The organism is Pantoea sp. ACRSB (assembly GCF_022346905.1).
Lineage (GTDB): Bacteria > Pseudomonadota > Gammaproteobacteria > Enterobacterales > Enterobacteriaceae > Pantoea > Pantoea piersonii.
Genome location: NZ_JAKRNL010000003.1, coordinates 57672 through 173014 on the forward strand (window position 1 = coordinate 57672; position 115343 = coordinate 173014).

Annotated in this window: 100 protein-coding genes and 1 riboswitch (1 of these 101 only partly in view); of the genes, 48 read left to right on the top strand and 52 right to left on the bottom strand. The window is 58.5% G+C overall.

All coding sequences use genetic code 11. From position 1 onward, the window contains the following. The 9 genes from thpR to panD form a co-directional block, all read left to right on the top strand. Positions 1-44 carry the end of an RNA 2',3'-cyclic phosphodiesterase gene (thpR, locus tag MHZ89_RS11155; protein WP_120455805.1) on the top strand. The gene continues 481 nt to the left of window position 1, outside the view, so only the last 44 of its 525 coding nucleotides appear in the window; the start codon falls outside the window, past its left edge; it ends in the stop codon at positions 42-44. A gap of 12 nt (positions 45-56) precedes the next feature. Further along, positions 57-761 (top strand): DNA/RNA nuclease SfsA, encoded by a 705-nt coding sequence (sfsA, locus tag MHZ89_RS11160; RefSeq protein WP_311783056.1) that lies wholly within the window; start codon positions 57-59, stop codon positions 759-761. Positions 762-1047: 286 nt separating this feature from the next. Next, positions 1048-1503 carry an RNA polymerase-binding protein DksA gene (gene dksA, locus MHZ89_RS11165; protein ID WP_033749555.1) on the top strand — a complete coding sequence of 152 codons (456 nt, stop codon included), beginning with the start codon at positions 1048-1050 and terminating at the stop codon, positions 1501-1503. A gap of 70 nt (positions 1504-1573) precedes the next feature. Then, a complete protein-coding gene (gene gluQRS, locus MHZ89_RS11170; RefSeq protein WP_120455912.1) occupies positions 1574-2503 on the top strand; it encodes a tRNA glutamyl-Q(34) synthetase GluQRS in 930 nt (309 codons plus the stop codon). Between the two features lie 39 nt (positions 2504-2542). After that, entirely contained in the window at positions 2543-3964 is a 1422-nt protein-coding gene (gene pcnB, locus MHZ89_RS11175) for a polynucleotide adenylyltransferase PcnB (RefSeq protein ID WP_205685230.1), read from the top strand. After that, entirely contained in the window at positions 3961-4446 is a 486-nt protein-coding gene (folK, locus tag MHZ89_RS11180; protein ID WP_311783057.1) for a 2-amino-4-hydroxy-6-hydroxymethyldihydropteridine diphosphokinase, read from the top strand. The genes pcnB and folK overlap by 4 nt, the downstream gene beginning before the upstream one ends. Before the next feature lie 88 nt (positions 4447-4534). After that, entirely contained in the window at positions 4535-5329 is a 795-nt protein-coding gene (gene panB / locus MHZ89_RS11185; RefSeq protein WP_126688994.1) for a 3-methyl-2-oxobutanoate hydroxymethyltransferase, read from the top strand. Between the two features lie 15 nt (positions 5330-5344). Then, positions 5345-6199 (top strand): pantoate--beta-alanine ligase, encoded by an 855-nt coding sequence (gene panC, locus MHZ89_RS11190; RefSeq protein ID WP_311783058.1) that lies wholly within the window; start codon positions 5345-5347, stop codon positions 6197-6199. 40 nt (positions 6200-6239) lie between these two features. Beyond that, entirely contained in the window at positions 6240-6620 is a 381-nt protein-coding gene (gene panD / locus MHZ89_RS11195; protein WP_033793535.1) for an aspartate 1-decarboxylase, read from the top strand. Positions 6621-6825: 205 nt separating this feature from the next. Here panD and MHZ89_RS11200 read toward each other — a convergent pair whose 3' ends face one another. The 3 genes from MHZ89_RS11200 to hpt form a co-directional block, all read right to left on the bottom strand. Then, positions 6826-7596, bottom strand: coding sequence for an ABC transporter permease (locus tag MHZ89_RS11200; protein WP_311783059.1), 771 nt, complete (start codon positions 7594-7596; stop codon positions 6826-6828). Next, positions 7593-8516 carry an ABC transporter ATP-binding protein gene (locus tag MHZ89_RS11205; protein WP_311783060.1) on the bottom strand — a complete coding sequence of 308 codons (924 nt, stop codon included), beginning with the start codon at positions 8514-8516 and terminating at the stop codon, positions 7593-7595. Before MHZ89_RS11205 ends, MHZ89_RS11200 begins: the two co-directional genes overlap by 4 nt. A gap of 223 nt (positions 8517-8739) precedes the next feature. Further along, entirely contained in the window at positions 8740-9276 is a 537-nt protein-coding gene (gene hpt / locus MHZ89_RS11210; protein ID WP_120455789.1) for a hypoxanthine phosphoribosyltransferase, read from the bottom strand. Between the two features lie 271 nt (positions 9277-9547). On the opposite strand from hpt, the gene MHZ89_RS11215 reads away from it, so the two are divergent. Beyond that, a complete protein-coding gene (locus tag MHZ89_RS11215) occupies positions 9548-10831 on the top strand; it encodes a cystathionine gamma-synthase family protein (protein WP_311783061.1) in 1284 nt (427 codons plus the stop codon). Here MHZ89_RS11215 and cueO read toward each other — a convergent pair whose 3' ends face one another. Continuing rightward, a complete protein-coding gene (cueO, locus tag MHZ89_RS11220) occupies positions 10832-12448 on the bottom strand; it encodes a multicopper oxidase CueO (protein ID WP_311783062.1) in 1617 nt (538 codons plus the stop codon). 180 nt (positions 12449-12628) lie between these two features. Between cueO and MHZ89_RS11225 the strand changes: the two genes are divergently transcribed. The 3 genes from MHZ89_RS11225 (at position 12629) to speD (ending at position 14774) form a co-directional block, all read left to right on the top strand. Then, complete coding sequence (locus MHZ89_RS11225; protein WP_081138496.1) at positions 12629-12976, top strand: YacC family pilotin-like protein; 348 nt, start codon at positions 12629-12631, stop codon at positions 12974-12976. Positions 12977-13080: 104 nt separating this feature from the next. Continuing rightward, positions 13081-13950 carry a polyamine aminopropyltransferase gene (gene speE, locus MHZ89_RS11230; RefSeq protein ID WP_311783063.1) on the top strand — a complete coding sequence of 290 codons (870 nt, stop codon included), beginning with the start codon at positions 13081-13083 and terminating at the stop codon, positions 13948-13950. Positions 13951-13964: 14 nt separating this feature from the next. Next, positions 13965-14774, top strand: a complete 810-nt coding sequence (speD, locus tag MHZ89_RS11235) for an adenosylmethionine decarboxylase (RefSeq protein WP_126688998.1) — start codon at positions 13965-13967, stop codon at positions 14772-14774. A gap of 43 nt (positions 14775-14817) precedes the next feature. On the opposite strand, the gene MHZ89_RS11240 is transcribed toward speD, so the two are convergent. Genes MHZ89_RS11240 through dtnK form a run of 3 tightly spaced genes read right to left on the bottom strand, consistent with a single transcriptional unit; the run spans position 14818 to position 17818 of the window. Further along, complete coding sequence (locus tag MHZ89_RS11240) at positions 14818-15579, bottom strand: DeoR/GlpR family DNA-binding transcription regulator (RefSeq protein WP_120455779.1); 762 nt, start codon at positions 15577-15579, stop codon at positions 14818-14820. 6 nt (positions 15580-15585) lie between these two features. Then, positions 15586-16566 (bottom strand): D-threonate 4-phosphate dehydrogenase, encoded by a 981-nt coding sequence (locus tag MHZ89_RS11245; protein WP_311783064.1) that lies wholly within the window; start codon positions 16564-16566, stop codon positions 15586-15588. Continuing rightward, positions 16559-17818 carry a D-threonate kinase gene (dtnK, locus tag MHZ89_RS11250; RefSeq protein WP_311783065.1) on the bottom strand — a complete coding sequence of 420 codons (1260 nt, stop codon included), beginning with the start codon at positions 17816-17818 and terminating at the stop codon, positions 16559-16561. Before dtnK ends, MHZ89_RS11245 begins: the two co-directional genes overlap by 8 nt. A 189-nt stretch (positions 17819-18007) precedes the next feature. Between dtnK and MHZ89_RS11255 the strand changes: the two genes are divergently transcribed. Genes MHZ89_RS11255 through MHZ89_RS11270 form a run of 4 tightly spaced genes read left to right on the top strand, consistent with a single transcriptional unit; the run spans position 18008 to position 22425 of the window. Then, a complete protein-coding gene (locus tag MHZ89_RS11255; RefSeq protein WP_311783066.1) occupies positions 18008-19156 on the top strand; it encodes an iron-containing alcohol dehydrogenase in 1149 nt (382 codons plus the stop codon). 10 nt (positions 19157-19166) lie between these two features. Next, positions 19167-20051, top strand: coding sequence for a dihydrodipicolinate synthase family protein (locus MHZ89_RS11260; protein WP_311783067.1), 885 nt, complete (start codon positions 19167-19169; stop codon positions 20049-20051). A gap of 58 nt (positions 20052-20109) precedes the next feature. After that, on the top strand, positions 20110-21063 hold the full coding sequence (locus MHZ89_RS11265) for a phosphoglycerate dehydrogenase (protein ID WP_311783068.1): 954 nt from the start codon (positions 20110-20112) through the stop codon (positions 21061-21063). Positions 21064-21105: 42 nt separating this feature from the next. After that, positions 21106-22425: an MFS transporter gene (locus MHZ89_RS11270; RefSeq protein ID WP_311783069.1), complete on the top strand. Its 1320-nt coding sequence runs from the start codon at positions 21106-21108 to the stop codon at positions 22423-22425. Between the two features lie 59 nt (positions 22426-22484). On the opposite strand, the gene bla is transcribed toward MHZ89_RS11270, so the two are convergent. Continuing rightward, positions 22485-23354, bottom strand: coding sequence for a class A beta-lactamase (gene bla, locus MHZ89_RS11275; protein ID WP_311783070.1), 870 nt, complete (start codon positions 23352-23354; stop codon positions 22485-22487). Positions 23355-23534: 180 nt separating this feature from the next. Between bla and MHZ89_RS11280 the strand changes: the two genes are divergently transcribed. Together MHZ89_RS11280 and MHZ89_RS11285 are read left to right on the top strand one after the other, a co-directional pair. After that, entirely contained in the window at positions 23535-23789 is a 255-nt protein-coding gene (locus tag MHZ89_RS11280) for a type II toxin-antitoxin system Phd/YefM family antitoxin (RefSeq protein ID WP_311783071.1), read from the top strand. Then, positions 23786-24214 carry a type II toxin-antitoxin system VapC family toxin gene (locus MHZ89_RS11285; RefSeq protein ID WP_311783072.1) on the top strand — a complete coding sequence of 143 codons (429 nt, stop codon included), beginning with the start codon at positions 23786-23788 and terminating at the stop codon, positions 24212-24214. The genes MHZ89_RS11280 and MHZ89_RS11285 overlap by 4 nt, the downstream gene beginning before the upstream one ends. A 1-nt stretch (position 24215) precedes the next feature. Here MHZ89_RS11285 and yacL read toward each other — a convergent pair whose 3' ends face one another. From yacL to pdhR, 6 genes are all read right to left on the bottom strand, one after another. Then, a complete protein-coding gene (gene yacL, locus MHZ89_RS11290; protein WP_311783073.1) occupies positions 24216-24578 on the bottom strand; it encodes a protein YacL in 363 nt (120 codons plus the stop codon). Between the two features lie 152 nt (positions 24579-24730). Beyond that, the gene (acnB, locus tag MHZ89_RS11295) at positions 24731-27328 is read right to left on the bottom strand and encodes a bifunctional aconitate hydratase 2/2-methylisocitrate dehydratase (RefSeq protein ID WP_311783074.1); all 2598 of its coding nucleotides are present in this window, start codon (positions 27326-27328) and stop codon (positions 24731-24733) included. Positions 27329-27763: 435 nt separating this feature from the next. Beyond that, on the bottom strand, positions 27764-29188 hold the full coding sequence (lpdA, locus tag MHZ89_RS11300; protein ID WP_120455910.1) for a dihydrolipoyl dehydrogenase: 1425 nt from the start codon (positions 29186-29188) through the stop codon (positions 27764-27766). Between the two features lie 298 nt (positions 29189-29486). Continuing rightward, positions 29487-31382, bottom strand: a complete 1896-nt coding sequence (aceF, locus tag MHZ89_RS11305) for a pyruvate dehydrogenase complex dihydrolipoyllysine-residue acetyltransferase (protein WP_311783075.1) — start codon at positions 31380-31382, stop codon at positions 29487-29489. A 14-nt stretch (positions 31383-31396) separates the two neighbouring features. Next, the gene (aceE, locus tag MHZ89_RS11310; RefSeq protein ID WP_311783076.1) at positions 31397-34063 is read right to left on the bottom strand and encodes a pyruvate dehydrogenase (acetyl-transferring), homodimeric type; all 2667 of its coding nucleotides are present in this window, start codon (positions 34061-34063) and stop codon (positions 31397-31399) included. 131 nt (positions 34064-34194) lie between these two features. After that, positions 34195-34959, bottom strand: coding sequence for a pyruvate dehydrogenase complex transcriptional repressor PdhR (gene pdhR / locus MHZ89_RS11315; RefSeq protein WP_120455757.1), 765 nt, complete (start codon positions 34957-34959; stop codon positions 34195-34197). 514 nt (positions 34960-35473) lie between these two features. On the opposite strand from pdhR, the gene aroP reads away from it, so the two are divergent. The 3 genes from aroP to MHZ89_RS11330 all read left to right on the top strand — a co-directional run bounded on the left by aroP (position 35474) and on the right by MHZ89_RS11330 (position 39372). Continuing rightward, a complete protein-coding gene (aroP, locus tag MHZ89_RS11320; RefSeq protein WP_311783077.1) occupies positions 35474-36832 on the top strand; it encodes an aromatic amino acid transporter AroP in 1359 nt (452 codons plus the stop codon). Positions 36833-37003: 171 nt separating this feature from the next. Continuing rightward, positions 37004-38416 carry an MFS transporter gene (locus tag MHZ89_RS11325; protein ID WP_311783078.1) on the top strand — a complete coding sequence of 471 codons (1413 nt, stop codon included), beginning with the start codon at positions 37004-37006 and terminating at the stop codon, positions 38414-38416. Continuing rightward, entirely contained in the window at positions 38413-39372 is a 960-nt protein-coding gene (locus tag MHZ89_RS11330) for a family 43 glycosylhydrolase (RefSeq protein ID WP_311783079.1), read from the top strand. The genes MHZ89_RS11325 and MHZ89_RS11330 overlap by 4 nt, the downstream gene beginning before the upstream one ends. Here MHZ89_RS11330 and ampE read toward each other — a convergent pair. Next, a complete protein-coding gene (ampE, locus tag MHZ89_RS11335; protein ID WP_311783080.1) occupies positions 39354-40208 on the bottom strand; it encodes a beta-lactamase regulator AmpE in 855 nt (284 codons plus the stop codon). The two genes, MHZ89_RS11330 and ampE, sit on opposite strands and share 19 nt — an antisense overlap. A 16-nt stretch (positions 40209-40224) precedes the next feature. Further along, positions 40225-40776: a 1,6-anhydro-N-acetylmuramyl-L-alanine amidase AmpD gene (gene ampD / locus MHZ89_RS11340; RefSeq protein ID WP_311783081.1), complete on the bottom strand. Its 552-nt coding sequence runs from the start codon at positions 40774-40776 to the stop codon at positions 40225-40227. Positions 40777-40971: 195 nt separating this feature from the next. Between ampD and nadC the strand changes: the two genes are divergently transcribed. From nadC to hofC, 4 genes are all read left to right on the top strand, one after another. Continuing rightward, positions 40972-41868, top strand: a complete 897-nt coding sequence (nadC, locus tag MHZ89_RS11345) for a carboxylating nicotinate-nucleotide diphosphorylase (RefSeq protein ID WP_311783082.1) — start codon at positions 40972-40974, stop codon at positions 41866-41868. A gap of 180 nt (positions 41869-42048) precedes the next feature. Then, positions 42049-42504 carry a prepilin peptidase-dependent pilin gene (ppdD, locus tag MHZ89_RS11350; RefSeq protein WP_311783083.1) on the top strand — a complete coding sequence of 152 codons (456 nt, stop codon included), beginning with the start codon at positions 42049-42051 and terminating at the stop codon, positions 42502-42504. Further along, on the top strand, positions 42491-43882 hold the full coding sequence (gspE, locus tag MHZ89_RS11355; protein WP_311783084.1) for a type II secretion system protein GspE: 1392 nt from the start codon (positions 42491-42493) through the stop codon (positions 43880-43882). Before ppdD ends, gspE begins: the two co-directional genes overlap by 14 nt. Further along, positions 43869-45068 (top strand): protein transport protein HofC, encoded by a 1200-nt coding sequence (gene hofC, locus MHZ89_RS11360; RefSeq protein ID WP_311783085.1) that lies wholly within the window; start codon positions 43869-43871, stop codon positions 45066-45068. The genes gspE and hofC overlap by 14 nt, the downstream gene beginning before the upstream one ends. Before the next feature lie 32 nt (positions 45069-45100). Here hofC and MHZ89_RS11365 read toward each other — a convergent pair whose 3' ends face one another. Continuing rightward, positions 45101-46141, bottom strand: coding sequence for a GMP reductase (locus MHZ89_RS11365; protein WP_120455740.1), 1041 nt, complete (start codon positions 46139-46141; stop codon positions 45101-45103). 217 nt (positions 46142-46358) lie between these two features. On the opposite strand from MHZ89_RS11365, the gene coaE reads away from it, so the two are divergent. The 3 genes from coaE to yacG are packed head-to-tail and all read left to right on the top strand — an operon-like array spanning position 46359 to position 47921. Continuing rightward, positions 46359-46967: a dephospho-CoA kinase gene (gene coaE / locus MHZ89_RS11370; RefSeq protein WP_311783086.1), complete on the top strand. Its 609-nt coding sequence runs from the start codon at positions 46359-46361 to the stop codon at positions 46965-46967. 4 nt (positions 46968-46971) lie between these two features. Then, positions 46972-47715 carry a cell division protein ZapD gene (gene zapD / locus MHZ89_RS11375; RefSeq protein ID WP_311783087.1) on the top strand — a complete coding sequence of 248 codons (744 nt, stop codon included), beginning with the start codon at positions 46972-46974 and terminating at the stop codon, positions 47713-47715. A gap of 8 nt (positions 47716-47723) precedes the next feature. Beyond that, positions 47724-47921 (top strand): DNA gyrase inhibitor YacG, encoded by a 198-nt coding sequence (gene yacG / locus MHZ89_RS11380; protein WP_311783088.1) that lies wholly within the window; start codon positions 47724-47726, stop codon positions 47919-47921. A gap of 23 nt (positions 47922-47944) precedes the next feature. On the opposite strand, the gene mutT is transcribed toward yacG, so the two are convergent. From mutT to ilvI, 22 genes are all read right to left on the bottom strand, one after another. Beyond that, complete coding sequence (mutT, locus tag MHZ89_RS11385) at positions 47945-48340, bottom strand: 8-oxo-dGTP diphosphatase MutT (RefSeq protein WP_311783089.1); 396 nt, start codon at positions 48338-48340, stop codon at positions 47945-47947. A 119-nt stretch (positions 48341-48459) separates the two neighbouring features. Further along, on the bottom strand, positions 48460-51165 hold the full coding sequence (secA, locus tag MHZ89_RS11390; RefSeq protein WP_311783090.1) for a preprotein translocase subunit SecA: 2706 nt from the start codon (positions 51163-51165) through the stop codon (positions 48460-48462). Positions 51166-51235: 70 nt separating this feature from the next. Further along, positions 51236-51742, bottom strand: coding sequence for a secA translation cis-regulator SecM (gene secM / locus MHZ89_RS11395; protein WP_311783091.1), 507 nt, complete (start codon positions 51740-51742; stop codon positions 51236-51238). Positions 51743-52042: 300 nt separating this feature from the next. Further along, entirely contained in the window at positions 52043-52960 is a 918-nt protein-coding gene (lpxC, locus tag MHZ89_RS11400) for a UDP-3-O-acyl-N-acetylglucosamine deacetylase (RefSeq protein ID WP_120455727.1), read from the bottom strand. A 101-nt stretch (positions 52961-53061) separates the two neighbouring features. Continuing rightward, the gene (gene ftsZ, locus MHZ89_RS11405; protein ID WP_120455726.1) at positions 53062-54216 is read right to left on the bottom strand and encodes a cell division protein FtsZ; all 1155 of its coding nucleotides are present in this window, start codon (positions 54214-54216) and stop codon (positions 53062-53064) included. A gap of 69 nt (positions 54217-54285) precedes the next feature. Then, positions 54286-55542 carry a cell division protein FtsA gene (gene ftsA / locus MHZ89_RS11410; protein WP_033749492.1) on the bottom strand — a complete coding sequence of 419 codons (1257 nt, stop codon included), beginning with the start codon at positions 55540-55542 and terminating at the stop codon, positions 54286-54288. After that, a complete protein-coding gene (ftsQ, locus tag MHZ89_RS11415) occupies positions 55539-56375 on the bottom strand; it encodes a cell division protein FtsQ (RefSeq protein WP_120455724.1) in 837 nt (278 codons plus the stop codon). Before ftsQ ends, ftsA begins: the two co-directional genes overlap by 4 nt. A 1-nt stretch (position 56376) precedes the next feature. Then, a complete protein-coding gene (locus tag MHZ89_RS11420; protein ID WP_311783092.1) occupies positions 56377-57297 on the bottom strand; it encodes a D-alanine--D-alanine ligase in 921 nt (306 codons plus the stop codon). After that, positions 57290-58765 (bottom strand): UDP-N-acetylmuramate--L-alanine ligase, encoded by a 1476-nt coding sequence (gene murC / locus MHZ89_RS11425; protein WP_311783093.1) that lies wholly within the window; start codon positions 58763-58765, stop codon positions 57290-57292. Before murC ends, MHZ89_RS11420 begins: the two co-directional genes overlap by 8 nt. 69 nt (positions 58766-58834) lie before the next feature. After that, positions 58835-59893: an undecaprenyldiphospho-muramoylpentapeptide beta-N-acetylglucosaminyltransferase gene (gene murG, locus MHZ89_RS11430; RefSeq protein WP_311783094.1), complete on the bottom strand. Its 1059-nt coding sequence runs from the start codon at positions 59891-59893 to the stop codon at positions 58835-58837. Further along, entirely contained in the window at positions 59890-61116 is a 1227-nt protein-coding gene (gene ftsW / locus MHZ89_RS11435; protein WP_311783095.1) for a cell division protein FtsW, read from the bottom strand. Before ftsW ends, murG begins: the two co-directional genes overlap by 4 nt. Next, entirely contained in the window at positions 61116-62432 is a 1317-nt protein-coding gene (gene murD / locus MHZ89_RS11440) for a UDP-N-acetylmuramoyl-L-alanine--D-glutamate ligase (RefSeq protein WP_311783096.1), read from the bottom strand. The genes ftsW and murD overlap by 1 nt, the downstream gene beginning before the upstream one ends. 2 nt (positions 62433-62434) lie before the next feature. Continuing rightward, a complete protein-coding gene (gene mraY / locus MHZ89_RS11445; RefSeq protein ID WP_033749483.1) occupies positions 62435-63517 on the bottom strand; it encodes a phospho-N-acetylmuramoyl-pentapeptide-transferase in 1083 nt (360 codons plus the stop codon). After that, positions 63511-64869 (bottom strand): UDP-N-acetylmuramoyl-tripeptide--D-alanyl-D-alanine ligase, encoded by a 1359-nt coding sequence (gene murF / locus MHZ89_RS11450; protein ID WP_311783097.1) that lies wholly within the window; start codon positions 64867-64869, stop codon positions 63511-63513. Before murF ends, mraY begins: the two co-directional genes overlap by 7 nt. Next, positions 64866-66353, bottom strand: coding sequence for a UDP-N-acetylmuramoyl-L-alanyl-D-glutamate--2,6-diaminopimelate ligase (gene murE, locus MHZ89_RS11455; protein ID WP_311783098.1), 1488 nt, complete (start codon positions 66351-66353; stop codon positions 64866-64868). The genes murF and murE overlap by 4 nt, the downstream gene beginning before the upstream one ends. Beyond that, positions 66340-68106 carry a peptidoglycan glycosyltransferase FtsI gene (locus MHZ89_RS11460; RefSeq protein ID WP_311783099.1) on the bottom strand — a complete coding sequence of 589 codons (1767 nt, stop codon included), beginning with the start codon at positions 68104-68106 and terminating at the stop codon, positions 66340-66342. The genes murE and MHZ89_RS11460 overlap by 14 nt, the downstream gene beginning before the upstream one ends. Positions 68107-68122: 16 nt before the next feature. Next, positions 68123-68443, bottom strand: a complete 321-nt coding sequence (ftsL, locus tag MHZ89_RS11465) for a cell division protein FtsL (protein WP_120455710.1) — start codon at positions 68441-68443, stop codon at positions 68123-68125. After that, positions 68440-69381, bottom strand: coding sequence for a 16S rRNA (cytosine(1402)-N(4))-methyltransferase RsmH (rsmH, locus tag MHZ89_RS11470; RefSeq protein ID WP_311783100.1), 942 nt, complete (start codon positions 69379-69381; stop codon positions 68440-68442). The genes ftsL and rsmH overlap by 4 nt, the downstream gene beginning before the upstream one ends. A 2-nt stretch (positions 69382-69383) precedes the next feature. Next, complete coding sequence (gene mraZ / locus MHZ89_RS11475) at positions 69384-69842, bottom strand: division/cell wall cluster transcriptional repressor MraZ (protein ID WP_311783101.1); 459 nt, start codon at positions 69840-69842, stop codon at positions 69384-69386. 487 nt (positions 69843-70329) lie between these two features. Next, positions 70330-71340 carry a catabolite repressor/activator gene (gene cra / locus MHZ89_RS11480; protein ID WP_311783102.1) on the bottom strand — a complete coding sequence of 337 codons (1011 nt, stop codon included), beginning with the start codon at positions 71338-71340 and terminating at the stop codon, positions 70330-70332. Positions 71341-71528: 188 nt separating this feature from the next. Then, positions 71529-72020: an acetolactate synthase small subunit gene (gene ilvN, locus MHZ89_RS11485; protein ID WP_033749472.1), complete on the bottom strand. Its 492-nt coding sequence runs from the start codon at positions 72018-72020 to the stop codon at positions 71529-71531. Between the two features lie 2 nt (positions 72021-72022). Continuing rightward, complete coding sequence (gene ilvI, locus MHZ89_RS11490; RefSeq protein ID WP_311783103.1) at positions 72023-73747, bottom strand: acetolactate synthase 3 large subunit; 1725 nt, start codon at positions 73745-73747, stop codon at positions 72023-72025. Between the two features lie 727 nt (positions 73748-74474). Between ilvI and leuL the strand changes: the two genes are divergently transcribed. From leuL to leuD, 5 genes are all read left to right on the top strand, one after another. Further along, on the top strand, positions 74475-74558 hold the full coding sequence (leuL, locus tag MHZ89_RS22695; protein WP_127908400.1) for a leu operon leader peptide: 84 nt from the start codon (positions 74475-74477) through the stop codon (positions 74556-74558). Between the two features lie 90 nt (positions 74559-74648). After that, the gene (leuA, locus tag MHZ89_RS11495; protein WP_311783104.1) at positions 74649-76205 is read left to right on the top strand and encodes a 2-isopropylmalate synthase; all 1557 of its coding nucleotides are present in this window, start codon (positions 74649-74651) and stop codon (positions 76203-76205) included. A 2-nt stretch (positions 76206-76207) separates the two neighbouring features. After that, on the top strand, positions 76208-77299 hold the full coding sequence (leuB, locus tag MHZ89_RS11500; RefSeq protein ID WP_311783105.1) for a 3-isopropylmalate dehydrogenase: 1092 nt from the start codon (positions 76208-76210) through the stop codon (positions 77297-77299). Between the two features lie 4 nt (positions 77300-77303). Continuing rightward, positions 77304-78707 (top strand): 3-isopropylmalate dehydratase large subunit, encoded by a 1404-nt coding sequence (leuC, locus tag MHZ89_RS11505; RefSeq protein WP_120455691.1) that lies wholly within the window; start codon positions 77304-77306, stop codon positions 78705-78707. A gap of 2 nt (positions 78708-78709) precedes the next feature. Further along, positions 78710-79315 (top strand): 3-isopropylmalate dehydratase small subunit, encoded by a 606-nt coding sequence (leuD, locus tag MHZ89_RS11510; protein ID WP_269949504.1) that lies wholly within the window; start codon positions 78710-78712, stop codon positions 79313-79315. 99 nt (positions 79316-79414) lie between these two features. Here leuD and MHZ89_RS11515 read toward each other — a convergent pair whose 3' ends face one another. Continuing rightward, the gene (locus MHZ89_RS11515; protein WP_311783106.1) at positions 79415-80593 is read right to left on the bottom strand and encodes an MFS transporter; all 1179 of its coding nucleotides are present in this window, start codon (positions 80591-80593) and stop codon (positions 79415-79417) included. A gap of 248 nt (positions 80594-80841) precedes the next feature. Here MHZ89_RS11515 and sgrR point away from each other — a divergent pair, with 248 nt between their 5' ends. From sgrR to thiQ, 4 genes are all read left to right on the top strand, one after another. Continuing rightward, positions 80842-82503: an HTH-type transcriptional regulator SgrR gene (gene sgrR, locus MHZ89_RS11520; RefSeq protein WP_311783107.1), complete on the top strand. Its 1662-nt coding sequence runs from the start codon at positions 80842-80844 to the stop codon at positions 82501-82503. A 35-nt stretch (positions 82504-82538) separates the two neighbouring features. Beyond that, positions 82539-82631: riboswitch (TPP riboswitch) on the top strand. Between the two features lie 45 nt (positions 82632-82676). Then, positions 82677-83663 (top strand): thiamine ABC transporter substrate binding subunit, encoded by a 987-nt coding sequence (thiB, locus tag MHZ89_RS11525; protein ID WP_311783108.1) that lies wholly within the window; start codon positions 82677-82679, stop codon positions 83661-83663. Continuing rightward, on the top strand, positions 83639-85249 hold the full coding sequence (gene thiP / locus MHZ89_RS11530) for a thiamine/thiamine pyrophosphate ABC transporter permease ThiP (protein ID WP_311783109.1): 1611 nt from the start codon (positions 83639-83641) through the stop codon (positions 85247-85249). Before thiB ends, thiP begins: the two co-directional genes overlap by 25 nt. Continuing rightward, entirely contained in the window at positions 85233-85955 is a 723-nt protein-coding gene (thiQ, locus tag MHZ89_RS11535; protein ID WP_311783110.1) for a thiamine ABC transporter ATP-binding protein ThiQ, read from the top strand. The genes thiP and thiQ overlap by 17 nt, the downstream gene beginning before the upstream one ends. On the opposite strand, the gene MHZ89_RS11540 is transcribed toward thiQ, so the two are convergent. Next, positions 85932-86696: a DedA family protein gene (locus tag MHZ89_RS11540; protein WP_311783111.1), complete on the bottom strand. Its 765-nt coding sequence runs from the start codon at positions 86694-86696 to the stop codon at positions 85932-85934. The two genes, thiQ and MHZ89_RS11540, sit on opposite strands and share 24 nt — an antisense overlap. A 154-nt stretch (positions 86697-86850) precedes the next feature. On the opposite strand from MHZ89_RS11540, the gene polB reads away from it, so the two are divergent. From polB to rluA, 3 genes are all read left to right on the top strand, one after another. Then, complete coding sequence (gene polB / locus MHZ89_RS11545) at positions 86851-89211, top strand: DNA polymerase II (protein ID WP_311783112.1); 2361 nt, start codon at positions 86851-86853, stop codon at positions 89209-89211. Between the two features lie 156 nt (positions 89212-89367). Beyond that, entirely contained in the window at positions 89368-92274 is a 2907-nt protein-coding gene (gene rapA / locus MHZ89_RS11550) for an RNA polymerase-associated protein RapA (protein WP_311783113.1), read from the top strand. 163 nt (positions 92275-92437) lie between these two features. Beyond that, positions 92438-93097 (top strand): bifunctional tRNA pseudouridine(32) synthase/23S rRNA pseudouridine(746) synthase RluA, encoded by a 660-nt coding sequence (rluA, locus tag MHZ89_RS11555; protein ID WP_120455672.1) that lies wholly within the window; start codon positions 92438-92440, stop codon positions 93095-93097. A 14-nt stretch (positions 93098-93111) separates the two neighbouring features. Here the strand turns inward: rluA and djlA are convergent, their stop codons facing one another. Beyond that, positions 93112-93912 carry a co-chaperone DjlA gene (djlA, locus tag MHZ89_RS11560; protein WP_311783114.1) on the bottom strand — a complete coding sequence of 267 codons (801 nt, stop codon included), beginning with the start codon at positions 93910-93912 and terminating at the stop codon, positions 93112-93114. Between the two features lie 182 nt (positions 93913-94094). On the opposite strand from djlA, the gene lptD reads away from it, so the two are divergent. From lptD to apaH, 6 genes are read left to right on the top strand one after another with little or no spacing between them, the layout of a single operon-like run. Beyond that, complete coding sequence (gene lptD, locus MHZ89_RS11565; RefSeq protein WP_311783115.1) at positions 94095-96473, top strand: LPS assembly protein LptD; 2379 nt, start codon at positions 94095-94097, stop codon at positions 96471-96473. A 55-nt stretch (positions 96474-96528) separates the two neighbouring features. After that, on the top strand, positions 96529-97824 hold the full coding sequence (gene surA, locus MHZ89_RS11570; protein ID WP_311783116.1) for a peptidylprolyl isomerase SurA: 1296 nt from the start codon (positions 96529-96531) through the stop codon (positions 97822-97824). Beyond that, positions 97814-98806: a 4-hydroxythreonine-4-phosphate dehydrogenase PdxA gene (pdxA, locus tag MHZ89_RS11575; protein ID WP_311783346.1), complete on the top strand. Its 993-nt coding sequence runs from the start codon at positions 97814-97816 to the stop codon at positions 98804-98806. The genes surA and pdxA overlap by 11 nt, the downstream gene beginning before the upstream one ends. Continuing rightward, the gene (gene rsmA / locus MHZ89_RS11580; RefSeq protein WP_311783117.1) at positions 98799-99620 is read left to right on the top strand and encodes a 16S rRNA (adenine(1518)-N(6)/adenine(1519)-N(6))-dimethyltransferase RsmA; all 822 of its coding nucleotides are present in this window, start codon (positions 98799-98801) and stop codon (positions 99618-99620) included. The genes pdxA and rsmA overlap by 8 nt, the downstream gene beginning before the upstream one ends. Before the next feature lie 3 nt (positions 99621-99623). After that, complete coding sequence (gene apaG, locus MHZ89_RS11585; protein WP_120455664.1) at positions 99624-100001, top strand: Co2+/Mg2+ efflux protein ApaG; 378 nt, start codon at positions 99624-99626, stop codon at positions 99999-100001. 58 nt (positions 100002-100059) lie between these two features. Continuing rightward, positions 100060-100914, top strand: a complete 855-nt coding sequence (apaH, locus tag MHZ89_RS11590) for a bis(5'-nucleosyl)-tetraphosphatase (symmetrical) ApaH (RefSeq protein WP_311783118.1) — start codon at positions 100060-100062, stop codon at positions 100912-100914. Positions 100915-101025: 111 nt separating this feature from the next. On the opposite strand, the gene folA is transcribed toward apaH, so the two are convergent. Continuing rightward, positions 101026-101505, bottom strand: a complete 480-nt coding sequence (gene folA / locus MHZ89_RS11595) for a type 3 dihydrofolate reductase (protein ID WP_120455661.1) — start codon at positions 101503-101505, stop codon at positions 101026-101028. Positions 101506-101766: 261 nt separating this feature from the next. On the opposite strand from folA, the gene MHZ89_RS11600 reads away from it, so the two are divergent. Next, complete coding sequence (locus MHZ89_RS11600) at positions 101767-102144, top strand: DUF805 domain-containing protein (protein ID WP_311783119.1); 378 nt, start codon at positions 101767-101769, stop codon at positions 102142-102144. A gap of 41 nt (positions 102145-102185) precedes the next feature. On the opposite strand, the gene MHZ89_RS11605 is transcribed toward MHZ89_RS11600, so the two are convergent. From MHZ89_RS11605 to ribF, 9 genes are all read right to left on the bottom strand, one after another. Then, positions 102186-103325, bottom strand: coding sequence for an autotransporter domain-containing protein (locus tag MHZ89_RS11605; RefSeq protein WP_311783120.1), 1140 nt, complete (start codon positions 103323-103325; stop codon positions 102186-102188). A 238-nt stretch (positions 103326-103563) separates the two neighbouring features. Then, positions 103564-106788: a carbamoyl-phosphate synthase large subunit gene (gene carB, locus MHZ89_RS11610; RefSeq protein WP_311783121.1), complete on the bottom strand. Its 3225-nt coding sequence runs from the start codon at positions 106786-106788 to the stop codon at positions 103564-103566. A 14-nt stretch (positions 106789-106802) separates the two neighbouring features. Beyond that, the gene (carA, locus tag MHZ89_RS11615; RefSeq protein WP_311783122.1) at positions 106803-107951 is read right to left on the bottom strand and encodes a glutamine-hydrolyzing carbamoyl-phosphate synthase small subunit; all 1149 of its coding nucleotides are present in this window, start codon (positions 107949-107951) and stop codon (positions 106803-106805) included. Between the two features lie 468 nt (positions 107952-108419). Continuing rightward, positions 108420-109235 (bottom strand): 4-hydroxy-tetrahydrodipicolinate reductase, encoded by an 816-nt coding sequence (gene dapB / locus MHZ89_RS11620; RefSeq protein ID WP_311783123.1) that lies wholly within the window; start codon positions 109233-109235, stop codon positions 108420-108422. 213 nt (positions 109236-109448) lie between these two features. After that, complete coding sequence (ispH, locus tag MHZ89_RS11625; RefSeq protein ID WP_311783124.1) at positions 109449-110402, bottom strand: 4-hydroxy-3-methylbut-2-enyl diphosphate reductase; 954 nt, start codon at positions 110400-110402, stop codon at positions 109449-109451. Then, the gene (gene fkpB, locus MHZ89_RS11630; RefSeq protein WP_120455649.1) at positions 110383-110853 is read right to left on the bottom strand and encodes an FKBP-type peptidyl-prolyl cis-trans isomerase; all 471 of its coding nucleotides are present in this window, start codon (positions 110851-110853) and stop codon (positions 110383-110385) included. The genes ispH and fkpB overlap by 20 nt, the downstream gene beginning before the upstream one ends. Positions 110854-110856: 3 nt before the next feature. Continuing rightward, positions 110857-111360 (bottom strand): signal peptidase II, encoded by a 504-nt coding sequence (gene lspA / locus MHZ89_RS11635; protein ID WP_120455647.1) that lies wholly within the window; start codon positions 111358-111360, stop codon positions 110857-110859. Further along, positions 111360-114179 (bottom strand): isoleucine--tRNA ligase, encoded by a 2820-nt coding sequence (gene ileS, locus MHZ89_RS11640; protein ID WP_311783125.1) that lies wholly within the window; start codon positions 114177-114179, stop codon positions 111360-111362. Before ileS ends, lspA begins: the two co-directional genes overlap by 1 nt. A 28-nt stretch (positions 114180-114207) precedes the next feature. After that, positions 114208-115131 (bottom strand): bifunctional riboflavin kinase/FAD synthetase, encoded by a 924-nt coding sequence (gene ribF, locus MHZ89_RS11645; RefSeq protein WP_311783126.1) that lies wholly within the window; start codon positions 115129-115131, stop codon positions 114208-114210. Positions 115132-115343: the final 212 nt, after the last annotated feature.

Genomic DNA, 115343 nt, shown 5'->3' on the forward strand with positions numbered 1-115343 from the left:
GCCGCACGCGCTACCAGGCGCTGGCGAGCTGGCCGCTGACCTGATTCTGGAGCGCTATGCTGTTTTCACCGCCGTTAAAGGCCGCCCGACTGATCGCCCGCTATAAGCGTTTTCTTGCCGACGTGCTGACGCCGGAAGGGGAAACCCTGACCATTCACTGCGCCAATACCGGCGCGATGACCGGCTGCGCCACGCCAGGCGACAGAGTGTGGTACTCCACCTCCGACAGCCTGACGCGCAAATACCCGCACAGCTGGGAGCTGACCGAAACGCAGCAGGGCCACTGGATCTGCGTTAACACGCTGCGCGCCAACCAGCTGGTGAAGGAGGCGCTGGCGGCAGACGTCATTGCGCCCTTGTCCGGCTACGACGCCTGCCAGGCTGAAGTCAAATATGGCGCGGAAAAGAGCCGAATCGACTTCCTGCTTCAGGCAGGCGGCAGACGCAACTGCTATATTGAAGTCAAGTCCGTGACCCTTTTACATCAAGGAAAAGGCTATTTTCCGGATGCGGTGACGGTTCGAGGCCAGAAGCATCTGCGCGAGCTAAGCGCCGTCGCGGCTGCCGGCCATCGGGCTGTTTTGTTGTTTGCGGTTCTGCACTCGGGGATTGAGGACGTCTCCCCCGCGCGTTACATTGACGCACGTTACGCAGACCAACTGGTCCAGGCGCAGCAGGATGGCGTAGAGATTTTGGCGTATCGCGCAGATTTATCACCGGCAGGCGTGTTTCTGAAAAAACCGGTTGCCGTAAGCTTGTAATATCTTTTGCAAATTGTTGTGTTATGAATGTTTAACGCGAGGCGCCAAATACGCTGTTCCTCACAGGCTTGTCAAGGTGCGATCATGAATAATTGCCAACCTTGACTGCTTCTGTTATTTATAGCGGCCTGTTTTTCCCCGTAGGGGGATCGATGTACCCGTTTGCGGCAACGCGGCGAAACCCGCCAGGCAAAATGTAGCGTAATGACTACACTCAACCGCCTGACGCCTAATCGCTGGCGCTGAACCACAAAAGGTATAGTGCGTGTTATCCAGGAGAAACAACATGCAAGAAGGGCAAAACCGTAAAACATCGTCCCTGAGTATTCTCGCCATCGCTGGGGTGGAGCCATACCAGGAGAAGCCGGGCGAAGAGTATATGAATGAAGCCCAGCTGCAACATTTTCGCAAGATTCTGGAAGCCTGGCGCAATCAGCTGCGTGATGAAGTTGACCGTACCGTCTCGCATATGCAGGACGAAGCGGCGAACTTCCCGGATCCGGTTGACCGTGCCGCGCAGGAAGAGGAATTCAGCCTTGAACTGCGTAACCGCGACCGCGAGCGTAAGCTGATCAAAAAGATCGAGAAGACGCTGAAGAAAGTCGAAGATGACGACTTCGGCTACTGCGAGTCCTGCGGCGTGGAGATCGGCATCCGCCGTCTGGAAGCGCGTCCGACCGCCGATCTTTGCATCGACTGCAAGACGCTGGCTGAAATCCGCGAGAAACAGATGGCTGGCTAATGCCATGCCTCTATCACCGCACTGCGGAAGAGCACGCTGTTGTTCCGCTGTGCGGTGACTTTTAATGCCTATGTCCACGCTTCCCTGTATCGGGCGTTTCGCTCCCTCTCCTTCTGGCGATCTTCATTTCGGCTCGCTGATTGCCGCGCTTGGCAGCTATCTCAGCGCGCGCGCGCAAAAAGGCCGCTGGCTGGTACGCATCGAAGATATCGATCCGCCGCGCGAAGTCGCAGGCGCTGCCACGCGCATTCTGCATCAGCTGGAGCATTACGGCCTGCACTGGGACGGCGAGGTGCTGTGGCAGTCGCAGCGCCATGAGGCCTATCGCGAGGCGCTGGCCTGGCTGCAGACGCATCGTCAGAGCTATTACTGCACCTGTACGCGTCGCCGCATCCAGCAGATCGGCGGATTTTACGACGGCCACTGCCGCGATCGCCATCTGGGGCCGGAAAACGCCGCGCTGCGTTTACGTCAGCACGCGCCGGTTTTCAGCTTTGACGATCGGCTGCGCGGCATCGTGAACGTCGATGCGCGTCTGGCCCAGGAAGATTTTATTATTCATCGGCGAGACGGCCTGTTCGCCTACAACCTTGCCGTGGTGGTCGATGACCATTTTCAGGGCGTAACGGAGATCGTGCGCGGCGCGGATTTAATTGAGCCCACGGTGCGGCAGATAGCGCTTTATCAGCAGTTCGGCTGGCCGACGCCTGACTGGCTGCATTTGCCGCTGGCGATCAATCCCGACGGCAATAAACTGTCGAAGCAGAATCATGCGCCTTCGCTGCCCGCAGGCGACCCGCGACCGCTGCTGGTGCAGGCGCTTCGCTTTCTGGGACAGCCTGTGGCGGCGGAATGGCGCGATGAAACGCAGGAGAAACTGCTGGAAAGCGCAGTCTCACAGTGGAATATCGCTTTGATACCCCATGAGAACGCCCTGAAACCGGCTGAGCCGACAACACCATTCCTAAATGAATCGCAACAGGCTATGATTAGCCGCTGATTTTATTTACACCACTTTACGTCGCTGTCGAGGTGTCCCATTTTTACCCGAGTTGCTAATTTTTGCCGGAAAGTCCTCATGCGTGATGAGGAGGCGCCCGTCGAGGTTGAAACTGAGCGTCATCAGATGACCATTATCCCTCGTGAGAGCCATAACATCTCGCGCAAAGACATTAGCGAAAATGCCCTGAAGGTGCTCTACCGCCTGAATAAAGCGGGCTATGAAGCCTATCTGGTGGGCGGTGGCGTTCGCGACCTGCTGCTGGGTAAAAAGCCCAAGGACTTTGACATCACCACCAACGCCACGCCAGAGCAGATGCGCAAGCTGTTCCGCAACTGTCGTCTGGTTGGGCGTCGCTTCCGTCTGGCGCACGTTATGTTCGGTCCCGAAGTGATTGAAGTCGCGACCTTCCGCGGCCATCATCAGGCCGAAGAGGATGTTGAAGAGGATCGCAATCTGTCGCAGCGCGCCCAGAGCGGCATGCTGCTGCGCGACAATATCTTCGGCAGCATCGAAGACGATGCGCAACGTCGCGACCTGACGATCAACAGCCTCTATTACAACGTTGCCGATTTTACGGTGCGCGACTACGTAGGCGGCCTGCAGGATCTGCAGCAGGGCATTATTCGCCTGATTGGCGATCCAGAGACGCGCTACCGCGAAGATCCGGTGCGTATGCTGCGCGTGGTGCGCTTCGCCGCCAAACTGGATATGTCGATTGCGGCGGAAACCGCCGAGCCGATCCCGCGTCTCGCCACGCTGCTGCGCGATATTCCGCCGGCGCGTCTGTTCGAAGAGTCGCTGAAGCTGCTGCAGGCGGGCTACGGCTACAGCACCTATGTCAAGCTGCGTGAATTCCAGCTGTTCCAGCCGCTGTTCCCGACCATTACGCGTAACTTCACTGACGAAGGTGACAGTTATATGGAGCGTATGGTGGCGCAGGTGCTTAAAAACACCGACAACCGCATCCATAACGATATGCGCGTCAATCCCGCCTTCCTGTTTGCGGCGATGTTCTGGTATCCGCAGCTCGAAGCGGCGCAGCGCATCGCTCAGGAGAGCGGCCTGACCTATTTCGACGCCTTTGCGATGGCGATGAACGATACGCTGGATGAAGCCTGCCGCGCGCTGGCGATCCCGAAACGCATTACAACGCTGATCCGGGATATCTGGCAGCTGCAGCTGCGCATGTCGCGCCGCCACGGCAAACGCGCCTGGAAGCTGATGGAGCATCCGAAGTTCCGCGCCGCCTACGATCTGCTGGCGCTGCGCGCCGAAGTCGAGAACAACCCGGAACTGATCCGCCTGAGCCACTGGTGGGGCGAGTTCCAGGCCGCCGCGCCGACGCAGCAGAAAACCATGCTCAATACGCTGGGCGACGATCCGGCGCCGCGCCGCAAAACGCGTCGTCCGCGCCGTCGTCCCACTGCGCCGCGCCGCGACAGTCAGAACGCCTCGTGACCTGCGTCTACCTGGCGCTCGGCAGCAATCTTGCCGATCCCCTGCATCAGGTCGACGCGGCGCTGCGCGCGCTGGATGCGCTGCCCGATACCACGCGCGTCGCCACCTCTTCTCTCTACCGCACGCCGCCTTACGGTCCGCCGGATCAGCCGGATTACCTGAACGCGGCGGTTGCGCTGGAGACCGCTCTCGCGCCGGAAGCTCTGCTGGATCATACCCAGCGTATCGAGCTTGAACACGGCCGCGTGCGCAAATCGGAACGCTGGGGGCCGCGCACCCTCGATATCGATATTCTGCTCTTCGGCCAGCAGCGCCTGCATACGCCGCGCCTGATCGTGCCGCACTATGATATGCACAACCGCGCCTTTATGCTGGTGCCGCTGCTGGAGATTGCGCCCGACGCGGCGCTGCCGGACGGACGCCCGCTGCGCGACCTGCTGACCGGGCTCGACGCCAGCGCCATTCGCTTCTGGCACGCCTGACCGCCGCACAGATTGATCTCGGGAGATTCCGCTCTCCCCCGCTATCCAGTACACTGCGCCCATCTGAAATACCTGAGTTGAGAGCGCAATGAAACCCACCACTATTTCTCATCTGCGTCAGTGGAAAGCGAGCGGACGTAAGTTCGCCACCCTGACCGCCTACGATTTCAGCTTTGCCCGCCTGTTCGCCGATGAGGGCATTCAGGTGATGCTGATCGGCGATTCGCTCGGCATGACCGTTCAGGGCCATGACTCCACGCTGCCGGTGACCGTCGCCGATATCGCCTACCACACCGCCGCCGTACGCCGCGGTGCGCCGCAGGCGCTGGTCATGGCCGATCTGCCCTTTATGAGTTACGCCACGCCGCAGCAAACCTTTGACAGCGCGGCGCAGCTGATGCGCGCCGGCGCCAATATGGTGAAGCTGGAGGGCGGCGAATGGCTGGCGGAGACGGTGCGTATGCTGACCGAACGCGCGGTTCCGGTGTGCGGCCATCTCGGCCTGACGCCGCAGTCGGTGAATATCTTCGGCGGCTATAAGGTGCAGGGCCGCGACGAGGCGGCCGCCGAACGGCTGCTGGCCGACGCGCTGGCGCTGGAAGCCGCAGGCGCGCAGCTGATGGTGCTGGAGTGCGTGCCGGTCTCGCTGGCGCAGCGCATTACCCAGGCGCTGACCATCCCGGTCATCGGCATCGGCGCGGGCAACGTCACTGACGGCCAGATTCTGGTGATGCATGATGCCTTCGGCATTACCGGCGGCCATATCCCGAAATTTGCGAAAAACTTTCTCGCCGAGGCGGGCGACATGCGCGCCGCTATCCGTCACTATATCGCCGAAGTCGAAGCGGGAACCTATCCTGCGGCTGAACACAGTTTCCAGTAATTCAGGAGCCTTACCGTGTTGATCATTGAAACGCTGCCGATGTTGCGTCGTGAAATTCGCCGCTGGCGGCAGGAAGGAAAACGCATCGCGCTGGTGCCGACCATGGGCAATCTGCATGACGGTCATCTGACGCTGGTCGATGAAGCGCGCGAGCGCGGCGATATCGTGGTGGTCTCGATTTTCGTCAACCCGATGCAGTTCGATCGCGCCGACGATCTGGCGCGCTATCCGCGTACGCTGCAGGAGGACTGCGAGAAGCTTAACCGCCGCAGCGTCGATGTGGTGTTCGCGCCTGCGCCCGCGGAAGTTTACCCTCACGGGCTGGAGAATCAGACCTTCGTCGAGGTGCCCGGCCTCTCGTCGCTGCTGGAAGGCGCAAGCCGTCCCGGCCATTTTCGCGGCGTCGCCACTATCGTCAGCAAGCTGTTTAATCTGGTGCAGCCCGATATCGCCTGTTTCGGCGAGAAGGATTTTCAGCAGCTGGCGATTATCCGCAAGATGGTCGCGGATATGGGCTTTGACATTGAGATTGTCGGCGTGCCAACGGTGCGCGCCAAAGACGGCCTGGCGCTCAGCTCGCGCAACGGCTATCTCAGCGACGACGAGCGTCAGCTCGCGCCTGCGCTGGCGCAGGTGATGAACGGCATGGCGGCGCGCCTCGCCAATGGCGAACGCCATATCGAAGAGATTATCGAGGCCGCCGAAGCGGAACTCAGCGAGAAAGGGTTGCGCCCGGACGGGCTTGCGATTTGCGACGCCGACACGCTGGAGCCGCTGACGGTAGAGAGCCGACGCGCGGTGATCCTGATGGCGGCATGGCTGGGCAAAGCGCGTCTTATTGATAATCAACAGGTCGACCTTACGCAGTAAGCGAGGTCGTTTTCAGGCAGAACAATAAGGTGTTTCGGTTATGATTCGTACCGTTTTACAGGGCAAGCTGCACCGCGTGAAAGTGACCCAGGCGGATTTGCACTATGAAGGTTCCTGCGCCATCGATCAGGATTTCCTCGACGCGTCTGGCATCCTGCAATATGAAGCCATTGATATCTATAACGTCACCAACGGGCAGCGTTTTTCCACCTACGCTATCGCCGCCGAACGCGGTTCGAAAATTATTTCGGTGAACGGCGCGGCAGCGCGCTGCGCCTGCGAAGGCGATATCCTGATTATCTGTTCTTACGTGCAGGTTGAGGATGCGGAAGCGCGCCAGTGGCAGCCGAAAGTCGCCTATTTCGAAGGCGATAATGAGATGAAGCGTCTGGCGAAAGCGCTGCCGGTGCAGGTTGCCTGAGGTTAACGCGCGTAGCGGAGAGCGCGTTGGGGGATGGCGCCTGCGCGGGCGACATAACCCGCTATTCCAGACGGCTCAATGCTGAAGCCTGGGTAACAGGGGCCGAGCGAGCAAAGATGCCTTGAGCGACTTTGCGATCGACCCTGTTACCCGCACCCTCTCTCAGCGCTAAACGGAAGCAGCCATCTGGCTGCTTCTTTGCTTATCAGGTGCGCAGGCCGCGTCCGCGCTGGATCAGCCTGTAGACCAGAATATAAAACACCAGGATAAAGGCGATCAGCACCGACAGGGTAAACACCAGCGGCACATCATTAATGCCGAGGAAGCCGAAGCGGAAACCGCTGATCATATAGACCACAGGGTTGAGCTTCGATACCGCCTGCCAGAAGGGCGGCAGCAGCGTCAGCGAATAGAACACCCCGCCCAGATAGGTCAGCGGCGTCAGCACGAAAGTCGGGATCAGGCTGATATCGTCAAAGGTACGCGCAAACACCGCATTCAGCAGACCAGCCAGCGAAAAAAGAATCGCCGTCAGCAGCAGCGTCAGCGCCACCATTGGCCAGGAGTGGACGTGGAACGGCACGAAGAAGAGCGAAATCGCCGTGACCAGCACCCCAACGCAGAGACCGCGCGCCACGCCGCCGCCGACATAACCGGCGATGATAATATGCGTCGGCACCGGTGCCACCAGCAGCTCTTCAATATTGCGCTGAAACTTGGCGCTGAAGAACGACGAGGCGACGTTAGCGTAGGCGTTGGTGATCACCGCCATCATAATCAGACCCGGCACGATAAACTGCATATAGCTGAAGCCATGCATATCACCGATGCGCGAACCGATCAGGTTGCCGAAAATAATAAAATAGAGCGTCATGGTGATCACCGGCGGCACCAGCGTCTGGATCCAGATGCGGGCGAAACGGTTGATCTCCTTGGCCCAGATACTCTTCAGCGCCACCCAGTACAAATGTGTCATGCTTTCACTCCTTTGCCCTGCACCAGGCTGACAAACAGCTCTTCCAGACGGTTCGCTTTATTACGCATGCTCAGTACCTGCACGCCCTGCGCGCTGAGCTGGCCGAAAACGCTGTTCAGGCCCTGCTCGCGCATCACTTCGACTTCCAGCGTCGAGGCATCCACCAGGCGATACTGAAACCCTTCCAGCGTCGGCGGCGCGCTGCCCGGCGCGAGATCGAGAATAAAGGTTTCCGACTGCAACTTGGCCAGCAGCCCCTTCATTGAGGTGTTCTCTACCAGCTCGCCGCTCTGGATAATGCCGATGTTACGACACAGCATTTCCGCTTCTTCAAGATAGTGCGTCGTCAGAATAATAGTGGTGCCCTTTTCATTCAGTTCCTTGAGGAAGGTCCACATAGAGCGACGAAGCTCAATATCCACACCCGCCGTCGGTTCGTCGAGGATCAGCAGTTTCGGCTCGTGCATCAGCGCGCGAGCGATCATCAGACGACGCTTCATCCCGCCGGAGAGCATCCGCGCACGCTCGTTGCGTTTACCCCAGAGATCGAGCTGGGTCAGATACTTCTCCGCGCGCTGCTGCGCCTCGCGGCGCTCAACGCCGTAATAGCCTGCCTGGTTGACCACAATCTGCATCACGGTCTCAAAGGGGTTGAAGTTAAACTCCTGCGGCACCAGGCCGAGCTGGCGTTTGGCGTTGACGACATCTTTCTCAAGGTCGTAACCGAACACGCGCACGCTGCCGCCTGATTTGTTTACCAGCGAACTGATAATGCCGATAGTGGTGGATTTACCTGCGCCGTTTGGCCCCAGCAGCGCATAAAAATCGCCGGCTTCGACGTTAAGATCTATGCCTTTCAGCGCCTGTACGCCGCCGGAATAGGTCTTGGTCAGCCGGGAAAGTTCCAGTGCATAAGTCATTCCGAATCCATATCCTGTTTTAATGTCGGTGTGTCGCGATGGACATAGCGAGTCGCTGGCTGACGCGATGTCGCCGCAACGTTGCTACTTATGATGAGCCACCCTGAGCGTAAAATCTTCCTGGATGGACACTTTTTTGCGGAGGTGAAGGCTGAACTCCTGAACCGGAGCACAGCCTACACCAGGCCGACGCAGTCAGCCTTGGAAGATTGTGCGGTCAGGCTCAGGATTCGAGCGGTACCACTTTACCGATATAGGGCAGATGACGATAACGCTGGGCGTAGTCGATGCCGAAGCCGACCACGAACTCGTCAGGAATGGCGAAGCCGACATATTCTACCTTCACGTCGACTTCACGACGCTCGGGCTTATCCAGCAGCGTGCAGATGGCGAGGGATTTCGGCTCGCGCAGACGCAGGATCTCGCGCACCTTGCTCAGCGTGTTGCCGGAGTCGATGATATCTTCCACAATCAGCACATCTTTGCCGCGAATATCTTCATCGAGATCCTTCAGAATTTTCACGTCACGCGAGCTGGACATGCCGCTGCCGTAGCTGGAGGCGGTCATAAAATCGACTTCATGGGGCACCTCGACGGCGCGGCAGAGATCGGCCATAAACATAAAGGAGCCGCGCAGCAGCCCGACCAGCACCATCTCGCTGCCGCTGTCGCGATAGCGCTCGGAAATCTCTTTACCCAGTTCGGCAATGCGCGTTGCGATCGCCTCTTCGGAAATCATCACTTCAACAGTATGTTTCAAAACCTGTACTTCTCGTTGATTTTAAAGGGATCGTCCATCCTCAGCAGCGGATGAACAGAGAGAACCCGCTCAGACCTGAGCGGGTAGCGATTCGCAGGAGAGTATCACAGCTTGTCAGACGCGGCGAGATGCAGCGCCGCACCGCTGGCGGCTTCCTGATGAGCGGAAGCTATAAACTTAGAACTTTCCGGCCTTTAACAGAACAAATCGCTACATGATAGCCTGTGGTCAACATATCGTTATCTTACCTCTGCGCTGAGCAGGAGATCCCATGTCTGACCACTCCAGTAAAAAAACCCATATCGGCGAGCGCAAGCTGCATCCGGAAACCCAGATGCTCAACTACGGCTACGATCCGCGTCTGTCGGAAGGCGCGGTCAAACCGCCGGTATTCCTGACGTCGACTTTTGTCTTTAACAGCGCCGAAGAGGGACGCGATTTCTTTGATTACGTGGCGGGACGGCGCGAGCCGCCGGCAGGCAAAAGCAGCGGTCTGGTCTATTCGCGCTTTAATCATCCCAACAGTGAAATCGTTGAAGATCGTCTGGCGATATATGAAGAGGCGGAGAGCTGCGCCCTGTTCTCATCCGGCATGTCGGCCATCTCCACTACCCTGCTGACCTTTGCGCGTCCCGGTGACGTAATCCTCCACTCGCAGCCGCTTTACGGCGGCACCGAGACGCTGCTGAGCAAAACCCTGCATAACCTCAATATTGAGCCGGTGGGCTTCAGCGACGGCACTGATGAAGAAAAAGTGCGCGCAGCTGCGCAGCAGGCGCTGAGCCTGGGACGCGTAGCGCTGATCCTGATTGAGACGCCTGCCAACCCCACCAACAGCCTGGTCGATATTGCGCTGATTGCGCGTATCGCCGATGAGATCGGCCAGCAGCAGGGATCGCGTCCGGTTGTCGCCTGCGACAATACGCTGCTCGGGCCGCTGTTTCAGCGCCCGCTGAATTTTGGTGCCGATCTGTCGCTCTATTCGCTGACCAAATATGTCGGCGGCCACTCCGATCTGATCGCCGGGGCGGCAATGGGCAGCAAGGCGCTGATTACCCAAATACGCGCGCTGCGCAGCGCCATTGGTACCCAGCTCGATCCGCACTCCAGCTGGATGATCGGCCGTTCGCTGGAGACGCTGTCGCTGCGCATGGAGAAAGCCTGGCAGAACGCCGAAGCGGTAGCGGCCTTTTTACGCAGCCATGAAAAGGTGGCGAAGCTACAGTGGCTGCCCTATCTCGATGAGAACAGCGCCGAAGGCCGCACCTTCCGCCAGCAGTGCAGCGGCGCTGGTTCGACCTTCTCGTTTGATATTGTCGGCGGGCAGCCCGCTGCGTTCCGCTTTCTTAACGCGCTGGCGCTGTTTAAGCAGGCGGTGAGTCTCGGCGGCACCGAGTCGCTTGCCAGCCATCCCGGCAGCACCACTCACTCTGGCGTGCCGGAGGCGGTCAGGCAGCGTATCGGCATCAGCGACGCCACCATTCGCCTCTCGATTGGCATCGAGAACGCCGGCGATCTGGTGGAAGATATCCGGCTGGCGCTGGAGAAAGCCTGATTAGCCGACGGTGAAGCCCAGCATCATGCCGGTATCCTCATGCTCCAGCAGATGACAGTGCGCCATATAGGCGTGTTCGGCGGCGGCGCGGTGGTCAAAGCGCACCAGCACTTCGCTGCGCCAGCCGTTGACATTGACCATATCCTTCCAGCCCTGGCGGTGCGGCGCAGGCGGCTTGCCGTTTTCTGAAAGAATGCGGAACTGCGTGCCGTGAATATGGAAGGGATGCAGCATCTTGTCCCCTTCGCCGGAGATGGTCCACTTCTCCAGCTGGCCGGGCGTAACGTTGAACATCGGCTTCGTCATATTAAAGGCCTGGCCGTTGATCTTATTGCCGTTATGGAAGTCGTAGCCCGCTTTAGCGCTATGCGACTCGGGCATCGACATATCATGACCGCCCATCGCCGACATATCATGATCGCCCATCGCCATCTTGTCGTGGCTGCCGTTCTCCGATGACATGGCGTGATGCCCGCCCATATTGCCCATCGCTTTATCGCCGTAGCGCTGCATCAGCGCCGCCATGCCCTGCTGATCGAGCTGCGGATCCATCATCAGCTGCAGCCAGCGCGCGTTAGCGCCTTCTGCGGAGGGAACCGGCGGCAGCTGCACCAGCGTGTCGGGCAGCGTGGCGCTCGCCATCACGCGCAGCGGCAGGATCTGCACCAGCGGTAGCGGCTGATCGAACGGCGCCAGCGTCATGCCCATCTGCTCTACCGGCAGCGTCACGATATCGAAGCTTTTGCCGTCGGAAGTATCGACCATCACCTCGAAACGTTCGCCCGGCAGCAGCGGCAGCGACGCTACTTTCACCGGCTCCGCCAGCAGTCCGCCGTCGCTGCCGATAACATAGAGCGGACGGTTATCGCTGGCGGCGATATGCAGAGAGCGCGCATTGCAGCCGTTTAGCAGGCGCAGGCGCAACCAGCCGCGCGGCACCGCCTGCTGCGGATACTGTACGCCGTTAGTCAGCATCATATCGCCGAACCAGCCGACCGCGGCGCTCATGATATCGAGCTGGTAGTCGATGCGGCTGCCGTCCTGAGTGAGCCGCTTGTCCTGGAAGATCAGCGGCACATCGTCCGAGCCCCACTGCGTCGGCAGCCGTAGCTTGTCGGTCTCATCGTCCTGCAGCAGGATCAACCCTGCCAGGCCTTGCGCCACCTGATGGCCGGTTTTGCCATGCAGATGTGGATGGAACCAGCAGGTCGCGGCGGGCTGATCGGGCGTAAAGCTGACCTGCCGCGTCGCGCCGGGTTCGATACGCGCCATCGGCCCGCCGTCGACGTCGCCGGGGATCGCCAGCCCGTGCCAGTGCAGCGTCGTCGCTTCCGGTAGCTGGTTATTGATATTAACCGTCGCCGTTTTGCCGCGCCGCAGCACAATGGCCGGCCCCAGCAAGCTGCCGTTGTAGCCCCATGTCGCCACATTCTTGCCCTGCCACTGGCTGGTGCCGGTCATGGCGGTGATCTGGATCTGGCCGCGCGGATCGGGTTCCAGTCTTGAAGGAACCGGCAGCAGCGGGCGACTGGCCGCCATCAGGGAGCGGCTCCAGATCGGCAGCGCCCCGGCTGCGCTCAGCGCTGCGGTCAGTTTAAGAAAATGGCGACGATGCATAGCTTATTCATCCGTGTGATAAGGGAACCACAGCCTAAACCCTTCCCCTGCGGGAGGGTCAAGTCTTGATAGCGGAAACGCCTGAAAAAAGTGCTGGGGCGGGCTTTCCGCGGCAAAATAATCGGAATCCTGCCAGTCACTGTGCTATCGTCACATGATGATTAATGAATGAGAACCACTATGAAGAAAAGCATCAGGATCCTGTTACTGGCAGGACTCTTTGGCTTCTCCTCCACCAGTTTTGCCCTGAGCGAATCCGAAGCAGAAGATCTGGCCGATCTTACCGCCGTATTTGTTTATCTGAAAAACGATTGCGGCTATCAGGATCTCCCTGATGCGCAAATCCGCAAGGCTCTGGTGTTTTTCGCCCAGCAGAACCGCTGGGATTTAAGCAATTACGCCACTTACAATATGAAAGCGCTTGGCGAAGCGAGCTATAAAGATCTGAGCGGCATCGCCATCACCAACGACAAGAAGTGCAAGTCGCTGGCGCGCGACTCTCTTAGCCTGCTCGCCTACGTTAAATAAGCCGCAGCCCGCCTTCTGCCGATCATTTGACCGTGCATGCACGGTCACTCCTGGTTATCATGTGCCGCTCTTTTCATGGCGAAGTCATCAGAGAGGAGCCCACCATGGCGCAAAAAGAGATGTGGTATGAAACCCTTCATGCCGGTTTCGGACAATATTTCACGGTCGACAAAACGCTTTACCGGGAAAAGACCGCGCATCAGGACTTAATTATCTTCGAAAACGCGCAGATGGGCCGCGTAATGGCGCTGGACGGCGTGGTGCAGACCACCGAGCGCGACGAATTCATCTATCACGAAATGATGACGCATGTGCCGCTGCTGGCACACGGCGCGGCGAAGCGCGTGCTGATTATCGGCGGCGGCGACGGCGCGATGCTGCGCGAGGTGTCGCGTCACGCCCAGCTGGAAAGCATTACCATGGTCGAGATTGACGCCGGCGTGGTGACCTTCTGCCAGCAATATCTGCCTGAACATAGCCAGGGCGCTTATAACGATCCGCGTCTCAACCTGGTGATCGACGACGGCGTAAATTTCGTTAACCAGACCCAGGAAAAGTTCGACGTGATCATTTCCGACTGCACCGATCCTGTCGGTCCGGGCGAGAGTCTGTTCACCTCGGAATTTTACGCTGGCTGCAAAAGCGCGCTGAATCCCGGCGGCATTTTCGTGGCACAGAACGGTGTCTGTTTTCTGCAGCAAGAGGAAGCGGTCAACAGCCATCGCAAACTCAGCCACTATTTCGCCGACGTCAGTTTTTACCAGGCGGCGATCCCCACCTATTACGGCGGGATCATGACCTTCGCCTGGGCAAGCGATAATCCGGCGCTGCGTCAGCTTGATGTCGCCACGCTTCAAGCGCGTTTCGCTGCGGCTGGCCTGGCGTGCCGCTACTACAATCCGGCTATCCACGCTGGTAGTTTCGCGCTGCCGCAATATCTGCTTAACGCCCTGTCCACTGAACAGCCTGTATAAGGAGGTGAACCAAATTGCAAAAGCTTAAACTGCATGGCTTCAACAACCTGACCAAAAGCCTGAGTTTTTGTATTTACGATATTTGTTATGCGAATACTGAAGCCGAGCGCGATGGCTATATCGCCTATATCGACGAGCAGTACAACGCCAACCGTCTGACCGAAATCCTGACGGAAACCTGTGCGATCATCGGGGCGAACGTGCTGAATATCGCGCGCCAGGACTATGAGCCGCAGGGCGCCAGCGTCACCATTCTGGTGAGCGAAGAGCCGATCGATCCTAAAGATATCGACAACTCGGAACATCCCGGCCCGCTGCCGAACTCCGTCGTCGCGCACCTGGATAAAAGCCATATCTGCGTGCACACCTACCCGGAAAGCCACCCTGAAGGGGGACTCTGCACCTTCCGCGCCGATATTGAAGTCTCAACCTGCGGCGTGATTTCCCCGCTGAAGGCGCTGAACTACCTGATCCACCAGCTGGAATCCGATATTGTCACCGTCGACTACCGCGTGCGCGGTTTTACCCGCGATGTGAACGGCGTGAAGCACTTTATCGACCATGAAATTAACTCGATCCAGAACTTTATGTCGGAAGATATGAAGGCGATGTATGACATGGTGGACGTAAACGTTTATCAGGAAAATATCTTTCACACCAAGATGTTGCTGAAAGAGTTCGACCTGAAACACTATCTGTTTAATACCCGTCCTGAAGATCTCAGCCCGGCGGAACATAAGCGTATTACCGACCTGCTGTGGAAGGAGATGCGCGAGATTTACTACGGCCGCAATATTCCGGCTGTGGGGTTGAAGACGTTTTAGTCGTATGCGCGCTGTGAGCAACAGCGCGCTCTCTGGCCCATCTCTACTCCGTCAGCGCCAGCGCAATGCCGCGCTCGCGCAGGGTGCGACATACGTCGTCGTCTAAGCGGCTGTCGGTTACCACATCGGTCAGATCGTCTATCGCCGCGGCGCAGAACAGCGACCAGGAGCCATATTTGCTGCTGTCCGCCAGCAGGATGCGGCGTCGCGCATTCGCCAGCAGATCCCGCTTCAGCCCCGCCTTCTCTTCCGTCGGCGTAGTAATGCCGCGCTCAAGGCTCCAGGAGTTACAGCTGACGAAAGCGATGTCGGGATTGATGCTGCGCAGCAGACGACGCCCGTGTTCACCGACGCATGACTGGCTGGAGTCGTCGATACGGCCGCCGATAATAGTCACTTCAATCTGTTTGAATTCAGAGAGAAACAGCGCGATATGCAGATCGGCCGTGATGACGCGCAGCGGCAAATGCGTCAGCTGCCGCGCCAGCTCCAGCATGGTGGTGCCAGCGTCCAGCACCACCGCATCGCCCGACTGCACAAACGTAGCGGCGTGATGGGCAATTGCCTGCTTCTCCGCCAGGTTACGCTGCATCTTCTCCAACGTAGTGGGCTGTGCCGGAATAAAACGGTTCAGCGTGACGCCGCCGTGGCTGCGGCTAATCACCCCTTCTTTATCCAGCTTAATCAAATCACGTCGAATGGTTGCTGGCGAGGCGGAGATAGCGCTCACCAGCTGATCAACAGTCACCAGATTATGGCTTTTCAGATAGTCCATAATCTGGTCAAGGCGACTTTGTCCCTTCATATTTCCCTATGCCAGCTGCATCGCGAGTTTAATGGAGATCGCCATGCTCTCAGACTTCGCTTTACCTGTCCATGCGATATCAAAAGCGGTGCCGTGGTCCGCGGAAGTGCGGATAAACGGCAGACCGGCCGTGATATTAACGCCGTCATAAAAGCCAAGCAGTTTCAACGGGATATGTCCCTGATCGTGATACATCGCCACCACGATGTCATACTGTCCTTCCTGACACTGCAGGAAAACCGTATCGGGCGGACAGGGACCAAAAACCTCAATGCCCTGCGCCTTCATCGCCTTCACCGCAGGCGCGACGGTGGTGATCTCCTCGTCGCCGAACAGGCCGTTCTCTCCGGCATGCGGATTGACGCCCGCTACTGCGATGCGCGGCTTTTCAAAGCCGACGCGGCGCAAAAAGGTATCCGCCATGCCGATCACCGTTTCAATACGCGTACGGTTCAGCGTGTCGAGGAACTTGCGCAGTGCGATATGGGTGGTGACGTGAATGACCTTCAGCTTATCGGTATAGAGCACCATCGCGTAATCTTTGGTGTCGGTGAGATGCGCCAGCAGTTCGGTATGGCCGGGATAGAGATGGCCTGCCGAGTGCAGCGCCTCTTTATTCAGCGGCGCGGTGGCGATAGCCTGTACCTCACCCGCCAGCGCCAGTTCGGTGGCGCGCTTTACGCAGCGCCAGGCAAGATCGCCCGCCTGCTTCTGCACCACGCCTGGCTTCAGCGCATCCGGCTCGGCCAGCGGCTCGTCAATAACGTTAACGATGCCCGGCGCGAAGTGCGCCTCTTTTACGCTATCCAGCACGCGCAGCTCCACCTGCGGCGTAATATTCAGGGCAAGAATGCGACGCAGCGTTGCCGCGCATCCCACCACAACCGCCGGCGCGCCGTTAAGGTCCCCTTCCGCCAGCGCTTTGATGATGATCTCCGGGCTGATGCCCGCCGGATCGCCCATGGTCACCGCAATAATTTTACTCACTCGACATCTCCTCAATAAAACGAATGGCTGCTACCAGGGTGTTTTCGTCGCCAAAACCGCCCGCTTTGGTCATCACCGGCAGGGTAAATTCACTGTTAAGCAGGACGCCGTGAGGCACACAGCCCGCCACGATGCCCTGAATCTGAAAACCGCTGGCGCCCAGCGCCTGCGCCACCGCAATCGCCACGTCGCCGCCGGAAAGATAGAGCCCGGCGGGCCGCTGCGTGCGGCAGAGCGTCAGGGTCAGCTCGCCTAAAAAGTGGCAAATCGCCTCGCCAAGCTGCTGGCGCGTTAGCTGATGCTGCTGACAGAGCGCGTCAATCTCGTGGCGCTGATCGGCGCGCTGGCAGGTCCGAATCACCGTATGCCGACCCGCGCGCAGCGCGGCAAGCGCCTGCGCCACCCACTGCGGGCTTTCCGGCCAGCGAGGTTGCGCAAACAGCTGACGGATATCGATATCCACCAGCGCAATATCGCGCTGTGCCGCCAGCCGGGCGATCTGCTGCTGCGCGCTGGCGCTCATCGAGCCGATTACCGCCAGAACCGGCGCGGCGGCGCGTGCGGCAAGCTGCGCGCCAAGCGCGTCGCTCAGTCCGGCGGCGCCAACCAGCAGCGGCGTTTCATCAAGCTGCGCGGCGGCGGCCAGGATGCGCGCAATATCGCTCTCCTGCTCCGCATCGATCACCACAGCCCCCTGCTGTTCGGCCAGCAGCGCAGCAAAGCGATCGCTGCGCAGCGTGGCAAGATCGATCTCGCTGCCGTCGATCCCCAGCTGCGTTAATACGTGGGCGCTGACCACCGGCGTTTTCGGATCGCTGGCGTATTCGGTCTCGGTCAGCGGCACGCCGTTTACCTGCACCTCTCCGTTGCGCGTAACGCGTCCCAGCCGAGGCACTGCGGGCACAATCAGCGCCCGTTTTTTACCGCTGGCGGCCAGCGCGGCGCGCACTTCAGCGCCGACATTGCCGCGCAGCGTGGAATCGATCTTTTTAAACAGCCAGCCCTGCGTAATAAAGGCCTGGTGTCGATGCACTACAGCCTCAGTGCGTGCCGCCGCATCCTGTGCGCTGATGGCGCGACTGTCGGTGCTGATCACCCAGACGTCGGCGGCGGCGGCATCCAGCGGCGTCTCGCTGCTGAACAGCACATGGACGCGTGCGCCCGCCTGCGCCAGGCCGCTGCCCGCGTCGTTAGCGCCGGTGAAATCGTCGGCGATAACCAGCACCGGCGTTTTCCATGACCTTTGCGTCATCTTCTCTCCTGATTCGGCTGCATGCCGCTCTGTATGATTATATTCAATCACGATTGATTATATGTGAGCAAGATCAAATTAATTGAAATCGATATGCCCTATAAATTGAGGCACAGTAAGTGACAGATATCGCACTGTAATGAGCAAAACCAATCATTCAGTCCGGCTTCGCAGTAATAAGGGTATGAAATGACGATCAACAGCACAGTAATTAGCGGCTATCAGGCGCTGAACGACATTAGCTATTTGCTGAAAGGAAAAGCCAGCGCGCTGCTGGTCACTGACAAGAACATTGAAACCATTCCGGCTGTGCAGGCGCTAATCGCCCAGCTGAAACAGCATATTGCCAGCGTGAGCGTGATCAACAGCGTGCCGCCGGAACCGAGCCAGCACGATGTCGCGGCGATTCTGGCGGCGCTGCCCATGCGTGAGGTGGATCTGGTGATTGGCGTCGGCGGCGGCAGCGTGCTGGATGTCGCCAAGCTGCTGTCGGTGCTGTGCGTGGTTAACGCGCCATCTCTGGAGGCGCTGCTGGCGGGCGAAAAGCCGACCACGCGCACCACCTCGCTGTTAATCCCGACCACCGCAGGCACCGGTTCAGAAGCGACGCCGAATGCGATTCTGGCGATCCCGGAGCGCGAAACGAAAGTCGGTATTATCTCGCCGGTGATGCTGCCCGATTTCGTGGCGCTGGTGCCGGAACTGACCACCAGCATGCCGGCGCATATCGCCTCTTCAACCGGTATCGACGCCCTTTGTCATCTTATCGAATGCTTCACCGCCAAGGTTTCGAATCCGGTAAGCGACAACTACGCGCTGATTGGTATGAAAAAGCTGTTCGCCAGCCTCGAAACCGCCGCTGCAGAGCCGCATAACCTGCGCGCGCGCCTGGATATGCTCTGGGCCTCTTATTACGGCGGCGCGGCGATCGCCCATGCGGGCACGCACCTGGTGCACGCCATGTCCTATCCGCTGGGTGGCAAATATCACCTGCCACACGGCGTTGCCAACGCCATTCTGCTGGCGCCCTGCATGGCTTTTGTGCGTCCTGCCGCGGTGAGCAAATTTGCGCAGGCCTACGATCTGCTGCCCGATGCCAATCCGGCGCTGGATGACGAGGCCAAATCGCACGCGCTGGTGGACTATTTCACCGCGCTGGTTAAACGCCTGAAGCTGCCAGCCAGCCTTGAAGAGCTTGGCATCGGCCCGGATCACCTGCCCTACTTAGTGGAGGCCGCGCTCGACGTTCAACGTCTGATGAAGAACGTGCCCGCTGCCGTCAGCGCCAGCGACGTCCGTGACGTCTACCTGACGCTGTTCCCGTCACACCAGGAATAAAGAGGATTGTATGAGTCAGAAAATAACCGGCGTATTGACCGCTATCGTCACCTGCTTTGATCGGGAAGGCGCCCTGAATCCCACCGCCCAGCGCGAGCAGATAAAGCGTCAGCTGGCGGCAGGCAACGGCATCTTCTGCGGCGGCACCAACGGCGAGTTCTTTGTGCTGAACGAGCAGGAAAAAATCGCGGTCACGGAGACCTGCGTTGATGAGGTTAACGGCCGCGCGCAGGTGGTGGCGCATATCGGCGAAATCTCGACGCGCGAAACCATCCGCCTCGGCAAACAGATTGCAAAGCTGGGCGTGGATGCGGTATCGGCGATCACCCCTTACTTTGTGCCGCTCAGGCAGGAAGAGCTGATTTATCACTATCAGACCGTGGCTGACGCGCTCGACGTGCCGCTGTTCCTCTATAACATCCCGGCGCGCACTGGCAATACCCTGCAGCCCGAAACCGTACGCACCCTGGCGTCACATCCCAATATTATCGGCATTAAAGATTCGGCGGGCAGCTATGAAAGCCTGAGCGGCTTTATTAAAGCAGCGGAAGGCATTGATAACTTTAACGTCCTCAACGGCCCGGACTCGCTGATCCATCAGGGCTTCGTTGATGGCTGCTCCGCCTGTATCTCCGGCCTGGCCAACGCCGCGCCGAAAGAGATCAACGCGATCTGGGCGCGCTTCAGCGCAGGCGACATTGACGGTTCGCGCGCGGCGCAGGAAAACGTGACCGGTCTGCGTACCGATCTCTACAGCATCGGCTTCTCACCGGCCGCGGTGAAGAAAGCGGTCTCTCTGCTTGGCTACGACGTTGGCGAAAGCCGCTATGCGGTGCGTTTCAGCGCCGACGAAGAGCAAAAAATCCGTCAGGTGGTCAATCAGTACCTGAAGTAAGGCCGTCAGGGCGGCCATTGCTGCCCTTGCCTGTATCACTTAAGCACCGGGAAACGTGATGAAAGTAATCTGCACCTCGCCGTCGTTCGCCAGATATGACACGACGCCGATTGAAACCCTGAAACAGCACGGCTTTGAACTGATATCCCTGCCCGCCGACGCGCCGCCGGAAGCGCTGGCTCCGCATCTGCCGGAGACCGTGGCGATGATCGTCGCCTTCACCGAGGTGAACGAAGCGCTGCTTAACCAGGCGCCAGGGTTAAAAATTGTCTGCAAGCACGGCGTCGGCGTCGACAATATCGATCTTGACGCCACGCGCGCGCGTGGAATTTATGTCACTAACGTGCCGGACGCCAACAAGCATGCCGTCGCCGATTTCGCCTTTGCGCTGATCCTCAACAGTGCGCGTCAGGTGACGCAGGCAGCGACAGAAACGCGCGCGGGCGGCTGGCCGCGCATTTTCGCCACCGATGTTTACGGCAAAACGCTGGGCATTATCGGGCTGGGCAATATCGGCAAGCAGGTGGCGCTGCGCGCGAAAGGCTTCAACATGCGCGTCATCGCCTTTGATTTCTACCCTGACGAGACCTTTGCCGCCGAACAGGGCGTTACTTTTGTCAGCCTCGATCGGCTGACGGAGGAGAGCGATTTCATCACGCTGCATACGCCGCTGACCAACGAGACGCGCGATCTGTTCGACGCCGCGCGCCTGCGCCGCATGAAGAAAAGCGCCTTTCTGATCAATGTCTCGCGTGGCGGCGTAGTGAATGAAGCGGATCTGTTCCATGCGCTACAGGACCAGACGATCGCCGGAGCGGCGGCCGATGTGTTTGTGCAGGAGCCGCTGACGACGCACCCGCTCTTTAGCCTGCCCAGTTTTATCCCGACCTCGCATATCGCCGGTTATACCGACGGCGCTATCAGCGCCATTAGCGAACGCTGCGTGGCGCAGATTGTGCAGTGCGTCAGACAGGGCGAGCGGCCGGTAAACGTAATGAACGGGCTGGCGTAAGCGCCGCCTTGATCTGCAACCCGATTCGAGTGGAAAACAACAATGAACCCTACGACGCGCTCGACCAGGATCCGCTGGTGGATCGCTGGCCTGATGTGGCTGGCGGTCGCTATTAACTATATTGACCGAACCGTTCTTTCTGCCGCCGCACCGCACCTGATCACCGAACTAGAGATCGATCCAGAAATGATGGGCCTGATTATGGCCGCCTTCTTCTGGTCTTATGCGCTGCTGCAAATTCCTGCGGGCTGGTTCGCCGACCGCTTCGGCCAGAAAAAAGGCCTCGGCATCGCGGTCGGCTGGTGGTCGATCGCCACCATGGCGATGGGACTGGCGACCGGCTTCAAGTCGCTGCTGGCGCTGCGTCTGGCGCTGGGCGTCGGCGAAGCGGCCGCCTACCCCAGCAATGCGGGTATCGCCGCACGCTGGTTCCCGGATCGCGAGCGCGCCACCGTGTCGGGCCTGTTCGACAGCGCCTCGAAGTTCGGCGGCGCAGTGGCGATGCCGCTCATTGTCTGGATGATCGCCATGGTGGACTGGCGCATCACCTTCCTTGCAATCGGCGCGATCGGCCTGTTCTGGGTGATCGCCTGGTATTTTGTTTATGCCGAGAATCCGGAAGATCATAAAAAGATCGATCAAAGTGAAGTTCGCCTGATCCGCGACGGCCAGGCGCAAAATCATGGCGAAAAAGGGGTGCGTCCGATGAGGTGGTACCGACTGCTGCGCTACCGCAATATCTGGGCGATGTGCATCGGCTTTTTTACCATTAACTACACCTCTTACTTTTTTATTACCTGGCTGCCGACCTATCTGGTGAAAGATAAGGGTATGGATTTCCTGAAGATGGGCTTTGTCGCCGCGCTGCCGTTGATCTGCGGCATGCTGATTGAGGTGCTGGCGGGCTGGGCGTCCGATCGTATGGTGCATAAAAAGGTGCTGTCGCTGACCGCCACGCGCAAACTGTTCCTTACCATCGGTCTGCTGATGGCGCTGTGTATCGGCTTCGCGCCCTTTACCGACTCGGTATTTATGACCGTGCTGCTGCTCTGTATCGCCAAGTCAGGCACCACCGTGGCCGCCTCGCAGGTCTGGGCGCTGCCGGGCGACGTCGCGCCGAAGAACAGCGTCTCTATCGTCGCCGGTTTGCAGAATACGGTGTCGAATATGGGCGGCGCGGTCGGCCCCATTATTACTGGCGCGATTGTCGGCGCGACCGGCAACTTTACCTGGGCGCTGGTCTTTTCCGCCGTGCTGGTGGTGATAGGGATCCTCAACTACCTGTTCCTGATGGGCAAGGTTGAGCCTATCGTCGATGAAGAGAAGGCTCATCAGCCTCGGGCTGTCACCAGCGGCGTCTGAGGGTGGCCTGCAAAAAAGGCTCTGACGGTGTTCAGAGCCTTTTCTCGTTTTGCATCAAGCTAGCGCGCCGCGGCGAAAATCGCTTTGCCGATACGGGCGATAGCCGCATTGCTCTGCGCGAGCGTCGCCTCTGTTTGCGTCACATAGATAGCGATAATCAGCGGCTTGCCGTTTTCCGGCCAGACCACGCTGATAATCGACCGCGAGCCATATTCCCCCGCCCCGGTTTTGTCAGCAATTGACCAGCCAGCCGGTAAAACCGAACGTAACAATGTCCCTGCGACCCGATCGTCGCGCATCCATTGCAGCAGCTGTGCGCGTGAAGCGGGCTTCAGCGCCTCTCCCAGCGTCAGCTTTTGCAGCGTCTCACTGACGGCGACCGGCGTCGTGGTATCACGCATATCGCCGGGTATGGCGCTGTTTAGCTCTGGCTCAAAGCGGTCCAGCCGCGTCACCTTGTCGCCAAGATCAGCGAAAAAGCGGGTAACCGCCGCCTGACCGCCTAGCTTTCTCGCAATCAGATTCGCCGCCGTATTATCGCTGTAGGCGATGGCCGCATGGCAGAGCTGCTGCCAGCTCATGTTGGCGGGCGCGACAGATTTTTCAGTCACCGGTGACCAGGTGACCAGCGCAGCGCGGTCGAACTGCGTACGTTCCGAGAGCTTCAGCTTGCCCTTATCCTGCTGGTTAAGCAGCGCACCGCACAGCAGCGCTTTATGCGTACTGTTGAGCGGGAAGCGCTCATCGCCGCGATAGCGCGCGACGCTTCCTGTGGCGGTATCGATTACGGCAATGCCGATACGCGCCTTCAGCGTCTGCTCCTCCTGCTTCGCGACGGCCGCCAGCGCGGCGTCGTTATTTATCGAGGCGTGAGCGGCCACCGCGCTAAGCAGCAGGGAAACAGCGGTAAGTTTTGTCAGAGAAAACATGAGGGTCGTCCTTAATTTTTTGTCCGTTCAGAGCTTGCCCTGTTGCGCGCCGCTACGCAAAGAGTAAAGCGGGAAGTCGTTAGCTGTATCCATTGACGTTATAGTCATGCTGCCTGACAGTTGAAAAAACGCGCAATCCCGCTAAAATGTAGCAACATCACTACATTCAGGAGGCGTGCGATGAAAATTTTTACGCTGTCGAGCAGAGAGTTTAACCAGCAGGTTTCGAACGCGAAAAAAGCAGCAGAGGAAGGTCCGGTCTACATTACCGACCGCGGTAAGCCCGCTCATGTTTTGCTCACGTTTGAGGCGTATAAAAAACTGACCGGTACACGCCGCAATATTCAGGACGCGCTGGCGATGCCGGATGTCGCGACCATCGAATTTGAGCCGGAACGCGGCAATACAGGGTTCAGGGACGTCGATTTCTCATGAGATATTTGCTCGATAACAATGTCATTTCGGAACTGCGTAAGGCGCGCACGCGCGCCATCGATCCCGGCGTTTCGGCATGGACCGAAACCGTTGATGCCGGTGATATGTTTCTCTCGGTGATCACCATTATGGAGATAGAGAAAGGCATCGCGCAGGTGGCGCGCCGCGATCGCGCTCAGGCAGCCCGTTTGCGAGAGTGGTTTGAAATGGCGGTTTTAACAGAGTTCAGCGACCGCATTCTGCCCTTTGACGCTGAAGCGGCGCGCTACTGCGCTCGGCTGCATGTGCCAGATCGGCGTTCAGCGAACGATGCCATCATCGCTGCCATCGCCTGGCAACACGATATGGTGCTGGTAACGCGCAACGTGAAAGACTTTACCGGTATGGGCGCGCAGCTGGTTAATCCCTGGGAATGGGCGCGCTGACTCAGCGTCCCTGTAAAAACTGACGGTAGGCATTTATGACGGCCAGAAAGTCCTCAACGCCGCAGAACGACAGGCTCTCTTCATCGTAGTAATTCATCCCCTCTTCCAGCCCGTCATCCTCTAATGCGAGATGGTTGGCGCGGATCATGACCTCTTCGTCATCCATCCACAGCGTATATTCATGGCCGATGCGCTGCCACTGGCGCTCGCTGCCCTTGATAGCGCGCATGGCGGCTTCTACTTCATCCAGCAGCGCCAGATTTTCTTTGACCTCGTCGTTGAACCAGTGGCCCACCGCCTCGTGATCCATCGACATGCGTACTTTCACCTGCCCGGTGAGATCGCGTAAAAATTCGTATTCCATGGGCTAACCCTTTGGTTAATGACGCGAGTAATCCGCACTAAAATAGAGTGTGCGCATCATCAACGCTAAAGTGAGATCGGGGCGACATTATTGCGGGGAAAAGGCAAAAGAAAAAGGGGCGATTATCGCCCCTTTGTATTTTAGTGAGTCACTCAGACCGCAGTCTGGAAAATCACATTGTCCGCTTTATCGGTGTACTGATTAAGCTGGTCAAAGTTGAGATAGCGGTAGGTGTCGCTGGCGGTTTTATCCACCTGCGCCATAAACTGCTGATACTCATCTGGCGTCGGCAGTTTACCAAGCAGCGAAGAGACCGCAGCCAGTTCAGCCGATGCCAGGTAGACGTTCGCGCCAGTACCAAGACGGTTCGGGAAGTTACGGGTTGAGGTGGAGACCACCGTCGCGCCGTCCTGCACGCGCGCCTGGTTACCCATGCAGAGCGAGCAGCCCGGGATCTCAATACGCGCGCCGCTTTTGCCGAAGACGCTGTAGTAGCCCTCTTCAGTCAGCTGAGCCGCATCCATTTTAGTCGGCGGCGCAACCCACAGACGGGTCGGCAGCTGGCCTTTATGGCTGTCGAGCAGTTTACCTGCCGCACGGAAGTGACCGATGTTGGTCATGCACGAACCGATAAAGACTTCGTCGATCTTCTCGCCCTGTACGTCGGAGAGCAGACGCGCGTCGTCCGGATCGTTCGGCGCGCACAGAATCGGCTCTTTGATATCAGCCAGGTCGATCTCGATTACCGCAGCGTATTCGGCGTCGGCGTCCGCTTCCAGCAGCTGCGGATCCGCCAGCCATTTTTCCATACCCTGAATACGACGCTCCAGCGTGCGGCGATCGCCGTAGCCTTCTGCGATCATCCACTTCAGCAGCACGATGTTGGAGTTGAGGTATTCGATAATCGGCGCTTTATCCAGCTTGATCGTACAGCCCGCCGCCGAGCGCTCAGCCGAGGCATCGGTAAGCTCAAACGCCTGCTCAACTTTCAGATCCGGCAGACCTTCGATTTCCAGGATACGGCCAGAGAAGATGTTCTTTTTGCCTTTCTTCTCAACGGTCAGCAGACCCTGTTTGATCGCGTACAGCGGGATCGCATGCACCAGATCGCGCAGCGTGATGCCCGGCTGCATTTTGCCTTTAAAGCGCACCAGCACCGATTCCGGCATATCGAGCGGCATTACGCCGGTCGCGGCGGCGAAGGCCACCAGGCCAGAACCTGCCGGGAACGAGATGCCGATCGGGAAGCGGGTATGCGAGTCGCCGCCGGTGCCGACGGTGTCAGGCAGCAGCATGCGGTTCAGCCAGGAGTGGATCACGCCGTCGCCCGGGCGCAGCGATACGCCGCCGCGGTTCATAATGAAGTCCGGCAGCGTATGGTGCGTATTGACGTCGACCGGCTTCGGATAGGCGGCGGTGTGGCAGAATGACTGCATCACCAGATCGGCGGAGAAGCCGAGGCACGCCAGATCTTTCAGCTCGTCGCGCGTCATTGGGCCGGTGGTGTCCTGAGAACCTACCGAGGTCATCTTCGGTTCGCAGTAAGCACCTGGACGGACGCCGTCGACGCCGCAGGCACGACCAACCATTTTCTGCGCCAGCGAGTAGCCGCGCGTGCTTTCAGCAACGTCTTTCGCCTGGCGGAACACGTCGCTGTGCGGCAGACCCAGTGATTCACGCGCTTTGCTGGTCAGGCCGCGACCGATAATCAGCGGAATACGGCCGCCCGCGCGCACTTCGTCGATCAGCACGTCGGTTTTCAGCGTAAAGCTGGCAAGCAGCTCGCCGGTTTCGTGGTTGCGTACTTCGCCTTTATAGGGATAGACGTCAATCACGTCGCCCATATTCAGCTCGCCAACGTCCACTTCGATCGGCAGCGCGCCCGCATCTTCCATGGTGTTGAAGAAAATCGGCGCGATTTTGCTGCCCAGCACCAGACCGCCGCCTTTTTTGTTCGGGACGTTCGGGATATCGTCGCCCATGAACCACAGTACGGAGTTGGTCGCTGATTTACGAGAAGAGCCGGTGCCAACGACGTCGCCGACATAAGCCAGCGGATAGCCTTTAGCCTGCAGCGCTTCAATCTGCTTGATCGGGCCGACGTTGCCAGGCTCATCCGGGTTGATGCCTTCACGGGCGTTTTTCAGCATCGCCAGCGCGTGCAGTGGAATATCCGGACGTGACCATGCATCCGGCGCCGGAGAGAGATCGTCGGTATTGGTTTCGCCGGTCACTTTAAACACGGTGACGGTAATTTTTTCTGCCAGCTCAGGGCGTGACAAATACCACTCGGCATCCGCCCAGGATTGCATTACCTGCTGCGCATGGGGATTGCCCGCTTTCGCTTTCTCTTCAACGTCGTAAAAGCTGTCAAACATCAGCAGCGTGTGCGACAGCGCTTTCGCGGCAATCGGTGCCAGCTTCGCGTCATCCAGCGCGTCAATCAGCGGATGGATGTTGTAACCGCCTTGCATGGTGCCCAGCAGTTCAATCGCTTTTTCGGGGGATACCAGAGGAGAGGTCGTTTCGCCTTTAGCCACCGCGGCAAGGAAACCCGCTTTAACGTAGGCGGCTTCATCAACGCCGGGTGGGACACGGTTGACCAACAGATCGGTCAGGAATTCTTCTTCACCCGCTGGCGGGTTTTTCAGCAGTTCAACCAGCGCGGCCATCTGGGAAGCATCTAACGGCTTAGGTACGATCCCCTGGGCTGCACGCTCAGCAACGTGCTTACGGTATTCTACTAGCACGACGTTCTCCTCGCTCACATTGTATGGGTTTCCGGTGCACCCTGGTGACAAAGCATTCCATGAGTAGGGTAAGGTGCCCGGTTCCGCGTGGGGCAGCATAGCAGGGTTTAGGCTGTTTGTTAATCTGTTTACAAAAACACAACATAATTAACAGGGTAAAAAAGTGCGGTTTTTGAGTTTTTGGGCTAGCTGGCGGGGAACGGCGCAGCGTCAGAGGTTGTTTGCAAAATGTGCTTTCCTCAGGCGGCTATCTGGCGAAGCGGCATGGCGGCGTAAAGAAGAGAGGCATAACTTTTACACTGGCTTTTTCAGTAATGATAAACCTCTGGGTTATGAATAAAGGCGTCTGTCACCTCTGATTTACTCATGAATTCACCGCGCATCGGGCGCAAAAAAAAGCTCCCTTGCGGGAGCTTCTTTTATCAGCGGAGAAAATTACTTTTTCTTCGCTTTCGGGTTCGGCAGGTCGGTGATGCTGCCTTCGAAGATCTCTGCCGCCAGGCCAACCGACTCGTGCAGCGTCGGGTGCGCGTGGATAGTCAGCGCGATATCTTCTGCATCGCAACCCATCTCGATCGCCAGACCGATTTCGCCCAGCAGCTCGCCGCCGTTGGTGCCGACAACCGCGCCGCCGATAACGCGATGCGTCTCTTTGTCGAAAATCAGCTTGGTCATGCCGTCTGCGCAGTCAGACGCGATAGCGCGGCCTGAGGCTGCCCACGGGAAGGTAGAGACTTCGTAGCTGATGCCCTTCTCTTTCGCTTCTTTCTCAGTCAGGCCGACCCATGCAACTTCCGGCTCGGTGTAAGCGATAGACGGGATCACTTTCGGATCGAAGTAGTGCTTCATGCCAGCGATAACTTCGGCCGCTACGTGGCCTTCGTGCACGCCTTTATGCGCCAGCATCGGCTGACCGACGATATCGCCGATAGCATAGATGTGCGGAACGTTGGTGCGCATCTGCTTGTCGACGCGGATAAAGCCGCGATCGTCCACTTCCACGCCCGCTTTACCTGCATCCAGACCTTTACCGTTCGGCACACGACCGATCGCTACCAGCACCGCGTCGTAACGCTGCGGTTCGGCCGGCGCTTTCTTGCCTTCCATCGTAACGTAGATGCCGTCTTCTTTTGCTTCAACCGCAGTAACTTTGGTTTCCAGCATCAGGTTGAACTGCTTAGCGATGCGCTTGGTGAACACTTTCACCACATCTTTGTCGGCCGCCGGGATAACCTGGTCGAACATCTCAACCACGTCAATCTGCGAACCCAGCGCATGGTAAACGGTACCCATCTCGAGACCGATAATACCGCCGCCCATAACCAGCATACGCTCCGGCACTTCCTTCAGCTCCAGCGCATCGGTAGAGTCCCATACGCGCGGGTCGTCATGCGGAATAAACGGCAGCGTGATCGGACGAGAACCGGCCGCGATAATAGCGTTGTCGAAGTTGATGGTGGTCGCGCCGCCTTCTCCTTCCACAACCAGAGTATTTGCACCGGTGAATTTGCCCAGGCCGTTAACGACTTTGACTTTACGGCCTTTCGCCATGCCAGCAAGACCGCCGGTCAGCTGGTTAATGACTTTCTCTTTCCAGGTGCGGACTTTGTTGATGTCCGTAGAGGGCTGACCAAACACAATGCCGTGTTCTTCCAGGGCTTTCGCCTCTTCGATCACTTTAGCAACGTGCAGCAGCGCTTTTGACGGGATACAGCCCACGTTCAGACAGACACCGCCCAGGGTGCTGTAACGCTCTACCAGTACGGTTTCCAGACCTAAATCAGCGCAACGGAAGGCTGCAGAGTAACCTGCAGGACCAGCCCCAAGTACCACGACCTGGGTTTTAATCTCTGTACTCATCATGACCTCTTAGTTGTGATCCGGCGGGTCAGACGTAGAGCGTTTTTCATCAGGCTGGGAGGCCACTTGCATCCGGGCAGTGCGCGACGCCTTGCGTATCTTAAGTACGCTGCGGGTTCTGCGCGCTGGGCGTCAACAACTGACTGCGCCAGGTACGCCTGACGAAACAGGCTCACGATGTCCTTTGCTCCACCGGGACATTTTTCACCGCAAGAGTTTACAGAATTGTTAACAAACTGCAAACCGCGATGCCACGAATCTTTACAACAAGGCCGGCGATTGCCGGCCTTGATTGTACTTACATCACCAGACGGCGGATGTCGGACAACATATTGCCGATGATGGTGATGAAACGCGCACCATCAGCGCCGTCAATCACGCGGTGATCGAAGGAAAGCGAGATCGGCATCATCAGACGCGGCACAAACTCTTTACCGTTCCAGACCGGCTCCATCGCCGATTTAGACACGCCGAGGATAGCCACTTCCGGCGCGTTGACGATCGGCGCGAAGTGCGTGGTGCCAAGACCGCCAAGGCTGGAGATGGTGAAGCATCCGCCCTGCATGTCGCTCGCGGTCAGCTTGCCGTCGCGCGCTTTCTTCGAGGTCGCCATCAGCTCGCGAGAGAGCTCGGTGATGCCTTTCTTGTTCACGTCTTTAAAGACCGGAACCACCAGGCCGTTCGGCGTATCGACCGCCACACCGATGTTGATGTACTTTTTCAGCGTCAGGCGCTGCGCGTCTTCAGAGAGCGAGCTGTTGAAGCGCGGCATCTGTTCCAGCGCGGCAGCGACCGCTTTCATGATAAACACCACCGGGGTGTATTTCACATCCAGCTTACGCTTCTCGGCTTCCGCGTTCTGCTGTTTACGGAACGCTTCCAGATCGGTGATATCAGTTTTATCGAAGTGCGTAACGTGCGGAATAACCACCCAGTTACGGCTCAGGTTAGCGCCAGAGATTTTCTGGATGCGGCCCAGTTCCACTTCTTCAACTTCGCCGAACTTGCTGAAGTCAACTTTCGGCCACGGCAGCAGGCCTGGCAGGCTTCCGCCGCTGGCAGCGGCAGCCGGAGCGGCCTCAGCGCGTTTCACCGCGTCTTTCACGTAGCTCTGAACGTCTTCTTTCAGGATGCGGCCTTTACGACCGGTGCCTTTCACCTTCGCCAGGTTCACGCCAAATTCGCGCGCCAGACGACGGATAACCGGGGTCGCATGCACGTAGGCGTCGTTTTCGGCGAAGTCGCTTTTCGCGTCTGCTTTAGGCGCGGCCGGTGCGGCAGGCGCAGCGGCTTTCGCCGGAGCCTGTGCGGGCGCAGCTTCCTGCTTCGGCGCTTCGGCTTTCGCCGCGCCTTCCACTTCGAAGATCATGATCAGTGAGCCGGTGCTCACTTTATCGCCGGTTGAGACTTTCAGCTCTTTGACGGTGCCGGCGAACGGCGCAGGCACTTCCATTGAGGCCTTGTCGCCTTCAACAACAATCAGCGACTGCTCAGCTTCCACTTTATCGCCGACCTTCACCAGCACTTCGGTGACTTCCACTTCGTCGCCGCCGATATCCGGCACCTTGACCTCTTTCGCGCCAGCGGTAGCCGCAGGTGCGGAGGTCGCCGCTTCTTTCACTTCCGGCTTCGCCGCCGCTGCCGGCGCCGCGCCTTCTGCTTCGAAGACCATGATCAGCGAGCCGGTGCTGACTTTCGCGCCGGTTTCGATTTTGATCTCTTTCACGGTACCCGCGAACGGCGCAGGCACTTCCATCGAGGCTTTATCGCCTTCAACGACAATCAGCGACTGTTCGGCTTCAACTTTGTCGCCGACTTTCACCAGGATCTCGGTGACTTCCACTTCGTCGCCGCCGATATCGGGCACATTGACATCTTTTGCTGCGGTGGAGGCGGCAGCCGGCGCCGGAGCGGCTTCGGCTTTCTTCTCTTCCGCCGCTGGCGCCGCGTCTGCCGCCGCGCCTTCTGCATCAAAAATCATAATCAGCGAGCCGGTTTCGACTTTGTCGCCGGTCGCGATTTTGATCTCTTTCACTACGCCCGCCTGCGGCGAGGGAACTTCCATAGAGGCTTTGTCGCCTTCTACGGTGATCAGCGACTGCTCGGCTTCCACCTTGTCGCCAACCTTCACCAGGATCTCGGTGACTTCAACTTCATCAGACCCGATATCCGGTACCTTAATTTCAGTAGCCATTACTCTCTTACCTCTTAAGCCAGACGCGGGTTAACTTTATCGGCATCGATGTCGAACTTAGCGATCGCGTCCGCCACCACTTTCTTGTCGATTTCGCCACGTTTAGCCAGCTCGCCCAGCGCAGCTACCACCACGTAGGAGGCGTCCACTTCAAAGTGGTGACGCAGGTTTTCGCGGCTGTCAGAACGGCCAAAGCCGTCGGTGCCCAGCACGCGGTAATCGCTGGCCGGAATGTAGCTGCGAACCTGTTCAGCGAACAGCTTCATGTAATCGGTCGATGCCACCGCCGGCGCGTCGTTCATCACCTGAGCGATGTAAGGCACGCGTGCTTCCTCGGTCGGATGCAGCATGTTCCAGCGTTCGCAGTCCTGGCCGTCGCGCGCCAGTTCGGTAAACGAGGTCACGCTGTAGACGTCGGAACCGATGCCGTACTCTTTCGCCAGGATCTGCGCCGCGTCACGCACGTGACGCAGGATAGAGCCTGAACCCAGCAGCTGCACTTTGCCTTTGCTGCCTTCCACGGTTTCCAGCTTGTAGATACCCTTACGGATACCCTCTTCGGCGCCTTCCGGCATCGCTGGCATGTGGTAGTTTTCGTTCAGCGTGGTGATGTAATAGTAAACGTTCTCCTGCGCTTCGCCGTACATACGTACCAGGCCGTCATGCATGATGACCGCTACTTCGTACGCATACGCCGGATCGTAAGAGATACAGTTCGGGATAGTCAGCGCCTGAATGTGGCTGTGACCATCTTCGTGCTGCAGACCTTCGCCGTTCAGCGTGGTACGACCGGAGGTGCCGCCGATCAGGAAGCCGCGCGCCTGCTGGTCGCCCGCCAGCCACATCAGATCGCCGATACGCTGGAAACCGAACATGGAGTAGTAGATATAGAACGGGATCATCGGCAGGTTGTTAGTGCTGTAAGAGGTCGCCGCTGCCAGCCAGGATGAACCTGCGCCCAGCTCGTTGATCCCTTCCTGCAGAATCTGGCCTTTCTCATCTTCTTTGTAGTAAGCAACCTGCTCGCGGTCCTGCGGCGTGTACTGCTGGCCGTTCGGGCTGTAGATACCAATCTGACGGAACAGACCTTCCATACCGAAGGTACGGGCCTCGTCCGCCAGGATCGGCACCAGACGATCTTTGATCGACTTGTTCTTCAGCATCACGTTCAGGGCGCGCACGAAGGCGATGGTGGTTGAGATCTCTTTGCTCTGCTCTTCCAGCAGCGCCTTGAACTCTTCCAGCTTCGGCATGTCCAGTTTTTCAGTGAACTCCGCCTGACGGGACGGCAGGTAGCCACCCAGCTTCTCGCGCTGGCCATGCAGGTAGTTGTACTCTTCGGAACCTTTCTCAAAGGTCACGTACGGCAGCTCTTCGATCTTGTCGTCGGCAACCGGCACGTTGAAGCGATCGCGGATGTAGCGAACGCCATCCATGTTCATCTTCTTGACCTGGTGCGCGATGTTTTTACCTTCAGCGGTGTCGCCCATACCATAGCCTTTGATGGTATGCGCCAGAATCAGCGTCGGTTGACCTTTGGTCTCCTGCGCTTTCTTCAGTGCCGCGTAGATTTTCTTCGGATCGTGGCCACCGCGGTTCAGGGCGAAGATCTCTTCGTCTGACCAGTCTTTAACCAGCGCCGCCGTCTCCGGGTATTTACCGAAGAAGTGTTCGCGCACGTAGGCGCCGTCACGGGATTTAAAGGTCTGATAGTCGCCGTCAACGGTTTCGTTCATCAGCTGGATCAGTTTACCGCTGGTGTCTTTCTGCAGCAGCTCATCCCAGCGGCCGCCCCAGATGACTTTGATCACGTTCCAGCCGGCGCCTGCAAAGATGCCTTCCAGTTCGTTAATGATCTTGCCGTTGCCGGTAACCGGGCCGTCCAGACGCTGCAGGTTACAGTTGATGATGAACACCAGGTTGTCCAGCTTCTCGCGGGTCGCGATGGTGATCGCGCCTTTAGATTCCGGCTCGTCCATCTCGCCGTCACCGAGGAAGGCGTAAACGGTCTGGTTAGAGGTATCTTTCAGGCCGCGGTGTTCCAGATACTTCAGGAACTTCGCCTGATAAATGGCATTCAACGGCCCCAGGCCCATAGACACGGTCGGGAACTGCCAGAAGTCCGGCATCAGTTTCGGGTGCGGGTAAGATGACAGACCGTTGCCGTGCACTTCCTGACGGAAGTTATTCATCTGCTCTTCGGTCAGACGGCCTTCAAGGAACGCGCGCGAGTAGATACCCGGCGAGATATGGCCCTGGAAGTAAACCAGATCGCCGCCGTCCTTGTCGTTGCGCGCGCGGAAGAAGTGGTTAAAGCACACTTCATAAATGGTCGCAGAAGACTGGAATGATGAGAGGTGGCCGCCCAGCTCCAGATCTTTCTTCGAGGCGCGCAGCACCGCTACGATGGCGTTCCAGCGAATTGCGGAACGGATACGACGCTCCAGAGACGTGTTACCCGGATACTCCGGCTCGTCTTCAACGGCAATAGAGTTGATATAGTTGCTGACGGCGTTACCGCCTGCCGCCACTTTTACGCCGCCTTTGCGGGCTGCACTCAGCACCTGATCGATCAGATACTGCGCACGCTCAACACCTTCTTCACGGATGACCGATTCGATCGCCTGTAGCCAGTCACGAGTTTCGATCGGATCCACGTCATTCTGTAAACGTTCTGACATGGGGGGTATTCCTTATCTGTGTCTAATACGTTGAATTGTCTGGAGCCTGTCTCCATGTGTTCTGCTTGCTTTGTTTGCCAGAGCACAAGGAGACAGGCCCGTCGTTGATGTCGCGCGTTCTTTGTCGCGCGTTATTCCTTACGTTGCTGTAAACGACGCAGGGAGCGTTCACGACGAGTCTGCTCCCGACTTCTGTCCAGCAAGATTTCCTCTATGAACGCCAGGTGACGATGCGAAGCCTCGCGTGCCTGTTCTGGCTCGCGAGCCACAATCGCCTCGAAAATACTGGCGCGGTGACCGCTCACTTTCGCCAGCATTTCCCGGCGCGAGTAGAGCAATTCAAAATTCTGTCGAACGTTTTGTTCCAGCATAGGGCCCATCGACCGCAGCAAATGCAAAAGCACCACATTATGGGCGGCTTCTGTGACAGCGATCTGATACTGCATCACCGCATCCGCTTCCGCGTCGAGGTCGCCGCTCTCCTGAGCCTGCTGAATCTGTACGTGGCAGTGACGGATACGCTCGATATCCTCTTCGGTGCCGCGCAGCGCCGCATAGTAGGCGGCGATCCCTTCCAGCGCATGGCGCGTTTCCAGTAAATCGAACTGAGATTCTGGATGTTTAGTGATCAGGCTGACGAGCGGATCGCTCAGGCTTTGCCAGAGATTCTGCTGGACGAAGGTGCCGCCGCCCTGACGGCGCAGCAGCAGACCTTTCGCTTCCAGACGCTGTATGGCTTCGCGAAGGGATGGACGTGAGACATCGAATTGTTTGGCGAGTTCGCGCTCGGGCAGCAGCTTCTCGCCAGGACGCAGCGTCCCTTCCATAATCAGAGATTCCAGCTGCTGCTCAATGGCATCAGAGAGCTTGGGTTGGCGAATCTTACTGTAAGCCATCTTCCCTTCTTATCAAGCCGTCGTCCGGAGTAAATTGGTAATACCAATTCCAAAAAGTTGGCCGTAAAGTAACAAAGTATTCACCTTGTGTCTATATGACGCCAGTCACAATCCTTGTCAGTCAACGGGCTACGCAGGGTTAAGTTGCCGTCAGAAAACCAGAAACGGCATCACGCGAAAAAAGTGAGACGCAGTGATTTTTACCAAACCTTACACAGCGTTAACGACAATCTTCCACCGCGCCATAAGACAACCTTATTCGCCTTTAACGCGCATTCGTGGCAGAACAGGCGCAGGCGGCAATGTGATGGCGACGAGGATTTTCAGTTAACTCTCAGCACGAAAAGAGAAAGCAGGTGCAAAGCGCACCGCATATCACTATTCTTGTCGCCAGGGTAGCATCCGCTTACAGAGAAGGCGCCTGATACCGTAAAGAAAACAGTACGTTATTGTAACCACTTCCTGACAGCCATCGCGCGCTGCAAAAGAAGAATTAAAACAACACGAGGTTTGTATGGAACAACAGCACAGCGATACGCTGAAGCGCGGGCTAAAGAACCGTCATATTCAGCTGATCGCGCTGGGCGGGGCGGTGGGCACCGGCCTGTTTCTGGGCAGCGCATCGGTCATTCAGGCTGCCGGCCCCGGCGTTATTCTGGGCTACGCCATTGCCGGTTTTATCGCCTTTCTGATTATGCGCCAGCTGGGAGAGATGGTGGTCGAGGAGCCGGTTGCCGGCAGCTTCAGCCACTTCGCCTACAAATACTGGGGCAACTTCGCCGGCTTCGCGTCAGGCTGGAACTACTGGGTGCTCTATGTGCTGGTAGCCATGGCCGAGCTGACCGCCGTCGGCAAATATATTCAGTTCTGGTGGCCGGATGTGCCGACCTGGATTACCGCCGCGGTATTCTTTGTGCTGATCAACGCCATTAACCTGACCAATGTAAAAGTCTACGGCGAAATGGAGTTCTGGTTCTCTATCATAAAAGTGGTCGCGGTTATCGGCATGATCCTCTTTGGCGGCTGGCTGCTGTTCAGCGGCACAGGCGGCCCGCAGGCCAGCGTCAGTAACCTCTGGGCGCAGGGCGGTTTTCTGCCACACGGCTTCAGTGGCCTGGTGATGATGATGGCGATAATTATGTTCTCCTTCGGCGGCCTGGAGCTGGTGGGTATTACCGCCGCGGAAGCTGATAATCCGGAGCAGAGCATTCCTAAAGCCACCAATCAGGTTATCTACCGCATCCTGATCTTCTATATCGGTTCGCTGGCGGTGCTGCTGTCACTGATGCCCTGGACGCGCGTGACCGCAGACACCAGTCCTTTTGTACTGATTTTCCACGATCTGGGCGACGCGCTGGTGGCGAACGCGCTGAACGTAGTGATCCTGACCGCGGCGCTGTCGGTCTATAACAGCTGCGTCTACTGCAACAGCCGCATGCTGTTCGGTCTGGCGCAACAGGGCAACGCGCCGAAAGCGCTGCTGAAGGTAGACCGCCGCGGCGTGCCGGTGGCCACGATTCTGGTCTCTGCCGTGGCGACCGCACTCTGCGTGCTAATCAACTACCTGATGCCGGGCGAAGCCTTTGGCCTGCTGATGTCGCTGGTGGTCTCCGCGCTGGTGATCAACTGGGCAATGATTAGCATGGCGCATCTGAAGTTCCGCCGTAAGAAAGATCAGCAGGGCGTCACCACGCGCTTTAAAGCCCTGCTCTATCCCTTCGGCAACTGGCTCTGCCTGGCGTTTATGGCGGCTATCCTGGTGATTATGCTGATGACTCCCGGCATGGCGATCTCCGTCTGGCTGATCCCGGTCTGGCTGGTCATCCTCGCCGTTGGTTACGCCGTTAAAAACAGGACGCAGCAGCGCGCCTGATGTATCTTCATCCCGCCGATTCAGGTCGGCGGGCTATTTTCCCTCTCGATCCAGCTCACATTTTTCCCGCCGCGCCTGTTTTGTCCATCTTACTGACTATTTGCTCCCAGCCATCCTGCTGATTCAGCAACGATACTTCTCTGCTCATACCAAATGCGCAGGATAATAACCATGAAGGATTCCGCCCTCTCTTTTCGCGAAAAGTTGGGTTACGGCATGGGCGATGCGGGCTGCAATATGATTGGCGGCGCCATCATGCTGTTTCTTAATTACTTCTATACCGATGTCTTTGGCCTGGCGCCTGCGCTGGTGGGTACGCTGTTGCTCTCGGTGCGCGTGCTTGATGCCGTTACCGACCCGATTATGGGCGCTATCGCCGATCGTACCCAGAGCCGCTGGGGCCGTTTTCGCCCCTGGCTGCTGTGGGTCTCAGTGCCCTACGTGCTGTTCAGCGTGCTAATGTTCACCACGCCGGACTGGAGCTACGAAAACAAAGTCATCTGGGCCTTCGTTACTTACTTTTTCATGTCTCTGACCTACACCGCCATCAATATCCCCTACTGCTCGCTGGGCGGCGTTATCACCAACGATCCCGGTGAACGCGTCTCCTGCCAGTCTTACCGCTTTGTTATGGTTGGCATCGCGACGCTGATCCTCTCGCTGTCGCTGTTGCCCATGGCGGAGTGGTTCGGCGGCGATGACAAGGCGCGCGGCTATCAGCTGGCGATGAGCGTCCTGGCGCTGATTGGGCTGGGGATGTTTCTGTTCTGCTTCGCCACGGTGCGCGAGCGTATTCGCCCGGCGGTGCCGACCCATGACGATTTGAAAAACGATCTGCGCGACGTCTGGAAAAACGACCAGTGGGTGCGCATCCTGCTGCTTACCTTTTGCAACGTCTGCCCCGGCTTTATCCGTATGGCCGCCACCATGTACTACGTTACCTGGGTAATGGGCCAGTCAACTCACTTCGCTACGCTGTTTATCAGCCTCGGCGTGGTGGGCATGATGTTCGGCAGCACGCTGGCGAAGCTGCTTACTGACCGCTGGTGTAAGCTGAAAGTCTTTTTCTGGACCAATATCGCGCTGGCGTTCTTCTCCTGCGGCTTTTACTGGATCGATCCGCACGCCACCGTCGCGATAGTTATCGCCTACTTCCTGCTGAACGTGCTGCATCAAATCCCGTCGCCGCTGCACTGGTCGCTGATGGCTGACGTCGATGATTACGGCGAGTGGAAAACCGGCAAGCGCATCACCGGCATCAGCTTCTCCGGCAACCTGTTTTTCCTTAAGGTCGGGCTGGCGGTGGCGGGCGCGATGGTCGGCTTTCTTCTCTCGATTTACGGCTACGACGCAGGCGCGAAACAGCAGTCTTCGCAGGCGGTAAACGGCATTATGCTGCTGTTCACCGCTATCCCCGGCGTGGGCTATCTGATTACCGCAGGCGTTGTCCGCCTGCTGAAGGTGGACCGCGCGCTCATGCGCACTATCCAGGACGATCTTGCGCTGCGTCGCGCTAACTTCCGTGAACTACATGAGCTGCGTCAGCGCGACGGCGCCGTCACCCAACCAGGAGAAGTGAAATGACCCTACAGTGGCCGAATCCCTTTATTGAACAGCGGGCCGACCCTTTTATCCTGCGCCATGAGCAGCACTACTACTTTATCGCCTCTGTGCCCGCCTATGATCGGCTGGAACTGCGTCGCGCCAGCACGCTGCTGGGATTGCGCGACGCCGAACCGGTAGTGGTCTGGCGCAAGCCGGAAAGCGGTCCATGCAGCGAGCTAATCTGGGCGCCGGAGCTGCACCGCATCGACGACCAGTGGGTGATCTATTTCGCCGCCGCGCCGACGCGCGATATTAAAGAGGGCCTGTTTCAGCACCGCATGTATGCGCTGGTGAGCGACGACGCCGATCCGCTGAGCGGACGCTGGCAGGCGCCGCGTCGGGTCTTTAGCCAGTTCGACACCTTTGCGCTGGACGCCACGCACTTCGTGCATCAGGGCAAAAACTGGTATCTGTGGGCGCAGAAGGATCCGGCGATTCCCGGCAACTCTAACCTCTATCTGGCGGAGCTGCTTAATCCCTGGACGCTGACAGGCGCGCCAACGATGCTGAGCCGACCTGAATATGAGTGGGAGTGCGCGGGATTCAGCGTGAATGAGGGGCCGGCGGTGATTAAGCATGGCGACCGGCTCTTCGTCACCTACTCCGCGAGCGCGACGGATGAAAACTACTGCATGGGGCTACTGTCGATCGACAGCGAGCAGGATTTGCTTAACCCCGCCAACTGGCATAAGTCAGCGCGGCCGGTTTTCACCTCAAACTGGGATAACCATCAGTATGGACCGGGCCATAACTGTTTCACTCAGGATGAGAACGGCGAGGATGTGCTGGTCTATCACGCACGCAACTATACGGAAATCGAAGGGGATCCGCTGTGGGACCCCAATCGTCATACGCGGCTGAAGAATTTTCACTGGCGCGACGACGGCACACCCGACTTCGGCGTGCCGCCTGCGGATCAGACCAGCGTGCCGTAGATGGTCAGCAACGCCACCACGACCACCAGCACCAGCGAAATGCGTTTCGCCAGGGCAACAGCGATGCGTGGCGTTTCGACTTTATCCATGTGCGGATCGCGCTCCAGCGAAAACTGCGCCAGGCTGGTCAGCACCTGATATTGCGAACGGTGGAAATCGGTCAGCGTGGCGAACCAGGCGGGCAACGCCTTCTCGCCGTGTCCCAGCAGCGCATAGGTGACGCCAGCCAGCCGCGCCGGGATCCAGTCGATAACGTGCAGCAGGCCATCAATGCCTGACTGCGCGCGCTCAAGGGGCGACTTATGCTTCGCCAGCCAGCTCTGCCATGCGCGCAGGAAAGCGTATCCGACCAGCAGCACCGGCCCATAGGGGCCGCCCGCCACAAACCAGAACATCGGCGCCAGATAGAAGCGGAAATTAATCCAGATCAGCGCGTTTTGCAGCTCGCGCAGAAACTCACGCTCGCTGCACTCCACCGGCACGCCGTGGATCATCGTCAGTTCGGCGGCCATCGTCTGATGGGCCGCCACATCGTCGTGGCTCGCCGCCTTCAGATAGGCGTGATAGTGCAGGCGTGCCGAGCCAGCGCCGATGCAGAGCAGGCCGATCAGGATCCAGAAAAGCAGTTGCGCGACGCCGAACAGCAGCCCTTTTACACACCAGATCGCCAGCGCCGTTAACGCCATCGCCAGCAGCGTCATACCCAGCGTACGCAGCAGCGAAAAATGACGGCGACGGCGGAAGAGAGGCTCCAGCCGATGGTCGAGCTGCCAGTGCTCGCCCAGCTTAAACAGGCGTTCCCAACCTAAAACCAGTAACAAGGAAAACAACGTCATACCCACTCCGGGAGAATCAAAAAGAAGTCTGCGCCAACAGTCGCTGATATTGTGCCCAGTCAAAAGCAGGCCCCGGATCGGTCTTACGCGTCGGGGCAATATCGCTGTGTCCGGTAATGCGCGAGGGCGTTAAGGGATAGTGCTGTAGCAGTAGTCGCGTCACTGCGGCCAGCGCCTGGTACTGCGCATCGGTGTAAGGCAGATCGTCGGTACCTTCCAGTTCGATGCCAATAGAAAAATCGTTGCAGTTTTCGCGGCCCTGATAACAGGAAACCCCGGCATGCCAGGCGCGGTTTTCGAAAGAAACATACTGCACGATTTCCCCGTCGCGACGAATCAGACAATGCGCGGCGACTTGCAGATGGGCGATATCGGCAAAATAGGGATGAGCGTCGGACGGCAAGGTGCCGGTAAACAGCCGATCGATCCACGGCCCGCCGAATTCGCCCGGCGGCAGGCTGATATTGTGGATGACCAACAGCGAGGGGGCCTCGTCGTTGGGACGTTGATTAAAATGTGGCGACGGCACCTGACGGATGTCGGTCAGCCAGCCCTGTTCCAGTTTCATGCCGGTTTTTCCTTAGCAGAGTCGGGCTGAGAATAGCATGATTTCCACTGATTTTTGGCAGCCTAAAGGTGCTGCGCTACGGCGGCGCGCTTTCGTTAAGTATACTAAACAAAACTCAGACTTCGGCTGGTGAATTGTGCCTTTTCGATCTATTGTGGCTGCCACTGTGTTCAGGTCATCAGGAGCGAATTCGTTATGCCAACCCGCCGTTATAGTGTCGATAGCCGCCGACAGGCGCTGATCGCCCGTATTGAACAGGACATTCCCGCCACGGTGGCGCGCGCTTTGCAGGAGGATCTGGGCGGCGAGATCGATGCTGACCGTGATATCACCGCTCAGCTGCTTCCTGAAGAGAGCCAGGCGCAAGCCCAGGTGATCACGCGGGAAGCGGGTGTTTTCTGTGGTAAACGCTGGGTGGAAGAGGTGTTTAATCAGCTTGGTGGTCATGTGACGCTGGGCTGGCAGGTCGAAGATGGCGACAGCGTAACGCCTGATCAGCTGCTGTTTACCCTGAGCGGTCCTTCTCGTCGCCTGCTGACCGCTGAACGCACCGCTCTTAATTTCGTGCAAACGCTGTCAGGCGTGGCAACCGAAACACGCCGTTATGTGCAACTGCTTGCGGGCAGCGACACGCAGCTGCTGGATACGCGCAAAACCCTGCCGGGACTGCGTACGGCGCTGAAATATGCTGTGCTGTGCGGCGGCGGCGCAAATCACCGTCTCGGCCTTTCTGACGCCTTCCTGATTAAAGAAAACCATATTATCGCCAGCGGTTCGATTCAGCAGGCGGTAGAAAAAGCGTTCTGGATGCATCCGGACGTGCCGGTAGAGGTGGAAGTGGAATCGCTGGATGAGCTGGAACAGGCGCTTGCGGCGGGTGCTGACATTATCATGCTGGATAATTTCACCCTCGACGAGATGCGAGAGGCCGTCGCGCGTACGCAGGGGCGCGCACAGCTTGAGGTTTCAGGCAACGTCACGGAAACGACGCTGCCGCAAATCGCGCAGACCGGCGTCGACTATGTCTCTGTCGGCGCGCTCACCAAGCATGTCCGCGCGCTCGATCTCTCGATGCGCTTCACTTCCCTGTAAACCGATAATGCCGTGGCGTCGCCCACGGCGTTTTTGCGCGCCCGCTTCCGCTTCGTTGTTCACACCGCTGCAACTCCGTCGCTTTATTGCGTTCCCTTTCCCGGCCTGAAAATCCGCAGCTGGGTTTAACGCCTGCGCTTTTCTATTCTGCCGCCTCTTATCTACTCAGGAGGCGATGTAATGACTCATCAACAGGGTTTTACCCTGGTTGAGCTGATGATTGTGGTGGGGATCGTGGCGATCCTCAGCGCTATCGGCTTACCAGCCTATCAAAACTACCTGCAACGCGCGGCGCTCACCGACATGCTGCAAACGATGATGCCCTACAAAACGGCTGTTGAGCTGTGCGCTATGGAGCGAGGCGGCCCTGCGCAGTGCCAGGCGGGCGAAAAAGGCATACCGGCGGCAAAAGGCTCGCGTTACGTTTCGACGCTCAGCGTCGTAAACGGCACCATTACCTTAACCGGCCAGGAGAGCCTGACTGGCCTGAGCGTTGAGATGACGCCGGTATGGGACAGCGCGGAAGGCAGCCTGAGGTGGCAACGCAGCTGTACCAGCACCAGCGACAGCCTGCGCGATAACTGTCTGGAACAGTTCCGCTTCGATGACAAAGGAGCCAGCGATGGTAATGGCTGATTCCGCTATTCGCGCGCTGTGCCAGCGCTATCGCGCCGTCTTACTGCATCATGATGCGACGCTGCTGCGCGTCGCCGTTGCGGAACAGGTGCCGGAGGGCTTAAGCGAGGCGCTCTCCTTCGCCAGCCAGTGTCAGGTTGAAATTGAGTGCTGGCCTCTGGCGCGCCTTGAGCTTCAGCAGCACAGCAGCGCCGCTGCGGATGCGCCGCGCGATGCCCTGCCGGAGTCGGCGATCGAGGCCGTTAACCAGATGCTGCAACAGGCGCTGCGGCGACGGGCGTCCGATATTCATATTGAACCGCAGCGGGACGGCGTGCGGATACGGCTGCGCATAGACGGCGTGCTGCAGCCGCTGACGCCCTTATGCGAAGCATCGCCCGCCGCGCTGCTTGCCAGGCTGAAAATCCTGGGCGGTCTGGATATTGCCGAGCGACGACTGCCGCAGGATGGACAGTTTACTCTGACGCTGGAGGGCAAACCCGCCGCTTTTCGCCTGGCGACGCTGCCGGTGCAGTACGGTGAAAAAGCGGTTATTCGTCTGCTGCAAAGCGAGGATAGCGCCCTGGCGCTGGATAAGCTCGGCCTGCCCGCCGCGCAGCGGCGTCTGCTGGATGCCGCGCTGGCGCAGCCGCAGGGGCTGATTCTGGTGACCGGCCCCACCGGCAGCGGCAAAACCTTTACGCTCTACAGCTGCCTGAGCACGCTGAACCGACCAGAAATGAACGTCAGCAGCGTGGAGGATCCGGTCGAAATTCCGCTGGCCGGGATTAACCAGACGCAGATCAACCCGAAATGCGGCCTCGATTTTAATCGGGTGCTGCGCGCCCTGCTGCGCCAGGACCCGGACGTCATCATGGTGGGTGAGATACGCGATGCGGAAACGGCAGAAATTGCGGTCAAAGCGGCACAGACCGGCCACCTTGTCTTATCGACGCTGCATACCAACTCAACGGCGGAAACCCTGACGCGGCTGCGGCAGATGGGCATTCCTGGCTATCTGCTTGGCCCGGCGCTACGGCTGATTGTGGCGCAGCGGCTGGTGCGTCGGCTCTGCCCCCACTGTCGACAGCCAGCACAGGCGATAGCGCACTTCCCGCCCGACATCTGGCCCGGCACGCTGCAAACCTGGCGCGCCCCCGGCTGCGACCACTGTTTTTCCGGCTATTTCGGACGGCTGGCGCTGTTTGAAATATTGCCGGTCGGCAACAAACTGCAAAATGCCATCGCCGCTGAGATGCCGCTCGACAGCGTGCTGGCGCTGGCAAAAAAGCAGGGCATGCGCACCCTGTTCAGCGCTGGCCTGGAGGCGGTCAGCCGCGGCGAAACCTCGCTGGAGGAGATGCAGCGCGTTACCGGTCTGGAAGATGTCCCGGCTTAGCCTCTACCGCTGGCAGGCGCTCAACAGCCAGCAGCAGCTGCATGAGGGTCAGAGCCTGGCGGCTGATGAAGAGTGCCTGCTGCGCCAGCTGGCCGAACAGGATCTGCTACCGGTTAGCTGGCAGCGTCGTAAAGTATGGCGGGCACGCGACTGGAAGTGGCAACACAAAACAGACCTTGTCAGGCAGCTGGCAACCTTGCTTAAAGCGGGCCTGCCGCTGGCGCAAGGCCTGGAGCTGCTGTCGCAAGGCCATCCTCACGCTGGCTGGCGGTTACTATTGCATGCGCTGCGGCTGCGCGTCTTAAGCGGCGTCCCCTTCTCCCAGGCGTTAAGCCAGTGGCCGCAAATTTTTCCGCCCCTGTTCGCCGCCATAATGCAGGTGGGCGAACTGACCGGCCAGCTTGACGTCTGCTGCGCGCAGCTGGCCGATCAGCAGGCGCGTCAGCAACATCTGAGGAATAAAGTTATCAAGGCGCTGCGCTATCCACTCTTTATTTTAATGGTGGCGGTCGCGGTAAGCGGCGGCATGCTGCTGTTTGTACTGCCGGAGTTCGTCTCGGTCTACGCCTCGTTCAACGCGCCGCTCCCCGCCTTTACGGCGGCGGTGATGGCGCTCTCAGTGGGCCTGCAGCGCTGGGGCGGCTGGCTCGCGGTCGCGCTGTTGTTAGCCGCAGCGGGCTGGCGAGCGCTACGACAACGCTCACCAGCATGGCAGCTGTGGGAGCAGCGCCTGATGCTGCGCCTGCCGCTTTTCTCAAATCTGTGGCGCGGTAGCCAGCTGAGCCAGATTTACGCCATCCTGCAGCTGACGCAACAGGCAGGCATTACGCTGTTGCAGGGCTTACAGGCGGCTGAAGCAACCCTGACGACGCGGTTATGGCGCGACGCCGTCGTTGAGCTTCAGCAGCATATTACGCAGGGAGAGCCGCTGCATCAGGCGATGCGGGCGCATCCGCTGTTTACGCCGCTCTGTATGCAGCTGGTGCTGGCCGGGGAAGAGGCTGGCGCGCTGGATACCATGCTGGCGCGGCTGGCGGAGTGGCATGAAGCTCGAACGCTGGCGCTTGCCGATGCGCTCGCCGCCTCGCTGGAGCCAGTAATGATGGTGATTGTCGGCGCTATTGTCGGCACGCTGGTGATCGCGATGTATCTGCCGGTATTTGGACTGGGAAATGTGATGCATTAGGGTGCGCGCGGCACCCTGATGCATAGACACCGTTAGCGGTTGAAAACGCGGTTTTCCTGCTCGGCGACGCGAATAAAGGTGGTTCGCTTGGTCAGCTCCTTGAGCCGCTCCGCGCCGACGTAGGTACAGGCTGAGCGCAAACCGCCGAGAATATCGCGCGCCGTTTCGGCAACCGGGCCACGCAGCGGCAGCTTCACCGTTTTGCCTTCTGCTGCGCGATACTGCGCGACGCCGCCAACGTGACGCTTCATCGCCGATTCAGAGCTCATGCCGTAGAACAGCATAAACTGCTCGCCGTTCTCGTCGATCACCGTTCCCTCGCACTCATCATGCGCGGCAAGCATGCCGCCCAGCATCACGAAATCGGCACCGCCGCCGAACGCCTTGGCGATATCGCCCGGCACCGCGCAGCCGCCGTCGCTGACAATCTGACCACCCAGGCCGTGTGCCGCGTCTGCGCATTCGATAACGGCGGAGAGCTGAGGATAGCCGACGCCGGTTTTGACGCGCGTCGTGCACACTGAGCCTGGCCCAATGCCCACCTTAACGATATCCGCGCCGGAAAGGATAAGCTCCTCTACCATCTCGCCGGTGACCACATTGCCTGCGCAAATGGTGCGATCCGGGAAGATTTCGCGCGCACGCTGAAGGAAGGTGACAAAGTGCTCGGAATAGCCGTTAGCCACGTCAATACAGATGAATTTAAGATCGGCGGAGAGCGCCAGAATGGCGGTCAGCTTTTGCAAATCGGCATCGGAAGTGCCCGTCGATACCATAACGTGGTTCAGCACTGCAACAGACGAGCGCTGAATAAAGGCGCGCCACTCTTCGACGCTGTAGTGCTTGTGCACAGCCGTAAGAATATCAAAGCTCGCCAGCGCTTCCGCCATGCTGAAAGTACCAACGGTGTCCATGTTCGCCGCGATTACGGGCACGCCGCTCCAGCTCAGCCCGGAATGCTTAAAGGTAAATTGACGTTCCAGTTCGACTTCAGAGCGGCTTTTCAGCGTGGAGCGTTTAGGACGGATCAGTACATCTTTAAAACCCAGCTTTAAATCTTCTTCAATACGCATAAAAAATGTCCTGGTAAGTGGCAACGAACCGCAGTTCGGGTAGCGCGCACGGCTCCAGTGGCATAATCATACGCGCCATACGCCTGCCGACAAGACTGCGAATTTCACTTTATTTAAGCTACAATCCCATAAATTTAGCTGAGAATTTTCATTGTGATCGCGCACACAGTTCTGCGCTTCGGCTTGCCCGGCTGTGTTGCGCGCCTGAGAGAGTGATATGCCTTATACCGTGGCGCTGACCGGTGGAATCGGCAGTGGAAAGAGCACCATCGCCAATGCTTTTGCGGCGCTTGGCGTACCCATTATCGACGCGGATGTTATTGCGCGCGAAGTCGTCGAGCCGGGATCGGCGGCGCTACAGAAAATCGCAGAGCGCCACGGCAGCGGCATCCTGACGGAAGAAGGCACGCTGAATCGCGCCCGGCTGAGAGACATTATTTTCCAGTCGCCCGATGAAAAAACCTGGCTGAATAATCTGCTTCATCCCCTGATTAACGCCCGCACGCAGCAGCTGAAAGCGCTGACCACAGCGCCTTATGTGCTGTGGGTCGTGCCGCTGCTGGTCGAGAACGGCCTGCAGCGCCAGGCGGATCGCGTACTGGTCGTCGACGTCGATGAAGCAACACAGCTCATGCGCACCATCCAGCGCGACGGCATCGACCGACAACAGGCGCAAAATATTCTGTCCGCTCAGGCGACGCGCAGCGCGCGCCTCGCCGTAGCCGACGACGTCATCAATAACAGTGGCACGCCCGATGAGGCGCTGCCGCAGGTTGCCGCCCTGCACCAGCGTTATCTGGCGCTGGCGGCAATGCAACAGGATTAACGCCATGAGTACAGTCGTTCTGTTTGAACATCCACTGAATGAAAAAATGCGCACCTGGCTGCGCGTGGAATTCCTGATCCAGCAGCTGCAGGAAACCGTGCCGATAACCCGAGCCGCCTCTGCCTTGACCTTTTTCCGCATCATCGGCGAGCTGCTGGATATTTTCGAGCGCGGCGATATGCGTACTGAACTCCTGAAAGAGCTGGAGCGTCAGCAGCAAAAACTGCGTGCCTGGGCTGATGTACCCGGCGTTGATATGGCCGTGGTCGATGCGCTGCGCGACCAGTTACGCGCGCAGTCAGTTCAGCTCAACAGCGCGCCACGTATGGGACAACAGCTGCGTGAGGATCGGCTTATCGGGCTGGTGCGTCAACGGCTTAGCATTCCCGGCGGATGCTGTAGTTTCGATCTGCCAGGGCTGCATATCTGGCTGCATCAGCCTCAGGAGATGCGCGACAGCCACGTCGCTGCCTGGCTGGAGACGCTGGAGCCGCTGCATCAGAGTCTGGCGATGATTCTGGATCTTATTCGTCAGTCGGGAGCATTCCGCCATCAGACCAGCCTGAACGGTTTTTATCAGGACAATGCGGAAGGCGCGGAACTGCTGCGCCTGCAGCTACAGCTGGAAGATGCGCTTTACCCCCAGGTTTCCGGCCACAAAAGTCGTTACGCCATCCGTTTCCTGCCGCTGGACAGCGAACGCGGCGAAGTGCCCGCACGACTCAACTTTGAACTGGCCTGTTGTTAGAGGTAGCTATGCAAAATGAAGTAATTACCGTTCAGTGTCCGCACTGCGGTAGAGATGTAATCTGGGATGAACTCAGCCCGTGGCGCCCGTTCTGTAGCAAGCGCTGTCAGCTGATTGATTTAGGCGAATGGGCGGACGAAGAGAAGCGCATTCCCAGCGAGGGCGATCTGAACGACAGCGAGGACTGGAGCGAAGAGCAGCACTGAGAGCAGGGGCCCGGCCCCTGCTGTTAAAGCTCGCCAGCGACCAGACGTGCAATCAGCGCATGGTTAGCTGGCGGGAACTCTTCCGCCACCAGCGCGCTTTGCGCCACCCAGCGTTGCGGCTGCCCTTCACGTCCCCACGGCTCGCCGTTCCAGCCTTCCACCAGAAAGAAGTTCAGCGTAACGCGCAGATCTTCGTAGGTATGATCCGCTGCGCCAATCGCCGTCGCCTGCGTCACGTCAATGCCTGTCTCTTCCAGCAGCTCGCGCTTCAGCGCCTCTTCAGCGCTCTCCCCCGCCTCGATTTTGCCACCGGGGAACTCCCACATATTCGCCATATGCGATGAGGCCGGGCGCTGAGCCAGAAAGATCTGTTTATCGGCGTTACGGATGATGCCAACGGCAACCTGCAGGTGCTTCATAAAGTTTTTCCACGTCAGGTGAGTCAATGTGCGCTGATTCTAAAGCATGGGCGGCGTAATGTTAATCACGCTCCGCAGGCAAGAAAAAAGGAGCCGAAGCTCCTTTTTCTTAGTGCCTGTCAGGCCAGTCGGCCATGACACTGCTTATATTTTTTACCGGAGCCGCATGGGCAGGGATCGTTGCGTCCGACTTTACGCTCGCCGCTCTGCGCCGCCAGCGACGCCGCTGCGGCGGCTTCATCATCGACATGGCTGAGCTGCTGCTGCTGCGCCAGGCGTTCAGCTTCTTCGCGACGCTGCTGCTCCATCGCTTCGACTTCTTCCGGCATACGGACCTGCACCTTGCTCAGGGTGCTGACCACTTCATACTTCAGCGACTCCAGCATCGCCGCGAACATAGCGAAAGATTCGCGTTTGTACTCCTGCTTCGGATCTTTCTGCGCGTAGCCGCGCAGATGGATGCCCTGACGCAGGTAGTCCATCGCCGCCAGATGCTCTTTCCACAGCGAGTCCAGCGTCTGCAGCATCACGCCTTTTTCGAAGTTGCGCATCATCTCAACGCCGACAACCTCTTCCTTACTGGCGTAGCTCTCACGGGCGCGCGTCATGATGCGCTCGCGCAGCGTCTCTTCATGCAGATCCGGCTCTTTATCCAGCCACTCGGCGATCGGCAGGTCGAGATCGAAGTCGTTACGCAGGCGCTCTTCGAGGCCCGGCACGTCCCACATCTCCTCCAGCGACTGCGGTGGAATGTAGCTGTCGATGGTGGTTTTGAACACATCCTCGCGAATGCTGTTAATGGTTTCGCTAACGTCGGAAACGTCCAGCAGCTCGTTACGCTGGCTGTAGATAGCGCGACGCTGATCGTTCGCCACGTCGTCATACTCCAGCAGCTGCTTACGAATATCGAAGTTGCGGCTTTCCACTTTACGCTGCGCATTGGCGATAGCTTTTGTTACCCACGGGTGCTCAATCGCTTCGCCAGGCTTCATACCGAGTTTACGCATCATATTAGAGACGCGATCCGAGGCGAAAATACGCATCAGCGCATCTTCCATCGACAGGTAGAAACGGGAAGAACCGGCGTCGCCCTGACGACCGGCGCGGCCGCGCAGCTGGTTGTCGATACGGCGCGATTCATGACGCTCGGTGCCGATAATGTGCAGACCGCCTGAAGCCAGTACCGCATCATGGCGTTGCTGCCAGGCGGCTTTGATCGCTTCAATCTGCGCTTCGGTAGGCTCTTCCAGCTCAGCGACTTCCGCATGCCAGCTGCCGCCCAGCATAATGTCGGTACCACGACCCGCCATGTTGGTCGCGATGGTGACCGCGCCCGGTTGACCAGCCTGCGCCACGATGTCCGCTTCACGCGCATGGAATTTGGCGTTCAGCACGTTGTGCTTGATGCCCGCGCGCGTCAGCTCGTTAGAGACCACTTCCGATTTTTCGATGGAAATCGTACCCACCAGCACCGGCTGGCCATTTGCGGTACGCTCGCGAATGTCTTCAATGATCGCGTCGATCTTCTCTTTTTCGGTCATATAGACCAGATCGGGCAGATCTTTACGCACCATCGGGCGGTTGGTTGGCACCACAATGGTGTCGAGCTTATAGATAGAGCTGAACTCAAAGGCCTCGGTGTCCGCCGTACCGGTCATACCGGCCAGCTTCTCATAGAGACGGAAGTAGTTCTGAAAGGTGATGGAAGCCAGCGTCTGGTTCTCGTTCTGGATTTCCACGCCTTCTTTAGCTTCAATCGCCTGATGCAGACCGTCAGACCAGCGGCGGCCCTGCATAGTACGACCGGTGTGCTCGTCGACGATAACTACTTCGCCATCTTTTACGATGTAATCGACGTCGCGCGTAAACAGCGCATGCGCGCGTAAGGCCGCCGTAACGTGATGCATCAGCATAATGTTGGTCGGTGAGTAGAGCGATTCGCCCTCGGCCATAATGTTCTGGCTAACCAGCAGCTCTTCGACTTTGACCAGGCCGCGCTCGGTCATGTGCGCCTGGCGCGCTTTCTCATCGACCCAGAAATCGCCTTCACCCTGGAAGTTATCGGAATCTTCTTTCTCCTGGCGTACCAGGCTAGGGATGATTTTGTTGACCTTGATATAAAGCTCAGAGCTGTCTTCAGCCGGGCCGGAAATAATCAGCGGCGTACGCGCTTCATCGATCAAAATGGAGTCAACTTCATCCACCAGCGCGTAGTTCAACTTGCGCTGTACGCGCTCTTCCGGGCTGAAAGCCATGTTGTCGCGCAGATAGTCGAAGCCATATTCGTTGTTGGTGCCGTAGGTGATATCTGCCGCGTAGGCTTCACGCTTCGCCACAGAAGGCATGCCAGGCAGGTTAATGCCGACGCTCAGGCCAAGGAACTCAAACAGCGGGCGGTTGTTTTCCGCATCGCGCTGCGCCAGATAGTCGTTGACGGTCACGACGTGCACGCCTTTGCCGCTCAGCGCATTGAGATAGGCAGGCAGCGTCGCGGTCAGCGTTTTACCTTCACCGGTACGCATCTCAGCAATACAGCGATCGTTCAGCACCATGCCGCCAATCAGCTGCACGTCAAAGTGGCGCATGCCGAAGACACGCTTACTCGCCTCACGTACCGTTGCGAAAGCTTCCGGGATCAGGCTTTCCAGCGACTCGCCCTTTTTCAGACGCTCACGGAATTCATTGGTTTTCGCTTTCAGCTCATCGTCTGAAAGTTTCTCGAAATCCGGCTCCATCTTGTTGATGACGTCTACCACTTTGCGCATACGGCGCAGAGTACGATCGTTGCTGCTGCCAAATACTTTCGTTAACAGTTTGATTAACATATTAAAAACTTCTCAATTCAGCCGCTTTACACGGGCTGCGATAATGAAAAAGGGTATTTAAATAACGGTTTCAGACAAGCAGCGTAGACGGTCCGGCGCGAATTGCATGCGTTTTGCTGCGCCAGTCGGCCAGCGAAGTGACAGGTACAAGGGCATCACGCGGCGCCTGCGCGACCTGCTGCGACGGCTGACGCAGAGAAGTGTGCGTGGTCAGCAACGCCTGGAGCGAATCGATAAGCGCCAGCTTATGCGCAGCCAGCGGGACAGTATCCGGTGTTTCCGCCTGCGGCGTTAAGGTAAACGAAAGGTGGCGGATAACGGTGCGGATGGCGTGCTGATGCCAGTAATCGATAGTAAAGCTGGGACGTCGCGCCGTTTCCTGCAGCCGGATCAGATGATCGAAGCGCGCGGCGTTACCGACGAACAGGCTACTGGAAGAGGATTCAGATGAGGTGTTAAGTTCGGCACTCTGCGCGCAGACAGGCAAACCCAGGCTGGCCGCCACCATCCCCAACAGGAGATGAGGCCAGAAATAGCGTCTGCCTAAGTGTCGCCAGCGTAGAAAAATTCCGATCACAGCTCTTCCATTGCGCATCAACGATCGCGTCGTTGTTGGGGGTTTGCCGCTCGTCTTTGAACAGCGGCGCTCAGCTTTTCAGAGCGCCTGATAGTACCATTAATGTGGGGCGACCACATCAGTGTTTAAAGTCGCTCTGGAAGAAAAGACGCCTGATTGTTCAGCGTTTCATCAGCATTGCAGCATTTACTGCGAGACGTGCCGGAAATGCAGGAGGAGTAAAAAAGGAAATAAAAAAGGCTGGCGCCGCTGACCGGAGAGGGGTGTCAGCATAACCAGCCTTTCAAGGTTCTGGGGTAATTAAGCCAGAACCAGATTTGGTGCCTTGAATGCCAGCGGCAGTTCCGCTTCGTCTTCGAAGGTAGCCCATTCCCAGGCTTCCTGTTTCGCCAGGACGGCCTGCAGCAGCTTGTTGTTCAGTGCGTGGCCTGATTTGAACGCGGTAAACGCGCCGATAATATTATGGCCGCACATAAACAGGTCGCCGATTGCATCAAGCATTTTGTGACGAACAAATTCGTCTTCAAAACGCAGGCCTTCTTCGTTCAGCACGCGGAAATCGTCGAGGCCAATAGCGCAATCCAGACTACCGCCCAGGCACAGGCCTTTGGATTGCAGGTACTCGATTTCACGCATAAAGCCGAAGGTACGGGCGCGGCTGATCTGACGAACAAAAGAGTCGGCAGAGAAGTTCAGCTGATAGCGCTGAGAGCTGGAGTCGATCGCCGGGTGGTTGAAGTCGATAGTAAAATCGAGAGAAAAACCGTTGTACGGCTTAATCTCAGCCCACTTATCGCCATCTTCCACGCGAACAGTCTGCTTAACGCGCACAAATTTCTTCGCGCTGTTCAGCTGCTCAATGCCCGCATCCATCAGCAGATAGATAAAGGGCGCGGCGCTACCGTCCATGATCGGGATCTCTGGCGCATCCACTTCAACAATAATGTTGTCGATGCCCAGACCAGCCAGCGCGGCGTTCAGATGCTCAACCGTTGAGATACGCACGCCTTCATCATTCACCAGGCAGGTACTCAGCATGGTGTCGCGCACGTATTTTGCATCAGCCGGGAAATCAACCGGTGGATTCAAGTCAGTGCGACGATAGATGACCCCGGTATTAGCCGACGCAGGGCGTAAAGTCAGCGTGACTTTCTTGCCGGTATGCAAACCGACGCCAGTCGCCTGAACAATACGTTTTAATGTCCTTTGTTTGATCATCGTATTATCTCGCAATATTACCCATCCGACCGCTAGTATACTTTACCAGCGGGCGAACACTTTAGCACAAAGAGCGGAGAATCCCAATTCTCAGGTTATTCTTAGTCGGCCTGCTTACGCAGAAACGCTGGAATATCAAGGTAATCGGGCTCTTTGTTTGACTGCGCGCTCTGGTCGTTGACCACTTTCGCTGCCGGTTTTTGCTCCTGCGGCAGCGGCGACATGCCGTGCTGCTGATAGCGATGATCCATAACCGGCTGGCTGGCAGGCTTGTTGGTCACCAGCGTGATTTCAGGACGCTTGTCCATACCGATGCCGGTCGCCACCACGGTCACGCGCAGCTCGTCGTTCATCTCTGGATCCAGCGAGGTACCGATAACCACGGTCGCGTTGTCGGAGGCGAAGGCGCGGATAGTGTTACCCACGGTTTCGAACTCATCCAGACGCAGGTCGAAGCCCGCCGTGATGTTGACCAGCACGCCGCGCGCGCCAGAAAGATCGATATCTTCCAGCAGCGGACTGGAGATCGCCATTTCTGCCGCTTCTTCCGCACGGTCTTCACCGCAAGCGACGCCGGAGCCCATCATGGCGTAGCCCATTTCGGACATAACGGTGCGCACGTCAGCGAAGTCGACGTTCATCAGGCCCGGACGCGTAATCAGCTCGGCGATGCCCTGTACCGCGCCTTTCAGCACGTCGTTTGCCGCGCCGAAGGCGTCAAGCAGAGAGATACCGCGACCCAGCACTTTCAGCAGCTTGTCGTTCGGGATAGTGATCAGCGAATCCACATGCTTCGACAGTTCAGCGATGCCCTGCTCGGCAAAAGCCATACGCTTTTTGCCTTCGAAGTTAAACGGCTTGGTCACGACCGCAACGGTCAGAATGCCCAGGTCTTTGGCCACTTCCGCTACCACCGGCGCAGCGCCGGTACCGGTACCGCCGCCCATACCGGCAGCGATAAACACCATGTCTGCTCCCTCCAGCGCAGAACGCAGTGCTTCGCGATCTTCTTCAGCCGAGGTACGACCAACTTCCGGATTCGCCCCAGCACCCAGACCTTTGGTGATATTGGTGCCGATCTGGATCGTCTGGCCAACCGCTGTTTTACGCAACGCCTGGGCGTCGGTGTTCACAGCGAAGAATTCTACACCTTCGATACGCTCGCGTACCATGTGCTCTACGGCGTTGCCGCCGCCGCCGCCGACGCCGATGACTTTAATCACCGCGTCATTGGTTAATTCCATCGGTTCAAACATGATTTCTCTCCGTTATGTGCCTGTCGCCTGGAGACCATAAACAGTGCCTGCATGGTCTCCTTTCTAAAATTAAAATTCTTTCTTCAACCAGCTATTGATGCGCTTGAACCAGTTGCCCACCGATGCGCGTTTTTCCGTCTCTGCATCGCCGTTCATATGGGACTCTTTGCCATAGTGCAGCAGTCCCACTGCGGTTGAGTAATAAGGTTCCTGCGCGTAATCCGTCAATCCTGTGATATTGAGCGGCTGTCCAATGCGCACCTGCGTATGAAAAACGCGTTGCGCGCAGGCGGCCAGCCCTTCAATTTGCGCAGCACCGCCGGTCAGCACGATCCCGGCTGCCAGATGATGCTTAACGCCCTGCTGACGCAGTTGTTCCTGTAGCTGCAAAATCTCGTCGTTGACCAGATTCAGCAATTCGGTGTATCGCGGCTCGATCACTTCAGCCAGCGTCTGCCGTTGCAGACTGCGCGGCGGTCGTCCGCCAACGCTCGGCACTTCGACGTTTTCGTCTTTGCCGACAATCGAACCCAGCGCACAGCCGTGGCGAACCTTAATCGCCTCCGCGTCTGTCGGCGGCGTGCCGAAAGCATAGGCGATATCGCTGGTGACCACGTTACCCGCATAAGGGATCACTTTAGTGTGACGCAGCGCGCCGCCTGTATAAACAGCGATATCCATTGTACCGCCACCGACGTCGACAACACAGACGCCAAGTTCACGTTCGTCTTCCGTCAACACGGCAAAACTGGACGCCAGTCCGGCAAAAATCAGTTGGTCAACTTTCAGGCCACAACGTTCAACGGCTTTGACGATATTTTTCGCCATATCGTTGTGACATGTGATCAGGTGCACTTTCGCCTGCATGCGCACGCCCGAAAGACCGACCGGATTTTTAATGCCTTCCTGATAATCGATAGCGTATTCCTGAGGAATAACATGCAGGATGCGGTGCTCATCGCGCACGCGCACTGACTTCGCAGTGTGTACGACATTCTCCACATCATCCTGAGTCACTTCCTCTTCGGAAATCGGAACCATCCCGATTTCGTTCTGACAGCTGATATGTTTGCCCGATAAAGCAAGATAGACGGAAGAGATCTGGCAATCCGCCATCAGCTCGGCCTGATCGATGGCGCGCTGTACGCATTTCACCACCGACTCAAGGTCGTTTACGCCGCCTTTATCCATACCGCGAGACGGGCAGCTGCCCACCCCGATAATGTTGACCATGCCATCGGGCAGAATTTCCCCAACCAGGGCGGCGACCTTCGCGGTGCCAATTTCGAGTCCAACTACCAGTTTTCTGTCCGTTGCCTTGATCATTGTTTAGCCTGTGCCTGGTTCTGTTGCTGATTACTGTCCTGGAGCTCTACGGGCTCCGGCGTCCAGCCCACGGCTGCACCCGAGTCGTACCGCAAATCCACATAGCTGATACGCTTGTGCTCGTTCTGCCCTTGCTGCTGCAACGCCGGATAGAGCTCAATAAATCGGTTGAGACGTTTCATGGGTTCGCCGCGTCCCAGCTCGATGCGCACATCGTCGCTGGTGACCAGTTGCCATGACCGCCGCGCCGTCATCGACGCTACCTTCAGGGTAAATTTGTTGGCCTTCAGCACGTCGCTCATGCTGTGGTAACCCGCCAACACCTCTTTTTCACTGCCTTCCGGTCCGTACAGCATCGGCATCGTTTCTTTGCCGATGTGGCTGGCCGGCACGCTGAAGGAGACGCCGTCCGCATCCACCATATGCAGATCGTTCCAGCGCGCCACCGGCACATACTCCACCAGATGGATCTTCAGCTCATCAGGCCACTGCTTGCGCACGCTGACCTGCTTAATCCACGGCAACCGCTCAATCTGCTGCTGCAGGATGTTAACGTCCTGCGACATAAAGGTGCCCGGCGCGCCCAGCGACAAAATCGCCTGGCGAATATCATCGTGCGTGGTGTAGTGGGTTTCGCCCGTCACCACCAGCTTTGAGAGCGGCAGTCGCGACGCGTCGTTCATCCACTTCAGCACGACCAGCCCGCCGAAAATCATAATGCCAATGACCATCAGCAAAAAAACGATGCCGAAAAGTCTGGCCCCGTTGCTGCGCCCCGTGCGCACGCGCTCCTGAGGCTCGCGGTTCCGTGCGTTAAGTGCCGCCTGTGACATATCAGTCGGCCAGCTCCAGAATACGCGCCACCAGCCGGGAGAAGCTCATTCCCGCCTCTCTGGCCGCCATCGGCACCAGGCTGTGGCTGGTCATTCCCGGCGAGGTATTTACCTCCAGCAGCTGGAAATTGCCTTCGCCGTCCGCCATAACATCGACTCGCCCCCAGCCGCTACAGCCCAGCGCGCGCCATGCGTCCCAGACCAGTTTCTGCAGCTCCGCCTCCCGCTCTGCGCTCAATCCTGCCGGGCAGAAGTATTGAGTATCGTCAGAAATGTATTTTGCTTCATAGTCATAGAACTCGCTGGCGGTCTGAATGCGTATTGCAGGCAGGATTTGATCGCCAATAATGCCGACGGTGTACTCAGCGCCGCTGAGAAAAGCCTCGATTAATACGTTATCGTCATGGCGAAAGGCTTCATCCAGCGCCGCAGGCAGCGCTTCCAGCGCATTGACGCGGCTGATGCCGACGCTTGAGCCTTCACTGCTCGGCTTGACGAACAGCGGCAGGCCGAGCGCCTCAACGGCGTCGCGCGTTTCCGCGGTCAGACCCGCCTGATACTGCTCGCGCGTCAGCCAGACAAAACGGCCTGACGGCAAACCGCGACCCTGCCAGAGTAACTTGGTGCGCAGCTTATCCATGGTAATGGCTGACGCCATTACGCCACTGCCGGTATAGGGCAGCTGCAAAAATTCCAGTACCGCCTGCAGGGTGCCGTCTTCGCCTCCGCGACCATGCAGCGCGATAAAGGCAGCGTCGAAGCCCTGCTCTTTCAGCGTCAGCACCGAGACTTCGCGCGTGTCTACCGCGTGCGCGTTGATGCCTGCTTCGCGCAGACCCGCCAGCACTGCCTTGCCCGACATCAGCGAAACTTCGCGCTCCGCCGAGGTGCCGCCCATCAGGACGGCGACTTTATCAGCCATGACGCTCCTCCGCTTTACGCTCCGGCTGCAGCTTGCACTCCGCCAGCTTGCGCGCCACTTTGCCTACGTTACCGGCGCCCTGCACCAGAATCAGATCTTTGCCCGACAGCAGCGGCGCCAGCATTTCCGGCAGCGCGTCATGATCCGGCACCAGTACCGGATCGACTTTGCCGCGGCCGCGAATAGAGCGGCACAGCGCCCGGCTGTCCGCGCCTGGAATCGGCGTTTCGCCCGCCGAGTAGACATCCAGCATCAGCAGCACGTCGACCTGCGACAGCACATTGGCGAAATCGTCGAACAGGTCGCGGGTGCGCGTATAACGGTGCGGCTGAAAGACCATTACCAGCTTTTTATCCGGCCAGCCGGCGCGCGCCGCCTTAATCGTGGCGTCAACTTCCGTCGGATGGTGGCCGTAATCATCTACCAGCATCGCGCTGCCCGGGTTGCCGTTCACCGGCTCCGTCGGGAATTCACCCAGCAGGTCGAAGCGACGGCCTGTGCCCTGGAAGCTTTCCAGCGCGGCGAGAATGGCGTCGTCTTCAATGCCCTCTTCGCTCGCTACCGCAACCGCCGCCGCCGCGTTGAGCGCGTTATGGCGGCCAGGGGCGTTCAGCGTCACCTGCAGGCGCGGCTTGTCATGACGCACCAGCGTAAAATGCCCCTGCGCGCCGCGCTGCTCATAGTGCTCAATGCGCACGTCAGCGTCGTCGCTAAAACCGTAGGTGGTGATGTGCCGTCCGACGCGAGGGATCAGATCGCGGATGACCACATCATCAATGCACATGACCGCGCGGCCGTAAAACGGCAGGTTGTGCAGAAAATTAATAAATGTCTGCTTCAGGTTCTCGAAGTCGCCCTGATAGGTGTCCATATGGTCAGCTTCGATATTGGTTACCACCGCCACCATCGGCTGCAGATGCAGGAAAGAGGCGTCGCTCTCGTCCGCTTCCGCAATCAGGTAACGGCTGCTGCCGAGCCGCGCGTGCGTGCCCGCAGCCTTAACCAGTCCGCCGTTGACGAAGGTCGGATCCAGACCGCCTTCGGCATAGATGCTGGATACCATCGCCGTGGTCGTGGTTTTGCCGTGCGTTCCGGCAATGGCGATGCCGTGTCGAAAACGCATCAGCTCCGCCAGCATCTCGGCGCGGCGGATGACAGGGATACGCTGTTCGCGCGCCGCAACCAGTTCCGGGTTGTCCTGCGCCACCGCGCTGGAGACCACCACCACGCTGGCGTCGGTGACGTTTTCCGGGCGATGGTTGAAATAAATGATGGCGCCCAGCGCCGCCAGATGCTGCGTCACCGCGTTCGGCGCCAGATCGGAGCCGCTAATATGGTAACCCTCGTTCGCCAACACTTCGGCAATACCGCCCATGCCGGCACCGCCGATGCCGACAAAGTGAATGTGCCGGACGCGACGCATCTCGGGCACAATGGAGCGCAGTTTTGCCAGTTGTTGTGTATTCATCGTTCTCAGTTACCTGTCATCTTTATCTGTGCCTGTTGCGGCACCGGCCAGCTACGCTGACCCGATTTATCACTTCGCGGCGCGCGCCACTTCTTGCGCAACCCGTTCGGTTGCATCGGGGATCGCCACCTGACGGGCTTTTTCCGCCATATTCAACAGCGTGGGACGATCCCAGTGGCGCAGCGTCTCCGCCACGGCATCCGCGGTAAACTGCGGCTGCTCAAAAATTTTGGCCGCGCCCGCTTTTTCCAGCGGCAGCGCATTCCAGTACTGCTGACGATCTTTATGCTGAAAGGGCACGAAAATCGCTGGTAAACCCGCAGCGGCGATTTCGCTGACGGTCAGCGCGCCGGAGCGGCAAACCACCACATCCGCCCAGGCGTAGGCGGCCGCCATATCATCAATAAATTCCGTAACCTTATGCTGCGTCTGGCTGACCTGCTGATAGGCCTTAAGCACATCCTGCAGCGCCCCTTTACCGGTCTGATGCCACAGCGTGATCGTGTCGCCCAGCGCGGCCGCGACCTGCGGCAGCGTCTGATTCAGCACGCGCGCGCCCTGGCTGCCGCCGACCACCAGCACGCGGACCGGGCCGCTGCGGTTAGCCAGACGTTGCTCCGGCAGCGGCAGCGCCAGTACATCGGTACGTACCGGATTGCCTACGACGTCCGCATGCGGAAAAGCGCCGGGAAAAGCCTGCATCACTTTGCTGGCGATCTTCGCCAGCCACTTGTTGGTCAGTCCGGCAATGCCGTTCTGCTCATGCAGCACCACCGGGATGCCGCAGCTCCAGGCGGCGAGGCCGCCAGGCCCCGAGACGTAACCGCCCATGCCCAGCACCACATCCGGCTTCCACGCCCGCATAATGGCGCGCGCCTGACGCCAGGCGTTGAAAATACGCATCGGCGCCAGCAGCAGCGCTTTAAGCCCCTTGCCGCGCAGGCCGCTGATGCGGATAAACTCAATCTCAATACCGTGTTTCGGCACCAGATCCGCTTCCATTCTGTCGGCCGTACCGAGCCAGCGAACCTGCCACCCCTGTTCCATCAGATGATGGGCGACGGCCAGACCGGGGAAGACATGCCCACCGGTTCCACCCGCCATCACCATCAAACGCTTCCCACTCATCGGGCACCTCGGGTAAACGCCTGCGCTTTGGTCAGGCGCGTTTCATAATCAATACGCAGCAAAAACACGATCGCGGTCGACATAATCAGCAGGCTGGAACCGCCGTAGCTGATTAACGGCAGCGTCAGACCTTTCGTCGGCAGCATGCCCGCTGCCGCGCCGACGTTTACCAGCGCCTGGAAGCTGAACCACACGCCGATCGAGCAGGCCAGAAAGCCGGAAAAACGCTGATCGATCTCCAGCGCGCGGCGGCCAATCGACATCGCACGAAAAGCGACGAAGAATACCATCAACAACGCTAAAACCACACCGATATAACCCAGCTCCTCGCCGATGATGGAGAAGATAAAGTCGGTATGCGCTTCCGGCAGATATTCCAGCTTTTGCACCGAATTGCCGAGCCCCTGTCCCCAGAACTCGCCGCGGCCAAATGCCATCAGCGACTGCGTCAGCTGATAACCGCTGCCGAAGGGATCTTCCCAGGGGTTCCAGAAGGACGTCACGCGACGCATACGGTAAGGCTCGGCGATAATCAGCAGCACCACGGCGAAAATACCGGAGCCGATAATCGCCAGGAACTGCCACAGCTTCGCGCCCGCCAGAAAGAGCATCGCCAGCGTGGTGACGAACAGCACGACCACGGTGCCGAGGTCAGGCTGCGCCAGCAGCAGCACCGCCAGCACCACCATCACGCCCATCGGTTTGCAGAAGCCCCAGAAGTTATTTCGCACCTCCTCGACCTTACGCACCAGATAGCTGGCGAGATAGCAGAACAGCGACAGCTTCGACAGCTCCGCGGGCTGAATACGCAGCGGCCCCAGGGCGATCCAGCGCGACGCGCCGTTCACCGAGCTGCCCACGACCAGCACGATAAGCAGCATCACTACCGAAGCCAGCAGCATGGCGTTGCTGTAGCGCTGCCAGAAATCCATCGGCACGCGCAGCGTGACCAGCGCGATGCCGAGACCCAGCGCAATATAGAACGCGTCGCGCTTGGCGAAGTAAAAGGGATCGTCGTTCAGACGCTGACCGACCGGCATAGAAGCCGACGTCACCATCACGAAGCCCACAATCGCCAGCCCGAAGGTCAGCCACAGCAGCGTGCGGTCATAAAGCACCAGCGCGGAGTCGTCGCTTTCGCGCGCGCCCATCACCCAGTCTTTCAGTCGGCTGCCGATAAAAGCAAAAAGTCCGATTATCAGTCCGGCGCCAGGAATACGCATCAGCCTAACTCCTTCGCCAGTTGCGCGAAGCGGTCGCCACGCTGCTCGAAATTACGGAACTGATCGAGGCTGGCACAGGCTGGCGAGAGCAATACCATATCGCCAGGCTGAAGCTGCGGCGCGATCTGCTCCATCGCCTGCTGCATCGTCTCAGTGCGTACGGCGCTATCAGGGCGCAGCGAAGCCAGCGCGTCGCCATCGCGGCCGAAGCAGTAGAGATGAACCTTCTCGTCCTGCACGTAGCGCGCCAGTGGGGAAAAATCGGCCGATTTGCCGTCGCCGCCCAGCAGCAGCCAGAGTCGGCCTTTAACCTGCAGACCGTTAAGCGCCGCCTCGGTGCTGCCGACGTTGGTGGCTTTAGAGTCGTTGATCCAGCGCACGCCCTTAGCCTCATGCACCAGCTGAAAGCGATGCGCCAGCCCGCTAAAGCTGGTCAGCGCTGCCAGGCTGGAAGCGCGAGGCAGGCCCACGGCATCCGCCAGCGCCAGCGCCGCCAGCGCATTGGTATAGTTGTGCTGCCCCACCAGTTTCATCTCATCGGTGTTGAGCACTTTTTCGCCCTTCACGCGCAGCCAGGTCGCGCCCTGCTGGCGATTAAGGTGATAATCACCGAAGTCGATGCCGAAACTGACGCAGCGCGCATCGGCGCCGCGCACCGGCATCGTCATCGCATCGTCGGCGTTGACTACGCATACTCGCGCATTTTCATAGATGCGCAGCTTCGCGGCGCGATACTGCTGCATGCCGAGCGGATAGCGATCCATATGATCTTCGGTGACGTTAAGAATGGTCGCCGCCGCGGCCTTCAGGCTGAACGTGGTCTCCAGCTGAAAGCTGGAAAGCTCCAGCACGTAGAGCTGCGCGGGTGACTTCAGTAGCGACAGCGCCGGCAGGCCGATATTGCCGCCGACGCCAACCTGCCAGCCGGCAGCACGCGCCATTTCGCCAACCAGCGTGGTGACGGTGCTTTTGCCGTTGGAACCGGTGATCGCGACGATCGGTGCCTGCGCTTCGCGGCAGAAAAGCTCAATATCGCCAACGATCTCAACGCCCGCATCTGCCGCCTCGCTGAGCGCCGGATGCGCCAGCGCGATGCCTGGACTGGCGACGATAAGATCCGCCGCCAGCAGCCAGTCGCTGTTCAACCCGCCGGTATAGCGCTCTACCTGCTCAGGCAGCTTGTCGAGTCCCGGCGGCGACACACGGGTATCCATCACGCGCGGCGTTACGCCTTGCGCTAAAAAGAAATCAACACAGGAGAGCCCGGTCAGGCCCAGCCCGATAATGACGACTTTTCTGCCCCGATAGTCAGCCATAATTAACGTACCTTCAGCGTGGCCAGGCCAATAAGCACCAGCATCAGCGAGATGATCCAGAAGCGCACGATTACGCGCGGTTCCGGCCAGCCTTTCAGTTCATAGTGATGATGAATCGGTGCCATGCGGAAAATGCGCTGTCCGCGTAGCTTGAACGATCCTACCTGCAGGATCACAGAGAGCGTCTCTACCACAAACACGCCGCCCATAATCACCAGCAAAAACTCCTGACGCAGCAGCACAGCCAGCGTGCCGAGCGCGCCGCCCAGCGCCAGCGAACCCACGTCGCCCATAAAGACCTGCGCCGGATAGGTGTTGAACCACAGGAAGCCCAGCCCTGCCCCGACGATAGCGGTACAGACGATCACCAGCTCGCCCGCATGGCGTAAATAGGGAATATGGAGATACTCAGCGAACTTAACGTTGCCGGTCGCCCAGGCCACCAGCGCGAACCCTGCCGCGACGAATACGGTCGGCATAATCGCCAGACCGTCCAGGCCGTCGGTCAGGTTAACGGCGTTGCCGGTGCCGACGATAACGAAGTAGGCGAGCACCACATAGAACAGGCCAAGCTGGGGCATGATATCTTTGAAGAAAGGCACTACCAGCTGCGTGGCGGGCGTGCCTTTACCGGCGGCGTAGAGCGCAAACGCCACGCCCAGCGAAATCACCGACATCCAGAAATATTTCCAGCGCGCGATCAGGCCCTTTGTGTCCTTACGCACCACTTTGCGATAGTCATCAACAAAGCCGATGATGCCAAAGCCCACCAGCACCACCAGTACGCACCAGACATAGGGATTCGAAGGATAAGCCCACATCAGCACCGAAACGGTGATCGAGGTGAGGATCATAATCCCGCCCATGGTCGGCGTACCGCGCTTGCTGAAGTGCGACTCCGGACCGTCGTTGCGCACCACCTGGCCGATTTGCAGCTTTTGCAGCCAGGCGATCAGGCGAGGCCCCATCCATAACGAGATAAATAAAGCGGTCAGCAGGCTGACAATGGCGCGAAACGTCAGATACGAAAAGACGTTGAAGCCGGAATAAAAAGCGACCAGATGCTCGGCCAGCCAGACTAACATGTTCCCATCTCCTGTAGGTTCTGCACGACCTGCTCCATGGCAGCACTACGCGAACCCTTAATCAAAACGGTTAATTCCCGATGTTCGGACAACAGCGTCCGTAAACGTTCAGTCAGCGCGGTTTTTGTGTCGAAATGTTCGCCAACCCCGCTGCTTTCACTAATGTGCGCGCTCAGCGCGCCAACGCTCAGCACGCGATCGACGCCTGCGGCTTTCGCTGCCAGCCCGACTTCGCGATGGCACTGCTCCGCCTCTTCGCCCAGCTCCGCCATATCGCCCACCACCATTACGCGGTAGCCTGGCATTTCGCCCAGCACCTGCGCGGCGGCCGTCATCGAGCCGACATTGGCGTTATAGCTGTCGTCGAGCAGCAGCTGCTTCTCAGAGAGACGAATCGGGAACAGGCGGCCAGGAACGGCCTGCAGGCTTTTCAGCCCGCTCTGAATGGCGCTAAGCGGCGCGTCGACCGACAGCGCCAGCGCGGCGGCAGCCAGCGCGTTAGCGATGTTATGACGACCCGGCAGCGGCAGCGTGACGTCGATGTCGCCGCGCGGCGTCTGCATGATGAAATGAGTGCCGTCTACGGCCAGACGGATATCGCGCGCGGTAAAATCGCTGTCGGCCGCCTGCGGCGAGAAGCGCCATACGCGCTTGCCGTGCAGGTTCGCCTGCCAGTGCGGCCAGTCGTTGCTGTCGGCGTTCAGAATGGCAGTGCCGTTCGCGGGCAGACCGTTGAAGATCTCCCCTTTCGCCTTCGCTACGCCCGCCAGCGAACCGAAGCCCTCCAGATGCGCCGCTGCCAGGTTATTCACCAGCGCGCTCTCAGGACGCGTCAGCTCGGTGGTATAGGCGATTTCGCCCTGGTGATTCGCGCCCAGTTCGATAACCGCATACTGATGCTGCTCGGTCAGGCGCAGCAGCGTCATCGGTACGCCGAAATCGTTATTCAGGTTGCCCGCGGTATAGAGCGTTTCGCCGCATTCACGCAGGATGGAGGCGGTCATCTCTTTGACCGAGGTTTTACCGGACGAACCGGTGAGCGCGACTACGCGCGCTTTCGATTGCTGACGCACCCAGGCGGCCAGCTTGCCGAACGCAATGCGCGTATCGGCAACCACGACCTGCGGTACGGAGACGTGTAAATACTTACTCACTAACAGCGCCTGCGCGCCGCTGGCGATAGCGTCAGCGGCAAAGTCATGCGCGTCGAAGCGTTCACCAACCAGCGCCACAAACAGGCTGCCCGGCGTTACTTTGCGCGTATCGGTAGTGACGTCGTTAAGCGTAAGATCGTTGCCGTGTAGCGTGCCGCCGCTGATCTCAGCCAGAGTGGTAAGGGAAACCGGGATCATGCCGTCACTCCTAATAACGCAGCAACCGTGGCGCGGTCGGAGTAATCCAGACGACGATTCCCCACGATTTGATAATCTTCATGACCTTTGCCCGCCACCAGCACGATGTCGTCAGGCTGCGCCTGCAAAACAGCGTTAGTGACCGCTTGCGCACGTCCAGACACGACGCGCGCGCGATGCGGCTCGAGCAGGCCGGTCAAAATGTCGTTAACGATAGCCTGCGGATCTTCGCTGCGCGGATTGTCGTCGGTAATCACCACAACATCCGCGAACTGCTCGGCGATCGCGCCCATCAGGGGACGCTTGCCTTTATCGCGATCGCCGCCGCAGCCAAACAGGCACCACAGCTTGCCTTTGCAGTGCAGGCGCGCAGCCTCCAGCGCTTTTTCCAGCGCGTCTGGCGTATGGGCGTAATCCACTACAACGGTCGGTTTGCCCGGCGCGCTGAAAACTTCCATGCGACCGCAGACCGGCTGAAGCTGCGGCGCGGTCCGCACCAGATCGGCGAGCGGATAATCAAGCGCCAGCAGCGTAGCGAAAGCCAGCAGCAGATTGCTGACGTTAAACGCGCCCATCAGTCGGCTGTCGAATTCACCCTCGCCCCAGCTTGAGCTGAAACGGATATGGGCGCCGTTATCGTGATATTTCACCTCTTCGGCTTTCACCCAGCGACCGTGACAGCCCGGCTGTAAATTATTTGCCATGGTGACGGCGACGGCGTCCGGCAGCGTCGCCAGCCAGCGGCGCCCGGCTTCGTCATCGGCGTTAAGGATCATTTCGCCAACCTGATGGTCGGTAAAAAGCAGCTTCTTAGCCGATTCGTAGGTCTGCATATCACCGTGGTAGTCAAGATGATCGCGGCTCAGATTGGTAAAGACCGCAGCGGCGAACGGCAGCGCGGCAACGCGATGCTGCACCAGACCATGCGAGGAGACCTCCATTGCAGTCAGCGTCGCGCCCTGCTGCGCCAGATCCCTTAAAAGATGCTGCACCTCGACGGCCGAACCGGTCGTATTCTCTGCGGCGGTCAGCTGTCCGAGCAGGCCATTGCCGACGGTGCCCATCACCGCGCCAGTTTCACCCAGCCGCTGCGCCCATTGCGCCAGCAGTTGGGTGGTGGTGGTTTTGCCATTGGTGCCGGTCACGCCTATCAGCTTCTGCTTTTCGCCCGGCTGACCGTAAAAACGCCCCGCCAGCGCGGAGAGGCGCTGCGGCAGCTGCGCCAGATAAATCACCGGCACGCCGTGCATCTCACGAATATCGCCATCGCTGGCTTCGCCTTCGGCTTCCGCGATCACGGCGGCAACGCCCTGCGCGATCGCCTGCGGAATAAAACGCCGTCCGTCGGCGTGGTGGCCTGCGACAGCCACAAACAGATCGCCGGAGGCCGCTTTGCGGCTGTCCAGTGTCATGTCACCCAGGGGACGCGCCGGCGCGCCTGGCACCCACGGGCCCAGCAAGTCGCGCAGGTTACGATCTGTCACTTTTTTCCTCACTTCTGTTAGTCACCAGCTCGTTTTTGTCATTGGGCGGCAACGCGTCCGGCTCGATATTCATGGTGCGTAAAACGCCGCCCATAATGGCACCGAACACCGGCGCGGAGACCGCACCACCGTAATATTTGCCGGCCTGGGGATCGTTGATCACCACCACCAGCGCAAAACGAGGATGACTGGCAGGCGCGACGCCTGCGGTGTAAGCAATATATTTGTTAACGTAACGGCCATCCGGACCGACTTTTTTCGCGGTACCGGTTTTAATCGCGATGCGGTAGCCCTTGATCGCCGCTTTCACGCCGCCGCCGCCCGGCAGCGCGACGCTTTCCATCATATGAACCACGGTTTTCACCAGCGATTCCGGGAAGACGCGCTCGCCCGCCACAGGCGGATCGACTTTAGTGATCGACAGCGGCCGGAAGATGCCGTAGCTGCCGATCGTCGCGTAGACACGCGCTAACTGTAACGGGGTTACCATTAGCCCGTAGCCGAAAGAGAAGGTGGCCCTCTCTATGTCAGACCACCGTTGTTTTTGAGGGTATAAGCCACTACTTTCCCCGACCAGCCCCAAATTGGTCGGTTTACCCAGGCCAAAGCGCGCATAAGTATCTACAAGCGCTGAGGAGGGCATCGCTAACGCCAGCCGTGAAACACCGACGTTACTCGACTTCTGCAGAACCCCGGTAAGGGTCAGTTCGTTGTACCGCGCCACGTCTTTGATTTCATGGCCATTAACGCGATACGGCACAGTATTAAGCACGCTGTTTTCCCGCACCACGCCGCGCTGCAGCGCCGTCATCACCACCATCGGCTTAACGGTTGAGCCCGGCTCGAAAATATCGGTGATGGCGCGGTTGCGCATGATATCTTTCGGCGTGTTGCTGAGGTTATTAGGGTTGTAAGCCGGGCTGTTCGCCATCGCCAGCACTTCGCCGGTGTTGACCTCAACCAGCACGGCGGAGCCAGATTCAGCTTTATTGAACGCGACGGCGTTATTGAGTTCGCGATAGACCAGCGCCTGCAGACGTTCGTCAATGCTGAGCGTCAGGTTATGGGCAGCGCGGCTGTCTACCGACGAGATATCTTCAATGACGCGGCCGTTGCGATCTTTACGCACTGTTCGCTCGCCAGGCGCGCCGGTGAGCCACTTATCGAAGCTCTTTTCGATGCCTTCGATGCCCTGCCCGTCAATATTGGTAAAGCCGATCAGATGAGAAGTCACCTGGCCGGCGGGATAGTAGCGACGTGACTCTTCGCGCAGATGGATGCCAGGCAGTTTGAGTTTTTTGATGTAGTCGCTGATGGCAGGATTGACCTGACGCGCCAGATAGATGAAGCGTCCTTTAGGATTGGCGTTAACGCGCGTTGCCAGCTGATCGAGCGGAATCGAGAGCGCATCGGCAAGCGCCTTCCAGCGGCTGTCGAGAGTAACGCCGCCCGCGTCGTGCAGCTCTTTAGGGTCTGCCCAGATGGCGTTGACCGGTACGCTGACCGCCAGCGGACGACCGGCGCGATCGCTGATCATGCCGCGCGCGGTGGGAATCGCCTGTACGCGCAAGGAGCGCAGATCGCCCTCTTTCACCAGCTTATCCGGCTTGATGACCTGCAGCCAGGCGACGCGCGACAGCAGGCCAAACAGCGCCAGTAAAATACAGCCGCACAGCAACGCAAAACGCCAGCTTACAAAGCTGGCTTTATCTTCCTGTTTTTTCAACTTCAGCGTTTTGCTTGCGCCGCTCATGGCGATTTAGCGTTCCTTATTTCTGTACCACAATGTTTTCCTGAGAGGGATCAACATGCTGTAGCTGCAGCTTCTCGGTAGCGATACGCTCCACCCGACTGTGATCGCCCAGCGCGTTCTCCTCAAGGATCAGGTTACGCCATTCAATGTCTAGCGCGTCGCGCTCTAAAACCAGCTGCTCGCGCTGCGCGGTCAGCAGACGCGTTTTGTGCGTCGTCGTCACCACCATGATGGCCGACACCAGTACGGCGATGAGCAAAATCACCGGGATTTTGCCGAATCGCAGCAGATCGCCGCCGATAACCCCAGGCAGGCTGTGACGTTCGTTGCCGATCATGCGTCGGTTCTCTCCGCGATACGCAGAACCGAACTGCGCGCGCGTGGATTGTCCGCCACTTCCGCTTCGCCCGGCGTCATTTTGCCGAGCAGCTTCAGCTGACGTCCGCCCAGCGCCTTAAGCTGCGCTTCGGTCATCGGAATACCTGCCGGCACCTGCGGACCGCGACTCTGGTCGCGCATAAAACGCTTCACCAGGCGATCTTCCAGCGAGTGGAAACTGATAATGGAGAGACGCCCTTCGGGCGCCAGCACCGTTAACGCGCCCTTCAATGCCTTTTCGATCTCTTCCAGCTCGCTGTTGATCCAGATGCGGATCGCCTGAAAGCTGCGCGTCGCCGGATGCTTAAACTTATCTTTCACCGGCGTCGCCGCCGCGATGACTTCAGCCAGCTCTTTGGTGCGCGTCATCGGCTGCTCGCGGTTACGCTCCACAATGGCGCGCGCGATACGTTTAGCAAAACGCTCCTCGCCGTACGTCTTCAGCACAAAGGCGATATCTGCTTCTTCGGCCTGCAACAGCCACTCTGCGGCGGAATGACCGCGCGTCGGGTCCATACGCATATCTAACGGCCCATCGCGCATAAAAGAGAAACCGCGCTCGGCGTCATCCAGCTGCGGCGACGACACGCCGAGATCAAGCAGGATGCCGTCAATTTTGCCGCTTAACTCCAGCGCCTCGACATACTCGGCCAGCTCAGAGAACGGGCCATGTACGATGGAGAAACGCGGATCGGCGATTTCAGCAGCTGCAGCGATAGCTTGCGGGTCGCGATCGATGGCGATAAGCCGTCCCTGCGCGCCCAGCTGCGACAGAATCAATCGTGAATGTCCGCCGCGACCAAAGGTGCCGTCGATGTAGATGCCGTCTTCCCTGATGTTGAGGCCGTTAACCGCCTCGTCCAGTAGCACCGTGGTATGTTTAAAATTTTCCTGCATAGCTATAGCGACAAGTCCTGCAACCGCTCAGATAACGGTTCCTGAGCCGACTGTTCTGCGTCAATGTCATCCTTAACTTGTTGATACCAGGTCTGTTCATCCCACAGTTCAAACTTGTTGAACTGGCCGACCAGCATCACTTCTTTTGTCAGGCCCGCATGCTGTCGAAGGGTATTCGCCAGCAGTAAACGGCCTGCATTGTCCATCTGACACTCACTGGCATGGCCCAGCAGCAGACGCTGTACGCGTCGCTCAACGGGGTTCATGCTGGATAAGCGAGACAGCTTTTTTTCGATGATTTCCCATTCGGGCAAGGTATAAAGCAACAGGCAGGGCTGATGAAGGTCGATGGTGCATACCATCTGCCCTTGAGATTCCCCGATCAGCGTGTCGCGATAGCGCGTAGGTACGGCCAGTCGCCCCTTGCTGTCGAGATTGACTAACGTTGCTCCACGGAACATGCCAGTCTTCCCCTCAGCTCCCCATTTTCACCACTTTACCCCACTTTTTACCACGCCACGAGTTTACGGAGCCGATGAAATCGTTGTCAAGCCGAAGCGCGGCGGGAATATAACTATTTACAGGAGGGAATTTCGCTGATTGAAAAGCGACAAAGGGGTCAAAAGGTCAATTTTAAAAATTAACCTGATGAATAATGGAATAAAAACCATAGGGCTTAAAAAAATGATTAAAAATAAACCTGACGGCCTGCGCTAATATTCTTCACTGTTTCTGAGACAGGGGCTGCATTTTAGGGGATTTCTGAAAGCGGCCTCACCTGCTTCAGGGGCGACGGGGAGTGATGTCAGCCAGAAGAAATGGACAATTAACAATCACATCGCCGCTAATTTGTTAAATGAGGTGTCTCAGATTTACGCTTTTTTACCCTAAAAATTGACGAATATTAATGCAGAAAAATTTAAGGGCAGCGGTATTGCTGCCCCTCTGCTATTTATTTTTGCGATTTAGCTGCCCACGACGAAATAAATTTCGCCGAATACGCGTTAATCCCGGTTTCGGTTTTCTTGGCTCATCGAGCGAAGCCAGAACTAACTCCAGCACGCGCTCCGCAACATCGCGATGGCGCTGCCCCACGGCCAGCACCGGACAGTCCAGAAAGTCCAGTAATTCGTGGTCGCCAAAGGTTGCGATAGCGAGGTCGGTCGGCAGACGCCCGTCACGTTTTAGCGTCACATCCATGACGCCCTGCAGTAGGCCGAACGAGGTAGTGAAAAGCGCCTCCGGCATATCGTGATCGTCAAGATACTTCTCAAACAGCGCGGCCGCCGCCGTACGCTCGAAGCTGTTGCAGTAGATATAGTCGATGGGTCGCGGATCCTCTTTCCAGGCATCGCGGAACCCCATCTCGCGCAAAAAGCTGACGGAAAGCTCTGGCAGCGCGCCGAGGAACAGGACGTTTTTTACCGGCAGCTGACGCAATTCAGCCGCCAGGGCAAAAGCATCGTCCTGATCGGCCCCGACGACGCTGGTAAAATGCTCGCGGTCCAGCGCGCGGTCCAGCGCGATAATCGGCAGCGGATCGTTGATCCAGCGCTGATAAAAGGGATGCTCCGGCGGCAAAGAGGTAGAAACGATGATCGCATCGACCTGACGCTGCAGCAGATGTTCGATACAGCGCATTTCATTGTCGGGCTGATCTTCTGAACAGGCGATCAGCAGCTGATAGCCGCGTTGACGCGCCTGACGCTCCAGGTAGTTGGCGATGCGGGTATAGCTGGTATTCTCCAGATCGGGGATTACCAGGCCGATAGAACGCGTGCGGCCGGCGCGCAGGCCCGCCGCCACTGCATTGGGGTGATAGTTATGCTCACGCACGACCGCCATCACTTTCTCGACGGTTTTTTCGCTGACACGATACTGCCGCGCTTTGCCATTGATGACATAACTGGCCGTGGTGCGCGACACGCCCGCCAGACGCGCGATTTCATCCAGTTTCACGATAACTCCATACTTCACGGCGAGCCGCGTTGCGACAGATGTCCGCAACTAAGCTAAGGGTAACTCGTTTGTAACATCTAACAGCAGAACTCCGCGCTGAGCAACCGCTTTTCTTAGCTAGCCCTGTTTAGCGCATAAAATAAAAAAACCCGGCATTACGCCGGGTTAGAGACAGTAACCTAGAGTGATTAACGCATAATGCGGTCGCCGCGCGACACGCCGACGATGCCGGAACGCGCCACTTCAACAATCTCTGCGACTTCGCGTACGGTATTGAGAAAGGCGTCGAGCTTGTCGCTGGTGCCCGCAAGCTGAACCGTGTACAGCGTTGGTGTCACGTCGATAATCTGACCGCGGAAGATCTCGGCGCTGCGCTTGACCTCCTCGCGGCCGTAACCGGTGGCCTGCAGCTTCACCAGCATGATTTCACGTTCGACATAAGCGCCCTGCCCCAGCTCGCTGACGCGCAGCACATCCACCAGCTTATGCAGCTGCTTTTCAATCTGCTCCAGCACCTTTTCGTCACCGACGGTCTGAATAGTCATACGCGACAGCGTTGGGTCGTCAGTCGGCGCGACGGTCAGGCTTTCGATGTTATAGCCGCGCTGAGAGAAGAGGCCTACCACGCGCGACAATGCGCCGGATTCATTCTCCAGCAGAACCGATAAAATACGACGCATAATTATGTTCTCTCCGTTTTGCTCAGCCACATCTCATCCATCGACCCGCCGCGAATCTGCATCGGGTACACATGCTCGCTGCCGTCGACGGTGACGTCGACAAACACCAGGCGGCCCTTCGCCAGCGTATCCAGCGCCAGCTGCAGTTTCTCTTCCAGTTCGGAAGGATGCTGAATGGCGATGCCGACGTGACCATAGGCCTCAGCCAGACGCACAAAGTCCGGCAGCGACTCCATATAAGATTGCGAATGGCGGCCTGAATAGATCATATCCTGCCACTGCTTCACCATGCCGAGGACGCGGTTATTCAGGCTCAGCACCAGCACCGGCAGATCGTACTGCAGCGCGGTGGAAAGCTCCTGAATGTTCATCTGAATGCTGCCGTCGCCGGTCACGCAAATTACCGTTTCCTCCGGCAGCGCCATTTTTACGCCCAGCGCAGCTGGCAGACCGAAGCCCATGGTGCCGAGTCCGCCTGAGTTGATCCAGCGACGCGGCTTGTCAAAGGGATAGTAAAGCGCCGCGAACATCTGATGCTGGCCGACATCCGAGGTGACGTAAGCGTCGCCGTTGGTCAGGCGCCAGATCGTCTCGATCACCGCCTGCGGCTTAATCGCGTCGCTGCTGCGATCGAACGCCAGACATTTACGGCTGCGCCAGCCTTCAATGCTCTGCCACCAGTCGCGCAGGCTGTCGAAATCCTGCTTCGTCTCGCTCTGCGCCAGCAGCTCGAGCATCTGCTGCAGCGTCTGCTTCGCATCGCCAACGATAGGAATATCCGCCGCCACGGTTTTCGAGATCGAAGTAGGATCGATATCGATATGCAGTACCGTCGCGTTCGGGCAATATTTAGCCAGATTATTGGTGGTGCGATCGTCAAAGCGCACGCCGACGGCGAAGATCAAATCGGCGTTATGCATCGTCATATTGGCTTCGTAGGTGCCGTGCATGCCGAGCATCCCCACCGCCTGACGGTGCGTGCCGGGAAACGCGCCCAGCCCCATCAGCGACGTAGTGACCGGAATATTCAGCTTTTCCGCAAGCTGCAGCAGCTCCGCTTCGCACGCCGAGGTAATCGCGCCGCCGCCAGCGTAAATAACCGGCTTATGCGCGGCGAGTAGCGTGTTTAAAGCGCGTTTGATCTGCCCTTTGTGCCCCTGGATGGTCGGGTTGTAGGAGCGCATGCTCACCGACTCCGGGTAGACGTAAGGGAATTTGTTGGCCGGATTCAGAATGTCCTTCGGCAGATCGATAACGACCGGGCCTGGCCGCCCGCTGGCCGCCAGCCAGAAGGCTTTTTTCAGCACCGTCGGGATCTCTTCGGTGCTTTTCACCAGAAAGCTGTGCTTCACCACCGGACGGGAAATCCCCACCATGTCGCACTCCTGAAAGGCATCGTAGCCAATCAGCGAGGAAGGCACCTGACCCGACAGGATCACCAGCGGGATCGAATCCATATAGGCGGTGGCGATACCGGTAATCGCATTGGTGGCGCCGGGGCCCGACGTCACCAGCACCACGCCGACTTCGCCCGTAGCGCGCGCCAGGCCGTCCGCCATATGCACTGCGCCCTGCTCATGGCGCACCAGTACGTGATCAATTCCGCCGACGGTTTGCAGCGCGTCGTAAATATCCAGCACCGCACCGCCCGGATAACCGAACACCTGTTTTACGCCCTGATCGATCAACGAACGGACGACCATCTCGGCTCCTGACAACATCTCCATTTTCTGCCTCCAGGCTTGAGGAACTGAATCCACTGACGCTCGCTGTTCCAGCGCGCCACTGGCATCCTGCCCCAGTTTCGCCAGTTAAGATCAAAACCTTATGTTTATGCGCAGACGCCGGAATTCGTTTCCGACATCCAGATACAGAGAAATCTGCTTGGTTGATTGTTTTAAGAGTTGGTCGATTACCATAACCGTAGAAAACCCGGCAGGCAAACGTCAGACTTCGCGCTTATCGTTAAGCTGGCTTTAAAGCCTCTGCGCGATAAGTTGACCGCGCGCGGAATTATCTAATTCACCGGAAGTTAGGCAGAAGAAAATGCTGGAGACCAATTCATTTCCAGCGGGTTATAAGAAATAACAAAAAAATAATCCCGGCTCTTTCAGCCCACAATTTTCCTGCAAAATTCATTTCTGGCGTTATTAACTCTTAAATAAAGCCGACGCGCGACAATATGCTGCCCCAAAGCAGTAAAACAATTCTGGCCAGCAGGCTATGATCAATGAGAAAAAATCCTTCTTTTCATATAGTTAAAATAATCATCCTCGATTGACAAGCCCGATTTACGCCCTGTTTTTTCAGGCATTACCGGTTCCACTAAGCTGGCGGTAAATCGCAGGATATTTTCCTTAGCGCGCGTTGAAAATACCCTTTTGCTTATGGTTGACATCCCGTCCTGATTCCAGTACCAATATGTGCAGCACAAAATTTACGAGGTTCGAATCCATGTTTCATTCATTCCGCCTACTCGGTCTACTACTTAACGCATTCAGTTTGCGCGGTAGACTCGTGGGCAGAATCAAACACTGATTCGAACCTGCTGAAAGTTAAAAACCCGCGCCTTGCGCGGGTTTTTTTATGCTCGTTGCACGGTGAAGCTAACGAATAAGGATGAATACGATGAGCCAGCAAGTCATTATTTTCGATACCACTCTGCGCGACGGTGAGCAGGCATTACAGGCCAGCCTGAGTGTGAAAGAAAAATTGCAGATCGCACTGGCGCTGGAGCGCATGGGCGTAGACGTGATGGAAGTCGGCTTCCCGGTTTCGTCGCCGGGCGACTTCGAATCCGTACAGACCATCGCGCGCACCATTAAAAACAGCCGCGTCTGCGGACTGGCGCGCTGCGTCGAAAAAGATATCGATGCGGCCTATGAAGCGCTGCGCGTAGCGGAGGCCTATCGTATCCACACCTTCATCGCGACGTCGCCGATGCATATCGCCACCAAACTGCGCAGCACGCTGCCTGAAGTGATTGAGCGCGCGGTGCAGATGGTGAAACGCGCCCGTAACTACACTAACGACGTTGAGTTCTCCTGCGAAGATGGCGGCCGTACCCCAATCGACGACCTGTGTCGCGTGGTAGAGGCGGCAATCAACGCGGGCGCAACCACTATCAACATTCCCGACACCGTGGGTTACACCCTGCCGGGCGAATACGCCAGCATCATCAGCCAGCTGATCAATCGCGTGCCCAATATCGATAAAGCGGTTCTGTCGGTGCATACCCATGACGATTTAGGCATGGCAACCGGCAATGCGCTGGCCGCCGTCCAGGCGGGCGCGCGTCAGGTCGAAGGCACGCTGAACGGCCTGGGCGAGCGCGCCGGCAACTGCGCGCTGGAAGAGGTCATTATGGCGATTAAAACCCGCCAGCAGATCTTGAACGTGCATACCAACATCAATCACCAGGAAATCTACCGCACCAGCCAGATGGTCAGCCAGATCTGCAACATGCCGATCCCGGCGAACAAGGCAGTGGTCGGCTCTAACGCCTTTGCGCACTCCTCTGGCATCCATCAGGACGGCGTACTGAAAAACCGTGAAAACTACGAAATCCTGACGCCGGAATCGATCGGCCTGCACAAAATCCAGCTGAACCTGACGTCGCGCTCCGGCCGCGCCGCGGTGAAACACCGTATGGAAGAGATGGGCTACAAAGAGAGCGACTACAGCCTGGACGCGCTGTATGACGCCTTCCTGAAGCTGGCCGACAAAAAAGGCCAGGTATTCGATTACGACCTGGAAGCGCTGGCCTTTATCAACAAGCAGCATGAAGAGCCGGAATATTTCCAGCTGAACGAATTCAACGTGCAGACCGGCTCCAGCGTCACGGCGACCGCGTCAGTGCAGCTGGGCTGCGGCGAAGAGACCAAAGCGGACGCCGCCACCGGCAACGGCCCGGTCGACGCGGTTTACCAGGCGATCAACCGCATTACCGGTTTTGAAGCCGAGCTGATGAACTACAAGTTAACGGCGAAAGGCCACGGCGAGAACGCGCTGGGCCAGGTGGATATCGTGGTGAACTACAACGGCCGCAAATTCCACGGCGTCGGTCTGGCGACCGATATTGTCGAATCATCTGCGAAAGCGATGGTTAACGCGCTGAATAACATCTGGCGCGCCAAAGAAGTCGAAAAAGAATTGCAGCGCAAATTTCAGAAGGAAACGGTGTAACTATGTCTACCTCTTCTCATATCGCAGTATTGCCTGGCGACGGCATCGGCCCGGAAGTTATGGCGCAGGCTCTGAAAGTGCTGGACGCCATTCGTCACCGCTTTGATATGCGTATTACCACCAGCGAATATGACGTCGGCGGCATCGCCATCGACCGTCACGGTGAACCGCTGCCGCCCGCCACCATTGCGGGCTGCGAGCAGGCCGACGCGATTCTGTTCGGCTCGGTCGGCGGCCCGAAATGGGAGCACTTGCCGCCCGCTTCACAGCCGGAACGCGGCGCGCTGCTGCCGCTGCGCAAGCACTTCAAACTGTTCAGCAACCTGCGCCCAGCCGCGCTCTATCAGGGTCTGGAAGCGTTTTGCCCGCTGCGCGCCGATATTGCCGCGAAAGGTTTCGATATCCTGTGCGTGCGCGAACTGACCGGCGGCATCTACTTCGGCCAGCCGAAAGGACGCGAAGGCAGCGGCCCGCATGAGCGCGCCTTTGACACCGAAGTCTATCACCGCTTCGAGATTGAACGCATTGCGCGCATCGCCTTTGAGTCAGCGCGCAAGCGCCGCAATAAAGTCACCTCGATCGATAAAGCTAACGTGCTGCAAACGTCGGTGATGTGGCGCGAGATCGTGAATGAAGTGGCGCAGGATTATCCCGATGTGCAGCTGAGCCATATGTATATCGACAACGCCACCATGCAGCTGATCAAAGATCCGTCGCAGTTCGACGTCCTGCTCTGCTCGAACCTGTTTGGCGATATTCTTTCTGACGAGTGCGCCATGATTACCGGCTCGATGGGTATGCTGCCCTCAGCCAGCCTGAACGAAGAGGGCTTTGGTCTGTATGAGCCGGCAGGCGGCTCCGCGCCGGATATCGCCGGACAGAATATTGCTAACCCGGTGGCGCAGATCCTGTCGCTGTCGCTGCTGCTGCGCTACAGCCTGAATGCAGACGCCGCCGCCGACAGCATTGAGCGCGCTATCAGCCGCGCGCTGGAAGAAGGCTACCGCACCCGAGATTTGGCCGGTGACGGCCCCGCCGTCACGACTGATGAGATGGGCAGCATCATTGCCCGCTTTATCGCCGAGGAAAAATAAAATAATGAAAACTTTATACCAGAAGTTATTTGATGCACATGTCGTTCACGAAGCGCCTGACGAGACGCCGCTGCTCTATATCGACCGTCACCTGATCCACGAAGTGACCTCGCCGCAGGCTTTCGACGGCCTGCGCGCGCATGGCCGCAAGGTGCGTCAGCCGTCGAAGACGTTCGCCACCATGGATCACAACGTCTCGACCCAGACCAAAGACATCAACGCCTCTGGCGAGATGGCGCGCATCCAGATGCAAGAGCTGATCAAGAACTGCGCCGAGTTCGGCGTGCAGCTCTACGATCTGAACCACCCCTTCCAGGGCATCGTGCACGTTATCGGGCCTGAGCAAGGCATGACGCTGCCGGGCATGACCATCGTCTGCGGCGATTCGCACACCGCCACCCACGGCGCATTCGGTTCGCTCGCCTTTGGTATCGGCACCTCGGAAGTAGAACATGTATTCGCTACCCAGACGCTGAAGCAGGGCCGCGCGAAGACCATGAAAATCGAAGTGCTGGGCGAAGCCGCCCCAGGTATTACCGCGAAAGATATCGTGCTGGCGATTATCGGTAAAACCGGCAGCGCAGGCGGTACCGGCCATGTGGTCGAGTTCTGCGGCCCGGCTATCGAAGCGCTGAGCATGGAAGGTCGTATGACGCTGTGCAATATGGCGATCGAGATGGGCGCCAAAGCGGGCCTGGTCGCGCCGGACGATACCACCTTCAACTACCTGAAAGGTCGTCAGTTCGCGCCGCAGGGCGAGAAGTGGGAACAGGCGGTAGAGTACTGGCGTACCCTGAAGTCGGATGAAGGCGCGCACTATGACGCCGTCGTCACGCTGAACGCCGCCGATATCGCGCCGCAGGTGACCTGGGGCACCAACCCAGGCCAGGTGATCGCCGTAGATCAGGCGATCCCGAACCCGGCCTCGTTTGCCGATCCGGTCGAGCGCGCCTCCGCTGAGAAAGCGCTGGCCTATATGAATCTGCAGCCGGGCATTCGCCTGACTGACGTGGCGATCGATAAGGTATTTATCGGCTCCTGCACCAACTCGCGTATTGAAGATCTGCGTGCCGCAGCGGCTATCGCCAAAGGGCGTAAGGTCGCGCCGGGCGTGGTCGCGATGGTGGTGCCGGGTTCCGGCCCGGTAAAAGCGCAGGCGGAAGCGGAAGGTCTGGACAAGATTTTCCTCGAGGCTGGCTTTGAATGGCGTCTGCCGGGTTGCTCAATGTGTCTGGCGATGAACAATGACCGCCTGAATCCGGGCGAGCGCTGCGCCTCCACCAGCAACCGTAACTTCGAAGGCCGTCAGGGCCGTGGCGGACGCACACATCTGGTCAGCCCGGCGATGGCTGCCGCTGCCGCTGTTTCCGGCCATTTTGCCGATATCCGTGAACTGACAGGAGCTTAATCATGGCGAATAAATTTACTCAGCATACCGGCATCGTCGCCCCGCTGGACGCGGCGAACGTCGACACCGACGCCATTATTCCCAAACAGTTTCTGCAGAAGGTGACGCGCACCGGCTTTGGTGCGCATCTGTTTCACGACTGGCGTTTTGACGACGACGCGGGCACCGTACCAACCGCCAGCTTTGTGCTGAACAAGCCGGAGTTTCAGGGCACCAGCATTCTGCTGGCGCGTGAAAACTTCGGCTGCGGCTCATCGCGCGAGCACGCCCCCTGGGCGCTGACCGACTTTGGTTTTCACGTTGTGATTGCGCCGAGCTTTGCCGACATTTTCTACGGCAACAGCTTTAACAACCAGCTGCTGCCGGTTCGCCTCAGTGACGAGCAGGTCGACGAGATGTTTAAGCTGGTCGCGGCGCAGCCGGGCATTCGCTTTACCGTCGATCTTGAAGCGCAGACGGTGACGGCGGGCGATAAGGTTTATCCATTCGAGATCGACAGCTTCCGCCGCCACTGCATGCTGAACGGCCTCGACAGTATCGGTCTGACGCTGCAGCACGAAGCCGCTATCAGCGACTACGAACAGCGCCAGCCTGCGTTTCTGAATTAAGGCGGATAAAGCCTCAAGCCCAGACGACACCAGAGTTAAAGCGCGGGTGGCATGGGCAGAGGAGCAAAGCCCAGGGCGACCACTGCGTCGCCCTTCCTTTTATACGTTCTTCACGCGTGCCGACATAGCGAACGCCGCGACAGCCAGCCCCAGCGCCAGCCAGTAGACCGCAATATGCCCGAAGCGCTCGCTTAACGTCCCCTGAATCACGCCCGCCAGAATCATCCCGGTAGAAATGGAGTTGGTGAACATCGTGGTCGCCGCCCCCGGCCTGCCCGGCATTAAATCCTGAAACCACAGCATGCCGATACCGGCGATAATGCCGATAAAAACCGCGTTAAACAGCTGCAGCGCCATCAGCGCGGTCTGCGAAGCGAACATCGCCAGCCCGGCGTAAAACAGGATGCCCGCCGCCAGCGCGATCAGCATCAGATTGCGCTTGCCGACGCGCTTCGCATAGTGCCCGGCCAGCAGCATCACCGGGATCTCCAGCCCAGCCGCCGTCCCCATCAGCAGACCCGCCAGCTTCTCCGGCAGCCCCAGCGTTACGCTGATATAAAGGGGCATATCGATGATATACATGGTATTGCAGGTCCACATAGTCATCGAGGCGATAAACAACAGGCGTACATCGCGGTCGCGCCAGCCGCTCAACGGCATACCGCCGCTCTGCATCAGCGGCGCGGCGCGCGGCACCGAAGGCAACGTAAACTTAATCAGCAGAATACAGAGCAGAAACAGCGCGGCCGCCACCAGAAAGAGCGTAACAAAGCCAAAGTTAAGCGCCAGCGCAAACGACAGCGGCGGGCCGATTACCCAGGCAAGCGAAAGCTGCGCGCGCATAACCGAGCTGAACATCACCGCTTCGCGCGCCGACTGGTCAGCATACTCGCGCGCCAGCGCGAAAATCTGCGGCATCGACACGCTGGCCAGCGCCGAGAGCAGCACGCCAAGCGTAATCAGCGTCAGATAGTGGCGGGTAAAAGCAAACAGCAGCGCGTTGCAAAAGGCCATCAGACAGCAAAAGAGGATCAGCGTGCGGCGATCGCCGCGGCTGTCGGAACGCTTCGCCACCAGCATGCTGACGGCAATGCCCGCGATGGCGTTAACGGTAAAAAACAGCCCTACCCAGAAGGGACGCGCCTGCACTTCACGGGTCAGAAACAGGCTCAGCGTCGGCGCCTGCAGCGCGCCGGCGACACCAATCATAAAAGAGGCTGCCATAAAGGCGAGAAAGACCGGATTAATACGGCGCTTCCGGGTTAACAGCGATTTCATAGCGAAATCCCTTTGAAGTTGAAGCAGGAAAAACAAGAAGATAAATTCTAACGCAACATAAAAAAGCCAGCAGAAAAAATCTCTGCTGGCGGTGTAATTGCACCCTACTCAGAAAAGATCCCGCCGCAGCGGCATCATGGTCGAGCGCCATTCAGGGGTGAATGCCTCCCGCTCTTCCAATAGTTCTAATTTTGCCCTTAATATGAGGCAGGAAAAACTGAGCGCTTTTCACAGGGAGTTCCCCTTTTATGTCCTCATCACGCCTCAAGCAGCAGTTCATCCGGCTGTGGCAAAGCTGTCAGGGCGAAAGCCAGCTGGTTACGCTAAACGAGCTGGCCGAGCGGCTGCACTGTTCGCGTCGCCATATGCGCAACCTGCTCAATGCGATGCAGGAGGCGGGCTGGCTTATCTGGCAGGCGGAGGCGGGGCGCGGCAAACGTTCACAGCTCACCTTTTGCTACACCGGACTCGCGCTTCAGCAGCAGCGCGCTGAAGATCTGCTGGAGCAGGATCGCATCGATCAGCTGGTGCAGCTGGTGGGCGACAAGGCGGAAGTAGGTGAGATGATCCGCGCGCATCTCGGCCGCAGTTTCCGACAGGGCAAACATATTTTGCGCGTGCTTTACTACCGGCCGCTGCTGAATCTGCTTCCCGGCTCGCCGCTGCGCCGTTCTGAAACGCATCTTGCCCGCCAGATTTTTAACGGTCTGACGCGCATAAATGAGGAAAATGGGGAAGTCGAGGCGGATATCGCCCATCACTGGCAGGCGCTTTCGCCGCTGCACTGGCGCTTTTACGTCCGCCCGGCGATCCGCTTTCATCACGGCCGCGAGCTGGAAATGGCGGATGTGATGGCAAGCCTGGAACGCCTGCGTGCGCTGCCGCTCTTCTCCCATATCCGCCAGATCGATTCGCCCGCCCCCTGGACGCTGGATATTTCTCTCAGCACGCCTGACGACTGGCTGCCGTGGCTGCTCGGCAGCGTCAGCGCCATGATCCTGCCGCGCGAGTGGCCGCAGATGCGCGACTTCGCACGTCATCCGGTCGGCACCGGCCCTTATCGCGTGGTGCGCAACCAGCACAGCCAGCTGAAGATCGAGGCGTTTGATGACTACTTCGGCTTTCGCGCGCTGATAGATGACGTCTCTATCTGGGTGCTGCCGGAGATTAGCGACGAGCTGGTCTATTCCGGCGTGCGGCTGCAGGGCACCGCGGAGGATGAAAAACTGGAAGAGAGCCGCCTTGAAGAGGGCTGCTATTTTCTGCTGTTCGACCAGCGTTCGGCCCAGGGACGCGACGCGGCTATCCGGCGCTGGCTCTGCCATCTGTTTAACCCTGTCGCCCTGCTCAACCATGCCGAGGCTGGCTATCAGCGCTACTGGTATCCCGCTTACGGACTGCTGCCGCGCTGGCATCACCGCCGCGACCTGACGCCAGCGACGAAACCGCCCGGACTGGAGAGCCTGACGCTGACGTGGTACAGCCAGCATGTCGAACATGAGGGCATCGCCAACGCGCTGCGTCCGCTACTGGCGCAGCACGATGTGCGGTTGATTACCCGCGCGGTCGACTATGAGACCTGGCATCAGGGCGAAGCGGAAAGCGATGTCTGGCTCGGCAGCGTGAACTTCACCCTGCCGCTGGAGTATGCGCTGTTTGCCCAGCTTTATGAGATCCCGCTGCTGCATCGCTGCTTGCCGCTCGACTGGGAAGAGGATGCCGCGCGCTGGCGACGTAAAGCGCTGCCGCTTGCCGAATGGAGCAAACGGCTGCTGGATGCGGACGGTGTGCATCCGCTGTTCCATCACTGGCTGCTGCTGGAGGGCCAGCGCAGCATGCGCGGCGTGCGGCTCAATACGCTCGGCTGGTTTGACTTTAAATCCGCCTGGTTCGCGCCGCCGACGCTGTGACGCTTTCCCCCTGCCGACGAAATGTCTAGAATGAGCCGTTCTCAACGGGGTGCCTGCAAAAGGCTGAGAGAAACCCGTCGAACCTGATTCGGTTAATACCGACGTAGGGATTTGAGAGGCTGCTACGCTCAGATCCTTTGCGACTCATAACAATTCTCCCCAAGGAGCGCAAAGTGGTTAAACAGATTCTCCCTCTGCTGATGTTACTGTCCTTGCCGGCGCTGGCGGCAAAACCTCTTCTGACCGTCTACACCTATGACTCGTTCTCTGCGGAATGGGGTCCCGGCCCGGCGGTGAAAAAAGCCTTCGAAGCGCAGTGCGGCTGCGAACTGCGCTATGTGGCGCTGGAGGATGGCGTCTCGCTGTTAAACCGCCTGCGCATGGAGGGTAAAAACAGTAAAGCCGACGTGGTACTCGGCCTTGACAACAATCTGCTGCAGGCCGCGCAGCAGACCGGCCTGTTCGCCAAAAGCGGGGTTGATACCCGCACATTGACGCTGCCGGGCGGCTGGCAGGATCAGACCTTTGTGCCTTTCGACTACGGCTATTTCGCCTTCGTCTATGACAAAAAACGCCTTAAAAATCCGCCGACCAGCCTGAAAGAGCTGGTGGAGAGCCCGGAAAAATGGCGCGTGATTTATGAAGATCCGCGCACCAGCACCCCAGGCCTGGGTCTGCTGCTCTGGATGCAGAAGGTTTATGGCGATAACGCGCCGGAAGCCTGGCAGAAGCTGGCGCGCAAAACCGTCACCGTCACCAAAGGCTGGAGTGAAGCCTACGGCCTGTTCCTGAAAGGCGAAGGCGATCTGGTGCTGAGCTACACCACCTCGCCTGCTTATCACCTTATCGAAGAGAAGAAAGAGAACTACGCCGCGGCGCCGTTCGCCGAAGGCCACTATCTGCAGGTTGAGGTCGCCGCGCAGCTCGCCAGCAGCAAGCAGCCGAAGCTGGCGCAGCAGTTTATGCAGTTTATGCTGACGCCTGCCTTCCAGAACGCGATCCCCACGGGCAACTGGATGTATCCGGTGATTAAAAGTGACCTGCCGGCAGGTTTCCAGACGCTTAGCGTGCCGCAAACCGCGCTCCAGTACAGCCCGCAGGAAGTGGCGCAGCAGCGCGCAAACTGGATCAGTGCATGGCAACGCGCCGTCAGCCGCTAATCCCGCTGTGGATGGTGCCCGGCAGCAGCGCCGCGCTGCTGCTGTGCGCCGTGGCGCTGCTGGCGTTCGGCGCGCTCTGGTTCAGCGCGCCGCAAGGCGACTGGCGCGCGCTGCTGCACGACAGCTATCTGCGCCATGTGGTGCTTTTCTCCTTCGCGCAGGCGCTGCTCTCCGCCCTGCTCTCGCTGCTGCCGGCAATACCGCTGGCGCGCGCGCTTTACCGCAGGCGCTTCCCCGGCCGTCAGCTGCTGCTGCGCCTCTGCGCCATGACGCTGGTGCTGCCGGTGCTGGTGGCGGTCTTCGGCCTGCTGACGGTCTATGGCCGCGTCGGCTGGCTGGCGCAAACCTGTCAGCTGCTCGGCATCGACTACCGCTTCTCCCCCTATGGGCTGCAGGGCATTCTGCTGGCGCACTGCTTTTTTAATCTGCCGCTGGCGACGCGCCTGATGCTCCAGACGCTGGAAAATATTCCAGGTGAACAGCGCCAGCTCGCCGCCCAGCTCGGCCTGCGCGGCTGGCACTTTTTCCGCCTGCTGGAGTGGCCCTGGCTGCGCCGTCAGCTGCTGCCGACCGGCGCGCTGATTTTTATGCTCTGCTTCGCCAGCTTCGCGACCGTCCTCTCGCTCGGCGGCGGCCCGCAGGCCACCACCATTGAGCTGGCGATCTTTCAGGCGCTGAGTTTCGACTACGATCCTGGCCGCGCCGCGCTGCTGGCGCTGATCCAGCTCGCTTTCTGTCTGACCCTGGTGCTGCTGAGCCAGCGCTTCAGCAAGGCGATCCCGGCTGGCCGGGCGCTGCTGCGTGGCTGGCGCGATCCGCAGGATTCACGGCGCGCACAGATCGGCGACGGTCTGATTATCGCGCTGGCGCTCTTGCTGCTGCTGCCGCCGCTGCTGGCGGTCGTCGTGGACGGGCTGCGCGGCGGACTGGGCGGTGCGCTGGCCGAACCGGCGCTCTGGCAGGCGACCCTGACGTCGCTGCGTATCGCAATCGGCGCGGGCGTGCTCTGCGTCACGCTGACCATGATGCTGCTGTGGAGCAGCCGCGAGCTGCGTCTGCGCCAGCGCGCGCTGCCTGCGCAGCTGATGGAGACCAGCGGCATGCTGATTCTGGCGATGCCCGGCATCGTGCTGGCGACAGGCTTCTTTCTGCTGTTCAACGCCACCACGGGCCTGCCCGACTCGCCCGACGGGCTGGTCATCTTCGCCAACGCTCTGCTTGCTATTCCCTATGCGCTAAAAGTGCTGGAAAACCCGATGCGTGACAGCGCCGAGCGCTACGCTCACCTGTGCGCCTCGCTGGGCATCAGCGGCTGGAATCGGCTGTGGCTGATCGAGCTGCGCGCGCTGAAACGCCCACTGGCGCAGGCGCTCGCCTTCGCCTGTGTGCTGTCGATCGGCGACTTCGGCGTAGTGGCGCTGTTTGGCAGCGCCGACTTCCGCACGCTGCCCTTTTACCTCTACCAGCAGACTGGCGCCTATCGCGGCGCGGACGGCGCGGTCACCGCCCTGCTGCTGTTAGCGATCTGCCTGCTGCTCTTTACCCTGATGGAAAAATTACCTGGCCGCCATGCTGACACTGACTAATCTGACCTACCTCTATCAACATCTGCCGATGCGTTTCAGCTTTAGCGCTGAGCGCGGCGAGCGGCTGGCTGTGCTCGGCCCGAGCGGTGCAGGCAAAAGCACGCTGCTCAGCCTGATCGCCGGATTTTTGCCGGTCAGCCAGGGCGTGCTGCGCATCGACGGCGCGGATCACACCCATAGCGTACCGGCGCAGCGTCCGGTTTCGATGCTGTTTCAGGAGAACAACCTGTTTCCGCACCTCAGCGTGCAGCAGAACATGGCGCTGGGCCTGCATCCTGGCCTGAAGCTGAACGCCGCGCAGCGGCAACAGCTGGAGGAGATTGCCCATCAGGTGGGATTAAGCGATCTGCTGACGCGCCTGCCGGGCCAGCTATCCGGCGGTCAGCGGCAGCGGGCGGCGCTGGCGCGCTGCCTGCTGCGCGACCGTCCGGTCCTGCTGCTGGACGAGCCCTTCTCGGCGCTCGATCCCGCCCTGCGCAATGAGATGTTGCAGCTGGTGCGACGCGTCTGCGAGGCGCGGGCCATCACCCTGCTGATGGTGTCGCATAGTCTGGAGGATGCGCAGCAGATTGCGCCGCGCAGTCTGGTGATCGTCGATGGCCGCGTCTACTGGGATGGCGCGACCGAAACGCTGCTGTCGGGCGACACGCGCGAGGCCGACGTGCTCGGCATCGCGCGCTCGTCAGGCAAAGAAGACTCGCCATAAAAGCTGGCGAAACATCGGCATCATCGGATGGAACTGGATCGCCGTAAAGGCGGCAATCGCGATGGCTATTCCCAGCGGCGCCAGCCAGCGCAGACGCTGCGGCGGCAGCCAGGCCGTGGCCCAGTCGCGGCTTTTGCCGCTGCGCCACCAGCGCCAGCCGAGCCAGCAGCCCAGCCAGACCAGCAGCGCGACCAGCAGCAGCAGCCACTTGAACGCGCCGCTCTGCGCATCCTTCGGCACGTCGATCGCCACGCCCGCCAGAATGCCCGGCAGAAGATAGAGCGGCGGCCATAGCAGGCAGCCGATCAGGTTCGGCGGCAGAAACTTGCGCACCGGCAGCTCCAGCATGCCAGCCGCCAGCGGGATCAGCGGGCGCGTCGGCCCGACGAAACGCCCGACCAGAATTGTGAACATGCTGTGCTGGTGCAGCGCGTGCTCGGTTTTATCCAGCAGGCCCTTATACTTTTGCAGATATTTCCAGCGGTGCAGCGGTCCCTGAAACTTCCAGCCGATGCCGTAAGAGAGCCAGTCGCCCAGCAGACAACCGACAAAGCCCGCCGCCCACGCGGGATAAAGCCCAATCTGTCCGCTGCCAACCAGCGCGCCCAGGCTTGCCATCATAACGGTGCCCGGCAGCAGCAGGCCAACAAAGGCCAGTGATTCAAGAAAGGTCACCAGCGCAACGGCGATAAGCGCGTACTCCAGCGACTGCGTAAACAGATGTTGAATCCAGGCTTCCATAACCTTCCTTAACAAAATTTCGAAGCTGGATTGTCCAGAGGCGGCGCAACAGCGTCAAGGTAAGAATTGTAGGGCGATGTTGACAAAAGCGCGCCGCACGCACTGGATAAATAACCATGTTATACTCTGGCTGTTTTTCCCCTCTGGAGCCGACGTGAATACGCCCCGCGCAGGATTCCTGCTTACCCGCCACTGGCGCGACAGCGCTCAGGGCACTGAAATCATTTTCTGGCTGGCGACGGACAACGGCCCACAGCGTCTGGTGTTGCCGGTCCAGGAGTCGGTGGCCTTTATTCCGCGCGACTATCAGCCGCAGGTGGAAGCGCTGCTGCGTGACGAACGTCAGGTGCGCCTGCAGCCGCTGGAGCTAAAGGATTTCCGTCGTCGTCCGGTATTCGGCCTCTATTGCCGCCAGCACCGTCAGCTGCAGCGGCTGGAGAAGCTGCTGCGCGAACAGGGCATCCCGGTCTTTGAGGCGGATATCCGGCCGCCGGAGCGTTTTCTGATGGAGCGCTTTATCACCGCGCCGGTCTGGTTCAGCGGCGAGCCGCAGGGCGACGCGCTGGTCAATGGCCGCCTGAAGCCCCATCCCGACTACCGACCGCCGCTTAAGTGGGTGTCGCTGGATATCGAGACCACCCAACACGGCGAACTCTACTGCATCGGCCTTGAAGGCTGCGGCCAGCGTCAGGTTTTTATGCTGGGACCGCCCAACGGCGACGCCAGCGCGCTCGATTTCGAGCTGATCTATTGCGATACGCGCCCGCAGCTGCTGGAGGCGCTCAACGCCTGGTTTGCGCAGCACGATCCCGACGTGATAATCGGCTGGAATCTGGTGCAGTTCGACCTGCGCGTCCTGCAGAAACATGCCGACCGCTACGCCATCCCGCTGCGTCTGGGGCGCCAGAATGCGCCGCTGGAGTGGCGCGAACACGGTTTTAAGCCCGGCGTGTTTTCTGCCAGCGCCGCTGGCCGCCTGATTATCGACGGCATCGAGGCGCTGAAATCCGCCTTCTGGGCTTTTCCCTCATTCAGCCTGGAAGCGGTGTCGCAACAGCTGCTGGGCGAAGGCAAAGCAATCGATAATCCCTGGCACCGCATGGAAGAGATCAACTGGCGCTTCGCCAACGATAAGCCAGCGCTGGCGCGTTACAACCTGAAAGACTGCGAGCTGGTGACGCGCATTTTCCATAAAACCGAGATTATGCCCTTTTTGCTGGAGCGCGCGGCGGTCAACGGCCTGGCGGTGGATCGCCACGGCGGATCGGTGGCGGCCTTTAGCCATCTCTATATTCCGCGTATGCACCGCGTGGGCTTTGTGGCACCCGGCCTCGGCGAAGTCACGCCGGAAGCGAGCCCCGGCGGCTACGTGATGGACTCCCGCCCCGGCCTATACGACTCGGTGCTGGTGCTGGATTACAAAAGCCTCTACCCGTCGATTATCCGCACCTTCCTGATCGATCCGGTCGGGCTGGTTGAAGGCCTGGCCCACCCGGACGACGCCGATTCAGTGCCCGGCTTTCGCGAGGCGCGCTTTTCGCGTCACACCCACTGCCTGCCCGCTATCGTCGAGCAGATCTGGCAGGGGCGCGAAGCGGCTAAAAAACAGGGTAATAAGCCGCTGTCGCAGGCGCTGAAAATTATTATGAACGCCTTTTACGGCGTGCTCGGCACCAGCGCCTGTCGCTTCTTCGATCCTCGTCTCGCCTCGTCGATTACGCTGCGCGGCCACCTTATTATGCAGCAGACGCGCGAACTGATAGAGGCGCAGGGCTACGACGTTATTTACGGCGATACCGATTCGACCTTTGTCTGGCTGAAATCGCCGCACAGCGAAGCGGAGGCGGCAGCGATCGGCCGTTCTCTGGCGCAGCAGATAAATGCGTGGTGGCGTGAGCATCTGCAGCAGCAGTACGGTCTCGCCAGCGCGCTGGAGCTGGAGTATGAAAACCACTTCTGCCGTTTCCTGATGCCGACCATCCGCGACGCCGAACAGGGCAGCAAAAAGCGTTACGCCGGGCTGATCCGCGATGGCGCGCAGGAGCGGCTGGTATTCAAAGGCCTGGAGTCGGTGCGCACCGACTGGACGCCGCTGGCGCAGCAGTTTCAGCAGGCGCTCTATGGCCGTATCTTCCGCGGCGAACCCTGGCAGGATTACGTGCGCGACACGGTGGCGCGGCTGCTGGCGGGCGAACTGGACGACCTGCTGATCTATAAAAAACGGCTGCGCCGTCCCCTGGCTGACTATGAGCGCAACGTGCCGCCGCACGTGCGCGCCGCGCGGCTGGCAGATGAGCAGAACCGCAAGCTGAACCGCCCTTTGCAGTATCAGAACGGCGGCTCGATCCGCTATGTGATCGCCACGGCAGGCCCTGAACCCCTGGAAGCGCGCGTCACGCCGCTTGATTACGATCACTACGTCAGCAAGCAGCTACAGCCGGTGGCCGACGGCATTTTGCCTTTCGTTGACGGCGACTTTGCTACACTGATTACTGGGCAGCTGGGGCTTTTTTGACAGGTGACGAACGGCCTGCCTTCCAGTACCATAGCGCCCTTCCTGCATCTCACCGCTCTTAAAACCTGACCAGACCTCTCTTTGTCTGGGGAAAAGGTATTGCCTGTGGCGGGGAAACATCACCAAAAACACCTTAAAAATTCGAGCTAAAAAGATATGGTTTTTACATTAGGTCAGCGCTGGATTAGTGATACGGAAAGTGAACTGGGACTCGGCACAGTCGTGGCGGCAGACGCACGCATGGTTACGCTGCTGTTTCCGGCAACGGGCGAAAATCGCCTCTATGCCCGTAACGACTCCCCGGTGACTCGCGTTATCTTTAATCCGGGCGATACGGTGACCAGCCACGAAGGCTGGCAAATGCGCGTCGATGAAGTACGCAATGAAAATGACCTGATGACCTATATCGGTACGCGTCTTGATACTGACGAAAGCGAGGTGGTGCTGCGAGAAGTGATGCTCGACAGCAAGCTGGTGTTCAGCAAACCGCAGGATCGCCTGTTCGCCGGTCAGCTCGACCGCATGGACCGCTTCGCCCTGCGCTATCGCGCCCGCAAATATCAGAGCGCCCAGTATCGCCTGCCGGTCAGCGGCCTGCGCGGCATGCGCACCAATCTGATCCCGCATCAGCTGCATATCGCCCACGATGTAGGCCGCCGTCACGCGCCGCGCGTGCTGCTGGCGGACGAAGTAGGCCTCGGCAAAACCATTGAAGCCGGCATGATTATCCAGCAGCAGCTGCTGGCCGGACGCGCCGATCGCGTCTTGATCATCGTGCCGGAAACCCTGCAGCACCAGTGGCTGGTAGAGATGCTGCGCCGCTTTAACCTGCGTTTCGCGCTGTTTGACGACGATCGCTACGCCGAGGCGCAGCACGACAGCGATAACCCCTTTGAGACCGAACAGCTGATTATCTGCTCGCTCGACTTCGTTCGTCGCAACAAGCAGCGCCTTGAACTGCTGGCGGAGGCTGAATGGGATCTGATGGTGGTTGACGAAGCGCACCATCTCGCCTGGAGCGAAGGGGAGCCGAGCCGCGAATATGCAGTTATTGAACAGCTGGCGGAACAGATCCCCGGCGTGCTGCTGCTGACCGCGACGCCGGAACAGCTGGGTATGGAGAGCCACTTCGCGCGTCTGCGTCTGCTCGACCCTGACCGCTTCCACGACTTCGCGCAGTTCCTTGAGGAGCAACAGCATTTTCGTCCGATTGCCGACGCGGTCTCCTCGCTGCTGGCTGATAAAGCCATCTCGCAGGATGAGATGAATATGATCAACGATCTGGTGGGCGAAGAGGATATTGAGCCGCTTCTGCAGGTCGCCAACAGCGAGCGCGACGGCAAACTCGAGGCGCGCAAAGAGTTGATCTCTATGCTGATGGATCGCCACGGCACCAGCCGCGTGCTGTTCCGCAACACGCGTAACGGCGTGAAGGGCTTCCCGAAACGCGAACTGCATCAGATCCGTCTGCCGCTGCCCGCCCAGTATCAGACCGCCATCAAGGTCTCCGGTATTATGGGCGCCCGCAAAAGCGCGGAAGAGCGCGCGCGCGACCTGCTCTATCCCGAACAAATTTATCAGGAGTTTGAAGGCGACAGCGGCACCTGGTGGAACTTCGACCCGCGCGTCGAGTGGCTGCTTGGCTACCTGACCAGCAACCGCAAAGAGAAAGTGCTGGTGATCTGCGCCAAAGCGGCCACCGCGCTACAGCTGGAGCAGGTACTGCGCGAGCGCGAAGGCATCCGCGCCGCGGTATTCCACGAAGGGTTGTCGATTATCGAACGCGACCGCGCCGCCGCCTGGTTCGCCTCGGAAGAGAACGGCGCGCAGGTGCTGCTCTGCTCGGAAATTGGTTCTGAAGGGCGTAACTTCCAGTTCTCCAGCCGTCTGGTGATGTTCGATCTGCCGTTTAACCCGGATCTGCTGGAGCAGCGCATCGGTCGTCTCGATCGTATCGGTCAGGCGCACGACATTCAGATTATGGTGCCCTGGCTGGAGAAGACCGCTCAGGCGGTACTGCTGCGCTGGTATCACGAAGGGCTCGACGCGTTCGAGCATACCTGCCCGACCGGCCGTACGATCTACGACAGCGTTCATCAGCAGCTGATTAACTTCCTTGCCGCGCCGGAAAACAGCGAAGGTCTGGATGAATTTATCGCCGAGTGCCGCAAACAGCACGAGTCGCTGAAGTCGCAGCTGGAGCACGGGCGCGACCGTCTGCTGGAGCTCAACTCCAACGGCGGCGAAGCGGCGCAGGCGCTGGCGGCAGAGATCGCCGCGCAGGACAATGACACCGAGCTGGTGAACTTCGCGCTCAACCTGTTCGATATCGTCGGTATCAATCAGGAGGATCGCAGCGATAACCTGATCGTGCTGACGCCGTCCGATCATATGCTGGTGCCCGATTTCCCTGGCCTGCCGGAAGATGGCTGCACCATCACCTTTAACCGTGACCAGGCGCTGTCGCGCGAAGATACCCAGTTCATCACCTGGGAGCATCCGCTGATCCGCAACGGTCTGGACCTGATCCTCTCCGGCGACACCGGCAGCTGCGCGCTGTCGCTGCTGAAAAACAAGGCGCTGCCGGTAGGCACGCTGCTGGTCGAAACGATCTACGTGGTAGAAGCGCAGGCACCGAAGCATCTGCAGCTGACCCGTTTTCTGCCACCGACGCCGATCCGCATGCTGCTGGATCGCAACGGCACCAACCTGGCGGGCAAGGTCGAGTTTGAAAGCTTTAACCGTCAGCTTAATGCGGTGAATCGCCACACCGGCAGCAAGCTGGTCAACGCGGTGCAGCAGGACGTACACGCGATCCTGATGCAGGCTGAAGAGAAAGTCGTGGCGGAAGCGCAGACCCTGATCGACGCGGCGCGTGCCGAAGCGGATGAGAGGCTGGGCGCAGAGCTGTCGCGTCTTGAAGCGCTGAAGGCGGTCAACCCGAATATCCGTGAAGATGAGATTGAGGCGCTGGAGAGCAACCGTCAGCAGGTGCTGGAAAGCCTGAGTCAGGCGAACTGGCGTCTCGACGCGCTGCGCCTGATCGTGGTCACGCATCAGTAATCTCTCTCCGTCGGGGAGAGGAACCGAAGCGCAGGCGTCCCGAATCAGAGATGAGGCGGGACGCGCCTTTAACGACGTTGCGATCGCGCCCTCTTATCGCGCTGGCGAAGTGAGAATATACGCAGGGGCTATTTCGCCCCTTTTCTTTGATCTATAAGCAGATATAAAAATGGAACCCTACAATCCGCCACGCGAGCCCTGGCTGCATATCCTTTATCAGGATGCGCACATTATGGTGGTCAATAAGCCGAGCGGACTGCTGTCGGTCCCTGGCCGTCTGGAAGAGCACAAAGACAGCGTAATGACGCGCATTCAGCGCGACTTCCCGCAGGCGGAGTCAGTGCATCGCCTCGATATGGCCACCAGCGGCGTGATTGCGGTGGCGCTGACCAAAGCGGCGGAGCGTGAGCTGAAGCGTCAGTTTCGCGAGCGCGAACCCTCTAAACGCTACGTGGCGCGCGTCTGGGGCCATCCGGCTGCGGAAAAAGGCGTGGTGGATCTTCCACTGATTTGCGACTGGCCGAACCGGCCAAAACAGAAGGTCTGTTTTGAAACCGGCAAAGCGGCGCAGACCGAATATGAAGTGCTGGAGTATCTGGCCGACAACAGCGCGCGCGTGGCGCTGAAGCCGATTACCGGCCGTTCGCACCAGCTGCGCGTGCATATGCTGGCGCTGGGTCATCCTATTCTCGGCGACGGCTTTTACGCTCATCCTGAGGCGAAGGCGCGCGCGCCGCGTCTGCTGCTGCATGCCGAGTCGCTGACTATTACCCATCCGGCGTTCGGCAACAGCATGACGTTTCGCCAGCCAGCGGATTTTTAACCTCGCGCCTGCGGTTACTTAAATCCTTTCTCGCGGCGAATCAGATCGTAAGCCGCCTGAATCTCCTGCGCCTTCTGTTTCGCCATCTCCATCATCTCTGGCGGCAGGCCTTTCGCCACCAGCTTGTCGGGATGATGCTCGCTCATCAGCTTGCGGTAGGCGCGCTTAATGGTGGTGGCGTCATCGCTGCTTTTGACCCCCAGCACGCTACAGGCGTCCTCCAGCGTCGGCCCGCGCTGCGCCTGCTGATAACCGCCGCCCTGGCCGCCAAACTGCTGGCCACCCTCCATCATGCGCAGGAACTGATCGAACTGGATGCGCGAAATGCCCAGCTCTTCGGCAATGACGTAAAGCACCTGCCGCTCGTTCGGGTGCAGCGAACCGTCGGCGAAGGCAGCCTGAATCTGAATTTCCAGAAACATCCGAATCAGATCGAAGCGGCCGAAACAGGCGCTGCGCAGCTCGCGCAGTTTGCTGCGTAACGGATAGTCGCCCTGCTTGCCTTCGCGGAAGGCGCGCTGCGCGGCGGTACGTGCCTCGCCATGCAGCTGCATGCGATCCATTAATAAAGAAGCGATTTGAATATCGGCTTCGGTAACGCGCCCTTTCGATTTGGTCAGATGGCCCATTACCTGAAAAGTGGTCTGAAAAAACAGCGTCTGCCGGGTTTGGTTATTCGCGAACCAGGCCTGTCCTTTTGCGCTGCGAACCTTATCGATCAAATGGCCAATCAGCAGGCCGAACACAATGCCCCAAAAACCGGCGCCGGAAAGCAGCCCCAGCACCAGCCCAATAACTTTTCCCCAGTAGCGCATAAACTCCTCAATTCGCCATGCTTGCGGCTGAAAATTGCATTATCATACCTGTCATTTACCCCAGCGCCTAACGGCAACGCGGACAGACAAGGATTAACACTGGCACAACGCCGGGCAGTACGTTAGTCTCTGACCCGATTGTCGGCATGATGCCAGTTTTCATGGAATTCTCGATACCGCGTATGAATAAACGACTACCTACCCTGCTGGCCACCATGATTGGCGCAGCGATATCCAGTCAGTCTGCTCTGGCCGACGATCTTATGTCGCAGTGTATGCTGGGCGTGCCGAGCTATAATCGCCCGCTGGTCAATGGCCAGACGAACCAGCTGCCGGTCACGATTCATTCCGACGCGGCGAAGGGAAACTATCCGGACGACGCGGTATTCACCGGAAACGTAGATGTCCAGCAAGGCAACAGCCGCCTGCAGTCGGATGAAATGCAGCTGCATCAGCGCCAGCAAGAGGGGCAAACCACGCCGGTACGCACCGTCGACGCGCTGGGTAATGTGCGCTATGACGACAACCAGGTCATCCTGAAAGGTCCGAAAGCCTGGTCCAACCTGAACAGTAAAGACACCAACGTCTGGAACGGTAACTACCAGATGGTGGGACGTCAGGGCCGCGGCGACGCCGATCTGATGAAGCAGCGCGCCGATAATCGCTACACCATTCTGGAAAACGGCAGCTTCACCTCCTGTCTGCCCGGCTACAACAGCTGGAGCGTAGTGGGATCGCAGGTGATCCAGGATCGCCAGGAAGAAGTGGCGGAGATCTGGAACGCGCGCTTTAAGCTAGGCTCTGTGCCAGTCTTCTACAGCCCCTATATGCAGTTGCCGATTGGCGATCGCCGCCGCTCCGGCTTCCTGATCCCCAACGCGAAATATGGCAGCAGCAAAGGGTTTGAATTTATTCTGCCCTACTACTGGAACATCGCGCCGCAGGCGGATGCCACCATTACGCCGCACTACATGTCGAAGCGCGGCATGCAGCTGGAGAACGAATTCCGCTACCTGACGCAGTTCGGCGCCGGCCTGATGGAATTTGACTATCTGCCGTCGGACGATCAGTACGATAAAGACAAAGCGGTACGCGGCATCGCGGAAGATAAAAGCAGTGACCGCTGGCTCTTCTACTGGCGCCACGCTGGCGTCTATGATCAGCACTGGCGCTTTAACGCCGACTACACCAAAGTCAGCGATCCTTACTACTTCAACGATCTCGAATCGAAATATTACAGTTCGACCGACGGCTACGCGACGCAGAAATTCAGCATCGGCTATGCCGACACCAACTGGGACGCTACGCTCTCCAGTCGTGATTTTCAGGTCTTCGGCGACACCAGCAGTAACAACGTCTATCGCGCGCAGCCGCAGCTGGATCTGAACTTCTACCAGAACGACATAGGTCCGTTCGACGGTCGTATCTTTGCGCAGGCGGTGAAGTTCACCAACGTTAACAACGACTATCCAGAAGCGACCCGTCTGCATATCGAACCGACGCTTAATCTGCCGCTCTCCAACGGCTGGGCGAGTCTGGATACCGAAGCGAAGTTTCTGGCGACGCACTACCAGCAGGATTCGCTGGATTACTACAACGCGAATCTGGCGAACAACGAAAACAGCCAGAGCGGCCAGCTGAAAAGCTCGGTGAACCGCACCCTGCCGCAGTTCAAGGTCGATGGCCGACTGGTATTCGATCGCGATATGGACTGGGCGGAGGGCTATACCCAGACGCTCGAGCCGCGCGTTCAGTATCTCTATATTCCATACCGCAACCAGAGCGATATCTATCCGTACGACTCGACGCTGCTGCAGACTGACTATACCGGCCTGTTCCGCGACCGCACCTATAGCGGTCTGGATCGCATCGCCTCTGCCAACGAAGTGTCGACCGGCGTGACCTCGCGTATTTATGATCAGGATCTGGTTGAACGTTTTAACGTTTCTGTGGGTCAAATCTACTCGTTTACCCCTTCACGTACCGGCGTAAACCAGACTAATAAAGAAGATGACACCGGCAGCCTGATTTGGGCCGGCGACACCTACTGGAAAGTCAGCGATCGCTGGGCGTTACGCGGCGGGCTGCAGTACGATACCCGTCTCGATAACGTCGCGCAGGGCAATACCGTACTGGAGTATCGTCGCGACGCCGACCGCGTTGTGCAGCTGAGCTATCGCTACAGCAGTCCGGAGTATGTGGCGACCGCGCTGAACAACTCCAGCCTTGTGAACAACCCGATCTATAAAAACGGGATTTCCCAGGTCGGCGGCACCGCCAGCTGGCCCATCGCGGACGCCTGGTCAGTGGTCGGCGCGTACTACTACGATACGCGCAACAGCAAACCTGCTTCGCAGCTGGTTGGCCTGCAGTACAGCTCCTGCTGCTACGCGATCCGCGTCGGTTACGAACGTAAGATCAACGGTTGGGAAAACAACGACAGTAAGTATGACAACCAACTCTCATTCAACATTGAGCTGCGCGGTTTAAGTTCTGGTTATGGCTTAGGCACCGAGCAGATGCTGCGTCAGGGCATTATCCCTTATCAGCGCGCTTTCTGATGTTGCGATGTTTGACTGGTAATTCCCGCACTGCGGAAACAACTATGGAAAAAGTATGAAGAACTGGAGAATGCTGATTCTGGGTGTGGCGGTAGCCGCCAACACCGCGTTCGCAGCACCACAAGTGGTTGATAAAGTCGCTGCCGTTGTGAATAACGGCGTCGTTCTGGAGAGTGACGTAGACAATATGCTGCGCACCGTAAAAGCGCAGGCGCAACAGGCCGGTCAGCAGTTGCCGGACGACAAGACATTACGTCATCAGATCCTTGAACGTCAGATCATGGACAACATCATCCTGCAGATGGGTGAAAAAGCGGGCCTGCAGATCAACGATCAGCAACTCGACCAGGCAATCAGCAATATCGCCGCGCAGAACCATATGAGCCTCGACCAGCTGCGCAGCCGCCTGGCCTATGACGGCGTTAACTACAGCGACTACCGCGGACAGATCCGTAAAGAGATGCTGATCGCCGAAGTGCGCAACAATGAAGTGCGTCGTCGCGTCACTATCCTGCCGCAGGAAGTCGATACGCTGGCTACTCAGGTCGGCGCGCAGAATGCTCAGGGCACCGAGCTGAACGTCAGCCAGATCCTGCTGCCGCTGCCGGAAAACCCGTCGCAGCAGCAGGTAGACGATCAGGAAGCGCTGGCTAAACAGCTGGTAGGCGAACTGAAAGGCGGCGCCGATTTCGGCAAGCTGGCCGTGACCTACTCTGCCGATCCGCAGGCGCTGAAAGGCGGTAACATGGGCTGGGGCAAGATTGAAGAGCTGCCGACCCTGTTCGCCCAGGCGCTGTCGACCGCCAAGAAAGGCGATGTTGTCGGCCCGATCCGCTCTGGCGTCGGCTTCCATATTCTGAAGGTTAACGACCTGCGCGGCGAGAGCAAAAATATCTCCGTCACTGAGGTGCACGCGCGTCATATCCTGATCAAACCGTCGCCGATTCTGACCGACGCCCAGGCACGCGCGAAAGTGGAAGAGATCGCCGCGGATATCCGCAGTGGTAAAACCAGCTTCGCCGCTGCCGCCAAGCAGTTCTCTGACGATCCAGGCTCTGCCAACCAGGGCGGCGATCTGGGCTGGTCCTCGCCGGAAGCGTTCGATCCGGCGTTCCGCGACGCCCTGCTGCAGCTGCAGAAAGGCCAGACCAGCCAGCCGGTTCACTCTTCCTTCGGCTGGCACCTGATTCAGCTGCTGGATACCCGTCAGGTCGACAAGACCGATGCGGCGCAAAAAGAGCGCGCCTATCGCCTGCTGTTCAACCGCAAGTTTGCCGAAGAAGCGCAAACCTGGATGCAGGAACAGCGCGCCAGCGCCTACGTGAAGATTCTGGATGGCAATGCCCAGTAACTATCGCGTAGCGATCACTCCCGGCGAGCCCGCCGGGATTGGTCCCGATCTCACCATTCAACTGGCCCAGCAGAACTGGCCAGTTGAGCTGGTCGTATGCGCGTCGCCACAGCTGCTGCGTGAACGCGCCGCTCAGCTCGGTTTGCCGCTGACGCTGCGCGACTATCAGCCCGGCCTTGCGCCGCAGCCGCAGCAGGCTGGTTCGCTTACGATCCTGCCTGTAGAGCTCGCTCAACCGGTTACGCCGGGCAAACTTGATGCCGCTAACAGTCCCTACGTGCTGGCGACGCTGGCACGCGCCTGCGACGGCTGCCTGAACGGCGAATTCGCCGCGTTGATCACCGGCCCGGTGCATAAAGGGGTGATTAACGATGCGGGCATCCCCTTTACCGGACATACCGAGTTCTTCGCCGATCGCGCCGGCGGCCATCGCGTGGTGATGATGCTGGCGACCGAAGAGCTTCGGGTCGCGCTGGCGACGACGCATCTGCCACTGAAAGATGTCTCTGCGGCGATTACCCACGCCAGCCTGCGCGAAGTCATTACCATTCTGCATCGCGATCTGCAGCAGAAGTTCGCTATCCCGCAGCCGCATATCTTTGTCTGTGGGCTTAATCCCCATGCGGGCGAGAGCGGACATATGGGACGCGAAGAGATCGACACCATTATCCCGGCGCTCGACTCCCTGCGCGAACAGGGTATTCATCTGACCGGGCCGCTTCCGGCCGATACCCTGTTCCAGCCAAAATATTTGCAGCACGCCGATGCGGTGCTGGCGATGTATCACGATCAGGGTTTGCCGGTGCTAAAATTTCAGGGGTTCGGCCGCGCGGTGAATATCACGCTTGGCCTGCCCTTTATCCGTACCTCCGTTGACCACGGCACTGCGCTTGAGCTGGCCGGACTGGGTCAGGCGGAGCCGGGCAGCTTTATTACGGCGCTTAACCTCGCCATCACTATGATCAAGAGCAGTAATGAATAATCGCGTCCATCAGGGGCACTACGCCCGTAAACGTTTCGGGCAGAACTTCCTGAACGATCAGTACATTATCGATAGCATTGTCTCCGCCATTCATCCGCAGCGCAGCGAAGCTCTGGTGGAGATTGGCCCTGGCCTCGGCGCGCTGACGGAACCGGTCGGCGAACGTCTCGACGCCTTAACGGTGGTCGAGCTGGACCGTGATTTGGCTGCGCGTCTGCAGACCCATCCGTTTCTCGGCCCCAAGCTGACGATCTATCAGCAGGATGCGATGACTTTTGATTTCGCCGCGCTGGCGAAGGAAAAAGGCCAGCCGCTGCGCGTATTTGGCAACCTGCCTTACAATATTTCGACCCCGCTGATGTTTCACCTTTTCAGCTATACTGGTTCGATCAAAGATATGCACTTCATGCTGCAGAAAGAGGTGGTTAACCGCCTCGTCGCAGGCCCAGGCAGCAAGGCCTACGGCCGCCTTAGCGTGATGGCGCAATACTATTGCCAGGTTATTCCGGTGCTTGAAGTACCGCCGCACTCGTTTACGCCGCCGCCTAAAGTGGATTCGGCCGTGGTGCGCCTGGTGCCGTATGCGGAGCCGCCGCATCCGGTAAGTAATATTCGCGTACTGAGCCGCATAACTACCGAGGCCTTCGGCAAGCGCCGCAAAACCCTGCGCAATAGCCTCGGCTACCTGTTTGACGCCGGCGCGCTGGATGAGCTGGGCATCGATGCAGGTTTACGTGCGGAAAACGTGTCGGTGGCGCAATATTGTCAGTTAGCCAACTGGCTGGCGACACATCAAGTTGAACCGCTGGAGTAATGCATGAGTGAATCGGCCCGGATGTCTGTTCAGGTACAAAGTCTCTATATCGCTTCCCAGTCTTCGCCGGAAGAGGAGCGCTTCGTCTTTGCCTATACCATTACCATCCGCAATCTGGGCCGCAACGCCGTACAGCTGCTGGGCCGCTACTGGCTAATCACTAACGGCAACGGACGCGAAACCGAAGTTCAGGGCGAAGGTGTAGTGGGCGAACAGCCTGTGATCGCGCCCGGTAGCGAATTTCAGTATACCAGCGGGGCCATTATCGAAACGCCGATGGGTACCATGCAGGGACACTATGTGATGCAGGATGAAGAAGGAGAAACCTTTAACATCGACATCCCGGTGTTTCGCCTCGCTGTAGAAACCCATATACACTGATCTTTTCACGCTTCGCCCGGCTCTGCCGGGCGCAGTTTTTTATTGCGGATTATTCTCTATGAGCACATATCTGATTGGCGACGTTCACGGTTGTTACGATGAGCTGCGCGCCCTGCTGAAGCAAGTCGACTTTACGCCTGAACAGGATACGCTGTGGCTGACCGGCGACCTGGTCGCGCGCGGCCCTGGCTCGCTAGAAGTGCTGCGCTACGTAAAATCGCTGGGCCAGAGTGTGCGTATCGTGCTGGGCAATCACGATTTGCATCTGCTGGCGGTGTTTGCCGGCATCAGCCGCAACAAGCCTAAAGATCGCCTGACGCCGCTGCTGGAAGCGGAAGATGCCGACGAGCTGATCAACTGGCTTCGACGTCAGCCGCTGCTGCAGGTGGATGAAGAGAAAAAGCTGGTTATGGCGCACGCCGGTATTACGCCGCAGTGGGATTTAGAAACCGCTAAAGCCTGCGCGCGCGAGCTGGAAGCGGTGCTCTCCAGCGACAGCTACCCGCTGTTCCTGGATGCCATGTATGGCGATATGCCTAATAACTGGACGCCGGAACTGAGCGGCCTGGCGCGCCTGCGTTTCTCCGCCAACGCGCTGACGCGCATGCGCTTCTGCTTTCCCAACGGCCAGCTCGATATGATTTGCAAAGAGGCGCCGGACTCCGCGCCGCCGCCGCTGAAACCCTGGTTCACTATCCCAGGCAAGCTGCCGGACGATTACACCCAGATCTTCGGCCACTGGGCTTCGCTGGAGGGCAAAGGCACGCCGCGCGGCGTGATCGGGCTGGATACCGGCTGCTGCTGGGGCGGCGTGCTGACCCTGCTGCACTGGGAGAGTCAGCGCTACTATACGCAGGTATCGAACCGCCAGCCGTCGGCAACCGACAGCGTCCCGCCGCAGCAGTCCGCCTGACAGCGCGCAAAAGAAAACGCCTTGTCAGAGACAAGGCGTGGAATGGCGCATTTGGGGCCGATTAAACAGGGCGCAATCACAGAGCCGCCCCTCTCTTAACCCTGCCGGCTGTTAGCGACGCTCAAGGATTTCGAAGCAGTAGCTATGCGAGTTCTGCTCATCGGCGTCGTGAAACTCGCTAAAGGTCGACTGCCACTCATCCGGTTCGTAATCCGGGAACTGCGTATCCCCTTCTACTTCCGCATCGATATGCGTGAGGTACAGACGATCGGCGCGCTTCAGCATCTGCTCATAAATACGCCCACCGCCAATCACCATAATCTCCGGCACGTCGCCAGCCGCTTTAATCGCCTCATCCAGCGAGGTGACCCAGGTGACGCCTTCCGCAGTGCCCGGCTGACGGCTGACCACAATATTGAGACGTCCCGGCAGCGGACGACCGATTGATTCAAAGGTCAGACGACCCATAATCACCGGCTTGTTTAAGGTGTTACGTTTAAACCACGCCAAATCTGCAGGCAGGTTCCACGGCATGGCACCTTCCATACCAATGACGCGATCCGCTGCTAATGCCGCGATCAGACTAATCATGTTAAAAGACTCACAGATAAAAAATTGGCGCCATCATACGTAAAGGCGAAACTTTCGTCGATAGCGGGAAGAGTCTAATTACGTAAAGCGCTTTTGCCTCCACGTTTTTATTACTCCACAGAGTTTTACACCGCTTTTTACCTGTGCAGTACCCTAAGCCGCCAGATAAAATAGGTTACCTGGCACAAGGGCAGGAATAGCGCGTTTCAGCTTAACGTAACGGAAACTGCAGCTCAGGTTCCATCAACAAAGGAAAATGAAGTGCACCACTATCTGACAGTTTTAAAAATGTATGCGGTGGTCAATGGTCGCTGCCCTCGTAAAACATTCTGGCTTTTTTTCTTATTCAGCACGCTGTTTTCGCTGGCATGCAGCGCGGTAGACGAACTGCTCGGACTAAAGGTTTTTTCCGATCAGGGTCTGCTTTCGCTGGTGTATTCCGTTGTTCTTCTGATCCCTTCTGTTGCCGTCGGGGTGCGTCGCCTGCACGATCTCGATCGCTCCGGCTGGTGGCTGCTGATTATGCTTATTCCCCTGCTGGGAACGCTGCTGCTGCTGATTTACTTCTGCCTGCGCGGCTCAGTCGGCCCAAACCGCTTTGGTCCCGATCCGCTGGATGAGACGATACCGGCCCAGTAAAAAAAACGGCTCCCTGAGGAGCCGTTTTACGCTTTTGACGATTAGAAATCGTAACGCAGACGTACCACGTTGATATCGCCCAGGTTGTCGGTGCTGGAGGTAAAGACGTGTTCGTAGTCGACGCGGAAGCCGTAGTCGAGGAACAGAGTCACGCCCAGACCGTTGTCGATGCGCTGGTAGTTGCGGCCATTCACATACTCCAGACGATCGCCCATCACGTAAGGCTGAACGGCTTTCAGGCCGTACTGCTTGACCGGAATTTTATAGCCAGCGAAGTATTCCAGACCCCACGCGTCGTCGGCGAAGTAGTCGTTAACATTGCTGCGCTTGGTCAGCAGGAAGTTCTGATACCAGCCGCCGCCCGCAGAGAGCGTCCAGTTGCCCGGCTTCCAGCTTAATGCGGTGCCGTAGATATTCTGGTTGTAGTCACCGTCATCGCCGTTGCGCGGATTACGCATCGTGGCGCGGGTATAGTTCCACGCGGTGCCCCAGGTCAGGTCATCCGTGATGTGGTAATCCACGCCCAGCGAGCCGCCGCCTTTGCGCTTGTAGCGCAGGCCGTTGCCCGGCAGATATTCGTTGTCGCTGAACAGGTAAGAAGCGTAGAGATCGACCGCGCCGAAGGTGTTTTTATACTTCAGCTGTTTGCGCGAGCGGTAGGAGCCGTCATAGTCGCCGTTGATGCCGTTACCCGGCGCCTGGCCTTTCATGTCGTAGTCCCAGATATCGGTCTTCGCGCCCACTACGTCATAGAAGACGCTGTTCTGCTGGCCGAAATAGATCTCGCCCCAGGTTTTGCTTTTCAGACCGGTATAGAGCTGGCGACGCGTGGTATCGTTGGCGCCATCTTTATAATGGTTATCCCAGTCAAATACGGCAGGAATATTAACGCCCACTTCGTAATAGCTGGCCCAGCTAATATCATCGAACAGATAATAATCAGCGGCGAAGCGGAAACGCGTACCGCCGTCAAAGCCATTACGTTTGTATGATTTGTCGTTGACGCCGGTCTGATGTTCAAACTGCGGACGAATACTGCCGCCCACGGTGAAGTTCAGACGGCTCAGCGGATCGCCTGCCTGCGGATCTTGTGTAAGAAGAGTAATTTCAGCCTGGCTGGCAAATGGCGCAGCCGCCATTAACGCAGCAATAGCGCTTAGTGTGAAAGCACGCATTTTCATTTTTTTATAGGTCCCTGATTGGCCCGGAAGAATGGGCGGCGAAATATTACGCTGAGCCGATGCGCTTTCGCTTTATAATTTTGTGCGGTTTTATCTGAAAATATCAGCAATAGCACTCCTCGCTAAGCCTTAAGACAAATAAGCAAAACTTTAATCGTTTATAGTTATTTATTATCAAATTTGATGATAAAAAAATAAAAAAAACGGCCCTTTTGGGCCGTTTAATTATGAACGGAAATTAACCGTTAATGAGCGCGTGCATTTCCTGAACAGAAATAACTTTTTCCGTTGGATCCGCATTGAGCGACATCGCCGTGGCGAAGCCGCCATTCAGCGTGGTGTCGTAGTGCACTTTATACTGCAGCGCGCTGCGACGAATAACGCGCGAGTCTTCAATCGCCTGGCGACCAGCGGTCGTGTTAACGATATAGGTATATTCGCCGTTCTTCAGGCGATCCTGAATATGCGGTCGCCCTTCATGCACCTTATTTACCAGACGAGGGTTGATACCCGCTTCGCCCAGCACCACCGCCGTACCGTGGGTCGCATCCAGTTCAAAGCCGAACTTCAGCAGCTTGGCCGCCAGATCGACGATGCGCTTCTTGTCACCTTCGCGTACCGACAACAGCGCGCGGCCGCTCTTCTTCATATTGCTCTGCGCACCCAGCATCGCTTTAGAGAAGGCTTCGGCAAAGGTGCGTCCAACGCCCATCACCTCGCCGGTGGAACGCATTTCCGGGCCAAGAATCGGATCCACGCCCTGGAATTTGTTAAACGGCAGCACCACCTCTTTCACTGAGTAATAGGGCGGAATCACTTCTTTCGTCACGCCCTGCTCGGCCAGCGTTTTGCCCGCCATCACGCGCGCTGCCACTTTCGCCAGCGGTACGCCGGTGGCTTTGGAGACGAACGGTACGGTACGCGCGGCGCGTGGGTTGACCTCAATCAGGTAAACCTCGTTGTCCTTCACCGCGAACTGTACGTTCATCAGGCCGCGCACGTTGAGCTCAAAGGCCAGGCGCTCAACCTGCTGGCGCATGACGTTCTGAATCTCTTCGCTCAGTGTGTAGGCCGGCAGCGAACAGGCGGAGTCGCCTGAGTGCACGCCCGCCTGCTCAATGTGCTCCATGATGCCGCCAATCAGCACGCGCTCACCGTCGCAAATGGCGTCTACGTCGACTTCCACTGCGTCATCCAGGAAGCGGTCCAGCAGCACCGGCGCGTCGTTGGAAACGGAGACGGCGGTCTGGAAGTAGCGCTTGAGGTCGATCTCGTCGTAGACGATCTCCATCGCGCGGCCGCCCAGCACATAAGAAGGACGCACCACCAGCGGATAGCCGATGCTGGCCGCTTTCTCAACGGCCTGCTCCAGCGTGGTGACGGTGGCGTTGGCCGGCTGCTTCAGGTTCAGGCGATCGACCGCCTGCTGGAAGCGCTCGCGATCTTCGGCGCGGTCGATAGCGTCCGGGCTGGTGCCGATAACCGGCACGCCCGCCGCTTCCAGCGCACGCGCCAGCTTCAGCGGCGTCTGCCCGCCGTACTGCACGATCACGCCTTTCGGCTGCTCAATGCGCACGATTTCCAGCACGTCTTCCAGCGTTACCGGCTCAAAGTAGAGACGGTCAGAGGTGTCATAGTCGGTTGAAACGGTTTCAGGGTTGCAGTTCACCATAATGGTTTCGAACCCATCTTCGCGCAGCGCCAGCGCGGCGTGCACGCAGCAGTAGTCGAACTCAATGCCCTGGCCGATACGGTTAGGCCCGCCGCCCAGCACCATAATCTTGTCGCGGTCCTGGTTGGGGTTCGCCTCGCACTCCTCTTCATAGGTAGAGTACATATAGGCAGTATCGGTGGCGAACTCCGCCGCACAGGTATCGACACGCTTGTAGACCGGATGCAGATTGTACTGCTGACGCAGCTTGCGGATCTCGCCTTCCGAGACGCCTGCCAGCGCCGCCAGTCGCGCATCGGCAAAGCCTTTACGCTTCAGCGTGCGCAGGAACGGCTGGCTCAGGCTGTTGACGCCTTCGCGCGCCACCTGCTCTTCCAGACGCACCAGCTCCTCGATTTGCACCAGGAACCAGCGATCGATATTGGTCAGATTGAATACGCCGTCGACCGACATCCCGGCCCGGAACGCATCGGCGATGTACCAGATACGCTCGGCGCCAGCGTCCTTCAGCTCGCGGCGAATGCGGGTCAGCGCGTCGGCGTCATCAAGGTGCACTTTCGGGTCAAAGCCGTTTGCGCCCACTTCCAGACCGCGCAGCGCTTTCTGCATTGACTCCTGGAAGGTACGGCCAATCGCCATCACCTCGCCCACTGACTTCATCTGCGTAGTCAGACGGTCGTTAGCGCCGGCGAATTTCTCAAAGTTAAAGCGCGGAATCTTCGTCACGACGTAGTCGATAGAGGGTTCGAACGACGCTGGCGTCAGGCCGCCGGTGATATCGTTCATCAGCTCGTCAAGCGTGAAGCCGACCGCCAGCTTGGCCGCGACTTTGGCAATCGGGAAGCCGGTTGCTTTAGAGGCGAGTGCCGAGGAGCGCGAGACGCGCGGGTTCATTTCGATAACGATCAAACGGCCGTTCTTCGGGTTAACCGAGAACTGCACGTTGGAGCCGCCGGTTTCTACGCCGATTTCACGCAGTACCGCCAGCGAGGCGTTACGCATGATCTGGTACTCTTTATCGGTCAGCGTCTGCGCCGGCGCGACGGTAATGGAGTCGCCGGTGTGAATACCCATGGCGTCGAAGTTTTCGATAGAGCAGACAATGATGCAGTTGTCGTTTTTGTCGCGCACCACTTCCATCTCATACTCTTTCCAGCCAATCAGCGACTCATCGATTAGCAGCTCATTAGTAGGCGAGAGATCCAGACCGCGCTCGCAAATCTCTTCAAACTCTTCGCGGTTGTAGGCGATGCCGCCGCCGGTGCCGCCCATGGTGAACGAGGGACGGATAATACACGGGAAGCCAACATCTTCAGCGACCTTTAGCGCCTCTTCCATAGTATGGGCGATGCCTGACCGGGCGGTTTCCAGGCCGATAGCTTTCATCGCCTTATCGAAGCGCTGCCGATCTTCCGCCTTGTCGATTGCGTCCGCCGTCGCGCCAATCATGGTCACGCCGAACTCTTCCAGCACGCCCTGACGCTCCAGCTCAAGCGCGCAGTTCAGCGCGGTCTGGCCGCCCATGGTCGGCAGCACCGCGTCCGGGCGCTCTTTTTCAATAATTTTGCGCACGACTTCCCAGTGAATCGGCTCGATATAGGTCGCATCGGCCATTTCCGGGTCGGTCATAATGGTCGCCGGGTTGGAGTTCACCAGAATAACGCGGTAGCCCTCTTCGCGCAGCGCCTTACACGCCTGCGCGCCAGAGTAGTCAAATTCACAGGCCTGGCCGATGACGATTGGGCCAGCGCCAAGGATCAGGATGGATTTTATATCAGTACGTTTTGGCATCTTCGGGCTCCTGATTACCTGGCTTTCGAACGGTAGGCTTCGATCAGTTCAATAAAGTGGTCAAACAACGGCGCTGCATCATGCGGGCCCGGGCTCGCTTCCGGGTGTCCCTGGAAGCTGAACGCCGGTTTGTCAGTGCGGTGAATGCCCTGCACTGTTTTGTCGAACAGCGAAATATGCGTCACGCGCAGGTTCGCAGGCAGGCTGGCGTCATCGACGGCGAAGCCATGGTTTTGCGCGGTGATCATGACGCTGTTGTTGTCAAGATCCTGCACCGGATGGTTGCCGCCGTGGTGGCCAAGCTTCATTTTCACGGTTTTGGCACCGCTCGCCAGCGCCAGCAGCTGATGGCCAAGGCAGATGCCGAACACCGGGATCTCGGTTTCAAGGAAAGTTTTAATTGCGCTGATAGCGTAATCACACGGCTCCGGATCGCCCGGCCCGTTGGAGAGGAAAATGCCGTCTGGATTAAGCTTCAGCACTTCATCGGCTGGCGTCTGCGCCGGCACGACCGTCAGGCGGCAGCCGCGATCCACCAGCATACGGAAAATATTAAATTTAACGCCGTAATCGTAAGCGACAACATGATACGGCAGCGCCTCTGCGCTCTGCGGTTGCGGCAGCCCATCTTCCAGCGTCCATGAACCCTGCTGCCAGCTGTAAGTTTCCGCCGTTGTGACCTCTTTCGCCAGATCCATCCCTTTCAGACCCGGGAACGCCTGAGCTTTTTGCAGCGCCAGCGCGGCGTCGGGGTTATCGCCCGCGATAATGCAGCCGTTTTGCGCTCCTTTTTCGCGCAGCAGGCGCGTCAGCTTGCGGGTGTCGATATCGGCAATGGCGACGATGTTATTGCGCTGCAGATAAGCCGACAGACTCTCTTCGCTGCGGAAGTTGCTGACAATCAGCGGCAGGTCACGAATAACCAGGCCTTGCGCGTGAATTTGGGTGGACTCTGCGTCGGCGGCGTTAACGCCAACATTGCCGATATGGGGATAAGTGAGGGTGACGATCTGGCGGGAATAGGAGGGATCAGTGAGTATTTCTTGATAACCGGTCATTGACGTATTGAAAACGACCTCCCCCACTGCCGATCCCGTTGCCCCTATGGCCCGACCGTGGAATTGGGTTCCGTCTTCCAGAACCAAGAGCGCTGACTTAATCAAAACATCCTCCAGGGAATAAACAGTCACAATATTTGCATATTAATTCAAAATTTGGCCCTGAATCAAGGCAAAAACCGCCTGACTGGTCGATTTTTGGCAAATTGCGCGCATTCTAATGATCGCCCTGCTGATTGTCTACCCTGAACAGCGATTTTTTTACCCTTTTCGGGTCACTGAATGTTAAAACGCGACATAAGGCGTAAAAAAGAGAGATTAACAGGCGAAATAATCGGTTGCCTGGTGAAAAAGAGCCGAAGCGAGTGCTGCACGCCCCTTTTTTTTGACCATTTGGTCAAAATTGTTCTTTTTTCAGGTCTTAAAGAGGATAAAAATCACGATTTTAACAGTCACAATCAAAAATAACGTTATAACCTTTGTTTTTACACAAAATTAAGGGCGATAATTATATCGCCCTTTCCAATCAATAGATTGCAGATTGAAATAACCACATCACGATGGTACAAAACCCTATAGCATCGATAAATCCAGCACGTCTCGCATATCATAAAGCCCTTTTTTACCGCCTTTCAGCCACAGCGCCGCTTTGACTGCGCCATTTGCAAAAGTCATGCGGCTGGAAGCCTTATGGGTTATCTCTACGCGCTCGCCATTATCAGCAAACATTGCGGTATGTTCGCCGACGATATCGCCCGCACGCACCGTGGCAAAGCCGATAGTCTGCGGTTTACGCTCACCGGTATGACCCTCACGCGCGTAAATGGCGCGATCTTTCAAATCCCAACTCATGGCATCGGCAATGGCTTCGCCCATCGCCAGCGCAGTGCCGGAAGGGGCATCGACTTTATGACGATGGTGCGCTTCGATAATTTCGATATCGGCGTAGTCGCCCATTACCTTCGCCGCTTTCTCCAGCAGCTTAAGCACAAGGTTTACACCAACGCTAAAGTTGGCGGCAAACACGATACCGATATCAGCGGAAGCCGCCTGGATAGCGGCTTTACCCGCCTCGTCAAAGCCGGTTGTGCCAATGACCATCGCCTTGTTGTATTCGCGGCACAGCGCCAGATAGTGGAGCGTGCCTTCAGGGCGGGTGAAATCCACCAGCACGTCGAAATCATCCATCACGCTGCGTAAATCATCCGTGATGATGACGCCGTTTTTGCCTAATCCGGCCAGTTCACCAGCGTCGCTGCCTGTCAGCGAAGAGCCTGGGCGTACCAGCGCCGCGCCCAGCTCGACGCCTTCTGCCTGGTGCGTCGCTTCAATCAGATTGCGCCCCATACGGCCAGACGCGCCTACGACGGCAATGCGGTAATTACTCATATTTATTCATTCCTGATACAAATCTATGCATGCAAAGCGTTATCAGGTTAACGGTCAGTTAACAGATACGCCACTATTAACAGGGGATAATAAGAATTTCAGGGTAGCGCTTAGCGATTATCAGTAAAAGCAATTCCGCTGAAGGGGCGGCGACGTTTAGCCAATAAAAAAGGCCGAACAGAGTCGGCCTTTCAACAAGCTGGTACCGGTGCGTTACTGCACGTTGCGTACTTCGACGCGCAGCTCTTTGGGCACTTCAAACACAATGTTCTCTTCGCGTCCGATCAGTTCGATTGCCGCCTCGCCGCCCAGCTCGCGCAGACGCTGGATCACCTGCTGCACCAGAATATCCGGCGCGGATGCCCCAGCCGTCACGCCGATGCACTCTACGCCTTTTACCCACTCTTCCTGAATATCGTCTGCAGAATCGATGAGCTTCGCCAGCTTGCCGGCGCGCTGCGCCAGTTCCGCCAGGCGATTAGAGTTTGAGGAGTTCTTCGATCCGACCACCAGCACCACTTCCGCATCGCGCGCCAGCACGCGCACCGCTTCCTGACGGTTGGTGGTGGCGTAGCAGATATCATCCTTGCGCGGGCCGATAATCGCCGGGAAACGGGCGCGCAGCGCATCGATCACGTCAGAGGTGTCATCAACCGACAGCGTGGTCTGCGTCATAAAGCAGAGATTGCTCTCATCCTTTACCTGCAGCTTAAACACATCCTCCGGCGACTCCACCAGATACATGCCGCCGTTAGGGTTGCTGTACTGGCCCATGGTGCCTTCCACTTCCGGATGACCCGCATGGCCGATGAGGATCGCCTCCACGCCTTTACGGCTGGCGCGCGCGACCTCCATATGAACCTTGGTCACCAGTGGACAGGTGGCGTCGAACAGCATGGTCAGGCTGCGCGCCTTCGCTTCAGCACGAACCGCCTGTGAGACACCGTGTGCAGAGAAAATCAGTATCGCGTTATCCGGCACTTCGCTGATCTCTTCAATAAAGATCGCGCCGCGCTCGCGCAGGCTGTTTACCACGTAGCGGTTATGCACCACTTCATGACGCACATAAATCGGCGCGCCGTACATCTCCAGCGCACGCTCGACGATGCTGATGGCACGATCGACGCCAGCGCAGAAGCCGCGCGGGTTAGCCAGCAGGATTTGCATCGTTTGCCTCCAGTACCGGATCGACTTCCAGCACGTCGATATCGAAATGAACCTGATGACCGGCCAGCGGATGATTGAAATCCACCGTAATGGAATCGCCGGAAATATCGCGGATCACGCCAGGCATTTCACTGCCGCCCATGCCGGTAAAGAGCATAATGGCGCCGATTTCCGGCTCGCCCGCATTAATGAAATCGCGGCGCGAAAAGTACTGGATCAGATCGGGGCTGACGGTGCCGAAAGCCGCTTCCGGCTCCAGCGTAAAGGCGTGCTTGTCTCCCGCCTTCAGTCCCAGCAGCTCCTGCTCCAGCGCAGCGGAAAGGCTGCCGTCGCCCAGACGGAACAGCGCCGGTTTGCCGGAAGCGGAGGTCGACTCCGCAACAGAGCCGTCCTCCAGCTTCAGCGTGAAATGCAGCAGCACTGCGCTGTCGCGCTGTACAGAGACTGTCATGGCTTACCCTTGTTTTGCCTGTTTGCCGGAGGGGCTGAAAAAGCCCTCCAGCACCACTAACGCAGCGCCGATACAGATGCCGCAGTCAGCGATATTAAAGGTGGCGAAGTGCCAGTCACCAATATAGAAGTCGATAAAGTCGACGACAAATCCGTGATAAGCACGATCGAACAGGTTGCCTGCCGCGCCGCCGATAATCAGCGCGTAGGCGATATTAACGATTTTCTGGCTGGCGCGGCTGCGGTACATCATCACCAGCAAGGCCACCACGATAGCGATGGCGATGCCAGCGAAGAACCAGCGCTGCCAGCCGCCTTTATCCGCCAGGAAGCTGAACGCCGCACCGTAGTTGTGGGCGTAGAACAGGTTGAGGAACGGCATCAGCGGCTGCGTTTCGTGCAGCATCATGTTGTTCATCACCCACTGTTTGCTGGCGAAATCGACCAGGATCACCGCCAGCACCAGCCATACCCAGCGTAAGCCGGTTGAGAGAATAGGTTTACGCATCAGGCAAATTTACGCTCTTCGCCGTTACCGGCCAGGTTGGTATAACAACGACCGCACACGGCAAGATGCTCCGCGTTCTGGCCGACGTCCGTAGTGTAATGCCAGCAGCGCGGACACTTCTCGCCTTCTGCTTTGTGCAGCGCGATTTTCAGACCTTTTACCAGTTCGCTTTGCTGCGCCTCTTCGCTGGCCAGCGCGTAATCCGCCACCGTCGCGCCCGACGTCAGCAGCACAAAGCGCAGCTCGTCGCCCAGCGCCTGCAGCTTCTCCGCCAGCGCCGCATCAGCATAGAGCGTGACGGTCGCTTCCAGCGCGCCGCCGATACGCTTGTCGCTGCGCGCCTGCTCGATCGCCTTGTTGACTTCGCCGCGCACTTTCAGCAGCTCCGCCCAGTAGGCATCGTTCAGCGCTTCATCCTGCGACAGACCAAACAGGCCGTCATACCACTCTTCGGTGAAGACGTACTGCGCGCGTTTGCCCGGCAGATAGCCCCAGATTTCATCGGCGGTAAAGGACATGATCGGCGCCATCCAGCGCACCAGCGCCTCAACGATGTGCCACAGCGCAGTCTGACAGCTGCGGCGCGCCAGGCTGTCGCGCTTCGCGGTGTACTGGCGATCCTTGATGATATCCAGATAGAAAGAGCCCATCTCTACCGAGCAGAACTGCATCAGGCGCTGGATAACTTCATGGAAGTCGTAGTTTTCGTAAGAGGCGACAATATCCGCCTGCGCGGCCTGCGCGCGGCCAACCGCCCAGCGATCCAGCACCACCATCTCTTCCGGCTTAACCATATCGGTCTCTGGGTTGAAGCCGTTAAGGTTCGCCAGCAGGAAGCGCGCGGTGTTACGGATACGACGATAGGCGTCGGCGGAGCGTTTCAGGATCTCGTCGGAGACCGCCATCTCGCCGGAATAGTCGGTAGAGGCGACCCACAGACGCAGAATATCCGCGCCCAGTTTGTTCATCACGTCCTGCGGCGATACGGTATTGCCGATCGACTTGGACATCTTGCGGCCCTGACCATCCACGGTAAAGCCGTGTGTCAGTACCTGACGATAAGGCGCTTTGCCCTTCATCGCGGTAGAGATCATCAGCGATGACATAAACCAGCCGCGATGCTGGTCGGAGCCTTCCAGATACATGTCGGCAGCGTGGCCGCCAAATTCCGGACGCGCGTCGACGACCGCATAGCTGGTGGAGCCGGAGTCGAACCAGACGTCCAGCGTATCCGGCACCTTCATATAGTTGTCGGCGTCGTCGCCCATCAGCTCACGCGGATCGAGATCCCACCACGCCTGAATGCCATCCTGCTCGACGCGCTGCGCGACTTTCTCCATCAGCGCCAGCGTATCGGGATGCAGCTGCTCGGTCTCTTTATGCACGAACAGCGCCATCGGCACGCCCCAGGTGCGCTGACGAGAGATACACCAGTCAGGACGGTTCGCGACCATCGCTTCGATGCGCGCCTGGCCCCAGTCCGGGATCCACTGAACGCCTTTGATCTCTTTCAGCGACTGCGCGCGCAGCCCTTTCTGATCCATGCTGATAAACCACTGCGGCGTCGCGCGGAAGATAATCGGCGTTTTGTGACGCCAGCAGTGCGGGTAGCTGTGCAGCAGTTTTTCTACATGCAGCAGCGCGCCTTTCTCTTTCAGCAGCTCAACGATAACGTCGTTAGCCTTGAATACATTCAGGCCGTCGAGCGTCGGATAGGTGCCCGGCAGATAGGTGCCGTCCGGCCCCACCGGGTTCGCCACCTCGATGCCATATTTCTGGCCGATAACATAGTCGTCCGGGCCGTGGCCCGGCGCGGTATGTACGGCGCCGGTACCGGCGTCGAGCGTAACGTGCTCGCCCAGCACTACCGGCGACTGAATGTTCACCAGGAAAGGATGCTGGAAGGTGAGACGCTCCAGCGCCGCGCCTTTGCATTCGCCCAGCACAGTCCACTCGGTGACGCCTGCGCGCTTCAGCACGCTCTCGGTCAGCTCTTTAGCGAGGATCAGCGCGCGCCCGTCGATCTGCACCAGCTGATAATCGAACTCCGGATGCAGCGAGATGGCGCGGTTAGCCGGCATGGTCCAGGGCGTGGTGGTCCAGATCACCAGCGAGATCGGGCCGTTCACCGGCGCATCGCCAAATTTAGCGCGTACCGCGTCGCGATCCACCGCGTTGAACATCACGTCGATAGAAGGCGAAGTTTTGTCATAGTATTCGACTTCCGCTTCCGCCAGCGCAGAACGGCAGTCCAGACACCAGTGCACCGGCTTGGCGCCTTTATGCAGATGGCCGTTGCCGATGATCTTGCCCAGCGCGCGAATGATGTTGGCTTCGGTCTGGAAGTTCATCGTCAGGTAAGGACGCTCCCAGTCACCCAGCACGCCGAGACGGATAAAGTCCGCTTTCTGCCCTTCTACCTGCTCGGCGGCATATTTGCGGCACGCTTCGCGGAATTCGGCCGGCGTGACTTTCTCGCCCGGCTTGCCGATCATCTGCTCGACCTTATGCTCGATCGGCAGACCATGGCAGTCCCAGCCCGGCACGTAAGGCGAATCGTAGCCCGCCATGCCTTTCGACTTAACGATAATGTCTTTCAGAATCTTGTTAACTGAGTGACCAATATGAATGCTGCCGTTCGCATAGGGAGGGCCGTCATGCAGGATAAAGGTTTTTTTCCCTTTTTTGGCTTCGCGGATGATGCCGTACAGGTTGTCATCATACCAGCGTTGCAGCATTCCCGGCTCGCGTTTGGCAAGATCGCCGCGCATCGGGAACCCCGTTTCGGGCAAATTCAGGGTAGATTTATAGTCACTCATCAGATTCTCGTTTCCGTATTTTGCGGGGTTAAAGCCCAAAGAAGCGCCGGGCGGTTACCACATCTTTCGCAATTTGTTCTTTCAACGCCTCCAGTGAGGCAAAGCGCTGCTCGTTACGTATCTTATGCTTCAGCACCACATCAATGTGCTTTCCGTACAGATTGATATTGATGTCAAGCAGGTGAACTTCAAGCTGCTGACGCAATCCTTTTACCGTGGGACGCGTGCCGATATTAGCGACGCCGGGAACGGGCGCGCCCAGGCCGAGCACCTCCACCGCATAAACGCCTTTCACCGGCGAGACAACGCGGCGTAACGGGATATTCGCGGTGGGAAAACCGATGGTGCGTCCCAGTGCATCGCCGTGCACGACGCGGCCAGAGATACTGAAAGGATGGCCCAGCAGCGTTTGCGCCAGCGCTAAATCGTCAGCGGCCAGCGCCTGACGTACGGCGGTGCTGCTGATACGCTTGCCGCCGTCGCAGAAGGTTTCGGTGCTGACGACATCAAAGCCGTATTCGGCACCGGCCTTCTGTAATAACAGGAAATCGCCCTGACGACCAGCGCCAAAGCGGAAATCATCCCCCACCGCCAGGTACCTGACGCCCAGCTTATCCACCAGCAGATCGGTGATAAAACACTGCGCCGACTGCGCGGCGAAGCGACGGTCAAAGCGTACGCAGAGCACGCGATCGACGCCCGCCTCCGCCAGGAATTTGAGCTTCTCCCGCAGGCGCGTCAGACGCGCCGGCGCTTTGTCTCCGGCAAACAGCTCAAGCGGCTGCGGCTCAAACAGCATCACCATCACCGGGAGCTGGCGTTTTCGTCCCTCTTCGCACAGGCGCGCCATCAGCGCCTGATGGCCGCGATGCACGCCGTCGAAGTTACCAATGGTCAGGACGCAGCCGCGATGCTGCTCGTTTAAATTATGAATACCGCGGATAAACTTCATGGCTGACTCAAACCGGTGGAAATCGGCGGATTATACCCTTGAAACCGGCGAAGGTTAACCCGTCAACGCCACCTTTCCTGGGCAGAACGCGCCATTTCTCCGGGCCTGGCGCGCGTCGCCCTCTCCTCAGAGAATTTTGTTGGGAAAGGCTGTATTCAGAGAGGGGAAGCTGGTAGAATCTTGCGCCATCAATTACGTAACCGGGCGTGGTT

Excerpts from the sequence above, each read along its gene's own strand:
- ispH (WP_311783124.1), bottom strand. The coding sequence starts at position 110,402 with ATGCAAATCCTGCTGGCTAACCCGCGCGGCTTCTGCGCTGGCGTCGAT.
- zapD (WP_311783087.1), top strand. The coding sequence starts at position 46,972 with ATGAGTACAGTCGTTCTGTTTGAACATCCACTGAATGAAAAAATGCGC.
- ribF (WP_311783126.1), bottom strand. The coding sequence starts at position 115,131 with ATGAAGTTTATCCGCGGTATTCATAATTTAAACGAGCAGCATCGCGGC.
- MHZ89_RS11240 (WP_120455779.1), bottom strand. The coding sequence starts at position 15,579 with ATGAAGGGACAAAGTCGCCTTGACCAGATTATGGACTATCTGAAAAGC.
- MHZ89_RS11215 (WP_311783061.1), top strand. The coding sequence starts at position 9,548 with ATGTCTGACCACTCCAGTAAAAAAACCCATATCGGCGAGCGCAAGCTG.
- mraY (WP_033749483.1), bottom strand. The coding sequence starts at position 63,517 with ATGTTAGTCTGGCTGGCCGAGCATCTGGTCGCTTTTTATTCCGGCTTC.
- rsmH (WP_311783100.1), bottom strand. The coding sequence starts at position 69,381 with ATGCAGGAAAATTTTAAACATACCACGGTGCTACTGGACGAGGCGGTT.
- pdhR (WP_120455757.1), bottom strand. The coding sequence starts at position 34,959 with ATGGCTTACAGTAAGATTCGCCAACCCAAGCTCTCTGATGCCATTGAG.
- secA (WP_311783090.1), bottom strand. The coding sequence starts at position 51,165 with ATGTTAATCAAACTGTTAACGAAAGTATTTGGCAGCAGCAACGATCGT.
- yacG (WP_311783088.1), top strand. The coding sequence starts at position 47,724 with ATGCAAAATGAAGTAATTACCGTTCAGTGTCCGCACTGCGGTAGAGAT.
- ftsQ (WP_120455724.1), bottom strand. The coding sequence starts at position 56,375 with ATGTCACAGGCGGCACTTAACGCACGGAACCGCGAGCCTCAGGAGCGC.
- sfsA (WP_311783056.1), top strand. The coding sequence starts at position 57 with ATGCTGTTTTCACCGCCGTTAAAGGCCGCCCGACTGATCGCCCGCTAT.
- ampD (WP_311783081.1), bottom strand. The coding sequence starts at position 40,776 with ATGAAACTGGAACAGGGCTGGCTGACCGACATCCGTCAGGTGCCGTCG.
- murC (WP_311783093.1), bottom strand. The coding sequence starts at position 58,765 with ATGAATACACAACAACTGGCAAAACTGCGCTCCATTGTGCCCGAGATG.
- murF (WP_311783097.1), bottom strand. The coding sequence starts at position 64,869 with ATGATCCCGGTTTCCCTTACCACTCTGGCTGAGATCAGCGGCGGCACG.
- thiP (WP_311783109.1), top strand. The coding sequence starts at position 83,639 with ATGGCAACGCGCCGTCAGCCGCTAATCCCGCTGTGGATGGTGCCCGGC.
- MHZ89_RS11255 (WP_311783066.1), top strand. The coding sequence starts at position 18,008 with ATGACGATCAACAGCACAGTAATTAGCGGCTATCAGGCGCTGAACGAC.
- ilvN (WP_033749472.1), bottom strand. The coding sequence starts at position 72,020 with ATGCGTCGTATTTTATCGGTTCTGCTGGAGAATGAATCCGGCGCATTG.
- leuB (WP_311783105.1), top strand. The coding sequence starts at position 76,208 with ATGTCTACCTCTTCTCATATCGCAGTATTGCCTGGCGACGGCATCGGC.
- leuA (WP_311783104.1), top strand. The coding sequence starts at position 74,649 with ATGAGCCAGCAAGTCATTATTTTCGATACCACTCTGCGCGACGGTGAG.
- MHZ89_RS11540 (WP_311783111.1), bottom strand. The coding sequence starts at position 86,696 with ATGGAAGCCTGGATTCAACATCTGTTTACGCAGTCGCTGGAGTACGCG.
- ilvI (WP_311783103.1), bottom strand. The coding sequence starts at position 73,747 with ATGGAGATGTTGTCAGGAGCCGAGATGGTCGTCCGTTCGTTGATCGAT.
- ftsA (WP_033749492.1), bottom strand. The coding sequence starts at position 55,542 with ATGATCAAGGCAACGGACAGAAAACTGGTAGTTGGACTCGAAATTGGC.
- bla (WP_311783070.1), bottom strand. The coding sequence starts at position 23,354 with ATGTTTTCTCTGACAAAACTTACCGCTGTTTCCCTGCTGCTTAGCGCG.
- mutT (WP_311783089.1), bottom strand. The coding sequence starts at position 48,340 with ATGAAGCACCTGCAGGTTGCCGTTGGCATCATCCGTAACGCCGATAAA.
- MHZ89_RS11280 (WP_311783071.1), top strand. The coding sequence starts at position 23,535 with ATGAAAATTTTTACGCTGTCGAGCAGAGAGTTTAACCAGCAGGTTTCG.
- murD (WP_311783096.1), bottom strand. The coding sequence starts at position 62,432 with ATGGCTGACTATCGGGGCAGAAAAGTCGTCATTATCGGGCTGGGCCTG.
- fkpB (WP_120455649.1), bottom strand. The coding sequence starts at position 110,853 with ATGACAGTCTCTGTACAGCGCGACAGCGCAGTGCTGCTGCATTTCACG.
- MHZ89_RS11260 (WP_311783067.1), top strand. The coding sequence starts at position 19,167 with ATGAGTCAGAAAATAACCGGCGTATTGACCGCTATCGTCACCTGCTTT.
- MHZ89_RS11225 (WP_081138496.1), top strand. The coding sequence starts at position 12,629 with ATGAAGAAAAGCATCAGGATCCTGTTACTGGCAGGACTCTTTGGCTTC.
- lspA (WP_120455647.1), bottom strand. The coding sequence starts at position 111,360 with ATGCGTAAACCTATTCTCTCAACCGGCTTACGCTGGGTATGGCTGGTG.
- panB (WP_126688994.1), top strand. The coding sequence starts at position 4,535 with ATGAAACCCACCACTATTTCTCATCTGCGTCAGTGGAAAGCGAGCGGA.
- MHZ89_RS11270 (WP_311783069.1), top strand. The coding sequence starts at position 21,106 with ATGAACCCTACGACGCGCTCGACCAGGATCCGCTGGTGGATCGCTGGC.
- mraZ (WP_311783101.1), bottom strand. The coding sequence starts at position 69,842 with ATGTTCCGTGGAGCAACGTTAGTCAATCTCGACAGCAAGGGGCGACTG.
- djlA (WP_311783114.1), bottom strand. The coding sequence starts at position 93,912 with ATGCGCTACTGGGGAAAAGTTATTGGGCTGGTGCTGGGGCTGCTTTCC.
- aceF (WP_311783075.1), bottom strand. The coding sequence starts at position 31,382 with ATGGCTACTGAAATTAAGGTACCGGATATCGGGTCTGATGAAGTTGAA.
- speE (WP_311783063.1), top strand. The coding sequence starts at position 13,081 with ATGGCGCAAAAAGAGATGTGGTATGAAACCCTTCATGCCGGTTTCGGA.
- ppdD (WP_311783083.1), top strand. The coding sequence starts at position 42,049 with ATGACTCATCAACAGGGTTTTACCCTGGTTGAGCTGATGATTGTGGTG.
- carB (WP_311783121.1), bottom strand. The coding sequence starts at position 106,788 with ATGCCAAAACGTACTGATATAAAATCCATCCTGATCCTTGGCGCTGGC.
- dksA (WP_033749555.1), top strand. The coding sequence starts at position 1,048 with ATGCAAGAAGGGCAAAACCGTAAAACATCGTCCCTGAGTATTCTCGCC.
- folA (WP_120455661.1), bottom strand. The coding sequence starts at position 101,505 with ATGATTAGTCTGATCGCGGCATTAGCAGCGGATCGCGTCATTGGTATG.
- lpxC (WP_120455727.1), bottom strand. The coding sequence starts at position 52,960 with ATGATCAAACAAAGGACATTAAAACGTATTGTTCAGGCGACTGGCGTC.
- gluQRS (WP_120455912.1), top strand. The coding sequence starts at position 1,574 with ATGTCCACGCTTCCCTGTATCGGGCGTTTCGCTCCCTCTCCTTCTGGC.
- ampE (WP_311783080.1), bottom strand. The coding sequence starts at position 40,208 with ATGACGTTGTTTTCCTTGTTACTGGTTTTAGGTTGGGAACGCCTGTTT.
- dtnK (WP_311783065.1), bottom strand. The coding sequence starts at position 17,818 with ATGACGCAAAGGTCATGGAAAACGCCGGTGCTGGTTATCGCCGACGAT.
- thiQ (WP_311783110.1), top strand. The coding sequence starts at position 85,233 with ATGCTGACACTGACTAATCTGACCTACCTCTATCAACATCTGCCGATG.
- MHZ89_RS11605 (WP_311783120.1), bottom strand. The coding sequence starts at position 103,325 with ATGAAAATGCGTGCTTTCACACTAAGCGCTATTGCTGCGTTAATGGCG.
- ftsW (WP_311783095.1), bottom strand. The coding sequence starts at position 61,116 with ATGCGTATTCCTGGCGCCGGACTGATAATCGGACTTTTTGCTTTTATC.
- ftsL (WP_120455710.1), bottom strand. The coding sequence starts at position 68,443 with ATGATCGGCAACGAACGTCACAGCCTGCCTGGGGTTATCGGCGGCGAT.
- aroP (WP_311783077.1), top strand. The coding sequence starts at position 35,474 with ATGGAACAACAGCACAGCGATACGCTGAAGCGCGGGCTAAAGAACCGT.
- nadC (WP_311783082.1), top strand. The coding sequence starts at position 40,972 with ATGCCAACCCGCCGTTATAGTGTCGATAGCCGCCGACAGGCGCTGATC.
- panD (WP_033793535.1), top strand. The coding sequence starts at position 6,240 with ATGATTCGTACCGTTTTACAGGGCAAGCTGCACCGCGTGAAAGTGACC.
- ftsZ (WP_120455726.1), bottom strand. The coding sequence starts at position 54,216 with ATGTTTGAACCGATGGAATTAACCAATGACGCGGTGATTAAAGTCATC.
- MHZ89_RS11330 (WP_311783079.1), top strand. The coding sequence starts at position 38,413 with ATGACCCTACAGTGGCCGAATCCCTTTATTGAACAGCGGGCCGACCCT.
- yacL (WP_311783073.1), bottom strand. The coding sequence starts at position 24,578 with ATGGAATACGAATTTTTACGCGATCTCACCGGGCAGGTGAAAGTACGC.
- aceE (WP_311783076.1), bottom strand. The coding sequence starts at position 34,063 with ATGTCAGAACGTTTACAGAATGACGTGGATCCGATCGAAACTCGTGAC.
- MHZ89_RS11325 (WP_311783078.1), top strand. The coding sequence starts at position 37,004 with ATGAAGGATTCCGCCCTCTCTTTTCGCGAAAAGTTGGGTTACGGCATG.
- MHZ89_RS11200 (WP_311783059.1), bottom strand. The coding sequence starts at position 7,596 with ATGACACATTTGTACTGGGTGGCGCTGAAGAGTATCTGGGCCAAGGAG.
- apaG (WP_120455664.1), top strand. The coding sequence starts at position 99,624 with ATGAGTGAATCGGCCCGGATGTCTGTTCAGGTACAAAGTCTCTATATC.
- coaE (WP_311783086.1), top strand. The coding sequence starts at position 46,359 with ATGCCTTATACCGTGGCGCTGACCGGTGGAATCGGCAGTGGAAAGAGC.
- pdxA (WP_311783346.1), top strand. The coding sequence starts at position 97,814 with ATGCCCAGTAACTATCGCGTAGCGATCACTCCCGGCGAGCCCGCCGGG.
- MHZ89_RS11265 (WP_311783068.1), top strand. The coding sequence starts at position 20,110 with ATGAAAGTAATCTGCACCTCGCCGTCGTTCGCCAGATATGACACGACG.
- hofC (WP_311783085.1), top strand. The coding sequence starts at position 43,869 with ATGTCCCGGCTTAGCCTCTACCGCTGGCAGGCGCTCAACAGCCAGCAG.
- MHZ89_RS11205 (WP_311783060.1), bottom strand. The coding sequence starts at position 8,516 with ATGACTTATGCACTGGAACTTTCCCGGCTGACCAAGACCTATTCCGGC.
- gspE (WP_311783084.1), top strand. The coding sequence starts at position 42,491 with ATGGTAATGGCTGATTCCGCTATTCGCGCGCTGTGCCAGCGCTATCGC.
- cueO (WP_311783062.1), bottom strand. The coding sequence starts at position 12,448 with ATGCATCGTCGCCATTTTCTTAAACTGACCGCAGCGCTGAGCGCAGCC.
- MHZ89_RS11365 (WP_120455740.1), bottom strand. The coding sequence starts at position 46,141 with ATGCGTATTGAAGAAGATTTAAAGCTGGGTTTTAAAGATGTACTGATC.
- rsmA (WP_311783117.1), top strand. The coding sequence starts at position 98,799 with ATGAATAATCGCGTCCATCAGGGGCACTACGCCCGTAAACGTTTCGGG.
- leuL (WP_127908400.1), top strand. The coding sequence starts at position 74,475 with ATGTTTCATTCATTCCGCCTACTCGGTCTACTACTTAACGCATTCAGT.
- ileS (WP_311783125.1), bottom strand. The coding sequence starts at position 114,179 with ATGAGTGACTATAAATCTACCCTGAATTTGCCCGAAACGGGGTTCCCG.
- lpdA (WP_120455910.1), bottom strand. The coding sequence starts at position 29,188 with ATGAGTACAGAGATTAAAACCCAGGTCGTGGTACTTGGGGCTGGTCCT.
- MHZ89_RS11420 (WP_311783092.1), bottom strand. The coding sequence starts at position 57,297 with ATGGCTGATAAAGTCGCCGTCCTGATGGGCGGCACCTCGGCGGAGCGC.
- apaH (WP_311783118.1), top strand. The coding sequence starts at position 100,060 with ATGAGCACATATCTGATTGGCGACGTTCACGGTTGTTACGATGAGCTG.
- MHZ89_RS11460 (WP_311783099.1), bottom strand. The coding sequence starts at position 68,106 with ATGAGCGGCGCAAGCAAAACGCTGAAGTTGAAAAAACAGGAAGATAAA.
- surA (WP_311783116.1), top strand. The coding sequence starts at position 96,529 with ATGAAGAACTGGAGAATGCTGATTCTGGGTGTGGCGGTAGCCGCCAAC.
- MHZ89_RS11285 (WP_311783072.1), top strand. The coding sequence starts at position 23,786 with ATGAGATATTTGCTCGATAACAATGTCATTTCGGAACTGCGTAAGGCG.
- murG (WP_311783094.1), bottom strand. The coding sequence starts at position 59,893 with ATGAGTGGGAAGCGTTTGATGGTGATGGCGGGTGGAACCGGTGGGCAT.
- leuC (WP_120455691.1), top strand. The coding sequence starts at position 77,304 with ATGAAAACTTTATACCAGAAGTTATTTGATGCACATGTCGTTCACGAA.
- sgrR (WP_311783107.1), top strand. The coding sequence starts at position 80,842 with ATGTCCTCATCACGCCTCAAGCAGCAGTTCATCCGGCTGTGGCAAAGC.
- dapB (WP_311783123.1), bottom strand. The coding sequence starts at position 109,235 with ATGAGTAATTACCGCATTGCCGTCGTAGGCGCGTCTGGCCGTATGGGG.
- MHZ89_RS11515 (WP_311783106.1), bottom strand. The coding sequence starts at position 80,593 with ATGAAATCGCTGTTAACCCGGAAGCGCCGTATTAATCCGGTCTTTCTC.
- rapA (WP_311783113.1), top strand. The coding sequence starts at position 89,368 with ATGGTTTTTACATTAGGTCAGCGCTGGATTAGTGATACGGAAAGTGAA.
- leuD (WP_269949504.1), top strand. The coding sequence starts at position 78,710 with ATGGCGAATAAATTTACTCAGCATACCGGCATCGTCGCCCCGCTGGAC.
- lptD (WP_311783115.1), top strand. The coding sequence starts at position 94,095 with ATGAATAAACGACTACCTACCCTGCTGGCCACCATGATTGGCGCAGCG.